The 114,527-nt window shown below is 71.0% G+C and carries 99 protein-coding genes and 1 pseudogene; 52 read left to right on the top strand and 48 right to left on the bottom strand.

Going from position 1 to position 114,527, the window contains the following annotated elements; translation table 11 throughout:
* Nucleotides 1-63: 63 nt before the first annotated feature.
* From OG718_RS25435 to OG718_RS25425, 3 genes are all read right to left on the bottom strand, one after another.
* Entirely contained in the window at nt 64-1,692 is a 1,629-nt protein-coding gene (locus OG718_RS25435; protein ID WP_306938664.1) for a transporter, read from the bottom strand.
* The gene (locus OG718_RS25430; protein WP_143639768.1) at nt 1,689-2,483 is read right to left on the bottom strand and encodes an ABC transporter ATP-binding protein; all 795 of its coding nucleotides are present in this window, start codon (nt 2,481-2,483) and stop codon (nt 1,689-1,691) included. Before OG718_RS25430 ends, OG718_RS25435 begins: the two co-directional genes overlap by 4 nt.
* Before the next feature lie 208 nt (nt 2,484-2,691).
* Nucleotides 2,692-3,351, bottom strand: coding sequence for a bifunctional DNA primase/polymerase (locus OG718_RS25425; protein WP_143639769.1), 660 nt, complete (start codon nt 3,349-3,351; stop codon nt 2,692-2,694).
* 380 nt (nt 3,352-3,731) lie between these two features.
* Here OG718_RS25425 and OG718_RS25420 point away from each other — a divergent pair, with 380 nt between their 5' ends.
* Nucleotides 3,732-5,117 (top strand): transcriptional regulator, encoded by a 1,386-nt coding sequence (locus OG718_RS25420; RefSeq protein ID WP_143639771.1) that lies wholly within the window; start codon nt 3,732-3,734, stop codon nt 5,115-5,117.
* Nucleotides 5,118-5,331: 214 nt separating this feature from the next.
* A complete protein-coding gene (locus tag OG718_RS25415) occupies nt 5,332-7,530 on the top strand; it encodes a hypothetical protein (RefSeq protein WP_143639772.1) in 2,199 nt (732 codons plus the stop codon).
* Between the two features lie 58 nt (nt 7,531-7,588).
* Here OG718_RS25415 and OG718_RS25410 read toward each other — a convergent pair whose 3' ends face one another.
* Nucleotides 7,589-8,884: an ABC transporter substrate-binding protein gene (locus OG718_RS25410; RefSeq protein WP_143639774.1), complete on the bottom strand. Its 1,296-nt coding sequence runs from the start codon at nt 8,882-8,884 to the stop codon at nt 7,589-7,591.
* 117 nt (nt 8,885-9,001) lie between these two features.
* Between OG718_RS25410 and OG718_RS25405 the strand changes: the two genes are divergently transcribed.
* Together OG718_RS25405 and purU are read left to right on the top strand one after the other, a co-directional pair.
* The gene (locus OG718_RS25405) at nt 9,002-9,502 is read left to right on the top strand and encodes an SCO4402 family protein (RefSeq protein ID WP_143639775.1); all 501 of its coding nucleotides are present in this window, start codon (nt 9,002-9,004) and stop codon (nt 9,500-9,502) included.
* A gap of 147 nt (nt 9,503-9,649) precedes the next feature.
* Nucleotides 9,650-10,516, top strand: a complete 867-nt coding sequence (gene purU / locus OG718_RS25400; protein ID WP_143639777.1) for a formyltetrahydrofolate deformylase — start codon at nt 9,650-9,652, stop codon at nt 10,514-10,516.
* A 212-nt stretch (nt 10,517-10,728) separates the two neighbouring features.
* Here purU and OG718_RS25395 read toward each other — a convergent pair whose 3' ends face one another.
* Both OG718_RS25395 and OG718_RS25390 read right to left on the bottom strand, forming a co-directional pair.
* Entirely contained in the window at nt 10,729-12,078 is a 1,350-nt protein-coding gene (locus OG718_RS25395; protein WP_143639778.1) for a zf-HC2 domain-containing protein, read from the bottom strand.
* Nucleotides 12,075-12,638, bottom strand: a complete 564-nt coding sequence (locus OG718_RS25390) for a sigma-70 family RNA polymerase sigma factor (RefSeq protein WP_143639780.1) — start codon at nt 12,636-12,638, stop codon at nt 12,075-12,077. Before OG718_RS25390 ends, OG718_RS25395 begins: the two co-directional genes overlap by 4 nt.
* Before the next feature lie 412 nt (nt 12,639-13,050).
* On the opposite strand from OG718_RS25390, the gene OG718_RS25385 reads away from it, so the two are divergent.
* Nucleotides 13,051-13,425 carry an STAS domain-containing protein gene (locus OG718_RS25385; protein ID WP_143639781.1) on the top strand — a complete coding sequence of 125 codons (375 nt, stop codon included), beginning with the start codon at nt 13,051-13,053 and terminating at the stop codon, nt 13,423-13,425.
* Nucleotides 13,426-13,601: 176 nt separating this feature from the next.
* Complete coding sequence (locus tag OG718_RS25380) at nt 13,602-14,114, top strand: EF-hand domain-containing protein (protein WP_328845249.1); 513 nt, start codon at nt 13,602-13,604, stop codon at nt 14,112-14,114.
* On the opposite strand, the gene OG718_RS25375 is transcribed toward OG718_RS25380, so the two are convergent.
* Nucleotides 14,093-15,604 (bottom strand): class I adenylate-forming enzyme family protein, encoded by a 1,512-nt coding sequence (locus OG718_RS25375; RefSeq protein ID WP_306938658.1) that lies wholly within the window; start codon nt 15,602-15,604, stop codon nt 14,093-14,095. The two genes, OG718_RS25380 and OG718_RS25375, sit on opposite strands and share 22 nt — an antisense overlap.
* Nucleotides 15,605-15,757: 153 nt before the next feature.
* On the opposite strand from OG718_RS25375, the gene OG718_RS25370 reads away from it, so the two are divergent.
* The 4 genes from OG718_RS25370 to OG718_RS25355 all read left to right on the top strand — a co-directional run bounded on the left by OG718_RS25370 (nt 15,758) and on the right by OG718_RS25355 (nt 19,984).
* Entirely contained in the window at nt 15,758-16,951 is a 1,194-nt protein-coding gene (locus OG718_RS25370; RefSeq protein WP_143639786.1) for an amidohydrolase family protein, read from the top strand.
* Nucleotides 16,951-18,105 carry an acyl-CoA dehydrogenase gene (locus tag OG718_RS25365; RefSeq protein WP_143639788.1) on the top strand — a complete coding sequence of 385 codons (1,155 nt, stop codon included), beginning with the start codon at nt 16,951-16,953 and terminating at the stop codon, nt 18,103-18,105. The genes OG718_RS25370 and OG718_RS25365 overlap by 1 nt, the downstream gene beginning before the upstream one ends.
* Nucleotides 18,106-18,109: 4 nt before the next feature.
* A complete protein-coding gene (locus OG718_RS25360; protein WP_328845248.1) occupies nt 18,110-18,994 on the top strand; it encodes an acyl-CoA dehydrogenase family protein in 885 nt (294 codons plus the stop codon).
* 495 nt (nt 18,995-19,489) lie between these two features.
* Nucleotides 19,490-19,984, top strand: coding sequence for an ATP-binding protein (locus tag OG718_RS25355; RefSeq protein WP_186001273.1), 495 nt, complete (start codon nt 19,490-19,492; stop codon nt 19,982-19,984).
* Nucleotides 19,985-20,515: 531 nt separating this feature from the next.
* Here OG718_RS25355 and OG718_RS25350 read toward each other — a convergent pair.
* The gene (locus tag OG718_RS25350; RefSeq protein ID WP_328845247.1) at nt 20,516-21,442 is read right to left on the bottom strand and encodes a cyclase family protein; all 927 of its coding nucleotides are present in this window, start codon (nt 21,440-21,442) and stop codon (nt 20,516-20,518) included.
* Between the two features lie 96 nt (nt 21,443-21,538).
* Here OG718_RS25350 and OG718_RS25345 point away from each other — a divergent pair, with 96 nt between their 5' ends.
* From OG718_RS25345 to OG718_RS25335, 3 genes are all read left to right on the top strand, one after another.
* Nucleotides 21,539-22,444, top strand: a complete 906-nt coding sequence (locus tag OG718_RS25345) for an SDR family NAD(P)-dependent oxidoreductase (RefSeq protein ID WP_328845246.1) — start codon at nt 21,539-21,541, stop codon at nt 22,442-22,444.
* Between the two features lie 84 nt (nt 22,445-22,528).
* Complete coding sequence (locus OG718_RS25340; protein WP_143639799.1) at nt 22,529-23,677, top strand: acyl-CoA dehydrogenase family protein; 1,149 nt, start codon at nt 22,529-22,531, stop codon at nt 23,675-23,677.
* A gap of 33 nt (nt 23,678-23,710) precedes the next feature.
* Nucleotides 23,711-24,760 (top strand): Zn-dependent alcohol dehydrogenase, encoded by a 1,050-nt coding sequence (locus OG718_RS25335; RefSeq protein WP_143639801.1) that lies wholly within the window; start codon nt 23,711-23,713, stop codon nt 24,758-24,760.
* A gap of 175 nt (nt 24,761-24,935) precedes the next feature.
* Here the strand turns inward: OG718_RS25335 and OG718_RS25330 are convergent, their stop codons facing one another.
* Nucleotides 24,936-25,916: a GlxA family transcriptional regulator gene (locus tag OG718_RS25330; protein ID WP_143639803.1), complete on the bottom strand. Its 981-nt coding sequence runs from the start codon at nt 25,914-25,916 to the stop codon at nt 24,936-24,938.
* 182 nt (nt 25,917-26,098) lie between these two features.
* Here OG718_RS25330 and OG718_RS25325 point away from each other — a divergent pair, with 182 nt between their 5' ends.
* On the top strand, nt 26,099-27,343 hold the full coding sequence (locus tag OG718_RS25325; protein ID WP_260695370.1) for an MFS transporter: 1,245 nt from the start codon (nt 26,099-26,101) through the stop codon (nt 27,341-27,343).
* Nucleotides 27,344-27,368: 25 nt separating this feature from the next.
* On the opposite strand, the gene OG718_RS25320 is transcribed toward OG718_RS25325, so the two are convergent.
* From OG718_RS25320 to OG718_RS25305, 4 genes are all read right to left on the bottom strand, one after another.
* Nucleotides 27,369-27,995, bottom strand: coding sequence for a flavin reductase family protein (locus OG718_RS25320; protein WP_143639805.1), 627 nt, complete (start codon nt 27,993-27,995; stop codon nt 27,369-27,371).
* A gap of 76 nt (nt 27,996-28,071) precedes the next feature.
* Nucleotides 28,072-28,851 (bottom strand): enoyl-CoA hydratase/isomerase family protein, encoded by a 780-nt coding sequence (locus OG718_RS25315; RefSeq protein ID WP_143639807.1) that lies wholly within the window; start codon nt 28,849-28,851, stop codon nt 28,072-28,074.
* 696 nt (nt 28,852-29,547) lie between these two features.
* On the bottom strand, nt 29,548-31,773 hold the full coding sequence (locus OG718_RS25310) for an acetate--CoA ligase family protein (RefSeq protein WP_306938650.1): 2,226 nt from the start codon (nt 31,771-31,773) through the stop codon (nt 29,548-29,550).
* A gap of 391 nt (nt 31,774-32,164) precedes the next feature.
* Nucleotides 32,165-33,370, bottom strand: coding sequence for a flavin-containing monooxygenase (locus OG718_RS25305; protein WP_143639811.1), 1,206 nt, complete (start codon nt 33,368-33,370; stop codon nt 32,165-32,167).
* 209 nt (nt 33,371-33,579) lie between these two features.
* On the opposite strand from OG718_RS25305, the gene OG718_RS25300 reads away from it, so the two are divergent.
* The 3 genes from OG718_RS25300 to OG718_RS25290 are packed head-to-tail and all read left to right on the top strand — an operon-like array spanning nt 33,580 to nt 35,152.
* Nucleotides 33,580-34,029 (top strand): DoxX family protein, encoded by a 450-nt coding sequence (locus tag OG718_RS25300; RefSeq protein ID WP_143639813.1) that lies wholly within the window; start codon nt 33,580-33,582, stop codon nt 34,027-34,029.
* Nucleotides 34,030-34,075: 46 nt separating this feature from the next.
* Nucleotides 34,076-34,522: a Zn-ribbon domain-containing OB-fold protein gene (locus OG718_RS25295; protein WP_328845245.1), complete on the top strand. Its 447-nt coding sequence runs from the start codon at nt 34,076-34,078 to the stop codon at nt 34,520-34,522.
* 27 nt (nt 34,523-34,549) lie between these two features.
* Nucleotides 34,550-35,152, top strand: a complete 603-nt coding sequence (locus OG718_RS25290; protein ID WP_143639817.1) for a GNAT family N-acetyltransferase — start codon at nt 34,550-34,552, stop codon at nt 35,150-35,152.
* Between the two features lie 209 nt (nt 35,153-35,361).
* On the opposite strand, the gene OG718_RS25285 is transcribed toward OG718_RS25290, so the two are convergent.
* Both OG718_RS25285 and OG718_RS25280 read right to left on the bottom strand, forming a co-directional pair.
* Nucleotides 35,362-36,045, bottom strand: a complete 684-nt coding sequence (locus OG718_RS25285) for a pyridoxine/pyridoxamine 5'-phosphate oxidase (protein WP_143639819.1) — start codon at nt 36,043-36,045, stop codon at nt 35,362-35,364.
* A 27-nt stretch (nt 36,046-36,072) separates the two neighbouring features.
* Nucleotides 36,073-36,498, bottom strand: coding sequence for a pyridoxamine 5'-phosphate oxidase family protein (locus OG718_RS25280; protein WP_328845244.1), 426 nt, complete (start codon nt 36,496-36,498; stop codon nt 36,073-36,075).
* Between the two features lie 234 nt (nt 36,499-36,732).
* On the opposite strand from OG718_RS25280, the gene OG718_RS25275 reads away from it, so the two are divergent.
* The gene (locus OG718_RS25275; RefSeq protein WP_260695360.1) at nt 36,733-37,317 is read left to right on the top strand and encodes a GtrA family protein; all 585 of its coding nucleotides are present in this window, start codon (nt 36,733-36,735) and stop codon (nt 37,315-37,317) included.
* 121 nt (nt 37,318-37,438) lie between these two features.
* Complete coding sequence (locus OG718_RS25270; RefSeq protein WP_328845243.1) at nt 37,439-38,050, top strand: dihydrofolate reductase family protein; 612 nt, start codon at nt 37,439-37,441, stop codon at nt 38,048-38,050.
* 170 nt (nt 38,051-38,220) lie between these two features.
* Here the strand turns inward: OG718_RS25270 and OG718_RS25265 are convergent, their stop codons facing one another.
* Nucleotides 38,221-39,393 (bottom strand): thiolase C-terminal domain-containing protein, encoded by a 1,173-nt coding sequence (locus tag OG718_RS25265; RefSeq protein WP_143639825.1) that lies wholly within the window; start codon nt 39,391-39,393, stop codon nt 38,221-38,223.
* Between the two features lie 123 nt (nt 39,394-39,516).
* On the opposite strand from OG718_RS25265, the gene OG718_RS25260 reads away from it, so the two are divergent.
* Nucleotides 39,517-40,731, top strand: coding sequence for an acyl-CoA dehydrogenase family protein (locus OG718_RS25260; RefSeq protein WP_328845242.1), 1,215 nt, complete (start codon nt 39,517-39,519; stop codon nt 40,729-40,731).
* Complete coding sequence (locus OG718_RS25255) at nt 40,731-41,264, top strand: nitroreductase family deazaflavin-dependent oxidoreductase (RefSeq protein ID WP_143639828.1); 534 nt, start codon at nt 40,731-40,733, stop codon at nt 41,262-41,264. Before OG718_RS25260 ends, OG718_RS25255 begins: the two co-directional genes overlap by 1 nt.
* A 64-nt stretch (nt 41,265-41,328) precedes the next feature.
* On the opposite strand, the gene OG718_RS25250 is transcribed toward OG718_RS25255, so the two are convergent.
* A complete protein-coding gene (locus OG718_RS25250) occupies nt 41,329-41,976 on the bottom strand; it encodes a TetR family transcriptional regulator (protein ID WP_079052949.1) in 648 nt (215 codons plus the stop codon).
* Nucleotides 41,977-42,111: 135 nt separating this feature from the next.
* Here OG718_RS25250 and OG718_RS25245 point away from each other — a divergent pair, with 135 nt between their 5' ends.
* On the top strand, nt 42,112-42,870 hold the full coding sequence (locus tag OG718_RS25245; protein ID WP_306938644.1) for a VOC family protein: 759 nt from the start codon (nt 42,112-42,114) through the stop codon (nt 42,868-42,870).
* A 290-nt stretch (nt 42,871-43,160) separates the two neighbouring features.
* Nucleotides 43,161-45,518, top strand: a complete 2,358-nt coding sequence (locus OG718_RS25240; protein ID WP_306938643.1) for a serine/threonine-protein kinase — start codon at nt 43,161-43,163, stop codon at nt 45,516-45,518.
* A 423-nt stretch (nt 45,519-45,941) separates the two neighbouring features.
* Here OG718_RS25240 and OG718_RS25235 read toward each other — a convergent pair whose 3' ends face one another.
* From OG718_RS25235 to OG718_RS25220, 4 genes are all read right to left on the bottom strand, one after another.
* Nucleotides 45,942-46,442 (bottom strand): hypothetical protein, encoded by a 501-nt coding sequence (locus OG718_RS25235; RefSeq protein ID WP_328845241.1) that lies wholly within the window; start codon nt 46,440-46,442, stop codon nt 45,942-45,944.
* A 116-nt stretch (nt 46,443-46,558) separates the two neighbouring features.
* Entirely contained in the window at nt 46,559-47,329 is a 771-nt protein-coding gene (locus OG718_RS25230; protein WP_143639833.1) for an enoyl-CoA hydratase/isomerase family protein, read from the bottom strand.
* Nucleotides 47,326-47,760 (bottom strand): Zn-ribbon domain-containing OB-fold protein, encoded by a 435-nt coding sequence (locus OG718_RS25225; protein ID WP_143639834.1) that lies wholly within the window; start codon nt 47,758-47,760, stop codon nt 47,326-47,328. The genes OG718_RS25230 and OG718_RS25225 overlap by 4 nt, the downstream gene beginning before the upstream one ends.
* A 55-nt stretch (nt 47,761-47,815) precedes the next feature.
* Nucleotides 47,816-48,970 (bottom strand): lipid-transfer protein, encoded by a 1,155-nt coding sequence (locus OG718_RS25220; protein WP_143639836.1) that lies wholly within the window; start codon nt 48,968-48,970, stop codon nt 47,816-47,818.
* 102 nt (nt 48,971-49,072) lie between these two features.
* On the opposite strand from OG718_RS25220, the gene OG718_RS25215 reads away from it, so the two are divergent.
* A complete protein-coding gene (locus OG718_RS25215) occupies nt 49,073-50,674 on the top strand; it encodes a FadD3 family acyl-CoA ligase (RefSeq protein WP_186001268.1) in 1,602 nt (533 codons plus the stop codon).
* A 110-nt stretch (nt 50,675-50,784) separates the two neighbouring features.
* Here OG718_RS25215 and OG718_RS25210 read toward each other — a convergent pair whose 3' ends face one another.
* From OG718_RS25210 to OG718_RS25200, 3 genes are read right to left on the bottom strand one after another with little or no spacing between them, the layout of a single operon-like run.
* Nucleotides 50,785-53,370 (bottom strand): FtsX-like permease family protein, encoded by a 2,586-nt coding sequence (locus tag OG718_RS25210; RefSeq protein ID WP_328845240.1) that lies wholly within the window; start codon nt 53,368-53,370, stop codon nt 50,785-50,787.
* A 4-nt stretch (nt 53,371-53,374) separates the two neighbouring features.
* Nucleotides 53,375-54,139, bottom strand: a complete 765-nt coding sequence (locus tag OG718_RS25205) for an ABC transporter ATP-binding protein (RefSeq protein WP_143639840.1) — start codon at nt 54,137-54,139, stop codon at nt 53,375-53,377.
* A complete protein-coding gene (locus OG718_RS25200) occupies nt 54,136-54,378 on the bottom strand; it encodes a hypothetical protein (protein WP_143639842.1) in 243 nt (80 codons plus the stop codon). Before OG718_RS25200 ends, OG718_RS25205 begins: the two co-directional genes overlap by 4 nt.
* Nucleotides 54,379-54,581: 203 nt before the next feature.
* Between OG718_RS25200 and OG718_RS25195 the strand changes: the two genes are divergently transcribed.
* From OG718_RS25195 to OG718_RS25185, 3 genes are all read left to right on the top strand, one after another.
* Nucleotides 54,582-55,862: a sensor histidine kinase gene (locus tag OG718_RS25195; protein WP_328845239.1), complete on the top strand. Its 1,281-nt coding sequence runs from the start codon at nt 54,582-54,584 to the stop codon at nt 55,860-55,862.
* Nucleotides 55,850-56,509 carry a response regulator transcription factor gene (locus OG718_RS25190; RefSeq protein ID WP_143639846.1) on the top strand — a complete coding sequence of 220 codons (660 nt, stop codon included), beginning with the start codon at nt 55,850-55,852 and terminating at the stop codon, nt 56,507-56,509. The genes OG718_RS25195 and OG718_RS25190 overlap by 13 nt, the downstream gene beginning before the upstream one ends.
* Before the next feature lie 201 nt (nt 56,510-56,710).
* Entirely contained in the window at nt 56,711-57,895 is a 1,185-nt protein-coding gene (locus tag OG718_RS25185) for a serine hydrolase domain-containing protein (RefSeq protein ID WP_143639848.1), read from the top strand.
* 134 nt (nt 57,896-58,029) lie between these two features.
* Here OG718_RS25185 and OG718_RS25180 read toward each other — a convergent pair whose 3' ends face one another.
* From OG718_RS25180 to OG718_RS25170, 3 genes are all read right to left on the bottom strand, one after another.
* Nucleotides 58,030-58,155, bottom strand: a complete 126-nt coding sequence (locus OG718_RS25180) for a hypothetical protein (protein WP_328845238.1) — start codon at nt 58,153-58,155, stop codon at nt 58,030-58,032.
* A 185-nt stretch (nt 58,156-58,340) separates the two neighbouring features.
* Nucleotides 58,341-58,625: a hypothetical protein gene (locus OG718_RS25175; RefSeq protein WP_328845237.1), complete on the bottom strand. Its 285-nt coding sequence runs from the start codon at nt 58,623-58,625 to the stop codon at nt 58,341-58,343.
* A 212-nt stretch (nt 58,626-58,837) separates the two neighbouring features.
* The gene (locus OG718_RS25170) at nt 58,838-61,804 is read right to left on the bottom strand and encodes an AfsR/SARP family transcriptional regulator (protein ID WP_328845236.1); all 2,967 of its coding nucleotides are present in this window, start codon (nt 61,802-61,804) and stop codon (nt 58,838-58,840) included.
* 223 nt (nt 61,805-62,027) lie between these two features.
* Here OG718_RS25170 and OG718_RS25165 point away from each other — a divergent pair, with 223 nt between their 5' ends.
* The 3 genes from OG718_RS25165 (at nt 62,028) to OG718_RS25155 (ending at nt 65,159) form a co-directional block, all read left to right on the top strand.
* Nucleotides 62,028-63,260 carry an amidohydrolase family protein gene (locus OG718_RS25165; RefSeq protein ID WP_143639856.1) on the top strand — a complete coding sequence of 411 codons (1,233 nt, stop codon included), beginning with the start codon at nt 62,028-62,030 and terminating at the stop codon, nt 63,258-63,260.
* A gap of 80 nt (nt 63,261-63,340) precedes the next feature.
* Nucleotides 63,341-64,243, top strand: coding sequence for an LLM class F420-dependent oxidoreductase (locus tag OG718_RS25160; RefSeq protein WP_328847829.1), 903 nt, complete (start codon nt 63,341-63,343; stop codon nt 64,241-64,243).
* 127 nt (nt 64,244-64,370) lie between these two features.
* Complete coding sequence (locus OG718_RS25155; protein ID WP_143639858.1) at nt 64,371-65,159, top strand: response regulator transcription factor; 789 nt, start codon at nt 64,371-64,373, stop codon at nt 65,157-65,159.
* Between the two features lie 163 nt (nt 65,160-65,322).
* Here the strand turns inward: OG718_RS25155 and OG718_RS25150 are convergent, their stop codons facing one another.
* Nucleotides 65,323-66,114 (bottom strand): hypothetical protein, encoded by a 792-nt coding sequence (locus tag OG718_RS25150; RefSeq protein WP_143639860.1) that lies wholly within the window; start codon nt 66,112-66,114, stop codon nt 65,323-65,325.
* Nucleotides 66,115-66,168: 54 nt separating this feature from the next.
* A complete protein-coding gene (locus OG718_RS25145; RefSeq protein ID WP_143639861.1) occupies nt 66,169-66,903 on the bottom strand; it encodes a hypothetical protein in 735 nt (244 codons plus the stop codon).
* Between the two features lie 255 nt (nt 66,904-67,158).
* On the opposite strand from OG718_RS25145, the gene OG718_RS25140 reads away from it, so the two are divergent.
* From OG718_RS25140 to OG718_RS25105, 8 genes are all read left to right on the top strand, one after another.
* The gene (locus OG718_RS25140) at nt 67,159-67,935 is read left to right on the top strand and encodes an SDR family NAD(P)-dependent oxidoreductase (RefSeq protein ID WP_328845235.1); all 777 of its coding nucleotides are present in this window, start codon (nt 67,159-67,161) and stop codon (nt 67,933-67,935) included.
* A gap of 110 nt (nt 67,936-68,045) precedes the next feature.
* Entirely contained in the window at nt 68,046-69,164 is a 1,119-nt protein-coding gene (locus tag OG718_RS25135; protein WP_328845234.1) for an LLM class flavin-dependent oxidoreductase, read from the top strand.
* Nucleotides 69,165-69,273: 109 nt separating this feature from the next.
* Nucleotides 69,274-71,007: an N-acyl-D-amino-acid deacylase family protein gene (locus tag OG718_RS25130; protein WP_143639867.1), complete on the top strand. Its 1,734-nt coding sequence runs from the start codon at nt 69,274-69,276 to the stop codon at nt 71,005-71,007.
* Nucleotides 71,008-71,035: 28 nt separating this feature from the next.
* Nucleotides 71,036-72,487 carry an aldehyde dehydrogenase family protein gene (locus tag OG718_RS25125; protein ID WP_328845233.1) on the top strand — a complete coding sequence of 484 codons (1,452 nt, stop codon included), beginning with the start codon at nt 71,036-71,038 and terminating at the stop codon, nt 72,485-72,487.
* 321 nt (nt 72,488-72,808) lie between these two features.
* Nucleotides 72,809-73,561, top strand: a complete 753-nt coding sequence (locus OG718_RS25120; protein ID WP_143639871.1) for an SDR family oxidoreductase — start codon at nt 72,809-72,811, stop codon at nt 73,559-73,561.
* A 59-nt stretch (nt 73,562-73,620) separates the two neighbouring features.
* On the top strand, nt 73,621-74,520 hold the full coding sequence (locus OG718_RS25115) for an SDR family NAD(P)-dependent oxidoreductase (protein ID WP_328845232.1): 900 nt from the start codon (nt 73,621-73,623) through the stop codon (nt 74,518-74,520).
* A gap of 68 nt (nt 74,521-74,588) precedes the next feature.
* A complete protein-coding gene (locus OG718_RS25110) occupies nt 74,589-75,353 on the top strand; it encodes a TetR/AcrR family transcriptional regulator (protein WP_328845231.1) in 765 nt (254 codons plus the stop codon).
* 208 nt (nt 75,354-75,561) lie between these two features.
* The gene (locus OG718_RS25105; RefSeq protein ID WP_328845230.1) at nt 75,562-77,223 is read left to right on the top strand and encodes a serine/threonine-protein kinase; all 1,662 of its coding nucleotides are present in this window, start codon (nt 75,562-75,564) and stop codon (nt 77,221-77,223) included.
* 20 nt (nt 77,224-77,243) lie between these two features.
* Here the strand turns inward: OG718_RS25105 and OG718_RS25100 are convergent, their stop codons facing one another.
* Nucleotides 77,244-77,639 (bottom strand): nitroreductase/quinone reductase family protein, encoded by a 396-nt coding sequence (locus OG718_RS25100; RefSeq protein WP_186001269.1) that lies wholly within the window; start codon nt 77,637-77,639, stop codon nt 77,244-77,246.
* Between the two features lie 128 nt (nt 77,640-77,767).
* Nucleotides 77,768-78,799: a medium chain dehydrogenase/reductase family protein gene (locus tag OG718_RS25095; RefSeq protein WP_328845229.1), complete on the bottom strand. Its 1,032-nt coding sequence runs from the start codon at nt 78,797-78,799 to the stop codon at nt 77,768-77,770.
* Nucleotides 78,800-78,973: 174 nt separating this feature from the next.
* Between OG718_RS25095 and OG718_RS25090 the strand changes: the two genes are divergently transcribed.
* From OG718_RS25090 to OG718_RS25075, 4 genes and pseudogenes are all read left to right on the top strand, one after another.
* Complete coding sequence (locus tag OG718_RS25090) at nt 78,974-79,621, top strand: TetR/AcrR family transcriptional regulator (RefSeq protein WP_328845228.1); 648 nt, start codon at nt 78,974-78,976, stop codon at nt 79,619-79,621.
* Between the two features lie 125 nt (nt 79,622-79,746).
* Entirely contained in the window at nt 79,747-81,255 is a 1,509-nt protein-coding gene (locus OG718_RS25085; RefSeq protein ID WP_328847828.1) for an alpha/beta hydrolase, read from the top strand.
* A 150-nt stretch (nt 81,256-81,405) separates the two neighbouring features.
* Nucleotides 81,406-83,280, top strand: coding sequence for a protein kinase domain-containing protein (locus tag OG718_RS25080; protein WP_143639884.1), 1,875 nt, complete (start codon nt 81,406-81,408; stop codon nt 83,278-83,280).
* 25 nt (nt 83,281-83,305) lie between these two features.
* Nucleotides 83,306-83,637, top strand: a pseudogene (locus OG718_RS25075) (serine/threonine protein kinase); the annotation flags it as partial.
* 308 nt (nt 83,638-83,945) lie between these two features.
* Here the strand turns inward: OG718_RS25075 and OG718_RS25070 are convergent.
* Nucleotides 83,946-85,481 (bottom strand): CehA/McbA family metallohydrolase, encoded by a 1,536-nt coding sequence (locus tag OG718_RS25070; RefSeq protein ID WP_328845227.1) that lies wholly within the window; start codon nt 85,479-85,481, stop codon nt 83,946-83,948.
* A gap of 222 nt (nt 85,482-85,703) precedes the next feature.
* Between OG718_RS25070 and OG718_RS25065 the strand changes: the two genes are divergently transcribed.
* The 3 genes from OG718_RS25065 (at nt 85,704) to OG718_RS25055 (ending at nt 89,994) form a co-directional block, all read left to right on the top strand.
* Complete coding sequence (locus OG718_RS25065) at nt 85,704-86,549, top strand: LLM class F420-dependent oxidoreductase (RefSeq protein WP_328845226.1); 846 nt, start codon at nt 85,704-85,706, stop codon at nt 86,547-86,549.
* A gap of 154 nt (nt 86,550-86,703) precedes the next feature.
* The gene (locus tag OG718_RS25060; protein ID WP_328845225.1) at nt 86,704-89,289 is read left to right on the top strand and encodes a bifunctional FO biosynthesis protein CofGH; all 2,586 of its coding nucleotides are present in this window, start codon (nt 86,704-86,706) and stop codon (nt 89,287-89,289) included.
* A gap of 132 nt (nt 89,290-89,421) precedes the next feature.
* Nucleotides 89,422-89,994 (top strand): hypothetical protein, encoded by a 573-nt coding sequence (locus OG718_RS25055; RefSeq protein WP_143639894.1) that lies wholly within the window; start codon nt 89,422-89,424, stop codon nt 89,992-89,994.
* 78 nt (nt 89,995-90,072) lie between these two features.
* On the opposite strand, the gene OG718_RS25050 is transcribed toward OG718_RS25055, so the two are convergent.
* The 9 genes from OG718_RS25050 to OG718_RS25010 all read right to left on the bottom strand — a co-directional run bounded on the left by OG718_RS25050 (nt 90,073) and on the right by OG718_RS25010 (nt 97,383).
* The gene (locus OG718_RS25050) at nt 90,073-90,588 is read right to left on the bottom strand and encodes a hypothetical protein (protein WP_260695361.1); all 516 of its coding nucleotides are present in this window, start codon (nt 90,586-90,588) and stop codon (nt 90,073-90,075) included.
* Nucleotides 90,572-91,063: an RNA polymerase sigma factor gene (locus OG718_RS25045; protein ID WP_143639896.1), complete on the bottom strand. Its 492-nt coding sequence runs from the start codon at nt 91,061-91,063 to the stop codon at nt 90,572-90,574. Before OG718_RS25045 ends, OG718_RS25050 begins: the two co-directional genes overlap by 17 nt.
* Nucleotides 91,064-91,164: 101 nt before the next feature.
* A complete protein-coding gene (locus tag OG718_RS25040; RefSeq protein ID WP_143639898.1) occupies nt 91,165-91,794 on the bottom strand; it encodes a class F sortase in 630 nt (209 codons plus the stop codon).
* Nucleotides 91,791-92,180: a sortase-dependent protein gene (locus OG718_RS25035; protein ID WP_328845224.1), complete on the bottom strand. Its 390-nt coding sequence runs from the start codon at nt 92,178-92,180 to the stop codon at nt 91,791-91,793. Before OG718_RS25035 ends, OG718_RS25040 begins: the two co-directional genes overlap by 4 nt.
* 109 nt (nt 92,181-92,289) lie before the next feature.
* Nucleotides 92,290-93,282, bottom strand: coding sequence for an RNA polymerase sigma factor SigJ (gene sigJ / locus OG718_RS25030; RefSeq protein ID WP_328845223.1), 993 nt, complete (start codon nt 93,280-93,282; stop codon nt 92,290-92,292).
* Nucleotides 93,283-93,289: 7 nt separating this feature from the next.
* The gene (locus OG718_RS25025) at nt 93,290-94,081 is read right to left on the bottom strand and encodes an SDR family oxidoreductase (RefSeq protein ID WP_328845222.1); all 792 of its coding nucleotides are present in this window, start codon (nt 94,079-94,081) and stop codon (nt 93,290-93,292) included.
* A gap of 73 nt (nt 94,082-94,154) precedes the next feature.
* Complete coding sequence (locus OG718_RS25020; protein WP_143639906.1) at nt 94,155-94,577, bottom strand: hypothetical protein; 423 nt, start codon at nt 94,575-94,577, stop codon at nt 94,155-94,157.
* A 105-nt stretch (nt 94,578-94,682) separates the two neighbouring features.
* Nucleotides 94,683-95,345: a response regulator transcription factor gene (locus tag OG718_RS25015; protein WP_143639908.1), complete on the bottom strand. Its 663-nt coding sequence runs from the start codon at nt 95,343-95,345 to the stop codon at nt 94,683-94,685.
* A 163-nt stretch (nt 95,346-95,508) separates the two neighbouring features.
* Nucleotides 95,509-97,383 (bottom strand): sensor histidine kinase, encoded by a 1,875-nt coding sequence (locus tag OG718_RS25010; protein WP_328845221.1) that lies wholly within the window; start codon nt 97,381-97,383, stop codon nt 95,509-95,511.
* 245 nt (nt 97,384-97,628) lie between these two features.
* Between OG718_RS25010 and OG718_RS25005 the strand changes: the two genes are divergently transcribed.
* Nucleotides 97,629-98,228 (top strand): hypothetical protein, encoded by a 600-nt coding sequence (locus OG718_RS25005; protein WP_398938184.1) that lies wholly within the window; start codon nt 97,629-97,631, stop codon nt 98,226-98,228.
* On the opposite strand, the gene OG718_RS25000 is transcribed toward OG718_RS25005, so the two are convergent.
* Together OG718_RS25000 and OG718_RS24995 are read right to left on the bottom strand one after the other, a co-directional pair.
* On the bottom strand, nt 98,220-98,408 hold the full coding sequence (locus tag OG718_RS25000) for a DUF397 domain-containing protein (RefSeq protein ID WP_328845220.1): 189 nt from the start codon (nt 98,406-98,408) through the stop codon (nt 98,220-98,222). The two genes, OG718_RS25005 and OG718_RS25000, sit on opposite strands and share 9 nt — an antisense overlap.
* Nucleotides 98,405-99,214 carry a helix-turn-helix domain-containing protein gene (locus OG718_RS24995; RefSeq protein ID WP_328845219.1) on the bottom strand — a complete coding sequence of 270 codons (810 nt, stop codon included), beginning with the start codon at nt 99,212-99,214 and terminating at the stop codon, nt 98,405-98,407. The genes OG718_RS25000 and OG718_RS24995 overlap by 4 nt, the downstream gene beginning before the upstream one ends.
* A gap of 102 nt (nt 99,215-99,316) precedes the next feature.
* Here OG718_RS24995 and OG718_RS24990 point away from each other — a divergent pair, with 102 nt between their 5' ends.
* The 3 genes from OG718_RS24990 (at nt 99,317) to OG718_RS24980 (ending at nt 101,297) form a co-directional block, all read left to right on the top strand.
* Nucleotides 99,317-99,784, top strand: a complete 468-nt coding sequence (locus OG718_RS24990; RefSeq protein WP_443055142.1) for an ATP-binding protein — start codon at nt 99,317-99,319, stop codon at nt 99,782-99,784.
* A 289-nt stretch (nt 99,785-100,073) separates the two neighbouring features.
* Entirely contained in the window at nt 100,074-100,913 is an 840-nt protein-coding gene (locus OG718_RS24985) for a helix-turn-helix domain-containing protein (RefSeq protein WP_143639914.1), read from the top strand.
* A gap of 15 nt (nt 100,914-100,928) precedes the next feature.
* Nucleotides 100,929-101,297, top strand: a complete 369-nt coding sequence (locus OG718_RS24980) for a hypothetical protein (protein WP_260695363.1) — start codon at nt 100,929-100,931, stop codon at nt 101,295-101,297.
* Between the two features lie 31 nt (nt 101,298-101,328).
* Here the strand turns inward: OG718_RS24980 and OG718_RS24975 are convergent, their stop codons facing one another.
* Nucleotides 101,329-104,703, bottom strand: coding sequence for a S8 family serine peptidase (locus tag OG718_RS24975; protein ID WP_328847827.1), 3,375 nt, complete (start codon nt 104,701-104,703; stop codon nt 101,329-101,331).
* A gap of 363 nt (nt 104,704-105,066) precedes the next feature.
* On the opposite strand from OG718_RS24975, the gene OG718_RS24970 reads away from it, so the two are divergent.
* Nucleotides 105,067-108,405, top strand: a complete 3,339-nt coding sequence (locus OG718_RS24970; RefSeq protein WP_328845217.1) for a tetratricopeptide repeat protein — start codon at nt 105,067-105,069, stop codon at nt 108,403-108,405.
* Nucleotides 108,406-108,517: 112 nt separating this feature from the next.
* Here OG718_RS24970 and OG718_RS24965 read toward each other — a convergent pair whose 3' ends face one another.
* Nucleotides 108,518-109,033, bottom strand: coding sequence for a DUF2165 domain-containing protein (locus OG718_RS24965; protein ID WP_328845216.1), 516 nt, complete (start codon nt 109,031-109,033; stop codon nt 108,518-108,520).
* A 70-nt stretch (nt 109,034-109,103) separates the two neighbouring features.
* Nucleotides 109,104-109,955 (bottom strand): hypothetical protein, encoded by an 852-nt coding sequence (locus tag OG718_RS24960; protein ID WP_328845215.1) that lies wholly within the window; start codon nt 109,953-109,955, stop codon nt 109,104-109,106.
* Nucleotides 109,956-110,068: 113 nt separating this feature from the next.
* On the opposite strand from OG718_RS24960, the gene OG718_RS24955 reads away from it, so the two are divergent.
* Both OG718_RS24955 and OG718_RS24950 read left to right on the top strand, forming a co-directional pair.
* A complete protein-coding gene (locus OG718_RS24955; protein ID WP_328845214.1) occupies nt 110,069-110,854 on the top strand; it encodes an SDR family oxidoreductase in 786 nt (261 codons plus the stop codon).
* A gap of 143 nt (nt 110,855-110,997) precedes the next feature.
* Entirely contained in the window at nt 110,998-112,569 is a 1,572-nt protein-coding gene (locus tag OG718_RS24950) for a sodium:solute symporter family protein (protein WP_143638721.1), read from the top strand.
* 167 nt (nt 112,570-112,736) lie between these two features.
* Here OG718_RS24950 and OG718_RS24945 read toward each other — a convergent pair whose 3' ends face one another.
* On the bottom strand, nt 112,737-113,891 hold the full coding sequence (locus OG718_RS24945; RefSeq protein WP_143638723.1) for an ADP-ribosylglycohydrolase family protein: 1,155 nt from the start codon (nt 113,889-113,891) through the stop codon (nt 112,737-112,739).
* 327 nt (nt 113,892-114,218) lie between these two features.
* Entirely contained in the window at nt 114,219-114,419 is a 201-nt protein-coding gene (locus tag OG718_RS24940; protein WP_055615876.1) for a DUF397 domain-containing protein, read from the bottom strand.
* Nucleotides 114,420-114,527: the final 108 nt, after the last annotated feature.

Genomic DNA, 114,527 nt, shown 5'->3' with positions numbered 1-114,527 from the left:
GGGGCTGATCGCGCAGTTTCCCGCGCCCTCAGAAAAACGGGGCGCGGGCCCCGCCCCGGGCGGTCAGCCCTTGCTCACCGCCGCGAGGATCTCCGGCAGTTGCCGTGCCGTTCGCGGTGCGGCGAGGTGTAGGCCCGCCAGGGCGATCGCCGCTCCGTAGGCGGTTCCGATCGGGAACAGCAGCCACGTCCAGTTCTCGCCGCCGGACGAGACGTTCAGCCAGATGGTGAGGGTGATGACGGGGGCGCACAGCAGTGCCGCCGCGATCATGCCGCCGAAGATCGAGAATCCGGCGAGGCTCGCCTGGCCGGGAGCGACGTTCTTGTAGCTCTCCTGCGGGATCGAGTACGGGAAGCGGGCGGAGGACCAGGCTCCGGTCGCCAGCATCGCGCCGAGCAGCGCGAACGACAGGCCGAACACCTCGGGCAGCGAGCGCCAGTCGCCGAGCAGCGCCGTCGTCAGGACGCACACGAGGGCCGCGTACGGAAGGGTGATCACCAGGAGCGCCAACGCCCGTGCCCGCAGCTCGACATACGCGTCCCGGGTCGACGAGATCGTCATCGCGACCATCCAGAACGCGGACGTGTCCTGGCCGAACTGGTTGTACATCTGGATGCCGAGCATGCCCGCCGCGAAGCACGCGAAGTAGATCGAGCCGGTGCCCTGCAGCGCGTTGAACACCGGCACGATCAGACCGATCGCGAGCGAGGTCACCCACGCGGCCTTGGTCTTCGGATCCCGCCAGACGTACCGCAGGCTGCGCTCCATGACCGTGCCCGTGCGCCCGGCGGGCAGCAGCCGGCCGAGTCCGGAGGAGCGGCCCGCCTTGTCCCGGGAGGGCTCGGCGGCCTGCAGCGTCGAGCCGTCCGGCGAGGTCATCAGCCGGTTCAGACTCCGCTGCCAGAAGGCCAGCAGCACCGCCAGGGCCACCCCGCTCAGGGCGAGCTGGGCGAGACCGACGGCGTACGAGCCCTCGCTGACGGAGTCCACCGCGCCGAGCGCCGACGCGGGCGGCACCCAGCGGACCACGTCTGCCGCCGGGTCCAGCGTGGACATGCCCGACGAATTGAGCTTCTGCGCGCCGAAGTTGACGACCTGCGCGCCCACCGCGATCACCAGACCGCTCAGGACGGCCAGGTCGCGGCCCTTGCGGCTGGTCAGCAGCCGGGTGTTGGCGGTCGCGACGGTCCGCGCGAGGGCCACGCACACCAGGAGCGCGAGGACGACCGCGACGACCCCGGTGACGTACGCCGCCGCCCCGTGCGCCATCGCGACGACCGAACCGACGAGCAGGCACAGCGTGAACAGCGGGCCTATGCCGACCAGCGAGGCCACCAGCAACGCGCGTACGAGCGGCTGAGGGCGCAGCGGCAGCATCACCAGGCGGGTCGGGTCGAGGGTCTCGTCGCCGCCGGAGAAGAAGAGCGGCATCACGGCCCAGCCGAGCGCCAGTACGGCGGTGAGCAGCACCGTCACGGTCATCGCGTGGGTGCTGCCGCGCAGCGCGATCAGCCCGATGAGCTGGAGCGCGGCGAACAGCAGCACGATGACGAGCGACGCCACGTACACGGCCCGCCGCCCCGACGACTGCCGCAGCCCGTTGCGCAGCAGCGACAGCTTGAGGCGTACGACGACGGGGGTGAGGGAGGCGGTCGAGGTGGTGGAGGCCTTCGTGGCGGTTGTGGTGCTCATCGGGCGCCGCCGCCCAGCCAGTCGAGGTCGGAGCCGGTGTCGCGGGCGTTCGCGCCGACGAGTTCGAGGAAGGCCTGCTGGAGGGAGGGTGCCTCGCCGCGCACCTCGGTGAGCGGGCCGTGGGCGCGGATGCGGCCCGCGGCCATCACGGCGACCCAGTCGCACAGCGACTCGACGAGCTCCATGACATGGGAGGAGAAGACGACGGTCGCGCCGGAGGCGGTGTAGCGCTCCAGGACCCCGCGGATCGTCTGCGCGGAGACCGGGTCGACGCCCTCGAACGGTTCGTCCAGGAACAGTACTTCCGGGTTGTGCAGCAGAGCGGCCGCGAGCCCGATCTTCTTGCGCATGCCGGTCGAGTAGTCGACGACGAGTTTGTGCTGGGCGCCGGCCAGGTCGAGCACGTCGAGCAGCTGGGTGGCCCGCTTGTCGACCTCGACACCGGGCAGTCCGCGCAGTCGCCCGGTGTACGCGAGGAGTTCCCGCCCCGAGAGCCGCTCGAACAGCCGCAGCCCCTCGGGCAGGACGCCGATCCGGGCCTTGACCTCGGTGGGGTCGCGCCACACATCGTGTCCGACGACCTCCACGGAACCCTGATCGGGCCGCAGCAGCCCGGTCACCATCGACAGAGTCGTGGTCTTCCCCGCCCCGTTGGGCCCGACCAGCCCGATGAACTGCCCCGCGGGCAACTCCAGATCGATCCCCGCGACGGCGACCTGCTCCCCGAACCGCTTCCAGAGCCCCCGCACCCGCACGGCCACCGCGTCACTCACCCGCACTCCCTCCGTCATGCAGGGCACGATACGGGGGCCAGGGCCCCTTCAGGGGCGCGGGGAACTGCGCAGTCTTTTAAGGGGCGCGGGGAACTGTGCGCTCAGCCCAAGCGGCTTCGCAGACGGCACACAACCTCAAGCCCCACCCACCCAGGGGCGCGGGGAACTGCGCGACCAGCCCCCACCCACCCGCAGACGGCAGACCACACCAGCCAAGAACGGCGCCCTACCGACGAGCGTCCCGCCCGCAGGCGTAGGCCAAGGGCGAGATCAACTCCTCCGCATCCGGCAGCCACCGATTCGCCGGAGTCGGCCGACAGGCCCACTGCACGGCCCCCCGAGCCCCGAACCGCGTGGGCGGCGCAGCCACATACGTACCTTCGCCCAGCACATTCAGATCAAGAGAAACAAGCGGCCACCCGAGCTTCCGCACAAGATCGGGCACCTTCACGGCGGCACCCGGCAACACGAAGAACTGCATCCGCCGATCCGGCGTACACGTCACGGGGCCGAGCGTCAGCTCCATCCGCCTCATCCGGGCGAGCGCGAGAAACCCCGAGGTCTCGGGGACGTCGATCGCGTCGAACGTCCGCCCCGTGGGCAACAGGATCGACGCCGACGGCTGCTTCGCCCACAGCCGACGCGCGACGGTTGCACTGCCCGTGGCCTGCGTCGCCCAGTCCTCACGCGCCGGATGCGCGCCGGGCACGGCGCACGAGGGCTCACCGCACGAGCAGCGCTGCACCCCGTCGGCAGCTTCCAGCCAAGTGCCTGGGAACACGTCCCAATGGCGCTCCTCGGCATAGCGCACGGCGATGTCCTGCAGCGATTCGCCTCGCTGCTTCGGGATCTGGGCGGTCTCGGTGCCTGCGATCGTCTCTTCCACGCTGAACTCAACTCCCGCACCCACCAGGGGTTACGCCCACCCGTCTCCCGCCACCGCCCTTCTTGGGAAAACCCTTCGGGCTTGCACCTCTTTTCCCCCGCGCGCGGGGGAGGAGCACCGATTCCACACGTGGGGCGCATGGATGCATCTGTGGGGGCGCGCATGGGAGGCGGCAGCGGGGGGTGGGTAGCCACCGGAGGGGCGGGCAGCAGCCTTTACCCCGGCAATCCTCACATGTCTCGCATCTTCGGTATGTCCGCGGGGCATTGATCTTCGAGGCCGGATCTTTTCGCTCCCCGGCAGGGGTGCGGGAGGTCCCGGTCACTGAGGACCGTCAACTCGGTGCGTGGGCAGGCACCGCAGCCACAGGGGGTACGCCAATGGCCGCAAGGCCTCTCGTCGCGCGGCAGCCGAACGAACGACTGCAGGCGCTCATCCAGGAAGCGGGCTGTTCCAACGCAGGGCTGGCCCGCCGGGTCAACATGTGCGGCGCGGAGCACGGTCTCGATCTGCGCTACGACAAGACGTCCGTGGCGCGCTGGCTGCGAGGACAGCAGCCGCGCGGCCGGGCGCCCGCGATCATCGCCGAGGCGCTCGGCCGCAAACTGGGCCGGACGGTCACGATCGACGAGATCGGCATGGCGAACGGCAAGAACCTCGCCTCCGGTGTGGGGCTGCAGTTCTCACCGACCGTCCTCGGGGCGATCGAGCAGGTCTGCGAGCTGTGGCGCAGCGACGTGGGGCGGCGGGACTTCCTGTCCGGCTCGTCCGTCGCGGCCTCCGCGCTCGTCGAGCCGAGCCGGGACTGGCTGATCTCCTCACCGGACGCGCAGGTGTCGCGTGCGGCCGGGCCGCGGGTCGGGCAGTCCGACGTGGCGGCGGTGAGCGCGATGACCCAGGCGCTGGTCGACCTCGACCACCAGTACGGCAGCGGGCACGTACGCCCGGTCGTCGTGCACTACCTGAACAGTGTCGTCTCCGGGCTGCTGGCGGGCTCGTACCGGGAAGCGGTCGGGCGTGAACTCTTCGCGGCGGTCGCGCGGTTGACGGAGCTGGCCGGCTACATGGCGGTCGACACCGGACAGCCGGGGCTCGCGCAGCGGTACTACATCCAGGCGCTGCGGCTCGCACAGGCGGCGGGCGACCGCGGGTACGGCGGGTACGTGCTCGCCGCTTCCATGAGCCACCTGGCGGCGCAGCTCGGGAATCCGCGGGAGATCGCGCAGTTGGCGCGGGCGGCGCAGGAGGGGGCGCGCGGGCGGGTCACACCGCGCGCGGAGTCGATGTTCCACGCCGCGGAGGCTCGGGGGCATGCGTTGATGGGCGACGCGCGCTCGGCACAGGCGGCGTCCGGGCGCGCCGTGGCGGCGCTGGACCAGGCCGATCCGGACTCCGGCGACGACCCGCGGTGGATCGCGCACTTCGACGAGGCGTATCTGGCCGACGAGTTGGCGCATTGTCACCGTGACCTCGGGCAGTCGGAGGCGGCCGCGCGATGCGCGCAGGAGTCCCTCGCCGGGCACCCCGAGACGCGTGCGAGGCGCCGCGCCATCGGGTACGTACTGCTGGCCACCGCACAGGTCCAGCAGCGCGAGGTCGAGCAGGCCTGCCACACGGGTCTGCGCGCGGTCGAACTGCTCGGCACGCTGCGGTCCAACCGCGGGGCGGAGTATCTGGACGACTTCCAACAGCGCCTGGAGCCCTACCGGGACGAGCCGGTGGTACGGGAGTTCGGGGCGCGCATGGACCTGCAGGCGGCGGCCTGATCCGCCGGACGGGACTGTGCTCTACGCGGGAGTGAACGCGGGGTGAACGGAGGGCTGTGAGGCGAAAGGAGGCATAAACAGCGTCTTGGGGGGCGGATTCGTTACTGCCGCCCCCGGAGACAGCCGTCACGACCTGTGCTGCGTGGCACCGGGTTGTGGGGACCCGGTAGCGTGAACCGACGATTCCGAAGGTCCCCCATTCGTAGGAGTCCCGGTGACGCACAACGGACAGGGCGACGAGCCCTCGGCGCAGCCCGCGCGCGAAGGCATCGTGCTGCCGTCCGACGGCGGCGAGCCCCTCCTGCCGGGCCAGACGGGCGACCGCGCCATCCCGGCGGGCGGTCAGGCCTGGGACCAGCCGTGGGGTCCGGGACCCGCCCCGGGGACCTCTCAGGAGCCCGGGCAGGGTTGGACGCCGACCGGTGAATGGGGTAATGCGGGCCAGGGTCAGGACCAGGGTGCGCAGGCGCCCGGCTGGGGCGCGCAGCACGCGGGTCAGGGCGGGGCCGCTCCGGCTTCGGGAGCCCCGGCCCAGGACGCGCCCCCGCAGATTTCGAGTTGGACCGCCCAGGCCCCGGACGCGGGAGCACAGCCGTCGGGCTGGGGCGCGACCGCTTCGGGACCGGAAGGCCAGGGAGGCCCGGGAGCCCAGGCTCCGGGCTGGGACGGGTCGGCTCCGGGCTCCGGTCCGCAGGGCGGTTACGCCGGCCAGCAGTCGCAGTACGCAGAACCGACGGCCCAGTACGGGACACAGGGCACGGCCGGCGGCCCGTGGGGCGGCCAGCAGGCGCCGAACGGCGGCGGCCAGATTCCGCCGCAGACCGCCGGAGCGGGCTCCATGCCGCAGCAGGGGGCAAACGCCGGGACACCTCTCCCGCACGAGGGAGCGCCGACCAACGGGTACGGCGCCCCGCAGGCTCCGGGCCCGTACGCACCCGGGAACGCACAGGCACACGCACAAGGCCCCGCCGGGTCACAGGCGCCGGGTGCTTACGGCTACCCGCAGGCCCACGGCGGCCAGGCGGCGCCCCAGCCTCCCGCGGGCCACGCGGCACCGCAGCCGCAGGGCGGCCCCGCCGGGTCGCAGACACCGGGTGGCTACGGCTACCCGCAGGCTCCCGGTGGCCAGATGCCCGCGCCGTACGCCCCCGGCGGCCAGACTGCCGCGCCGCTGCCGCCCGTTGGTGCCGGTGCGGGCGCCGGTGCGCTGCCGCCCGTCGCCGCCATGGACGAGGGCGCGACCCAGTACCTGCCGCCGGTCCCCGCCGCGCCGTCCGTCGACGAGGGCGCCACACAGCTCCTTCCCCCGGTGGGCCCCGGAGCGCTGCCGCCCGAGATGCCCGCCGCGGGGGCGGCCCCCACGGCGATGTCCTCCGAATCCACGCGGTACCTCGGCCGGGTCCGGCCGGACGGGCCGGGACCGGCGTCCGGAGGCAACGGCGCCGGACCCCTGCCTCCCGCCGTCGACCCCGACGCCCAGCCCACGCAGTTCATCGCGCCCGTACCGGCCCAGCCCGGCGCGGCGCAGTACGGGATACGCCCGGGCGTGCCCGAGGACCGGCAGCAGCAGCCGCCGGCCGAGTTCGACAACCTCTTCCGGGCCGACGCCGGAGGCTCCACGCAGCAGTTGCCCCGAGTCGACCAGCCGCGAGCGAGACAGGGCGCCCCGGCCGGCTTCGGCTCCCCGAACCGTCCCGCCGCCCCGGGTGCCCCCGGCGGCCCGGGCGCGCCCGAGGGTCGCGGCGCACGCCGAGGCGCGGCGGACGGTGACAACGGCCGCGGCGGCCGCCCCCGTTCCCGTGTGCCCGTGATCGCCGCGGTCGGCGTGGGCATCGCCGTACTCGGCATCGGCGCGGGTGCCCTGCTCAGTGGCGGCGGGGGCGACAAGGGCGACGACAACAAGACGGTGGCGGCCACCGCGCCCGCCACGGACGAGTCGGCCTCCGCGTCCGCCGACCCGGCCAAGGAGCAGGCTGTGGCCCTGGACAAGCTCCTGGCGGACAGCGGCGACAGCCGCGACTCGGTGGTCAAGGCCGTCGGCAACGTACGCAAGTGCGCCGACCTCGGCCAGGCGGCCACCGACCTGCGCAACGCGGCCAAGCAGCGCGACGGCCTGGTCACCAGCCTCGCGGACCTCTCGGTCGACAAGCTGCCGAACCACGCGCAGCTGACCGCCGCGCTCAACAGCGCCTGGAAGGCCTCTTCCGCGGCGGACACCCACTATGCGGCCTGGGCCGACCAGACCGCGGGCAAGAAGGGCTGCCGCAAGGGCCAGGCCCGCAACACGGGTCAGACCGCGGCGGGCAACCGGGAGAGCGGCACCGCGACCACACAGAAGGCCAAGGCCGCGAAGCTGTGGAACTCCATCGCCCAGACCTACGGACTGACGGAGCGCCAGCCCGGCCAGCTGTGACCGGCGCGGCCGACCACCGCCCTGGCGGGTGCCGGCGCCCGGTGGGTGCCGGCCGGTGTCAGGACGCTTCCGTGTCCTCCAGCACCTTGGACACGTTCACGAACCCCTTGCGGGCCGAGACCAGTTGGCCCTTGCGCACCACCTGGAACGACACGTCCGAGTTGACCAGCCGGGGGAAGCCGCTCGCCGCGGTGAGATCGTCGAAGCTCCAGCTGAGCGTCGGTGTCAGCCCGCCCGTGTTGATCTTCAGGCCGTCGTCGAGCGTCCGCCTGAGCGTCCGAGAGGACACCTCGCCGTCGCCCAGCGACTCGACGGCCTTCTTCAGCACCGTGTAGGCGACCCAGGTCGTCTGCACCCCGGGGTCGGACTCGTCGATCCGGTTGTCGCCGAAGGCCTCCTCGCGGATGACCGCGCGCATCGGCTTCCACCGCTTGTCGCGCGACGCCGGGTACCAGCCGGTGACGTACGAGCCCTCGTACGCGCTGCCCGTCGCGTCGATCACCGACTGGTCGACGCTGCCCAGCACGGACGCCGTCCGCACCGTCGGGTACGCCTCGCGGGCACGCCGGAACGAGTCCATGAAGGTGTCCGTGCGGTCCCCGAGCGCGGGCACCACACATCCCTCCTCCGTCGGATCCGCCGTGACCCGCCGCAGGGCCTGGTCGGCGTGGTTCGAGTACTCCGTGGCGTCCTCGGCGGCCCGCTGGTCGACGGCGGCCGAATGCCCCTCGGCGCTCAGGCCGGAGTCGAGCAGGACGGGCAGCTCGTCGCCGGCGATCGTGTCGGGGCGTACGAGGGTGACGGGGCCGCAGTTCTTGGCGAGCTGCTGTCCGAGGCCGGCCAGGAGGGCGGGCTGGCCGCCGTTGACCGGGTAGGAGAGCGGGCTGGTGAACTCGTCGTCGGTGACGCCGTACCCGCCGAGATACGGGATGCCGGCGGCTTCCAGCGGGGAGAAGAAGGAGCGGGCGTGCTGGCTGTACGAGCCGACGACCGCGACGACGTTCTCGTCGACCGCGCGGCGGGCGCAGTTGGCGGCGGACACCGTGTCGTTGTGGTCGTTGCAGGTGAGGACGTTGAGCTTGCGGCCGTTGATGCCGCCCTTGGAGTTGATCCAGCGCGCGTACGCCAGCGCCATGGCGGGCATGCCCGGCTTGTTGGTCGCCTTGGTCTCCTCGGGTGCCCACGTCATGACCGTGATCGGGTCGTCCCCGGAACCCCCCGTGGTACCGGGGACGACACCGCATCCGACGGCTATCGACGCACACGCCGCCAACGCGCCCGCGGACAGCGCTCTGGCCTTGGCGGGACGATGGTGGGCGGGGAGGAAGGTGCGGGTGCGTCGCCTGCCGGTCATGGACACGCACGATTCCGTCACATCGCTACGGCCGGTGTGACCCACGGTCAACGCTCGGTGACCAGAAGGTGAACACCGGGGTGCGGGGTGGGGCGAATCGGCGAGAACGTACGATCGGTGACCGTGCAAGGTTCGGAGAACTCTTCCCGTCGCGGGCGTCGCTCATCCACCATGGGCGGCATGCCACTGAACGACATGCCGTGGTGGCGCTGGCGCAGCAATGTGCGCTCCGCGCTGCACATGCTTTCCGACACCGAGTTCCAGCGAGGGGTCTGGCTCGCGGGGGTCGACGGGTACGGGGATGTTACCGACGCCGTCTATCGCCTCGTCGAGGACACCTGGCTGGACAACTGGTCCGCCGAGAAATACGTGGGGACGATCTTCCGGGACTCGCAGGAGGCGGCGCTCGTCGATTCCGCCGTGCTTCGGGTGCTGCGGATCATGCATCAGGTGGGGCCTGATGCCGCTGTCTCCGTCTATCTCGAACATCAAGGGTGGCCGGAGGCCGTGCGGGCCGCCCGGGATGCGCACGTTCGGATGGCGGCGAGCGACGGGGAGGATCCCGATGTGCCGCCTCGGACGCTTGAGATTCTGCGGATCATGACTCGGTCGGCTTGAGGTCCGGCCTGGCTGAGGTCTGGTTGTACGTGCGGCACCGTGGGGGCTTGTCGCGCCGTTCCCCGCGCCCCTGGCGGGGCTCGGCCCTCAGTCCGATGGGCGGGACGTGTCGTTGGGTGCGGCTCGACTTATGGGACCCTGGCGGGCATGAACGAGCAGTCCGTGTCCGAGCAGTACGTCCTTACGCTCTCCTGTCCTGACAAGCAGGGCATCGTGCACGCCGTGTCGAGTTATCTCTTCATGACCGGGTGCAACATCGAGGACAGTCAGCAGTTCGGTGACCATGACACGGGGCTGTTCTTCATGCGGGTCCACTTCTCGGCGGAGTCGCCGGTGACGGTGGAAAAGCTGCGGGCCAGCTTCGCGGCGATCGGTGACTCCTTCCAGATGGAGTGGCAGATCCACCGGGCCGAGGACAGGATGCGGGTCGTGCTGATGGTCAGCAAGTTCGGGCACTGCCTGAACGATCTGCTGTTCCGGGCGCGGATCGGGGCGCTTCCCGTCGAGATTGCGGCTGTGGTCTCCAATCACACGGAGTTTGCTGAACTTGTGGCTTCGTATGATGTGCCTTTTCATCATATTCCGGTCACCAAGGACAACAAGGCGCAGGCCGAGGCGCAGTTGCTGGAGCTGGTGCGGGAGCAGGGCGTCGAGCTGGTCGTGCTCGCGCGGTACATGCAGGTGCTCTCCGATGATCTCTGCAAGCAGTTGAGCGGGCGGATCATCAACATCCATCACTCGTTCCTGCCGAGCTTCAAGGGCGCGAAGCCGTACCACCAGGCGCACGTTCGCGGTGTGAAGCTGATCGGTGCCACCGCGCACTATGTGACTGCCGATCTTGATGAGGGGCCGATCATCGAGCAGGAGGTCGAGCGGGTGGGGCACCAGGTCACGCCGGAGCAGCTTGTCGCTGTGGGGCGTGATGTGGAGTGTCAGGCGCTCGCCCGGGCCGTGAAGTGGCATGCGGAGCGGCGGATTCTGTTGAACGGGCGGCGGACCGTCGTCTTCGACTGAAGCCGGCCGTCGTTTTCGGCTGAGGTGCGTCGCGGCTGTCTCGTCGTGAGGGAGCGGGCCGTGCCGGTACGTCGAGTCCGCCGCGGCGGGGTGTACGGCTGTTGGCTTTCGAGGAGGACCGTTCCCGGAGGAGCCGTATGCGGCGGACTTTCGACGTACCGGCACGGCCCGCTCCCGTGCGTGGGGCGGGCGCGGGCCGGGGGGCTTGCGCGCTACATGCGGCTCAGTGACGCTGCTGCGAAGAGGACGTCTCTGATCGCCTCGCGGTCTCCTAGCTGGCCCGCCGCTGCTTCCTCGGGTGGCACGTGGCCTGCGGCCAGTTGGCAGAACTCGACGCCGTCCAGGGCTATGTGTGCCACCTCGTGGTCGGGGGAGGGCAGGGCGGCGGGGGAGTCCAGGGGGATGAGCCATTCGCCGCCGCCCACGCCCTCGATCTCCAGGCGGAGGCTGCGGCCTGGGGTGCCGGCCGGGACCAGGTGGCGGGTCTGGCCGGGGGCGGCGAGGCCGGCCTGGCGGCGGGCGGCCAGGGCCGTGGGGAGCATACGGGCGCCCAGGTCGATCATGGCGTGCAGGTGGCGGGGCGACGGCGGTTCGTAGGGGTAGTCGACCGCCTCGGCGATGTCTCCCGCGTGGACCCAGGTCTCGAAGGCGCGGTCCAGCATCGAGTCCCGCAGGGGGAGTTCGAAGGCGCCGTATGAGACCGGGAGGCGGCCGGAGCCGCCGCCCGCGAAGGCGACCGTGCGGACGAGGTTGTGGGCCTGCTCGCGCCAGGGGGCTCGTACGGAACGGGTGGGCGGGAAGTGCGAGGTGGTCCAGAAGGCTTCTGTGCGGGCCGCGGGGGTGGGGGTCTCTGCGGGGGCTTCCAGGGGGTCGTCCAGGCCCAGGGTCAGGGCTACCAGGCCGTCCACGGTCAGGAGGTGGGCGATCACGCCCGCGACGGTGGTGCGGCGGCTGGTCTGTTCGTCGCCCTCGAACCAGCGCAGGCGTACGGGAGCGTGCCACTCCGCGTCGCCGATGTCCTGCAGGAGTGCGTCCAGGCGGGCCGTCTCCGCGTCGTACGGAGTTGCCCATTCGGGGACCGGGATGCGGGGCGGGCGGCGGTCCAGGCAACTCTCCAGGACGCGGGTGCGGAGGGTGGGGTCCAGGTCGAGGCTCTCCGGCGGGTGCAGGAGGCCCACCGCGTCGCGCAGGCGCAGGGCCTCGTCCGCGCACGCGCCGCAGGTGCCCAGGTGGTCCTCGACGGCCGCCGCTTCCTCGGGCGAGCAGGCGGCCAGGGCCCAGGCTCCGAGCAGGGCCTTCAGCACCCGGTGTTCGAGGAAGAGGGGGGCCGGGGCCGGCTCGGGGAGCGGGAGGCCCGTGTCCTCGACGGACGAGCGTGGCATGGGTATGCGCGGGGGTTCGTCGGGGGCGCGGGAGGTGCTGGGCTCGGGGGGTTCCGGGCCCGACGGTCCGCCCGGGCCGTTCTCCGGGGGCGGGGTGTCCTTGTGGGGGCCCGCCCGGCCGTTGTGGTCCTCCGGGTCCGGCTGCTCGCCGTAACTGTCGTGCGCCTCGATGCCCCTCATCGGGCACCCCCGGACCGGCCCGTGTCGTGGGCCGTGGACAGGAGCTGGAGGCCCAGGCGCAGCCGGCGGCGGGCCTCGTCCTCGGTGACGCCGAGGTCGGCGGCGGTCTGGCGGTAGTCGCGGCGCTGGAAGTAGGCGAGTTCCAGGGCCGCGCGCAGCGGGGCGGGCATCGACGTGACGATGTAGTCGGCGCGGGCGGCCACCGAGGCGCGGCGGACCTTGCGCTCCAGCTCCTCGGTGCTGCCCGAGCCGTCGTGGGCGAGCGCCGCGGTCTCCGTCGCGCGCAGACGCTGCACGGCGAGGCGGTGGGTCAGCGTGGCGACCCAGGAACGCAGGGGGCCCTGTTTGGGGTCGTACGCCTCGGGGTTCTCCCAGACATGGGCGAAGACCTCGCGTGTGACGCCGTCGGCGGCCCGGTCGTCTCCGAGCACGCGATGGGCGAGGCCGTGCACGAGCGAAGCGAATCGGTCGTAGAACTCACCGAGCGCGGCCGCCTCCCCGCGTGCGAGCCGCTGCTGCATCTTGCGGTCCCAGCGGGGCGGCGCGTCCTTCTTGGTCATGCGGGCCCCTCACCCCCGGTCGTGCGGTGCGCCTGTCCCTGTGTCCACCGGATTCTCCTCTCCGGCTTCCTCCCGAATGTAGTCGGCACCCCTGACAACGCACGCCCCTTTGTGGCAATGCGCGCCCCTCGCGGAGCTGCGGATGGTAGTGCCCCGATCACGCTGTGCGTGCGGCTCCTCACGGTGTGCGTGTGTCTGCCGTGGCTTGGCCCGATCAGGATCGACCGTACTAGACCGTTCTCGACCGAAACAGCCCAACTGGGGCACGCTTCGATTCTGCATCCGGTGTTTCATGGAGTGAGGGTGGGGCAGCCGCGCACCAGGGAAATGACAGGACCACTTCCGGTTCCGTTTCCGGGTCCGACGTCGTCGGACCGTCAGGGTCCAACAACGTCGAGCGAGGGGCAGGCGCGTGACGCTCAGGGTGACCGACGGCGAGCAGCGCGGCTGGGTCGTGCTCCGGGTGTCGGGCGAGATGGATCTGGTGACGTCACCGGTGCTGCGGCAGCGCGTGCACGACGCCGTGGCCGACGGGCGGCACAGCGTTGTCCTCGATCTCTCCGGAGTCCTGTTCTGCGACTCCAGTGGTGTGGGGGTGCTGATCGCGACCCGGCGGCTCCTCCGCTCCTGTCAGGGGCGCCTCCGCTTGATCCTTCCCGCGCAGGGCGCCGTGGACGGATCCCACGTCAACAGGGTGCTGGGTGCCCTCGGTGTGCGCCGGCTCTTCGACGTGTATCCCGATGTCGACGCCGCCGTCGACGACGAACCGGATTCCCTGTCGGCGTGATTCGCGTCACGTGCGGGTCGTGTGGAGGGGAAGATCGTCCCGTAACTCCGCGACACGGTTGTCGCGGTATTTCCCCGGTCTTGGCACAAGCGTCGTTTTCCCGCTCCCCGAGGGCCCCGGTCGTCGTACGCTCCCTGCCAGACGTACCCACGTGATGTAAGGCGGCCCGAAAAGACATGGTCAGCACCGAGTACGAGCGAAAGATCGCCGCCCGGTTCGCCACCTTCGATCAGGACGGCAACGGCTATATCGACCGCGAGGACTTCAACGCGGCGACCAAGGCGCTGCTCGCCGAGTTCGGCACGACGGCCCGGTCCGACAAGGGCCAGGCCCTCTACATCGGCGCGGAGGCCTTCTGGCAGGGCATGGCCGGAATAGCGGACCGGGACGGCGACCAGCGGATCACCCGCGAGGAGTTCGTGGGCGGCGCGGTGAAGCGGCTGCGGGACAACCCCGACCGCTTCGCCGAGATCGCCCGCCCCTTCCTGGACGCGGCGCTCGCCATCGCGGACGGCGACGGGGACACGGCGGCGACCGTCGACGAGATCGCGCGGGCCCTCAAGGCCCTCGGCGCGCCCGAGACCGTCGCCACCGCCGCGGCCGGTGCGCTCGACACGGAAGCCGACGGCCGGGTCACCGAGCCGGAGATCGTGAGCGCCTTCGCCCGCTACTTCACGGTGCCCGAATAGCGTTCCCTGAGCTTGTACTTGAGCACCTTCCGCAGGGTCTCGTTGCGCGGAAGGGCGTCCACCACCTCCAGCTGCTCCGGCAGCTTGTGCACGGACAGCCCTTCCGCGCGTAGGTAGTCGGCTGCGGCGGAGAGGGTCAACCGAGGGGCGTCAGGCGGCTGTTCGATCACCGCGCAGACCCGCTCGCCGCGTTCGGGGTCCGGCAGGCCTATCACCGCTACGTCGCCGACCGCCGGGTGGCGGTGCAGCAGGTCCTCTATCTCCTTCGCCGAGATGTTCTCTCCCTTGCGGATGATGACGTCCTTCAGACGGCCCGTCAGGACGAGATGGCCGGAGGGTGTGAGGCGGCCGAGGTCTCCCGTGATCAGGAAACCGTCCTCGTCGAAGGCCTGCGCCGTCTGGGCCGGGTCCAGATAGCCCTGGCAGACGGCCTCTCCGCGCAGGCGTACCTCTCCGTCCACGATCCGGATCTCCATGCCCTCCGGGGGCCTTCCCTCGGTCGTCGCGAGGTTGTCCACCGAGTCGTCGGGCGAGCCCATCGTGATCATCGGGACCTCGGTCATGCCGTATCCGTGGGTCAGCTGGACGCCCATCTCCCGTACGACGGCGTGGTGGATCTCGGGCGGCTTCGGTGCGCCGCCGCCCGCGAGGAGGCGCAGGGTGGGGATGAGTCTGCTGTCCGGCTGCTTGCGCTGTTCGGCCAGGAACATCGAGTAGAACGCCGTCGAGCCGCCCGCCACCGTCACCCCGTGCTTGCGATAGCCCTCCAGGGCGTCCGGCAGCGCGAACTTCTCGAAGAGGACCGCCGGGAACCCGTACAGCAGCAGCATGACCAGGTAGTCGGGGCCGCCTATGTGCGCGAAGGGGAACGCGATCGAGCCGATGTCGTCGGCCGACAGATGCAGCGCGTGGGCCAGGCAGGAGCCGCCGGCGATCAGCGAACGGTCCGTGTGCAGTACGCCCTTGGGGTCGGACGTCGTCCCCGAGGTCCAGTAGATCCAGCGCACGTCCGTGCCGGTGGTTGGGGGCGGGGGGAGGGCGGATGGGTTCCCTTCGGGTAGGGAGTCGTACGCCTCGAAGATGCCGGGTGCTTCTATGCGTTCGGCCATCGCCGTGTGGTCGAAGCCGCGCCACTCGCCCGGTACGGCGAAATGAGCGGCCCCCGACTCCCGTACGGCGAAGGCGACTTCGCGGTCCCGGTAGAAGGGGATCACCGGGGACTGGACCGCCCCGAGCCGGGCCAGGGCCATCGCGAGCAGGACCGTCTCGATGCGGGTCGGCAACTGCCAGGCGACCACCGTGCCGGGGCGTACGCCCAGGTCGTGGAGGCCGGCCGCGGTCCGCTCCGCGCCCGCGCGCAGCTCCTCGAAGGTGAGCGTGCGGTCGTCCTGGAGGAGGACGGGGCGGTCGGGGGTGAGCGCGGCGCGGCGCTCGACGAGTTCCCAGAAGGTGCGGGAGGCGCCCAGTGCGTGTGCGGTGTCCGTCGTCATGGCCCGTACTCCTCACAGCTGACGGGTAGTCAGATTGGCTGGAGAGCGTAGGGCTCGGTGCCTTGTCGGTCCAGGGGTGCGGGGCTAGCCTTCTAGGGGACCTGTAGCTGACGGTCCGTCAGATACCCGCAGTTGGCCCGGCGGAGGGGACCCATGACCGAACTGCCCCGCATCATCAGCGTCGACGACCATGTGATCGAGCCCGCGAACCTCTTCGAGACCTGGCTGCCGAAGAAGTACCAGGACCGCGGCCCCAAGCCGCTGACGGCCGGGATCGGTGAACTCGCCTATGTGGCGGGCAAGTACCAGATCACGATGGACCCGGACGGGCCGCCGACCGACTGGTGGATCTACGAGGACCTGAAGTTCCCGTACAAGCGCAACATCGCCGCCGTCGGCTTCGACCGGGATGAAATGACGCTTGAAGGAATCACGCGCGCGGAGATGCGGCCCGGCTGCTGGGACCCCGTCGAGCGGCTCAAGGACATGGACGCGAACCACGTAGAGGGTTCGCTCTGCTTCCCGACCTTCCCGCGGTTCTGCGGGCAGACCTTCGCCGAGGCGCACGACAAGGAGGTCGCGCTGGCCTGCGTGCGCGCGTACAACGACTTCATGGTCGAGGAGTGGTGCGGAGGCAGCGGGGGGCGGCTGATCCCGCTGTGCATCATTCCGCTCTGGGACATCGACCTCGCGGTCGCCGAGATCCGGCACAACGCCGCCCGGGGCGTGCGGGCCGTGACCTTCTCCGAGATCCCGACCCATCTGGGGCTGCCGTCCATCCACTCCGGCTACTGGGACCCGTTCTTCGCGGTCTGCCAGGAGACCGGCACGGTCGTCAACATGCACATCGGCAGCAGCAGCCAGATGCCCGCCGCCTCCCCGGACGCCCCGCCCGCCGTCCAGGCCTCGCTCAGTTTCAACAACGCCATGGCCTCGATGATGGACTTCCTGTTCAGCGGCGTGCTCGTGAAGTTCCCGCAGCTCAAACTGGCCTACTCCGAAGGGCAGATGGGCTGGATCCCGTACGCCCTGGAGCGCGCCGACGACGTGTGGGAGGAGCACCGGGCCTGGGGCGGGGTCAGGGACCTGATCCCCGAGCCGCCGTCCACCTACTACTACCGGCAGATCTTCTGCTGCTTCTTCCGCGACAAGCACGGCGTCGCGTCGCTGGACGTGGTGGGCCGGGACAACGCGACCTTCGAGACCGACTACCCGCACGTCGACTCGACCTTCCCGCACACCAAGGAGGTCGCCCTCGACCACATGAAGGGCCTCGACGACGAGACCGTCTACAAGCTGATGCGCGGCAACGCCATCCGCATGCTCGGCCTGGACCTCGACAAGTAATGGACCTCTCCTACACGCCCGAGGAGGAGGAGTTCCGGGCGCGGCTGCGGGAGTGGCTCGCGAAGGCCCTTCCCGGGCTGCCCCCGAAGCCCTCGCCCGACGACTGGCCCGGCAGGCGCGCGTACGACCTCGGATGGCAGCGCATGCTGTACGACGCCGGGTACGCGGGGCTCCACTGGCCCGCAGACGCGGGGGGCCGCGGGGCCACGCCCACGCAGCACCTGATCTTCCTGGAGGAGACGGAGAAGGCGGGCGCGCCCTACGTGGGGGCCAATTTCGTCGGGCTGCTGCACGCCGGGCCCACCATCGCGGCCGAGGGGAGCGCCGAACAGCGGGCGCGCTGGCTGCCCCCCGTGCTGCGCGGCGAGGAGGTGTGGTGCCAGGGGTTCAGCGAGCCGGACGCCGGCTCGGACCTCGCGGCACTGCGCACGCGCGCGCGGCGGGACGGCGACGACTACGTGGTGAGCGGTTCCAAGATCTGGACCTCCCACGCGGAAGTCGCCGACTGGTGCGAGCTGTTGGTGCGGACGGATGCGAAGGCGCCCAAGCACCGGGGGATTTCGTGGCTCGCGATGCCGATGGACGCGCCAGGGATCACGGTACGTCCACTGCGTACGCTCGCCGGTTCGACCGAGTTCGCGGAAGTGTTCCTCGACGACGTGCGGGTGCCCGTCGCCAACCGGGTCGGTGAGGAGAACGACGGCTGGCGCGTGACCATGGTGACGCTGTCGTTCGAGCGCGGTACGGCCTTCGTGGGCGAGGTGGTGGCCTGCCGCCGCGTCCTCGGCGAACTCGCGCGCGAGGCACGGAAGAACGGCCGCTGGGACGACGCGGTCCTGCGCCGCCGGCTTGGTCGGCTGAATGCCGAGTTCCGTGCGCTCTGGCGGCTCACTCAGTGGAACGTGAGCGAGTCGGAGCGGTCGGGCGGAGTGCCGGGCGTCGGGGGTTCGGTTTTCAAACTGAGGTACTCGCGCGCGCGGCAGGATTTGTACGACGCGGCCGCTGATGTCCTCGGGGCCGAGGCGCTCGACCTGGACAGCCGGTGGACATTGGACCGGCTGTCCTCCCTCTCGTACACCATCGCGGCCGGGACCTCGCAGATCCAGCGGAACATCGTGGCCGAACGGATCCTGGGCCTCCCGAAGGGGCGATGACCGTATGGATTTCCAACTCACTGATGATCAACGGGCGTTGCGGGCGGGCGTGCGTGAACTGCTGGCCCGGCGCTTCGGGCGGGAGCAGCTGCGGGCCGCCGTGGACGCGCCCGGGCTCGACCGTGCGCTCTGGCGGGAGTTGGGCGAGGCGGGCTTCTTCGCGCTGCGGCTGCCCGAGACGGAGGGCGGGGTCGGACTGGGACTCCCGGAGGCGGTGCTTGCCTTCGAGGAGGCCGGCCGGGTCCTGCTGACCGGACCGCTCGTGGCCACGCACCTCGCGGCCGGCGAGGTCCCCGGAGCGGCCACCGGCGAGAGCGTCGTCGCGGCCGTGGACGGCACGCTCGTCGAGTGGCTGGACGCGGCCGACGTCGTACGCGGAGACGTGACGGGGGCCGTCGCGATGCGCTCGGCGGACCCGCTCACTCCGCTGCACCGGGTACCCAGGGCCGCGCCGCCCGACCCGGTGGCCGCGCTGCTGACAGCCGCCGAGCAGTTGGGCTCCGCCTCCCGCACCTGCGAACTGGCCGTGCAACACGCCCGGACCCGTGAGCAGTTCGGGCAGCCGATCGGGGCCTTCCAGGCGGTGAAACACCTGTGCTCCGAGATGCTGGTGCGGGTGGAGGTGGCGCGTGGTGCGGTGTACGCGGCCGCCGTCACGGCCGATCCGCTCGATATCGCGGCCGCCGGGCTGCTGGCCGACGAGGCCGCCGAGTGCGGCGCCCGCGACTGCCTCCAGGTGCACGGCGGCATGGGCTTCACGTGGGAGTCGGACGTGCACCTTCACCTCAAACGTGCCTGGTTGCGGGCCCGTCGCGGGCAGAGCGCGGCCGAGGCCGAGGAAGCGCTCGCGGAGGATCTGGTGGCCGTCGCACCAGGGCCCCGGACGTGAACTGTGCACGATCATTGCCGTCGATCGTGGCATGACGGAACGGACTCGAACGGACGGATGTCACTGAACGTGGCATACCGGAATTACCGAGCGTTGATATCGGGTTGTGTCCTATGCGTGACTCGTCACGGCCTGGAGTCGGAGCTGTGCTCCGGTACCTTGTGTGGGATGCGAGTGGTTCTGAGGCCGGGCCATCACGGTGTTGCCCCTGAGGCAGCTCCGGATCCGGCGATGCGCACCGCTCGCGAGGCAGGAAGCAGGACCGTTCCTGCCTGTTCGACTCCCCGTGACGAGCGTCGCACAGTATGCCGCACGCGTACTCCTTCGCGCTGGAATATGCCCGAAGCGCTTGTTGGGGTGACTGTACGTCAACCATGCTGTCTCCTAAGGGAATCACGTTCCGTGAACCCTTTTCTGACCACGATCGTGGCCCTTGCGAGGCGCGAGGCGATGTGTCCGCCGGTTCGGATGGTGTGAGCGGTGCAGGTGCTTCAAGTGCAGCTGGAGATCCGGCCCGACCCCGCAGAGGTGGGGCGGGCCCGGAGGTGGGCCCGTTCGCGGCTCGCGGGGTCCGGGATAGAGGCCGATGAGCCGCTTGCCGAGACGCTGATCCTGCTCGTCTCCGAGCTGGTCACCAACGCGGTGGTGCACACCGGCCGTCCGGCCGTGCTGCGACTGTCGCTGCCGAGTCTCGCGACCGGGCCCACCGCCGGGGAGCGGGCCGTGGCGGAGGCCGTGGCCACCGTCCGCCTGGAGGTGCTCGACGCCAGCGCCCGCGCTCCGCGTCCGCGGTGCGCGGACGGCGACGACACCAACGGCCGTGGCCTGGCGCTCGTCGACGGCCTCGCCGACCGCTGGGGCTGGAGCAGCGAGGGCGCCGGCAAGCGCATCTGGTGCGAGGTGGACCGCTGTTCGGCGACGGCGGCGACCGCGGTGACGTGCGACGCGACTCCGGCTGCTTACGAGGATCTGGCGTTCGAGGTGGTCTGAGCGGGCCGCCGCCCCTTCGGGGGCGAGCGGGGCCGTGCCCCTTCAGGGGCGCGGGACGGTGACATCGGCGGCTCCGCCGCGGGGCGCGACCAGCCCCCAGTGACCCGCACATGGCATCCGGACCTCCAGACGGAGCACAGAAGCACGGGGCCCGCGCCTCACTTGCCCCGTGCTGCCCGATGCGCCGTACCGTGCTTCCGCCCGCGACAGCACAAAGAGGGGCGTAAGCCGTGAATCCCCGAACAGGTGTTGACGATTCGTGTCCGTTTGATCACGCTTGTGGTCAGCGATTCGCCGTGAGGGGACGGTGAGGGTTCCGGTGACGGGAGCCCTTGGCGAGCGTGGGTCGCGATCGGCGTCGGCTCCTCCAGGGTCGGGAGCAGGGCGGGTACGCCGGAGCCGGATGGCGGCGCGCGGTGTCGTGCTCGGGGTGAGGTGGGGTCCCTCCCGCCCGGGCGCGGCGGAGTGTGGGGGGAAGCGCGCCGCCAGCCGACCCTCGGCCGGCGGAGTCGGCAGAGTCGACAGGGTGCCTCAGAGGATCGCCACGGGCGCCACGGGGGTTCCCGTGGCGCCGACGAACGGTTCGGGCATCGCCGACAGCAGGAACGCATGGCGGCCAAGTTCTCCACAGGCTGTGGACAACTCTTCGAGATTCCAGTTCTGGCCTTGAAGCATGCCCATTTCGACCAGATCGAGGGCGTGTACGGGAAGCCACAAGTCCTCTATTTCGGGCGGAAATATCTCAAAGGTGAGAGTGTCGTTCGCGACGGCGGCCACATCGCGTGCGTGGAACCACTCCGGGGTACGGACGGACAGACCGGGCGACGGGAACGCGTACGCGTGTTTGTCGCCCGCCAGATAGAGCTGGACCTGGCCGGTGCGTACGAGGACGATGTCGCCCGCGCGGACCTTCGTCCCGGCCAGTTCCTCGGCCGCTTCGAGGTCCTCCGGGGTCACCGCGTGGCCGCCGTCGAGGCGGTCCTTGCCGAGCGCGCGGGCCACGTCCAGGAGGATGCCACGCGAGACGATGTGACGGGGCTTGTCGATGCCGCTGAACTCGGCGCCGCCGTGGGCCGTGACGGTGGTCGCGGGACGGCCGTTGTAGATCTTCCCCGAGTGCGAGACATGGGTGAGCGCGTCCCAGTGGGTGGCCGCCTGGAGGCCCATGGTCACGGCGTCGTCGCTGCACGCGACCGTGCCGGGCCCGAACAGCTCCTGGTTGATCTGCACCATCGCGTGCAGCGGGTTGACCCGGCCCGGGATCATCCCGGTCTGTACGCCGTCCTCCCTGAGCGGGAGTGCGAGCGGGACGCGACGGCCCGTACGAACCGTCGCGGCGGCCTCGCGCACGACCTCGTCGGTGATCAGGTTCAGCGTGCCTGTCTCGTCGTCGGCGCCCCAACGCCCCCAGTTGTTCACGCGCTTGGCGATCTCGTGGAACTCGGCCGGCATCGACATGAGTGCTCCCCGGGGCTTGTCTCCAGGTATCTGACGGGTCGTAGAATCTGAGTCGAATCTAACGGACCGTCAGAAACTGCGGGAAGGGGCCGGGGCGTGGGGAACTTCTTGGCAGGCAAGGTCGTCGCCGTGACAGGGGCAGGCCGGGGCATCGGACGCGCGGTCGCGCTGGCGGCCGCGGCCGACGGCGCACGGGTCGTCGTCAACGACTACGGGGTGTCCATCGAGGGCGCGGAACCGACCAGCGAGATCGCCGAAGCCGTGGTCAAGGAGATCGAGGCGGCAGGCGGGGACGCCATCGCCGTCGCCGACGACATCTCGACGATGGCGGGCGGACAGCGGGTCGTCGACACGGCACTGGAGACGTACGGGCGCATCGACGGAGTCGTGTGCGTGGCCGGGATCCTCCGCGAGCGGATGCTCTTCAACATGTCCGAGGAGGAGTGGGATCCGGTCCTCGCCACCCATCTGAAGGGCACGTTCACCGTCTTCAGGGCCGCGTCCGCCATCATGCGGCGGCAGGGTTCCGGGACGCTCATCGGCTTCACCAGCGGCAACCACCAGGGGTCCGTCTCCCAGGCCAACTACAGCGCCGCGAAGGGCGGGATCATCTCGCTCGTGCGGAGCGCCGCGCTGGGGCTCCACAAGTACGGGGTCACCGCGAACGCGGTCGCGCCCGTCGCGCGTACGCGTATGTCCGCCAACGTGCCGATGGAGCTGAAGGAGATCGGCGAGCCCGAGGACGTGGCCGCGCTCGTGGTGTACCTGCTGTCCGAGCGGGCGCGGGAGGCGCGTATCACCGGGCAGGTCTACACGATCGCCGGGCCGAAGATCGCGGTGTGGGCGCAGCCGAGGGAACTCCGTTCGGGGTACGCGGAGGGGTCCTGGACGCCGGAGCGGATCGCGGACTTCTTGCCGGGGACCGTGGGGACGGATCCCATGCCATTGCTCGAGCAGGTGGAGGAGATGGCTCGGGCGGCGCGTTCGAAGAAGGCGCCGTAGGGGCTGGGCTGGTCGGTGGGTGCGGGTTGGCTGTGGCTGGTCGCGCAGTTCCCCGCGCCCCTGTCGGGGCGGTGGGAGGACACCTTGGATTTCGGGTTCACGCAGGAGGACGCGGCATTTCGGAGCGAGGCGCGTGCCTGGCTGGCCGAGCACGTTCCGGGAGCCGGTGAACGCGGAGCCTGGGAACGGACACTCGGTGAAGCCGGATGGATCGGGCTCGGGTGGGCCGAGGGAGGGTACGGGAATCGGCCGGCCGGGCTCAGTCAGCAGGTTGCCTGGGCCGAGGAGTATGCCCGGTCCCGGGCCCCCGCGCGGACCGGGCACATCGGCGAGAACCTTCTTGCCCCCACCCTCATCGCCCACGGCAGTGACGAGCAGAAGTCCCGGTTCCTGCCCGCGATCGCGTCCGGTGACGAGCTCTGGTGTCAGGGGTACAGCGAGCCGGGGGCCGGGTCGGACCTCGCGGGGATTCGTACGGAGGCCGTGCGGGACGGCGACGCGGGCGTGTACCGGGTCACCGGGCAGAAGATCTGGACCTCGCTCGCCCATGAGGCGGACTGGTGCTTTGTGCTGGCGCGTACGGAGTCGGGGTCGCGGCGGCATCACGGGCTGAGTTTTCTGCTCGTACCGATGGATCAGCCGGGTCGGATCGAGGTTCGGCCGATTCGTCAGATGACGGGGACGAGCGAGTTCAACGAGGTCTTCTTCGACGGTGCGCACGCACGCGTGGAGCACGTCGTCGGGGGCGAGGGGAACGGGTGGCAGGTCGCGATGAGCCTGCTCGGCTTCGAGCGGGGTGTCTCCACGCTCGCCCAGCAGATCGGCTTCGCCCAGGAGTTGGGGCGGGTCGTGGAGGCGGCCGTCTCGACGGGCGCGGTCGACGATCCCGTCGTACGGGACTGTCTCGTGCGCCAGTGGGCCGAGTTGCGTGTCATGCGGTGGAACGCGCTGCGGACGCTGGGGAGTTCGGCGGACCAGGGTGCTCCCAGTGTGTCCAAGCTGCTGTGGGGGCGGTGGCATCAGCGGCTCGGGGAACTGGCGATGCGGGTGCGGGGCGCGGGGGCGGCGGTGGGGCCCGCGGACTGGTCGGCCTCGGCGCCCTACGAACTCGACGCGCTGCAGCACCTGTTCCTGTTCAGCCGGGCCGACACGATCTACGGCGGTTCGGACGAGGTTCAGCGCACGATCATCGCCGAGCGCGTGCTCGGCCTTCCCAGGGAACCGAAGGGTTGAGGTGGGCGCGATGCGGCGTGTGAGGGGTGCGACATGCGGGGTGTGATCTTCGACGGCAAGCAGACCCAGGTGGTCGACGACCTGGAGATACGGGAGCCGGGGCCGGGCGAGGTGCTGGTGGCGATCTCGGCGGCGGGGCTGTGCCACAGCGATCTCTCTGTGGTGGACGGGACCATACCTTTCCCCGTACCCGTGGTGCTCGGCCATGAGGGCGCGGGGGTCGTGGAGGCGGTGGGTGTGGGCGTCACCCACGTCCAGCCCGGAGACCATGTCTCCCTTTCCACACTCGCGAACTGCGGTACGTGCGCGGAGTGCGACCGGGGGCGGCCCACCATGTGCCGCAAGGCCATCGGGATGCCGCAGCGGCCGTTCACGCGGGCGGGGCAGTCGCTGTACCAGTTCGCTTCCAACTCCGCCTTCGCGGAACGGACGTTGGTGAAGGCCGTGCAGGCCGTGCGGATTCCCAAGGACATTCCGATGTCCTCCGCCGCCCTGATCGGGTGCGGGGTGCTGACGGGGGTCGGGGCCGTGCTCAACCGGGCGCGGGTGGACCGCGGGGACAGCGTGGTCGTCATCGGTACCGGTGGGATCGGGCTCAATGTGATCCAGGGGGCGCGGATCGCCGGGGCGCTGACGGTGGTCGCGGTCGATTCCAACCCGGCGAAGGAGGGGGTGGCCCGGCGGTTCGGGGCGACGCACTTTCTGTCTTCGACGGAGGGGGTGCGGGAGGTTCTTCCCACCGGGGCCGATCATGCCTTCGAGTGTGTGGGGCGGGTGGAGCTGGTCCGGCAGGCCGTCGATCTGCTCGACCGGCATGGGCAGGCGGTTCTGCTCGGCGTTCCGGCGGCTACGGCCGAGGCGTCCTTCCTTGTCTCGTCGATGTACTTGGACAAGTCGATTCTTGGGTGTCGGTACGGGTCGTCCCGGCCGCAGCGGGATATCGCGTTGTACGCGGAGTTGTATCGCGAGGGGCGGTTGTTGCTGGACGAGTTGGTGACGGAGACGTATCCGGTGGAGGACTTCGAGAAGGCCGCGGCCGATGCGGGGGCCGGGCGGGTTGCCCGGGCTGTCCTCACCTTCTGAGCCGCGTCGGCGTGTCACCGGAGGGACTTCGCCCCCGCCGCCCCTACCCAATCCCGTCACTTACTCAGGGGCTCCGCCCCCGAACCCTCGCTCCTCAGACGCCGGAGGGGCTAAAAGATTGCGCAGTTCCCCGCGCCCCTAAAAGGGGCGCGACCAGCCAACGCGAACCGGTTGGTCAGCGGAAGGTTCGGCGGTAGGTCGTGGGGGTTACGCCGAGGGTGGATTGGAGGTGTTGGCGCATTGACTGGGGGGTGCCGAAGCCTGAGGCGTGGGCGATCTGGTCGATCGAGAGGTCGGTGGATTCCAGCAGGTGGCGGGCGCGTTCGACGCGTTGCTGGGTGAGCCACTGGCCGGCGCTGATGCCGGCCTCCTCGCGGAAACGGCGGGTGAAGGTGCGCACCGACATGGACTCCTGCTCGGCCATGTCCCGCAACTGGATCGGCTCGTGCAGACGCGCCAGCGCCCAGGCACGGGCGGCGGTCGTGGACGCCAACTGGGGCTCGGGAACGGGCCGTTGGATGTACTGCGCCTGCCCGCCGTCCCGGTGCGGCGGCACGACCGTACGCCGGGCCACGTCGTTGGCGACCGCCGTACCGTGATCGCGGCGCACGATGTGGATGCACAGGTCGATCCCGGCCGCGACCCCGGCGGACGTCAGCACGTCGCCGTCGTCGATGAACAGCACGTCCGCGTCCACCCGCACCTTCGGGAAGATGCGCTGGAAGTGCTCGGCGGACGCCCAGTGCGTGGTCGCCGGGCGGCCGTCGAGATATCCGGCGGCGGCGAGCACGTACCCGCCCGTGCAGATGGAGACGAGCCGGGTGCCCGGCCGGATCAGAGCGAGGGCCGCGGCCAGCTCGTCCGTGAGCACGCCCTCGGAGTGCACCGGGCCGAGCTCGTACGAGGCGGGAATGACGACGGTGTCGGCGGTGGCCAGGGCCTCCGGGCCGTTCTCCACGAGGATGGAGAAGTCCGCCTCCGCCTCGACCCGGCCGGGCGGCCTGATCGAGCAGGTCACCACCTCGTACAGCTTGCGGCCCTCCGCGTCCTTGGCGCGGCCGAAGATCCGCTGCGGGATGCCCAGCTCGAAGGGGAGGAGGCCGTCCAGGGCGAGGACGACCACGCGATGGCGACGGACGGGAGTGCGCGTACCCATGGCCCGATTCTAGCGAATGCTGTCCTTCTGGCCACTCGTTCGGAGAGTCCGCAGGCCGGAAGCTCTATGACGTGACACAGACAACCGATGCCGCAGGCGTGGACGCGGTCGCGGACGGATCCGCGGCCGTAGAGGGGCCCGGGGCCGTCGAGCAGGCCGGGGGCGGCAAGCGCCGTCGGCGGATACACCGGGCCTGGTTCGTCGCCGCCGTGACGTTCGTGACGATCATCGGGGCCGCGGCCTTCCGATCGCTGCCGGGGCTGCTGATCGACCCGCTGCACCAGGAGTTCCACTGGTCGCGCGGCACGATCGGGCTCGCGGTCTCCGTCAACCTCGCGCTGTACGGGCTCACGGCCCCGTTCGCCGCCGCGCTGATGGACCGGTTCGGCATCCGCCGGGTCGTCGCGGTGGCCCTGATCGTGATCGCTGTCGGTTCCGGTGCGACGGTGTGGATGACGACCGCGTGGCAGCTGCTGCTGTGCTGGGGCCTGCTGGTCGGGCTCGGATCGGGCTCGATGGCACTGGCCTTCGCCGCCACCGTCACCAACCGCTGGTTCACCGAGCGGCGCGGCCTGGTCACGGGCATCCTCACCGCGGCCTCCGCCTCCGGCCAGCTGATCTTCCTGCCCGTCCTCTCCTGGATCGTCGAGGAGCACGACTGGCGCCCGGCCGCTGTGACCGTCGCCCTGGCGGCCCTCGCGGTCGTCCCCTTCGTCTGGCTGCTGCTGCGCGACCACCCGGCGGACGTGGGCCTGAAGCCCTACGGGGCAACGGAGTTCGTCGAGAAACCGCCACCCGTGCCCGGCGCGGCACGACGGACGGTGAAGGTCCTCTTCTCGGCCGCGCGCACGGGCCCGTTCTGGCTGCTCGCCGGCACGTTCGCGATCTGCGGGGCGTCGACCAACGGCCTGATCCAGACGCACTTCGTGCCCGCCTCCCACGACCACGGCATGCCGATCACGGCCGCCGCGTCGCTCCTCGCGGTCATCGGTGTCTTCGACGTCATCGGCACGATCGCCTCCGGCTGGTTCACGGACCGCTTCGACCCGCGCCGCCTGCTGGCGGTCTACTACGCCCTGCGCGGCATCTCGCTCCTCTTCCTCCCCCTTCTGCTGGCCCCCTCGGTCCACCCGCCGATGATCTTCTTCATCATCTTCTACGGCCTCGACTGGGTCGCCACGGTCCCGCCCACCATCGCCCTGTGCCGCGAGCACTACGGCGACGACAGCGCCATCGTCTTCGGCTGGGTCCTCGCCTCCCACCAGGTCGGCGCCGCCCTCGTCGCCTTCCTCGGCGGCGTCGCCCGCGACACCTTCGGCTCGTACGACGTCATGTGGTACGCCTCGGGCGCGCTGTGCGCCGCGGCGGCGCTGATGGCACTGGTGATCCGGCGACGGCCGGTGGCGGCGCGGACGGCACTCGCCTGAACGAGTACGGGGCCGGTGCGCGGCCTCAGTCGGTGAGCCGGCCGAACCGCCCGCGATGGAACAGCAAGGGCATGCCGTCACCGTCCGCCGTGCCCAGGGCGTCCACCCTGCCGACCACGATCAGGTGGTCGCCGCCCGTGTGGACGGCGTGGATCGTGCAGTCGATCCAGGCGGGGGCGCCGGCGAGGCGCGGTGACCCCGACACCGGGGCCGGGTCGTGGGCGACCCCCGCGAACTTGTCGGCGCCGCTCACCGCGAAGCCTCGGCACAGGTCGCCCTGGTGGGCGCCCAGGATGTTGACGCAGAAGACGCCCGCGCGGGCGATGCGGGGCCAGGTCGTCGACGTACGCCCGACCATGAACGCGATCAGCGGCGGGTCGAGGGACAGGGCGGAGAAGGACTGGCAGGCGAAGCCGGCCGGGCCCGCGGGCTCGTCCTCGCCGCCGCCCGCCGGTGCGGTCACGACGGTCACGCCCGTGGCGAAGTTGCCCAGTACGCGGCGGAATTCGGCCGGGTCGATCGGTGCGCGCTCGTCGTCGCCGACCGCTCGCAGGTCCGGGCGTGGGAGCGGTTCGACCCGGCCCGTGGTGTTCGGGGCTCCGGCCGACCTGAGGTAGCGGACGGCCGCGGCGGCCATCCCTGCGTGTCCCATCACATCGCCCATTGAAGCTGACGGAGTGTCAGATTGGAAGGGGTGCGCACCCCTGCTCGCCGACGGCATCGCGGGCTCAGCGGCCGTGGAACTCCGGTCCCCTGCGCTCCACGAACGACGTCACTCCCTCCTGTGCGTCCGCCGTCGTCATGTTGATCTCCTGCGCGGTGGCCTCGGCGGTGAGGGCGGTCGACCGGTCGGTGTCCAGGGACGCGTTCACCAGTTGCTTGGTGAGGGCGATCGAGCGGGTGGGGCCGGTGGCGAGGCGTTCGGCCCAGGTGCGGGCCGTCTTCTCCAGTTCCTCGTCCGGCACGACGCGGTTGACGAGTCCGAGGCGTTCCGCGTCCGCGGCGGTCAGGGCGTCGCCGAAGAACATCAGCTCCTTCGCGCGCTGCGGGCCTATCAGGCGGGGGAGGAGGTAGGCGCCGGCGCCGTCCGGGACCAGGCCGCGCCGTACGAACACCTCTATGAACCGTGCCGATTCGGCGGCTATGACCAGGTCGCAGGCGTAGGCGAGGTGGGCGCCTATGCCGGCCGCGGTGCCGTTCACCGCGGCGATCACCGGTTTCTCGCAGTCGAGGACCGCCGTGATCAGGCGTTGGGCGCCTCGGCGGATGACTCGGGCCACGTCTCCGGCTACGCGGTCGCCTGCCGGCGGGCCGCCGCGGAGGTCTGCGCCCGCGCAGAATCCGCGGCCTGTTGCCGTGACGACCACCGCCCGTACGGACGGGTCCGCGGAGGCTTCCTCGAACAGGTCGATCAGGTGGTCGCGTTGGTCGGGGGTGAGGGCGTTCATGGCTTCGGGGCGGTTGAGGGTGATCCATGAGACGTGGTCGGTGGTGGTGTGGAGTATCAAGGGGTGGTCCGATCCGGTCGTGGGTGAGTGCGGGCCGGTGGGGGCTGGTCGCGCAGTTCCCCGCGCCCCTGGGGGTGGGGGCGGTTGTCTGTCGACTTGCGGTCGTCGTGGGCTGGTCACGCCGTTCCTCGCGCCCCTGAAAGACGCGCCTGCCGTGTGTTGTCGGGTCGGGGCCGCGACGGGGCATCCGATCGCAGCTGTGTCGTCCTCTGCCTTCTGGGTGCCCATGGGAGGTCGTGCTGCGATCGGAAACCCCGACACGGCCCCTTGCGCCGAAGGGCGGCTGCCGCCCGGTGGGGCCGCGCCCCTGAAAGACCCGCGCCCCTGATGAGCGTGCCTGAGGGCGGTGCGTGAGCGCGGGTTGTCGTGGGTTGAGCGCGCTGTTCCCCGCGCCCCTGACAGGGGCCGACGGTTACTCCCCTTTGACAGGTGGTCCCACCGGGCGGCAGTCGCCCCCCGGCGTGAGGTGTCGTGTCGGGGTTTCCGATCGCAGTACGACCTCCCGAGGGTGAGTTGATGGCCCGGGACGACACAGCTGCGATCGGATGCCCCGGCGCGGCGCCGACTCGGCGGCGGACGCCGGGCGCGTCTTTCAGGGGCGCGGGGAACTGCGCGACCAGCCCCCACGCACCCGCACCCGACACACCACCCCACCCGACACCACCGCACCGCACCCGACACCACCGCACGTAGCCCTCAGCGGCACACCGCCAACGCGTCCAACGCCACCGCCCCCTGCCCCCGAGGCAGCACCATCAGCGGATTGATGTCCAGCTCGGAAAGCTCCCCGTCCAGTTCGAGGGCCATGCGCTGGACGCGGAGGACGACCTCGACGAGCGCGTCGAGGTCGGCCGGAGGGCGCCCGCGAACGCCGTCCAGCAGCGCCCGCCCGCGGAGTTCGGACAGCATCGACCGCGCCTGGTCCTCGCCGAACGGCGGCACCCGTACCGCCGTGTCCCGCAGGACCTCGACGAGCACCCCGCCCAGCCCGACCGTCACCGTCGGCCCGAACAGCGCGTCCTGCGTGACACCCACGACCATCTCGACACCGGGCTCGACCATCTGGCAGACCAGCACCCCGTCGAGCGGCACGTCCTCGTACCGCGCGATGTCGGTCAGGTCGCGATACGCGTCGCGGACCTGACTCGCGGAGGTCAACCCGATCTTCACCAGGCCGAGTTCGGTCTTGTGGGCGAGCTGCGCGCCGGAGGCCTTCATGACGACGGGGTAGCCGACGAGCCCGGCCGCCCGGACGGACGCGGCGGCACTGGTCACCAACTGCTCACGCGGTACGCGAATCCCGTACGCGCGCAGCAACTGCTTCGCCGCGTGCTCGCTCAGCTGCTGCCCCGGCCGCATCAGCGCCTGCGCCTTGCGGAACGAGGGGGACGACGTGCGCGGCGCCTCGTCGAAGGGCGAGCGGTAGAGCGAGGAGAACCGCGCGTGCTCCAAGTGGGCCCGTACCGCCGTGATGCAGTTCGCGAACGTGCGGAAGGTGGCCACGCGGGACGACCCGAGCAGCGTCTGACGGTACGCGGCCTCCGTGCCGACCGGCGAACCCCACACCACGCACACCAGCTTGTCCGTCTGTTCCGCCGCGTCCACCAGGTCCTGCGCCAGCTTGTCGCTCATCGGAGGGAAGGGACCCGTGATGGGACAGATCAGCACCCCCACCGACGGGTCCGCGAGGATCGCGTCGATGATCTTCCGGCCGCGCCAGTCGCCCACCGGATGCCCGCCGTTGTCGACGGGGTTGGACACGTCCAGGTACTCGGGGATCCACTCGTGCAGCTCGGCCTGCTTGCCGGCCGACAGCGTGGGCAGGGAGAGCCCCGCCTCCGTCGCCAGGTCGGAGAAGTGCGCGCCCGTGCCGCCCGAGATCGAGTAGACGACCACGCCGTCGGCGGACGGGGGGCGGGCGCGCGCCAACAGGGCGGCGGTGTCCTGGAGTTCGTCGAGGCCGTCGACGCGGATCACGCCGTACTGTCGCATCGCCGCGTCCACCACCGCGTCGGCGCCGGTCAGTTTGCCGGTGTGCGAGGCGGCCGTACGGGCTCCGGTCTCGGTGCGGCCGACCTTGACCGCGACGACGGGGACCCCGCGCCGGGCGGCCCGGTCGGCGGCGAGCAGGAAGGACCGTCCGTCCTTCAGCCCTTCGACGTAGCAGGCGATGGCGCCGACCTCCGGCTGCTCGGCGAAGTAGGAGATGAAGTCGGCGCTCTCCAGGTCGGCCTCGTTGCCGGTGGGCGCCCAGTGGGAGAGGCGGATGCCCAGTTCCTGGAGGGTGAAGACCGGGCGGCCCTGGTGGCCGGACTGGGTGATCAGGGCGATCGCCGGCCCGTCCAGGTCGTCGCGGAACTTCTCGAAGGCGTTGAGGTTGGTGTTCGGGCCGAGCAGTCGCAGCCCGGAGCGTTCCACGGCGGCGGCCAGCCTGGCCTGCGCGGCGGCGCCCTCCGCGCCGGTCTCGGCGAACCCGGAGGCGAACGCGACCGCGAACTTCACCTTGGTCTCGGCGAGTTCCTCGATCACGGGCAGTGGATCGGAGACCAGCAGCACGGCCAGGTCGACTTCTTCGGGCAGGTCCGTGACGGAGGGGACGCACGGTATGCCGAAGACCGACTGGCGGGTCGGGTGCACCGGGTGCAGGCGGGCGCCGACCCGCTCGGACCAGGCGAGCAGTTGTCGGGTGATGCCGGTGTTCGGGCGCCCCTCGGCGTCCGAGGCGCCGACGACGGCCACGCACTCGGGGCGGAAGAAGCGGTCCAGATCGGGTACGCCGGCGTACAGCGGCCGGCCGCTGACGTCGAGGTCGTCGGTGGCGGCGGGCCTGCCGTGCACGGCAGGGGCCGGTTGCTCGCCGCAGGCGATGACGCGGGCCCGGCGGGAGTCGGTGGTGAGGGTGCCGTGGGTTGATCCAAGCATCGGTCCGCCCGCTCCTGTGTGGCTGCCAATAACTGACGCTGTGTCAGATTACTGAACTGACGGCGCGTCAGGAACGGGTCTGCACGCAAAGAAGTTGTGGCGAGCACAGGGTTTGTACCCGGTGGGGGGTGTGGGGGAACTCTGTTGGGAGGGCGGTTCTTTGGGTGCGGGCCGGTGGGGGCTGGTCGCGCCGTTCCCCGCGCCCCTAAAAGATTGCGCAGTTCCCCGCGCCCCCAAAAGGGCTGCGCCGTTCCCCGCGCCCTCAAGGATTGCGCCTCCCCGCGCGCCTAAGGTTGCGCCTCCACGCGCGCCCTAGGGCTGCGCCTCCCCGCGCGGCGAAGGCTGCGCCTCACCGTGAGCCCGCGAGGCCGTGTCCCCTCCGAGGCGCTGGTCAGGCTGTGATGCGGGACGGGTTTCTGTGGTCCCTGTCGCGGGTGATTGTTCTGGCGATCTTTTCCGCGTCCATGGAGAGTTCGCGGAACATGCCGCTGATGGGGTTGGTGAAGCCGGTGAAGTAGAGGCCGGGGGCGTTCTTCGGAGTGTGCGGGCCGTGGACGATCGGGCGGCCGCGTCCGTCCAGGACGTCGAGGTGGCCGACCATGCCCTCCAGGGAACGCCGGTAACCGGTCGCTGCGATCACGGCGTCCGGGCCGATGCGGTCGCCGTTCGCGAGGACGACCTTGCCGTCCTCGAAGGCGTCGACCGCGGGCACGACCTCGACGCGCCCCTTGCGGACGGCGTCGATCAGGCCGACGTCCTGTACGGGGATGGCCCCCTCGTTCACGCGCGAGTACAGCCCGGTGTCCGGTCGCGGCAGGCCCTGCGCCGACAGGTCGGGCACGCTGACCTTGGCCAGCGGTCCGGCCATCCGGTCCACCAGGCCGACCGGCAGCCGCCGGCAGAGGATCCCGGTGAACTGGGCCGCCCAGCCGGCCGTCGACCGGCGCACGATGTGCGGTGCGGTGCGCACCGAGAGCCGTACGCGCGAGGCGCCGCCCTCGACGAGGTCGACGGCGATCTCGGCGCCGGTGTTGCCGACCCCGACGACGAGGACGTCACGTCCGGTGTAGGGGGCGGGGTTGCGGTACTCGCCCGCGTGCAGGAGTTCGCCCTTGAACGCGTCACGCCCGGGCCAGTCCGGCACGTGCGGTGTGTGGTTGTAGCCGGTGGCGACGACGACCGCGCTGCCGGTCAGCTCGCGCCCGCCGGTGGCGTGCAGCAGCCAGCCGCTGCCGTCGGCGGAGGGCTCCACGCGGGAGACCTCGACGCCCGTGACGATCTCCAGCTCGTGGTACTCGGCGTACTTCTCCAGATACCGCACCACGTTGTCGCGCGACACCCACCGCCCGAACGAGCGCGGCATCGGCAGCCCCGGGAGCCCGGACAGTCGCCGTGTGGTGTGCAGACGGAGCCGGTCGTAGTGCCGTCGCCAGGACGCCCCGACGCGATCGGACTTTTCGAGCACGACGGCGCGTACGCCCTGCGCGCGCAGCGCGTGTGCCGCCGCGAGGCCGCCCGGGCCGCCGCCGATGACGTACACGGGGCGGTCTGCGAGGGGCTGTGCCGCGGAGTTCGCGGGCGCTGTGGAGTCGGCCATGTGCCAGAGCGTATTCATGTGCTCACTTGATGGGTCTCGGTCAAGCCCGGAATTGGTTGCGGATTGATCACGGCTGTAGGAGGAGTGCGTGGGGCTCGTGGCGTAGGGCGTCTGGTTGTGGGGGCTTGGTGAGACGCGGCTCTTGCGCGTACGCCGTCCGTACGCTGAACTGACGTACCGTCAGATCCCGTTCGGCGGCAGGGGAGTTCATGGACACGATCTGGCTCACCGGGGCGGAATGGGTCGCCGTGCTCCGTATCGGCCTCGGGCTGTGGTGGCTGGAGAGCTGGCGGCACAAGGACAAAAAGGGCTGGTTCGAGCGCGGGACCGGGATCGCGTGGGCGTCGGACGTCGCGGCGAAGCACCGGTGGAACGCGGTGCGCAGCGGTTTCGACGTGGTGGTCGCGCCGCGTCCGCGCACGATGGCGTACGTCGTCGTGTACGCGGAGCTCGCCCTCGGGCTCGGTCTGGTCGTGGGCTTCCTGACCCCGATCGCCCTGGTCGGCGGGCTGCTCCTCAACCTCCTCTACCTCGTGCTGATGATCCACGACTGGGCCGAGCAGGGGCAGAACGCGATGATGGCGCTGATCTCCCTGGTGGCCCTCTTCGGGATGTCCTGGCAGACGTGGTCGCTGGACAGCGTGGTGGGCTTCTTCTGATGGCCGGGGTTCTGGGGGCCGGGATTCTTCTGGTGGGGGTGCTGTCGTGAGCGGGGCGCGGTTCGATCTGCCGGAGGCCGACGCCTTCACGCGGCCGTACTGGGACGCGGCCGCCGAGGGGCGGTTGCTGCTGCGCCGGTGCGGGGCGTGCGGGCGCGCCCACCACTACCCCCGCGAGTTCTGCCCGCGCTGCTGGAGCGAGGACGTCACCTGGGAACGGGCGAGCGGCCGCGCCACGCTCTACACCTGGTCCGTCGTCCACCGCAACGACCTGCCGCCCTTCGGCTCCCGCACGCCGTACGTCGCCGCCGTCGTCGATCTCGCGGAGGGGCCGCGGATGATGACCGAGGTGGTGGGATGCGCGGAGGAGGCGCTGCGGGTGGGGATGGCGCTGGAGGTGACCTTCCGGGCCGGGGGCGCCGAGGGCACCGAGCAGGTGGAGGGGGTGGAGGGCGCGGTCTCGGTTCCGGTGTTCCGGCCCGCTTCCGCCTAGCTCGGGCACCCGTTGTTGAATGGACGGATGACCGACTTGTACGAGTCCCACGGTGCCCGTCCCTTTCCTGAACTCCACGGTCACGGTCTGCGGCTGCGGCCGTGGGACGCGGAGGCCGGCTCGGATGTCGAGGCATGGCTGCGGGGGTGTTCCGACCCCGAGTTCAAGCGGTGGAACACCCCGCTCAGGGCGATCGAGGACCTGGACAGCGCGCGGGAGTCGCTGCGGGCTCGGGCCAAGGCGGCCGCGGAAGGTGTCGGGGCCTCCTTCCGTGTCATCGACGCGGAGAGCGACGTGACGCTCGGGCACATCGGGGTCAACGACATCGACCACGTCATACGCGTCGCGCGGGTCGGCTACTGGGTGCTGCCGGAGGCACGGGGGCGGCAGATCGCGTCGCGTTCGCTGGCGCTGGCCGGGCGGTGGGCGTTCGAAGGGCTCGGGCTGCATCGGCTGGAGTTGGGGCATGCGGTTGGGCACGATGCGTCGTGCCGGGTTGCTGAGCGGTGTGGGTTTCTGTACGAGGGGACGTTGCGGGGGGCGATGTTCGAGGCGGGGCGGCAGGATGCGTTTCGGGATGTGCATCTGCATGCGCGGCTCGCCACGGATGGGGAGGCTGTTGGTTTGTGACGCCCCGGGCGGGCGGGGCGAGGGCTTGGGTGGGTTTGCGGCTGCGGGCCCGGTGGGGGCCGATCGCGCAGTTCCCCACGCCCCTTAAAAGCAGGGGCTACCGCCCCCCAAAGCTGAAAGACAGGGGCGCAGCCCCGTCTTTCAGGGGCGCGGGGAACTGCGCGATCGGCCCCCACCGGGCCGGCAGGGTAGGACGCACCTCAGCGGGCCTACGGCCACAGCAGTTCCCTGCGCCAAGTGGACTCGGTGCGGCGGTACGTGAGGCGTACGTGGCGGCGGTGGGGGTCGCCCTGGAAGAACTCGACCTCGTCGGGGGTGAGGACGTACACCGTCCATGAGGGGGCGGGGGCGTCCGGTTCGCGCTGGGCCCGCTGCCAGGCGGCGTCCGAGGCGCGCTCCAACTCCTCGTAGGAGTCGAGGACTTCGCTCTGGCGGCCCACCAGGGCGGAGGCGAGGGCTCCGGTCGAGCGGGCGTGCAGATCGGCGTGGGCGACCTCGGGCGGGGCGACGGTCACCCGGCCGCGCACCCGGATCTGCCGGCCCTGCACGGGCCAGTAGAAGCCGAGTGCCGCGTACGGCCGGGCCGCCAGCTGCCGGCCCTTCCGGCTGCCCGCGTGCGACGCGAAGTGCCAGCCCTCCTCGTCGGCGCCGTGCAGCATCACGATCCGCACATCGGGCCTGCCCTCCTCGTCCGCCGTGGCCAGGGACATCGTGTGCGGCTCGGTCTGCCCGGCCGCCACCGCCTCCGCGAACCACTGCTCGAACAGCGGCAACGGATTCGTCGGGGCGGTGTCGGGGGCGAAGCCGGGCAGCTCGGTGTCCCAGACCCGCTGGGCCCTCAGCAGCCGTACGAACTCGGAGGGGGGCGGGGAGGAGGAAGACTCGGTGCTCATGGGGCGATTGTCGCGCCTGCCTCCGGCTCAGACCGTACCGAGGTCGGACGAGAGCCAGCGTTCGGGGCGCATCCGGACGACCACCTGGCTGCCGTGCTCCTTCCAGGAGAAGTCGACGTACCCGTCGACCTTGTCGGCCGGGAGGTAGCGGGCGGAGATCTCGTGGAGCTGCTCGCGGGTGGCGGGGGTCGTGTCGAGGACCGGGCCCTCGACGGACACGTACCGGATGGTGGGTTCGAGCCGGTCGACCATGAGGGAGAACCGGCCTGCCGCACTGAGCAGTTGGTTCTTGCGGGAGTCCGCCTGGATCAGGATCCATACGGTGCCGTCGGGCTCGTACTGGTACCAGATCGGCACCGTGAGCGGGGCGCGGCCCGCCCCGGCGTCGACTGCGAACGCGGCGATGTGCGGCTCTTTCAGGAACGTCTCTCGCTCTTCACGGTTCAGGGCCATGCGGGTCCTCCGGAGTGCGGGCGGTGGTGATTCCCTTTGGTCTTTCAGCGTGTTCTGTCCAGTTACGTATTCCAGTTCCGCGGGCCGGATACGGGCGTACCCCCCTTCCATGGTGGAGCCAGCACCACCATGGGTTCGGGTGTGAGCTGTCTCGTTGGGACGGGCGCGCGACGGCATTGTTGAACCCAGTTGATCGCAGGGGTTCACGGCCCCGCCGCCCGGAAGGAAATCCCCATGAAGCCGCAGCTCGCGCAGCAGGCGAAGACGGTGGGCGACGCTGCTCCGGGGCCGTTCGCCTCCTTCGTCCGGTTCGTGGTGTGCGGCGGCGGGATCGGGGTCCTCTCCAGCGGCGCGGTGGCGCTGCTGGCCGGTGCGATGCCCTGGGTGGTGGCGAACGCGGTCATCACCGTCGCCTCGACCGTCCTCTGCACCGAGTTGCACGCGCTCTTCACCTTCGGGACCGGTAAGCGGGCCGGCTGGCGTCAGCACTGGCAGTCCGCCGGGTCGGCCACGGCGGCCTACGCGGTGACCTCCCTCGCGATGCTGATCCTGCACCTCGTGCAGTCGTCGCCCGGGATGCTCACCGAGCAGGTCGTCTACCTGAGCGCCTCCGGGCTCGCCGGGACAGGCCGCTTCCTGGTGCTGCGGCTGTTCGTCTTCGCCGGCGGCAGGGACGGGGGCCAGGACCAGGACCGGAAGCAGGACCGGGACCGCGCCTTCGTCCGCAAGGCCGCCGCTGCCCGGCGCCGGGTGGTCTCCGTGCCGACACGCCTGCCGAACCGTGTCCTCACTCCCGCGGCGCTCGCGGTCGGATCATGAGCCTCGGATCGCGAGTCGAGGGTTTCGCCGATTAGTTTCTCCCGTCCTCGCCGTCTAACCCGACGACACGGAGACGACGCAGAGTTGACCGACCAGCTCTGCCGACACCTGGAGGAACCTCATGAGGAAGATCACCGCCGGACTGTTCATCTCGCTCGACGGCGTCGTCGAGGCGCCCGACCAGTGGCACTTCCCGTACTTCAACGACGAGATGGGCGCGGCCGTCGGTGCGACCTTCGGTACGGCCGACACCATGCTGTTCGGCCGCACGACCTACGACAGCTTCGCCGGGGCGTGGCCCGAGCGGGAGGCCGCCGGGGGTGAGGACGCCGGGTTCGCGAAGCAGCTCGGTGATGTGCGGAAGATCGTCGCGTCCCGGCAGAAGCTCGCGTTCACCTGGCGGAACTCCGAGCAGTTGGAGGGCGACCTCGTGGAGACCGTCACCGCGCTGAAGAACGAGGAGGGCGGGGACATCGCCCTCAGCGGTTCCGTCTCGGTCGTACGGCAGCTGCTGACCGCGGGGCTGTTGGACGAGCTGCATCTGCTGGTGCATCCGATCGCCGTGCGCAAGGGGATGCGGTTGTTCGACGAGGGCGACTCCTCGATTCCGCTGAAGCTGATCTCTTCGGAGACCTTCCGGACGGGTGTTGTGAACCTGGTCTACGGGCCGGATGCCGCGGCCGGTGCCGGCACGTATGACGAGGCCAAGGGCCATCTCCCTCAGAGTGAGTAGGTCGGGTGCGGGTGGGTGGGGGCCGGTCGCGCAGTTCCCCGCGCCCCTGGGTGGGTGGGGGTCGGGGGCGTTCGTTGGCTGCGGGCCCGGTGGGGGTTGCCCGCGCAGTTCCCCGCGCCCCTGAAAGGCAGGGGCTACCGCCCCTGAAGACGAAAGACAGGGCCGCAGGACTAGGACGGTGATCGTCCGAGTACCACCGTCGCCGACGAGCAGAACCAGCCGCCCGTTCCCGACGCGACCGCCAGTTCCGGGAGGTGGCCGTCGGGGCGGTGGACCTGGCGGGTGCCCGCCTCGCCGCGGAGTTGGCGGACGGCTTCCACGAGGAGGAACAGGCCTCGCATGCCGGGGTGTTGGGCTGACAGGCCACCCCCGTCCGTGTTGACGGGAAGGTCGCCGCCGGCCACCTTCAGGCGGCCCTTCTCCACGAACTCGCCCCCCTCGCCCTTCGCGCAGAAGCCGAGGTCCTCCAGCGTCACGAGGGTCATGTAGGTGAAGGCGTCGTAGATCTCGGCGAAGTCGATGTCCTGCGGGCCCACCCCCGCCCGCCGGAAGGCGGTTCGGCCGCTCACCGCCGCCGGTGACACCGTGAAGTCGGGCCATTCCGACATCGTCGTGTGGGAGACGTGCTCGCCGGTGCCGAGGACCCAGACGGGAGCCGTACGGCAGTCCTGGACGTACTCCTCGGCCGCCAGCAGGACCGCCGCGCCGCCGTCGGAGCGTATGCAGCAGTGCAGCTTGGTGAAGGGGTCCGCGATCATCGGGCCCGACAGGACGTCGTCGACCGTGATCGGGTCCCGGAACATCGCGTCCGGATTCAGCGCGGCGTTGGCCCGCGCCTGCACCGCCACCGACGCCAACTGCTCCAGCGTCGTGCCGTATTCGTGCATGTGGCGGCGCGCGGCCATCGCGTACTTGGCGATCAGCGTGTGGCCGTACGGGACTTCGAACTGCAGGGGGCCGCGCGCGCCGAACGACAGGTTGCCCGTGCGGCGGCCCGCCTTGATGTCCGCGCGGGCCGTGGACCCGTACACCAGCAGGACCGCGTTGGCGTGCCCGGCGGCGATCGCGTCCGCCGCGTGGGCCGCCATGACCTCCCAGGTGGAGCCGCCGACGGAGGTGGAGTCGACCCAGGTGGGCCGCAGGCCCAGGTACTCGGCGACCTCGACCGGTGCCAGCGTGCCGAGGCCCGCCGAGGCGAAGCCGTCGATCACCGTGCGGTCCAGGCCCGAGTCGGCCAGGGCCCGGCGGGCGGCCTGGGCATGGAGCGCGTACGGCGTCGCCTCGTCCACCCGGCCGCAGTCGGAGAGGGACACACCGACGACCGCCACCTTCCGCTGAGTCATGAATCTGACGGTACATCAGATCCGGTGGGCTTCGGCAGGGTGCGCAGGGCGTCACACCTCTGTGCATCTGGCCGTCACCGCTCTAACATGACGCGCCGTCAGATGCGAAGGAGTGTGCTGCCCATGGACGCCACCTTCACCGCGGAGCAGGACGAGATCCGCCGCACCCTCCGCGAGCTCCTCCTCAAACGCTGTGGCCCGGAGGAGGTCAGGACCGCCGTGCAGACCGAGGGCGGGTACGACTCCTCGCTCTGGGAAACCCTGGCGCAGCAACTCGGGCTGCCCGGGCTCGCGTTTCCCGAGGCGTACGGAGGAGTCGGCTGCTCCGTCACCGAACTCGCGCTCGCGAGTGAGGAGTTGGGGCGGAGTCTTGCCCCTTCGCCGCTTCTCGCCACGGCCGTGCTGAGTGCGCCCCTGCTGGTGGCCCTCGGGAGCGAGGAGCAACGGGCCGCGCTGCTGCCCCGTATCGCCTCCGGTGAACTCACCGCCGCGCTCGCGGTGTCGGGCGCGAGCCTGACCACCGCCCTCGGGCTGACCGGCGACAACCGCGGTGACTGGGCGGGCGGCGGCCGCGCGGGAGGCGTACAGGCGCGGCAGACCGACGGCGGATGGCGGCTGTACGGGCAGGCCGACCAGGTGCTCGACGGGCACAGCGCGGACCTGCTGGTCGTCGCTGCGCACGCCGGAGGCTTCGCCCGCTCGCGGACCCTTCTCTTTCTCGTGCGGGACCCTCTCGGCGGGGAGGGTTCCGGAAGTGCGGGGGCGACCCGTGTCCGGCTCACCTCCCTCGACGAGACGCGGTCGCAGGCACGGATCCAACTGCGGGATGTGGAAGCCGAGTTGCTCGGTGGGGAGAGCGAGTCCGCCGATGTGGCCGGGGTGCTCGCCGCGGTCGGTGACTCGGCCGCCGCCGTCCTCGCCGCGGAGGCCGTCGGTGCCGCCGACCGTGTACTGGAGCGGACCGTCGAATACGTCAAGCAGCGCGAGCAGTTCGGGCGCGCGATCGGGTCCTTCCAGGCCGTGAAGCACCGGCTCGCCGACCTGTACGTACAGGTGCAGGCGGCACGCTCGGCGGCGTACTACGCGGCCTGGGCGACGGCAGTGGGGGAGGAGCGGGTGGGCGGGCTCGCGCTGGCCCAGGCGCTGGAGGCGCTCCGGATCACGTCCTCCGAGGCCGTGCAGCTGCACGGCGGCATCGGGTTCACCTGGGAGCACGAGGCGCATCTGTACTTCAAGCGGGCGGCCGGCGACGAAATGCTCTTCGGGCCGGTGCACCGGCTGCGGGAGCACGCGGCCGAGGCGGCCCGGCTGTTCGGCGGCGGAGAGGTGGCGGTCTGATGGGCGCCGGAGTCCGGATCGTGCAGAAGGTGTCCTCGACACCCGCGTTCGCGAAGATCGCGCCTCATCTCATCCCCGCGATGGACCGTGCCGTACACCGGCTCACCCGTGGAAAGGTCCTGCTCAGCGCCCAGATGCTGCCGGGCGTCATCCTCACCGCGCGCGGCGCGAAGAGCGGACTGCCCAGGCGCACGCCGCTGGCCTGCATGCCGGAAGGAGGGAAAGGGAAGGAGGGCGCGAGCTGGATTCTGATCGGGTCCAACTTCGGGCGTACGGACCATCCCGCCTGGACCGCCAACCTCCTCGCCCATCCCGAGGCGGAGGTCAGCTGGAAGGGCAGGGACATCCCGGTCACCGCGCAGCTGCTGCGGGGCGAGGAGCGGGACACGGTCTGGAAGGCGCTGCTGGAGTTCTGGCCGCCGTACGCGACGTACCAGGCGCGCGTCGATCGGGAGATCCGGCTGTTCCGGATCGTCCGGCGGGAAGGGGCCGAGAGTTCCGGGAGCGCGACAGGCGGCAGCCCACCTGAGTGAACTGCCGCCTGCGTGACAGGACTTGTGCCTGGAAGACCCGGCGTCCGGCGCGGGGTGCGGCGGACTACTTGGTCGGCTTCTTGCCGGTCACACCCAGATGCACCAACAGGGCGAGGTTCGGCTTCAGTTCGGCCTGCTTCACGCCCCAGGACTGGAAGCCCTTCTGGTGCGAGGCCACCGCCGCGAGCATCGCGACGAGGGAACCCGCCATCGCGGCCGGGCTGACGTCCTTGTCGACCTTGCCCTTCGCCTGAAGCTCCTTGACCGTGTCCGTGAGGGAGTTGTTCACGGAGTTCAGGATCTTCATACGGATCTTGTAGAAACGTTTGTCGCCCTCGGCGGCGCCCAGGTCGACCACGCGGAGGATGGCGTCGTTTTTGCGCCAGAACTCCAGGAAGCCGTCCACGAGTTCCTGCGCGGTCTGCCAGCCGGCCTTGCCGACCCAGGAGCGCCCTTCGAGGAGTTCGGTCAACCCGGCGCCCTCCGCCGCCATTTGCTCTGCAATCTCCAGGACGGCGCCCTCGACGTCCGGGAAGTACTGATAGAAGGTCGCCGGTGAAGTGCCCGCCTTCCGCGCGACGTCGATGACTTTGACGTCGCGGTAGGGCGAGGAGCTGAGCATCTCGCTGAGGCAGTCGAGCAGCTTCTGCCGCGTCGCCTGCCCGCGCCGACCGGCCACACGGCCGTCGACGGTACGCACTTGTCCTGTCATGCCGTCAGCTTACCGAGGGGTGATCGGAGCGCGATTCGGCCGACTGCAAATGGGGTGCACGGGCTCTCGGAGAGGGTGTGGAGGAGGGGTGCCGCCCGCCCTGCGGGATGCGTGAAAGGCCGTTAGCTTGGCCGCATGGCTGGATCTGAAGGCTCTGCCGCTTTCGCCGAGGGCGTCCCCTGCTGGACCGACGCCCAGCTGCCGGACGTCGAGGCGGGCAAGCGCTTCTACGGCGAGCTCTTCGGGTGGACCTTCGAGCCCTTCGACAAGACGGAGGAGCCGACGGGCCCCAGCCCGTACGCGGGCTCCGTACGGGCGCACCTCGACGGCGAGCCCGTGGCCGCCCTCGTACCGAAGCGGGACGGCCGGATGCCCACCGTGTGGACGGTGTACTTCGCCACCCCGGACGCCGATGACCTGGCCGACCGGATCCGGGAGGCGGGCGGCCAGGTGATCACGGCGCCGGTGCCGGTGGGCCCGTACGGCACGATGGCGCTCGCCGCCGACCCCGAGAGCGCGGTCTTCGGGCTCTGGGAGGGCGGCACGCTCCCCGGCTTCGGCAGACGGCACGGGCCGGGATCCTTCGGCTGGGTCGAGCTGTACGCGCGCGACACGGCCGTCGCCGACTCCTTCTACGCCGGTCTCTTCCACGACGCCCTCTTCGGCCCCGGCACCACCCGCGACTTCGGCCGGGTCCTCGTCACCGAGGCCTTTCCGGCCGAGATGCCGCCCCACTTCCTCGTCCACTTCGGGGTGGACGACTGCGAGGCCCTGCTCGGGACGGTGGTGCGGCTCGGCGGACGGGTCCAGGCGCCGCCCTTCGACACCTCGTACGGGCGCGTGGCCGTCGTCACGGACAACCAGGGGGCGTCCTTTGCCCTGCTGCAAACTTGAAATTCGCGGTGCTTCAGTACTGAAGGGCGTACGAACGGCGTGCGCAAAGCTGCGAAAGGCGTCGAAAAACACCGGGCGGCGTTGAAAAGCAAGGCAAGCACGGGCCTTTTGTCCCAGGATGCGCTAAGACATCCCGATTCGGCCCCGGGTTCGCAACCGGAGCCGCGGCCAGGAAGAATCGGGGGTGCGTGCCGCCGGAGCGGTTCGGTGGTGAGACGCTGCGCAGTGGCTGAAGCTAAGGCTGGAGCGGTGGCTGGAAGCGCAGCCGCGTACGGGGAGGTGGCAGGCAAGTGGTGGATCAGCTGACACAGCACGATCCGCGGCGGATCGGGCCGTTCGAGGTGCTGGGACGGCTGGGAGCCGGCGGCATGGGGCTGGTCTATCTCGCGCGCTCGGCCTCGGGCCGGCGGGTGGCGATCAAGACGGTCAGGACGGAGCTCGCCGAGGACCAGCTGTTCCGGGTCCGCTTCTCGCGCGAGGTGGAGGCGGCCCGTGCCGTCTCCGGCTTCTACACGGCCGCCGTGGTCGACGCCGACGCGCGCGCCGCCGTGCCCTGGCTGGCCACCGCCTACGTGCCCGCGCCCTCCCTCGAAGAGATAGTGACCGAGTGCGGGCCGCTGCCGGCCCAGGCGGTCCGCTGGCTCGCGGCGGGCGTCGCCGAGGCCCTGCAGTCCATCCACGGGGCCGGCCTGGTCCACCGCGACCTGAAGCCGTCGAACGTCCTCGTCGTGGAGGACGGACCGCGCGTCATCGACTTCGGCATCGCCTCCGGAGTGTCGAACACACGTCTGACGATGACCAACGTCGCCGTCGGCACCCCCGCCTACATGTCGCCCGAGCAGGCGAAGGACTCCCGCAGCGTGACCGGCGCGAGCGACGTCTTCTCGCTCGGCTCGATGCTCGTCTTCGCCGCCACCGGCCACGCGCCCTTCCACGGCGCGAACCCCGTCGAGACCGTCTTCATGCTCCTGCGGGAGGGCCCGGACCTCGAAGGCCTCCCCGACGAACTGCGCCCGCTCATCGAGTCCTGTATGCAGATGGAGGCGACCGGCCGCCCCAACCCGGCCGACCTCCAGGCCCAGCTCGCACCCCACCTCTTCGGCTCCGGCTCCGACGACAGCGGTACGGCGTCCGCGTGGCTGCCCGAGCGGGCCGTGGGCCTCATCGAGCAGCGCCGCGGGGGCCGCCCGGCGGCCAAGCCCTCCTCCGGCCGCAGCGGCGGACGTGGCGCCCCCGTGGTGCCGCCCCCGCCGCCCCACGACCCGCCGCCCGTCCCGGTCGGTGCCGGCCCGGGCCGGCACGGCGGCGCGCCCGACACCGGGCCCGTACGTCTCGCGGGCGCCCAGGTGCCCATCGGCCCGGGCCCGCGTGTCGCCGACGCCCGCGCCGCCGCCGTGAAGGCACCTCCTCCCGAAGCCGGCCTCGCCGCCTCCTGGTCCCGCCCGCGCCCCGGCGTGAACGGCGCCGATCCCGTCGGCCCCGTCCCGGTACCCGCGCCCGCCCCCGGCCCCGACTCCGCCACCTCCTGGCGGCCGTGGCGCTTCCGTATGTCGAACGACGTGTGGGGCACCCCCGCCGTCGCAGGCGACCTCGTCTACGTCACGTCCTTCGAGGTGCACGCCCTGGACGTGGCCACCGGCCGACGCCGCTTCAAGACCCGGGACGTCGCCTGGTCGATGGCGGTCGCGGGAGGCCGCGTCCACGCCTCCGACGGCCCCACCCTCTTCGCCCTGGACGCCCGCGAGGGCACCGACCTGTGGCGGCTGCCGACCGACGCCTGGGTGTACTCCCTCAAGGCCGACCGCGGCACGGTCGTCACCGGCACCCGCGGCGGCGGCGTACAGGCCTGGGAGGCCGCCAACGGGCAGAAGCTCTGGGAGATCACCGGCGCCCAGACCGACTTCGAGTCGCCCGAGGCCGGACCCGCCATCCACGACGGCACGGTCTACGTCTGGAAGGACGCCCGCCTGCGCGCACTGGAGGCCCGCACCGGCGAGGAGCGCTGGTCGTACCCCATCGGGGACGCGGCGTCCTGCGGCGGCGTCCCCGTCCGCATCACCCACGCCGACGACGGATACGTGTACGTGTCCGCCGGCACGAGGGTGCTCGCCATCGACGTCGCCGGGGGGCATGTCCGCTGGCACTTCGAGGCGCCTGCGGTCTTCCTCAGCCCGCCGACGTTCGCGCCCGGGCCCGCCGTCACGGGCGGCGGGGTCTACCTCGCCGACTACCTCGGCACGGTGTACGCCCTCGACGCCACGGACGGCCGCGACCGGTGGCGCATCGCCACGGAGGCCCGGTCCTCGCTCGATCCCGTGCTCGTCTCCGCGGGGCACGTCCACGTGGGGTCCGGCAAGGGGCTCTACACCCTGGACGCCGTCACCGGTACGCCGAAGTGGCGCTTCCAGGCGGGGGGTGACGTCGTGGGCGCGCCCGCCGTCGCCGACGGGCGGATCCACTTCGGGTCCACCGACCATCTGCTCTACACACTCAAGGCCGACGACGGCCGTCTGCGCTGGAAGCTGGCCACTGGTGGGGAGATCACCGGGGCGCCCGTCGTGAAGGACGGGGTGGTGTACGCGTGCAGCAAGGATCGGTGCGTGTACGCGCTCGACGCGGAGAAGGGGACGGGGACGGCCCGTTCCTGACCTGCGGGGCAGCCTGGGGTTCGCGTGTGTGTGCGGGCCCGGTGGGGGCTTGTCGCGCCGTTCCTCGCGCCCCTGGGGGTGGGGGCTTGCGGTCGTTTGTCGGCTGCGGGCTGTCTTGGGCTGGTCGCGCCGTTCCCCGCGCCCCTGAAAGATGCGCCTGCCGTTGGGGGGGGGCGGGTCGGGGCCGCGACGGGGCATCCGATCGCAGCTGTGTCATCCCCTGTTCATTGGGCGCCCTCGGGAGGTCGTGCTGCGATCGGAAACCCCGACACGGCCCCTTGCGCCGGAGGGCGGCTGCCGCCGGGTGGGGCCGCGCCCCGTCAGGGGCGCGGGGAACTGCGCAATCTTTTGGCTTTTAGGGGCGCGGGGAACTGCGCGACAAGCCCCCGCCGGGCCGCAGATCCTCACAACCGGCGGACGCGCTCAGTGGTAGTCCGCAGTTGGGCCGTCAAGTGTCGGTACGGCCGGATCGGGTGGAGGTGCGTACACGGGCTCCGCCCGAACCCCCCGCCCCCGCAGCACCACGGAAGCCAGCAGCAACAGCAGGCCACCGCCGAAGGCGAGCCCAGTTCCGGCGCCCAGGCCCTCGCCCGCGTCGCCCGAGATGACGAGGCTGCCCGCGGCCTGGCCCACGCGGACCAGCCACAGCACGGTGAAGCCGAGGACGATCACGCCGGCCAGGGCCACCAGCAGTCGCGACCGGAGCAGCAGCCCGGCCAGCGTGACCAGCGCGGCGCCCGCGAAGGGCAGGAAGAGCGAGGCGAAGAGCTCGGCGGGGACGTTCGTGACGCCGCCTGCGGAGAAGAGGTCCCCCAGGCGGTAGTGCCGACCGTGACGGCCGTCGTACCAGGCACGGAAAGGGCTCCATACGGCGGCCGTCGCTCCGGCGAGAGCAAGGGCGGATCCGAGCAGGTTGCGGACCATACGCGGACCTCCGTTCCCGGACTCTCGATGCAGACGCTACGCCGGGCGGCCGACCCCCGCCACGCGACAGCCACGCTCAGTGACATTCCGAGGTGGATGGCGGCTCGGCGTGCTGGTCAGCGGGTCCGGTACTCCGTCCGGCGACCGGCGAACAGTCCCGCCTGCGCCTCGCTCGGGAGATTGCCCATCGACACGAGATGCGGGGCGTGCGCCAACGCGGCGGCCCGCGTCGCCTCCTTCGCCGCCCATACGGCCCGTACGGTCCCCTGCACGGCCTCGGTCGGACAGGAGGCGATGACGTCCGCGCACCGCACGGCGGCGGCCAGTGCCTCACCGGGCGCCGTGACCTCGCTGACCAGCCCCACCTCGTACGCCCGCCGCGCGGACACCCGCTCGGCCGTGCCCATCAGCGCCATCCGGGCGACCTCCCCGAACGGCATCCGCTGCGCCAGGAGGATGGACTCGTACGCGCTGACCATGCCGTACGTGGTGTGCGGGTCGAAGAACGTGGCCGTCTCGTCGGCGATCACGAAGTCCGCCTCGCCGATGAGATAGAAGGCCCCGCCGCAGGCCATCCCGTTCACGGCGGCGATGACCGGCTTCCACAGGTCGCACGCCTTCGGCCCGATCGCGACGAGCGGATCGTCCACCATGTAGGGGGAGTTGGGCTGCGGCACGTCGGCGTCACGGTCGAGCCCCGTACAGAAGGCCCGTCCGCCCGCGCCCGTGAGCACGATCGCCCGTACGGTGTCGTCGAACCTGAACTCCCGCCAGGTGGTGGACAGTTCGGCTGCTGTGTCCAGATCGATGGCGTTGAGCTTCTCGGGGCGGTCGAGGGTGACGACCGCTACGCCGGTGTCCTTGTCGGTGGAGATGTGCAGGGTCATGGCCGCTCCAGTACCCAGCGGGGCAGCCCGGTGCCGCTCTCGCCGTCCGTGAAGACCACCTGCACCTTCGCGCCGATCCTGATCCGCTCCTGCGCGACGGAGTTGAGTGGTGCCTCCGGCCCGCTGACGAGGTTCCCCACGAGCCGGATGCGGGGGGCGTCCGCCAGTTCGACGACGATCACGTTGTACGGGGCCTGCGCCGCGTAGTCGGGCAGGAGGGGCGGATGGGGGACCACGTACGACCAGACGCGGCCCTTGCCGCTCATCCTGCGCCACTCGCTGTCGAAGGAGTGGCAGTGCGGGCAGCAGGGCCGGGGCGGGAAGCGGAGTTCGCCGCAGTCGGGCTCGGCGCAGGCCTGGACGCGCAGCTCGCCCCGGGCGGCGTACTCCCAGAAGGGGGCGCCGTCGTCGTCCACGACAGGTGTCAGCATGTCGGCCCTTCGGATACTTGGTTCGGCGGATGGTCGGGGGGCCTGACGGGCGTGGTCAGGTCCTCAGGAGCAGGGCGGATGTCGGTACGCCCTCGCCTGCCGTGACCAGGCAGGTGGTCGCGTTCGGGACCTGTGCGGTACTCGTGCCCCGGAGCTGCTTCACGCCCTCGTTGATGAGGTTGAAGCCGTGGACGTACGCCTCCGAGAGGCCGCCGCCGCTCGTGTTCATCGGCAGCCGTCCGCCGATCTCCAGGGCGCCGCCCTCCGTGAACGCTCCGCCCTCGCCCCGGCCGCAGAAGCCGTAGCCCTCCAGGGAGAGAGGGATGAGAGGGGTGAACGCGTCGTAGATCTGGGCGACGTCCACGTCCTCCGGGGTGAAGTCCGCGTGTTTCCAGAGATGGCGGGCGGCTGTCCAGGCGGGGCCCGTCAGCGGGTCGTCGTTCCAGTAGTTGACCATGCCGTGGTGCTGGGCGGGCAGGCCCTGGGCGGCGGAGTGTACGTACACAGGCCGGCGGCGGCAGTCGCGGGCCCGTTCGGCGGAGACGACCACGCAGGCCAACGCGCCGTCCGTCTCCAGGCAGTTGTCGAAGAGGCAGAGGGGTTCGCTGATCCACCGCGAGGTCATATACATGTCCCGGGTCAGCGGGCGCTCGTACATCATCGCCGCAGGGTTCTGGTTGGCCCGGTTGCGGCAGGCGAGGGCGACGTTGAAGAGGTGGTCGCGGGTGGCCCCGTACTCGTGCAGGTAGCGGCGGGTGAGCATGGCTATCTCGTCGGCCGGGCGGAGGAGGCCGAAAGGACGCGTCCACTGGGCGGGGGTGGGGAGTTGGACAGCCGTGTTCTTCCACGGGCGTGGGCCACTGCCGCGTTTGCGTGAGCGCCAGGCGACCCCGACCGTCGCCTGGCCGGTGGCCACGGCGGCGGCCAGATGCGCGACGGTGGCGCACGAACCGCCGCCCCCGTACCCGACCTTGCTGAAGAAGGTGAGGTCGCCGAAGCCGACGGCCTTCGCCACCTCCACCTCGTCGGTCTCCTCCATGGTGTAGGAGGCGAGCGCGTCGACCTCGGCCGGGGAGATCCCGGCGTCGTCGAGGGCGGCGAGGATCGCCCGGCAGGCCAAGGCCTTCTCGCTCTCGGGGAGTTGCTTTGCGAAGGGGGTCTGCCCGATTCCTACGACGGCCGTGGCGTCCTTGAGTCCTGCCCCTGTCATGGGCGCACCTCCACCGTGGTCCACGAATGCTGACAGGGCGTCAGGCTACAGCTAATCTGACGGGTAGTCAGCTAGTGGGTGTCGACCGTGAGGAGGCTCGCTGTGCGCGGTGACATGGAGTGGGGCACCATACCCGGGCTGGTGCGGGGGGCGGCCGAGCGGTACGCCGACGTGGAGGCGGTCGTCGAGGGCCGCACACGCGTCTCGTACGCGGAGCTGGGCGCCCGGGTGGAACGCGCGGCGGCGGCCTGCGTCGCGAACGGCGTCAACCCCGGTGACCGCGTGGCCATCTGGGCGCCCAACACCCTGGACTGGATCGTCTCCTCACTGGGCGCGGTGTCGGCCGGCGCGGTCCTCGTCCCGCTGAACACCCGCTTCAAGGGCACGGAGGCGGCGTACATCCTCTCCCGGAGCCGGGCGAAGCTGCTGTTCGTGACGGGGACGTTCCTGGGGACGTCCTATGTCGCGTCGCTGCGGCGGGCGGCCGGCGAGGGCTCCGGTTCCGCGGGTCCGCTCGCCGGGCTCCCGCATCTGGAGCAGGTGGTGGTGCTCTCGGACGACGCCCCCGCCGACTTCCGCACCTGGAAGGACTTCCTGGCGAGCGGGGACGGCGTCGACGCGGCGGAGGTGCGGGCGAGGGCCTCGGCGGTGGAGTCCTTCTCCCCTTCGGACATCGTCTACACCTCGGGCACGACGGGCCGCCCCAAGGGCGCGGTGATCACCCACGCGCAGACACTGCGGGCGTACGAGGTGTGGAGCGATCTCGCGGGCCTCCGCGAGGGCGACCGCTATCTGATCGTGAACCCCTTCTTCCACACCTTCGGCTACAAGGCCGGTGTGATCGCCTGTCTGATGCGGGGCGCGACGATGATCCCGCAGCCGGTGTTCAACGTGGACACGGTCCTCGCGAACGTGGCCTCGGAACGGATCTCCGTCCTGCCCGGCCCGCCCACCCTCCACCAGTCGCTCCTGGACCACCCGAACCGTGACGCGTACGACCTCTCGCCCCTGCGGCTGGTGGTGACCGGCGCTGCGGTGGTGCCGTTGCGCCTGGTGGAGCGGTTGCGGGAGGAACTCGGGGTGGGGACCGTTCTCACCGCTTACGGCCTTTCCGAGGCGAGCGGGATCGTCTCGATGTGCCGACGCGGGGACGAGCCGGGTGTGATCGCGTCGACGTCGGGCCGCGCGATCCCGGGCACGGAGGTGCGGGTGGTCGACGCGGCGGGCGCCTCCGTCGCTCCAGGTGCCCAGGGCGAGGTCCTGGTCCGCGGCTTCAACGTCATGGGCGGCTACTACGAGGACGCCCGGGCCACCTCCGAGGTCCTCACCCCCGACGGCTGGCTCCGCACGGGCGACGTCGGCGTCCTGGACCTCGCGGGCAACCTCCGGATCACCGACCGCATCAAGGACATGTTCATCGTCGGCGGCTTCAACGCGTACCCGGCCGAGATAGAGCAACTGCTCGGCCTGCACCCGGACGTGGCCGACGTGGCGGTGATCGGCGTACCGGACGCGCGGCTGGGCGAGGTCGGCAGGGCGTACGTCGTGCGGCGGCCGGGGGCCGTGGCGACCGCGGACGACCTCATCGCCTGGGCCCGACGCGAGATGGCGAACTACAAGGTGCCCAGGACCGTGGAGTTCGTGGGCGAACTGCCGAGGAACGCCGGCGGGAAGGTCGTCAAGGGCGAGCTGCGGGCGCGCTGAGGGAGGCTGAGGGCTGGTCCGGCCCGGGGGAGTACGGGCAGACGCGCGGCCGGATCGTTCCGGCCGCGCGTCTGCCCGTACTCCCGCTTCCGTTCTCGTCGCGCCCCGCGCTATTCGCGGGCGGACAGTGCATGGGCGGGTGCCGTGCGCAGGGCCTGCCTGGTGGGGAGTTCGACCGTGACGAAGGCGGTGCAGATCACGGTCAGCGCGACGGCGGGGAGCAGCCACACCGGGCCCGCGGGCCACGGCCGGTCCAGGAAGCCGATGCTCAGCAGCGCGAGGGGGATCGCGGACAGCAGCAGGCCGGTGGTGAGGGCGGCGGCTCCGATCACCGCTGCCTCGCGGCGCATCATCGCGAGGATCTGGCGTGGCGTGGTGCCGTTGAGGCGGAGCGTGGCGATCTCGCCCTGTCGCTGGGCGGTGGTGGCGACGAGCTTGTTGGCGATGCTGAGGAGGAGATAGCCGAGGAGTACGACGATGAGGGCCAGGTTGATCCAGACCGTCGGCGGCGCGTCGCTCAGGCTGTCGCCCGATCCGGTGTCGGTGGGCTCCAGGGCGAGGCCGGGGCGGGCCGCGGCGAGGGCGGTGAGGGCGCGCTGGGCCGCTTCGGTGCCGTCGGTGCGGACGAGGACGCTCTGGTCGAGGCCCGCGGTGGTGTGGCCCTCGGCCAGGTCGTGGGAGAGGGCGAGCGGGCCGAAGCCGAGGCCGCGGTCGTAGACGGCGACGACCTTGGGGCTGACCCGGGTGCCGTCTCCGAGGACGAGGGTGATGCGGCTGCCGAGTCCCGAGCCGGGGGAGCGGGCCACCTCGGTGCTGACGGCGACCGTGTCGCCGGTGAGCCCGGCCAGGCTGCCCTCCCGTACGCCGAGGTCGAGGACGTCCGACGCGGCCGGGGTCAGGATCTTCGCGGAGGCGGCTTCGACGACCGGGTCACCGAACTGCTTGTACTGGCGGATGACGGTGGTGTCGCCGACCGGGGCCGCCGCCTCGACGCCGGAGGTCCTGGTGACGGCGGCGAGGGTGCCGGAGGGCAGGCCGCCGAGGCCCGGCGCGGTCAGCCGCTGCTGGGCGAGGGTGCCGGTGCGGGTGTCCTGCGCGGTGGCGCTCATGACGGTCGTCTGGGCCAGGGTGTAGGTCAGGACGAACACGACCGCCATGGCCAGGGCACTGACGACCCCGGAGAGGCGAAGGGCGTATCCGCGGATGTTGGAGACCGCGAGCCAGGTCGGCGCCGAGACGCCCGGCCGCAGCCGTCGGCCCGCCGCGTCGCCGATGCCCCGGACCAGGGCGGGGCCCGCCAGGGCCAGGCCGATCGCTCCGATGATCCCGGCCATGGAGGTGGCCGTCGCGCCGAGGACCGTACGGCTCAGCAGCGGTACGACCGACAGCGTGGTGGCGGCGACGATCAGCAGCACTCCGCAGCGGGCCCGCGTCTTCGACGGGGTGCGGGGTTCGCTGCGGGACTCGGCGACCGCCTCGGTGGCCGGCATGCGCGAGGTGCGCCACGCGGCGCTGCGGGCAGACACCTGGACGGCGAGGCCGAGGAGCAGCACGGTGGCGAGTGCGGGCAGCGGACTGAACGTGAGCGGCAGGGTCTCCGGGATCACTTCGCGGTCGACGAGCATCCGCCGGAACTGGCCGGCCAGCAGATAGCCGAGGCCGACTCCGGGCACGACCGCCACGGCCGCGATGATGGAGGCCTGTCCGGCCGCAAGGCGCCTGATCTGCTTGGGAGTTGCGCCGACGGCCCGCATCAGGGCCAGGTCGCGGCGCTGGCCGCCGATCGACACGGCGAGCGCGCTCGCCATCACGAACCCGATGACCAGCATGATGATCCCGGCGAGCGAACTGGCCAGCAGGATCAGCAGGGAACGGGCGGCGCCCGCGCCGGGGGAGGCGATGTCGCCGCGCTCGGAGCCGGTGGAGACGATCAGGGGGGCGGCGGTCTCGGTGTCCTTGCCGGCGGCCGTCTTCTTGCCGGTGTCCTGGATCTTCTCGCGGGCCGCGGCGGCCACCGAGGCCTCGGTGCCGGGCTCGGTGCGCAGGGCGACCAGGTCCACGGTCCCGGCGCGCTCTCCGTCGGCGCGGCCGGACAGTCGTACGGCCGTCGGGTCGGCGAAGAGGATGCCGGCGTCCGGTGCGTCGACCAGCGCCGTGACGCGGTAGGCGGCGGCGTCGCGGCCGGCGGCGACGACCTTGACGCGGTCGCCCACCCGGACTCCCGCGGTGGCGGCCGTCGCGCTGTCGAGGGCGACCTCGCCGGTGCCGGACGGAGCGGATCCGTCGACCTTCGCGTCCACGATCAGCTTCGTCGAGGACCAGCCGTGCCCGGCCGTCCGCGGGTCCTCGGTCGGTACGACCCGGCCGTCGGCGTCGACGAGGGCGGCGGGGAAGCCGATGTCGCCGACCGCCGCGGTGACGCCGGGCAGTTGGGCCAGCTCGTCGACCAGCTCGGCCGGGACCGTGCCGCGCTCCGTGAACGCGATCGGCAGGTCGGGGCCCGAACTGAAGCTCTGTTCGGTGGAGACCACGACCTGCGCGCCTGCCAGGCGCCCGGCCGGCAGCTGGGAGCGGAACCCGGACTCGGCCATCACTCCGGTGCCGGTGATGAGGGCCGCTCCGCCGAGGACCGCGCACGCCACCGCCAGCAGGGCGGTGATCCGGTGTCCGGCCATCCGGACCGCGAGATGCAGCATGGTTCTAGACCTCTCCGAGCTTGACGAGACGGTCGGCCAGTTCGGGGGCGGTGGGCCGGTACAGGCGCTCGACCACCCGGCCGTCGGCCATCACCACCGCGTGGTGCGCCTGGGCTGCGGCGGCCGGGTCGTGGGTGACCATCACCACCGTCTGGCGCAGTTCGTCGACGAGTTCGCGCAGCAGGCCGAGCACCTCGTGGGCGCTGCGCAGATCCAGTGCGCCGGTCGGTTCGTCGGCGAACACGACGGCCGGCTTGGCCACCAAAGCCCGTACGATCGCGGCCCGTTGCTGCTGGCCGCCGGAGAGCTCGGCGGGCCGGTGGGACAGCCGGTCGGCGAGACCGACCCGCTCGACCAGCGTCCGCAGCCACTCCCGGTCGGGGGCCCGCCCCGCCAGGCGCAGCGGCAGCGTGATGTTGTCGGCGACGCTGAGGGCGGGGACCAGGTTGTAGGACTGGAACACGAACCCGATGTGCTCGCGGCGCAGTTCGGTGCGGCGGGTCTCGTTCAGCCCGGCGATCTCCTGGCCGCCGATGCGGATGCTGCCCGAGGTGGGGGAGTCGAGCCCGGCGGCGCAGTGCATCAGCGTGCTCTTGCCGGACCCCGAGGGCCCCATCACGGCGAGGAACGTGCCGTGCTCCACGGCCAGCGACACGTCGTCGAGGGCGTGCACGCCTCCCGCGTACGTCTTGCTGACGTTCGCCAGCGCGATGGCGGGAGCGGTCCGGGTCTCCGTCGGGTGGCCGGCTCCCGCGGGGACGCCGCTCATCGCCGGCCCCGCAGGTGGCGGGTGACGAGCGCGGTCACGCACAGCGCGGTGACGACACCGCAGGCCAGGTGGACCTGGGTGGAGGCGGCGCCGTAGGAGGCCACCATGTTGCCGACGGTGCTGATGACCAGCACCAGCCACAGCGTCGTACGCACGACGTCGTTGCGGCTGACCGCGGTCCTCGTCGGGTCCGTGCTCTCGGTGCCGCTGGTGAGGCGGTAGGGGTCCGTGGTGGCCATCGCTGTCCCTCTTCGGATTCTTCGAACTCTCCGGACCCTCGGCGGGTCTCGCTGACATCACCGAAACTACGGATCAGGACCCTGGGCGGCCGAGCCCGCCAGCAGCCCGAGTGGGGGTACAGCAGGCTGTACCTCTACGCTCCTCATCGAGAGTGAACCGGCCGCCCGCACAGGGCTGTTGGCGAGGTAGAGAGGAGGAGCGGATGTCGATCCCGACTCGGCACGACGAGCCGGTCGACGCGAGCCGGCCCGGGATCAGGGCGAGCGCGATCCGGGCCGCCGAGGCCGCCGTCGCCGCGCTCGGACAGCTCATGGGCGGGCTCGGGACCGCGATGCTGGCGCTGGCCGTGCTGATCTGGCTGGCCGTGGCCGCCGTGACGTCCGTCGTGGGCGTCGGACTGCTCATGGCACCCGCCGTGCTGCGCGCCCTGCACTCCCTCGCCGACCGTGAACGCCACCGGCTCGCCCGGTGGGGCCCCGAGATCATCGGGCCCGACCCGGCACCGACCCGGCTGCGGCTCGCCCTCGTCGACCCGACCACCCGGCGGGAACTGCGCTGGCTGGCCCGGCACGGCACGCTCGGGCTGCTGCTCGGCGTGATCGGGCTGCTGCTGCCGCTGATGGCCGTACGCGACGCGATGTTCCCGCTGTACTGGCGCTTCATGCCGGAGAACGCGACCAGTACGTCCGTGGGCCTCGGCCATGCCCAGGGCTGGCCCGACGCCCTGGCCGTGACTCTGCTGGCGCTCGGCTGGATCGCGATCATCCTGGGCCTCACCCCCGCCATGGCACGGCTCCAGGCTCGGCCGGGACGCGCCCTCCTCGTGGCCGGACCCGACACCGACCTGTCCCTGCGCGTCGCGGAACTCACCGCCACCAGGGCGGCCGCCCTGGACGCCCACGCCACCGAACTGCGCCGCATCGAGCGGTCGTTGCACGACGGCACCCAGAACCGGCTCGTGACTGTCACCGTGCTGCTGGGCGCCGCCCGCCGCATGGTGGCCCGCGACCCGGCGGGCGCCGACGAACTCCTCGAACGTGCCCAGAGCGCCGCCGAGCAGGCTCTCGCCGAACTGCGCTCGGTCGCCCGGGGCATCCTGCCGCCCGTACTGGCCGACCGCGGTCTCGCAGGCGCGCTCACCGGACTCGCCGCGAGCTGCCCGGTGCCCTGCCGGATCGACGTCGAGGCGCCCGAGCGGTGCGCCGCGTCCGTGGAGGCCAGCGCGTACTTCGTGGTCGCCGAGACGCTGACCAACATCGCCAAGCACAGCGGGGCGAAGAGCGCCACCGTCACGGTCCGCAGCCGTGGCGGCCGGCTGCGACTGGACATCACCGACGACGGCCGCGGCGGCGCCGACGAGGCGGGCGGCTCCGGACTCACCGGCATCCGCCGCCGGATCGCGGCCCACGACGGCACCCTCGACCTGGCCAGCCCGCCCGGCGGCCCGACGACTCTCAAGGTGGACATGCCATGCGGATTGTGATCGCCGAGGACGACCCGTTGCTGCGGGAGGGACTCGCGCTGCTGTTGCGGGCGGAGGGCCTGGACGTGGTGGCCACCGCCGGCACCGCCGACGGCATCCTCGACGCCATCGACACCCACAAGCCCGACGTCGCCATCCTCGACGTACGGATGCCGCCGACGCACACCGACGAGGGGATCGTCGCGGCCGTCGAGGCCCGGCGGCGCAGGCCCGATCTCGCGGTCCTCGTGCTGTCGGCGTACGTCGAGCAGTCCTTCGCCACGGAGCTGCTCGTCGGCGGGGTCACCGGGCTCGGCTACATGCTGAAGGAACGGGTGGGCCGGGTCGAGGAGTTCCTCGACGCGCTCAACCGGGTGGCGGCCGGGGGCACGGCCATCGACCCGGAGGTCGTCGCGCAGCTCTTCACCCGCAGCCGCCAGGACACCCGCTTGGAGAGGCTCAGCCCGCGCGAGCGCGACGTGCTCGGGCTGATGGCGGAGGGGCTGGGAAACGGCGCCATCGCCGAGCGGCTCGTCGTCACGGACGGCGCCGTCCACAAGCACATCCGCAGCATCTTCGCCAAGCTCGACCTGTCGCCCGCCGACCAGGTGGACCGGCGGGTCGCCGCGGTCCTGCGCTACCTCGACGACGCACGCCGCCGCACCTGACGTACTGTCACCAGACCTTGATCTTGGTGGTGCTGGCCGAGGTCAGGGCCGGTTCGGTACAGCAGGCGCTACCGGCACAGGGGGGTGAGCACCCTCACCGAAGGGCCAGGCTGCCGGATCGTGACGCGGTGCCGGAATTCCTAGGTTGGTGATCACACCGCAACGGCGGTACGACGACCGACCCGCAAGGAGCCCGCCCCCATGAAGACGAAGCTCACCTCCCGCATTGTGGCCACGACGCTGGTGACCGCTCTTGCCGGTATCGGCCTGACCCTGCCCGCAGCGGGCGCGACGGGGCAGGCGGCGAAGCCGACGCCCGACAAGACGCACAGCAAGGGTCTTCAGGCGGGCGTGGACGCGATCCTGAAGACCGGGAGCGTGGGTGTCGTGGCCCAGTCGACGGGTCCGAGGGGCTCCCGGTACGCCACCGCGGGGGTGGCCGACAAGGCCACCGGCGCGGCCGCCCGCTCCGGCGACCGGTTCCGGATGGCCAGCGCCAGCAAGACGTTCGTCGCCACCGTGGTGCTTCAACTCGTCGGCGAGGGACGCCTGTCGCTCGACGACACCGTGGAGCACCTGCTGCCGGGAGTCGTGTCGGGCAACGGCAACGACGGCAGCAGGATCACCGTACGGCAGCTGCTCCAGCACACCAGCGGACTGTTCAACTACACCGCGGATTTCCCCTCGTTGACCAGCGTGGAGGCCTACCAGGCGGGCCGCTACACCACCTGGACCCCGGAGCAGCTGGTCGGCATAGCGATGCGGCACGCTCCGGACTTCGAGCCCGGCGCCAAGTGGTCGTACTCCAACACCAACTACATCCTCGCCGGGATGATCATCGAGAAGGTCACCGGGCACAGCTGGGAGCAGCAGGTCACCAAGCGCATCATCCGCCCGCTGGGCCTGCGCGACACCTCCGCCCCGACCACGGACACCCGGATCCCCGGCCGCCACCTGCACGGCTACTCCGACTTCGGGAAGACCGGGCCGACGATCGACACCACCGCGTTCAACCCGTCAGCGGGGGGTGCGGCCGGCGCCATGATCGGTACGACGGCCGACCTGACCCGCTTCTACCAGGCGCTCCTGGGCGGCAAGTTGCTGCGATCGGCGCAGCTGGCCGAGATGAAGACGACCGTACGGGCCGCGGAGATGGACCCGGTGTGGCCCGGCGCGCGCTACGGCCTGGGCCTGATGGAGATCCCGCTGACCTGCGGCGGCGTCTACTACAGCCACGGCGGCGACCTCCCCGGCTACACCACCCGCGATGGCGTCAGCCCGGACGGCCGCCGGGCCGTGGTCCTGAACGCGACCGGCGACGGCGCGACCGACCTGTCCACCGAGCGGGCCCAGAACGACCTGATCGACGGCGAACTCTGCGCCTGAGACCGGGTTGCCCCGGCCGCGACGGCCCTCCCTCCGGGGCCGTCGCGGCCGGTCCCTGCCGGGAGGAGGGGACAACCAGCTGACATGCCGATGGGGCCGAGCCGGGTGGCTCGGCCCCATCGGGGGAGTCTGCGTCAGGGCATGGGGTTTTCCAGCGGGGCCACCGGCATGGGGTTGTCGGCGAGGGCCGGGCTGGCGGCCGCTGCGGCGATGCCGAGCACCAGGGCGAACGTGGCGAGGATCTTCTTGGTACGGGTCATCTCGGCTCCTTGTTGGGGAGGGGACTTCCGAACAGCAAGTGACGCTAGCGGTGGGGGTGGCGATTGTTCGACGGCATCGAACGGTTCGGGCCACCGATTGGCCCGAACCGGTGCCCGGACAGACCTCGGCCGCGGTGGCTCCCCCTCCGCGCCACCGCGGCCGATCCCCGTCGGGATGAAGGTCTCTACTTGCCGCCGTCGAGGTCCAGCGCCGGCGGGGAGGGCATGCCGTTGTCCATCGTCCGGATGTCGGCCGGCTCACTGGGCATGCCGTTGTCGAGCGTGGTGACCTCGGGGTCCTTGACCGGCGGCGCGGGCATCCCGTTGTCCTGCGTGGTGGCGTCCGAGCCCTTCGCCGGCGGCGTCGGCATCCCGTTGTCGAGCGGAGTCACGACCGGGTCCTTGGCGGGCGGCGACGGCATGCCGTTGTCCTGCGTGGTGAGGTCCGTTTCCTTCTTCGTCTCGCTCATGGGCCTGAATCCTCCGTTGTGGTGACGAGTAAGGAACGCCCGTCCAGAAACTCCCCCGAGGGTCGCTGGACGGGCGTTCGGAGCCGCACATTAGCCGTTGGGCTCCTGGTCAGACCGTCTGCCCCCCGACGCGACGGTGTGACATGTACGAGAGTGCCGGGCGGAGATAAACGAATGCTGAACGTCCGAACTGCCCGGTCACCGCATGCCGTTCACGCCGCGGTGGCGGGCGTGAGCAGCGCGCGTACCTCCTCGGCCTGCGCGGCACCGCCGTGCTGTTCGTAGAGGTTGAGCGCCTCGCGCCAGCAGACCCTGGCGCGGTCCACCTGCCCCAGCATGGTGAGGGCCCGGCCCAGCAGCGTCAGCACTGTGCCCTGCATCCGGTCGCCGCCGATGCAGCCGAGCGCGAGGGCCTGCTCGGCGTGCTGGGCCGCCTGCGCGGGGCGGCGGGCGGCCAGGTGCACCTCGGCGATCCGGAAGTTGGTCGTCCCCTCCCAGAGCCGCTGCCGGTGGCTGCCGAAGACGGACAGGGCGTCGGAGAGCTGGCTGAGGGCCTCGGTGTGACGGCCGGCCCTCGTCAGTGCGATGCCCAGGGTGAAGTGACCGTTGGCGAGACGCAGGGTCTGGCCGATCTCCAGGTACGCCGAGAGGGCGCGCTGCGCTATCTCCACCGCCATGGCGATGTTGCCCATGCCCAGGTGCGCTCGCGACAGGTTGCACAGGCTGAGCGCTTCGAGGGGCCGGTTGCCGATCGTGGCGTATCCCTCGATCGCCTGCTCGAAGAACGGCTTGCCGTCCGCGTACTGCTCCTGGTGCATGAGGGTGAGCCCGCGGTCGTTGGCCGCCCAGCTCATGGCCATGGCGTCACGCGCGGAGGCGGCGAGTTCCATGGCGAGCTGAGCCTGTTCGGCGGCCTGCTGGATGCGGCCGGAGACCAGCAGGACATTGGTGAACGTCGTCCGCGCTCTGCCCTCCGCGTGCGCGTCCCCCGCGGTCCGCGTGGCCTCGCACATCGCCCTGGCAGTCGTCTCGTACTGGTGGGAGTTTGCCCCGGACTCGGTGAGGTCCTTGGCGGCCCACAGCAGGTCCACCGCCCGCCGCAACCGGTCTGTACCCGCCGACTGCCGTACGCAGGCGAGCAGTGGCGAGGCCTCGTTGTAGAGCCAGTCGAGGGCGGTGCTGCCCTCCGTGAACCGCAGCCCCGGGTACTCCGTCACTTCCAGGTGATCCACCAGTCGGTCCCCGGGCCGCTCGATCGCGTAGACCCCGGCGGCCGTGGCCAGGTAGAAGTCGAGCATCCGCGACATCGCCGCCGCCCGCTCGCCCGGTGGCTGCTCGTCCCGCTCCGCGCACGCACGCGCGTAGAGCCGGACCAGGTCGTGGTAGCGGTAGCGGCCGGGCGCGGCCGACTCCAGGAGTGAGGTGTCGACGAGGGATTCCAGCAGGTCCTCGGTCTCCTCGACCGGAAGGTCCAGCGCCGCGGCGGCCGCGGCCAGCGAGATGTCCGGACCGTCCGCCAGCCCGAGCAGCCGGAACGCGCGGGCCTGGGCCGGCTCCAGCTGCCCGTACCCGAGCTCGAAGGTCGCCTTCACGGCCAGGTCGCCCGCCTGGAGTTCGTCCAGACGCCGCCGTTCGTCGGCCAGCTTCGCCGCGAGGACCGAGACCGTCCACGTGCGCCGGGCCGCCAGACGGGAGGCGGCGATCCTGATCGCAAGGGGCAGGAATCCGCACGCCGCCACCACGTCAAGGGCAGACTCGCGCTCCGAGGCCACCCGTTCCTCGCCCACGATCTTGGTGAAGAGCTGGAGTGCCTCCTCCGGCGACATCACGTCCAGGTCGACGAGATGGGCGCCGGCCAGGTCGACCATCCGCACCCGCGACGTCACCAGCGCCGCACACCCCTCCATGCCGGGCAGCAGAGGGCGTACCTGGGCCGCGTCCCGGGCGTTGTCCAGCAGCACCAGGATCCGGCGGCCGTCCAGGGTCGAGCGGTACAGGGCCGCCCGCTCCTCCAGGGAGTCCGGTATCGCCGCGTCGGCCGTGCCCAGGGCGCGCAGGAAGGCGCCGAGGACCGTCTCGGGTGCGACCGCCCGTGAGCCCGCTCCCTGCAGGTCCACGTACAGCTGTCCGTCCGGGAAGGCGCTCCGGGCCCGGTGCGCGACATGGACGGCCAGCGTCGTCTTGCCCACGCCGCCGATGCCGGCCAGCGCCGACACCGCCATCACCTGGCCCTCGGACGCCGATGCCGCAGCCAGGACCTCGCTCAGCTCGGTCACGAAGGACGACCGGCCGGTGAAGTCCGAGACGCTGGCCGGGAGTTGGGCCGGGCGCACCGGCGCGGACGCGGTCTCGGGGGTCAGCGGGGCCGAGGGTTCCGCGAGCCCCGGGTCCGCCTGCAGGATGCGCTGCTGGAGTTCCTGCAGACCGGGCCGTGGGTCCACGCCCAGTTCGTCCGCCAGCAGCCGCCGGGTGTCCGCGTAGGCGGCCAGGGCCTCCGCCTGCCGGCCCGAGCGGTACAGCGCAAGCATCAGCAGCTCGCGCAGCCGTTCCCGGAGGGGATGGGCCGCGGTGAGCGCCGTCAGTTCGGAGATCGCCTCCGCGTGGCAGCCCTGCTCCAGGTCCATGTCCAGCCGGGACTCGACGAGTTGGAGCCGCCACTCCTCCAGACGTGCGCGCTGGGTCTCCGCGTACGGACCCGGAACGCTCGCCAGGACCTCCCCGTCCCACAGGCTCAGCGCCTTGTTCAGCAGGGCGCGCGCATGGCACAGGTCGCCCGTCGCCTTCGCCTTCTCCGCGTCGGCCGCCAGCTCCTGGGCCAGCGCGAGGTCCAGCGAGGCACCCACGCCGGACGCGTCGGTGAGCCGGACGGCATACCCGCCCGACTCACTGACCAGAACGCCGGGGGAAAGGATCTTCCGCAACCGCGACGCATACGTCCGAACCGCCGCCAACGCCTGCGAAGGCGGCTCCTCCCCCCACAGCGCGTCGATCAGCTCGCCCGCCGTCGCCGTGCGGCCCTCGCGGAGCAGCAGGGCCGCCAGCAGGGCACGTTGTTGAGGGGACCCGGTGGGCAAGGAATCCGCCCCACGCCAGGCGCGCACCGGGCCGAGCACGCTGAAGCGGAGCGCCGCCGAATCATCGGGACGCCACTGCTCCGGTACTCGCGGTACACCGTCCATCGCTGCCCCCTGCCGAAACGTCATGACAACCAGGCCAGTTTGCCTTGTTCATGGCGGATGCGTCAGCCGTGGGAGACACCGATCACAGGCCGCCGTGCCGAGTGGCGCAAGCCCTCACAGGGCCCACACCCCCTCCCCGCAACCCCGTGACGAGGTTCCCGCATTCCAGAGAGCCGCCGCCCGATAGCTGACGGGCCGTCAGATCGGCGCTACCGTAAAACCCATGGAGACCTTCCCGAAGATCATCTCGGTGGACGACCACACGGTGGAACCCCCCAACGTCTGGCGGGACCGGCTCCCGTCGCAGTACCGGGACAGGGGGCCGCGCATCGTTCGCGCCCCGCTCAAGGAAATGACCTTCCTGGGCGGCAAGTTCGCCCCGGTCATGGGCAACCCCGGGGACGACGGCCCGATCGGCGACTGGTGGGTCTACGAGGACCTGCACCGCCCTCTCACCCGTCTCGACACCGCCGTCGGATACGACAGGGACGAGATCAAACTCGAAGTCATCACCTACGAGCAGATGCGCCCGGGGTCGTACGACGTCCCGCAGCGTCTGGCCGACATGGACGTCAACCACGTCCAGTCCGCCCTCTGTTTCCCCACCTTCCCCCGCTTCTGCGGTCAGACCTTCACCGAGGCCAAGGACCGGGAACTGGGGCTCCTCTCGGTGCGCGCCTACAACGACTGGATGGTCGACGAGTGGTGCGGCCCCGATGCCGCGGGCCGCCTGATACCGCTCACCCTCATACCCCTGTGGGACGCGGAACTCGCCGCGCAGGAGGTGCGGCGCAACGCCGCCCGCGGGGTACGGGCCGTCGCCTTCTCCGAGATACCTCCGCACCTCGGACTGCCCTCCGTTCATACGGACGAGTGGGATCCGTTCCTCGCCGCCTGCGACGAGACCGGCACGGTCATCGCCATGCACATCGGGTCGAGCAGCCGGATGCCCTCCACCTCCGCCGACGCCCCGCCGGCCGTCGGCTCCACCATCACCTTCGCCAACTGCTGCTTCTCGATGGTCGACTGGCTGATGAGCGGAAAGTTCGAGCGCTTCCCCAACCTCAAGGTCATGTACGCGGAGGGCCAGATCGGCTGGATCCCGTACATCCTCGAACGCGCCGATGTGGTCTGGGAGGAGAACCGTGGGTGGGGCGGCGTCGCCGACAAGGTCCACCGCCCGCCGTCCGAACTCTTCACCGAGCACGTCTACGGCTGCTTCTTCGACGACGCCTTCGGGCTGAAGAACCTCGACGCCATCGGCGTGGGGAACGTGCTGTACGAGACCGACTACCCCCACTCCGACTCCACCTGGCCGAAGTCGAGGGAGGTCGGCGAGGCGCAGATGGGCCACCTGGACGCGGACGTCGTCGACCGGATCGTACGGCGCAACGCGATCGAGCTCCTGGGCCTGACCGAGGACGGGCTGTGGGCCGGGCCGGGCGGTGCCCGTTGAGCGCCCCTCTCGGCAACACGTCCTCCGACAGCGCGGCCTCCGGCACCGCACCCCTCGGCGATACGCCCTTCAGTTACGGGATCCAGCTCCCCGTCCAGTCCCAGAGCACCCTCTACGCGGAGGCGTGGGAGGCGGACGCGGGTCCCGCCGACCTCGTCGAGATCGCCCGCACGGCCGACCGCTCCGGCTTCGACTACATCGCGAGCTGCGACCACGTGGCCATACCGCGCCGCCTCGCCTCCGCGATGAGCACGGTCTGGTACGACCCGGTGGCCACCCTCGCCTTCCTGGCCGGAGTCACCGAGCGCGTAAGGCTGTTGAGCCATGTCGCGGTCGTCGGGCTGCGGCACCCGCTGATCACGGCCAAGCAGTACGCGACCCTCGACCACCTGAGCGGGGGGCGCCTGATCCTCGGGGTCGGCGCCGGACACGTACAGGAGGAGTTCGAGGTCCTTGGGGTGGACTTCGAGCGGCGAGGGGCGGTGCTCGACGAGTGCGTCGACGCGCTGCGGGCCGCGCTCGGGCCCGATGAATTCCCCACCCATCATGGGAAGTTGTACGACTTCGAAGGGCTCGGGCAGCGACCCCGGCCCGCGCAGGAACGGGTACCCGTCTGGGTCGGCGGGTCCTCGCCCGCCGCCGTCCGGCGGGCCGCGGTCAGGGGTGACGGATGGCTGCCGCAGGGGGATCCGCGGGAGCGGCTGCCCGAGCAGATCGCCCGTGTCCGACGGCTGAGGGAGGAGGCGGGGATCGTCGGGCCCCTCGTCGTCGGCGCGATCACCGAGCCGCTGTACGTGGGGGAGCCGGGGTGGAGCGTGGGGCGCCGCACTCTCAGTGGAGCTCCCGAGGCGCTCGCCGAGTCGCTGCGCGCGTACCGGGCGATGGGCGTGCACCAGATCCAGGTGCGCTTCCGCAGCCGGAGCCGCACCGAACTCACCGACCAGATGGCCGCGTTCGGCGCCGAGGTCGCCCCGCTGTTGTAGGCCGCTGTTGTGGCCGCTCATGGGGAACCTGTCTGACAGCCAGACAGTTCTTTATTGAAACTTCGAACATCTTCCGCCTGTGCCGCGTATGTAAGGACGTCATGGCTTCGGCGGAAGGACACGCGAAGTGCGATCCCCCCGGCACGTCCGAACTTCCAAGCACAGCGCACAGCACGGTTCACAGCACGGCGCACAGCATGGCTCCCAGCACGTCGGCACCACCGTTCCCGCGGATCCCTCCCGCAAGCTGTCCGTCGCTCTGGCCTGCGCCGACGGCGACTGGCCGCACGAGGACTGGCCGGCCCCGGACGATCCGTACGTGGGCCGGGTGCTGCGCTTGTCCCCGCCGTACCGCGCGCTCCGGGAACCTTCGTCGGAGGGCGCGGTGGACGTCGTCGTTCTCCGGTGCGAGGACCCGTCGACCGCCTTCGCCGGGCTGTTGAAGGGCATGGGTGCGATGAGCGCCCCGGTGATCGTCCTCAGCCCGCGACGGGACACGGAGACGGTGGTCGAGGTGTTCCGGGGCGGCGCGGGTTATCTGGTCGAGGGCGACTACTGCACCCACATGCTGTCCTCGGCGGTGATGGCCGCCACGGTCGGCCACACCTACCTCTCGCCGACCGCGTGCGCCGCCCTGCGCGACGCGGCCCGGCGGATACCGGGCGGCGGGGAGGCGACGGAGCGGATGCGCGCCCTGCTCTCGCCCCGGGAGCGGGAGATCATGGAACTGCTCTCGACCGGCCTGGGCGCACAGGAGATCGGCCTGCGATTAGGGCTGAGCGAGAAGACCGTCCGCAACAACCTCAGCAACATCTACGCCAAGCTGGACGCCCGCGGCGGCACTGACGCGGTGCTGCGGTGGCTCGGGGCCCCGTACAGCGACACCCAGGGCACCCTGGGATCGGCCGCACGCTGAGGCGGCGGGCGGCACGGCAGATGTCCGTGGCGCCGCGGCACGGAGAAGCCCCCGCGTGAATCGCGGGGGCCGTTCGTGCCTTGTTACCGGTGCCGTTGCCGTACTTCACCGCGGTCGCTCCCGATTACGGCGGGCGCTTCCGCTGTACGGCTGTCGCTGCCGCCTACGGCGCCGGGATCTCGGACAGCGGGATCTCGACGTCCGAGACGTTCGTGCCGCCCTCTTCGAATCCGGGTTCCGTGCGGATGCTGTTCGACGAGTTCTGGATTCCGCTCGCCTCGGGAGTTCCGCACTTCACGTTGCGCAGCCAGAGGCGGCCGTCGGGGGTGCCGTTCTTCAGGAGCTGCGGATAGAAGACGTGCACGCTCGTGCCGCCCTCGCTGGGGGAGAAGAACACCTTCTGGCCGTTCTGCTCCTCCTTGTACGTGGCCCTGAGGAATCCGCTCACGTCGGTGCGCTTCTCGGACCACATGAAGAAGCCGAGGTGGTCGGCCTTCACGGTGTCGGTCCTCGAGAAGTCGAATCCGGTTCCGGTGTCGTCACGCTTGATGCTGAATTCCGTCGTGTTGAACTTGGCGCCTATCTCGAAGAACGAGTTGCCCAGCTTCGAGTCCGCGGCGGCCGTGAACCCGTCCTCAAGGGTGATGGACCTCGTCACCGATGCGGACACGCTGAAGTCCTTCGTGGCGGCGGTCGTGGATCCGCAGTTGTCCGTCACGGTCGAGACGCGCTTGTTCGCGCCCAGGCTGTTCCTCTTGACCTGGACGTCGACGAATTCACAGTTGTCCAGTTTCGCGGAGTCCTCCGCGCAGTCCTTGGACACCTCGGAGGGGGTGGCGGCACCCGCCTGGTTCATCAGCGGAACGGCCACCGCCGCGGCCACCACCGGGGCCAGCATGAGGGCGATGCGCTTCTTCTTGCTCCGGTGATGTCCCTTGCGGCCGGTGCGTGTCATGGTGCGTCTCCTTGGGGGGAAGTGTGGGGGAGGGTGCGTCGGTCGAGGGGGCCGTCAGCAGTCCGTCAGGACCGGCTTGGCCACCCCGTCCGCGATTCCGGGGGCGCCGGCGGCTCCGGCCAGGACGACCGGTCCCTCGATGACCTCGGGCGCCGCGAAGTTCCGCTCGGGGCTGGGATTGACGGCGAAGCTGCCCGGATCGGCGTCGATCCGTACGCGCCATTCACCCGTCATGCGCTGCATCTTCGGCGTGAACTCCATGTGCAGGACCTTGCCGACCGGGACTTCCCGCGTCTCCGTGTCGCCGGCCGTCACCGACTTGATGGTCAGGTCGGTCGTTCCCTTGTGCTTGAGCCAGGACCCGCTCAGAAAGCCGAAGAGGCCTCCGCCGGCGCCCTGTTGTGTCGCGGTGTACTTGCCCTCGCCCTGGCCGACGGTCGCTTTCCAGGTGATGCTGACCTTCGCCGGGTCGGTGGCGTTCGGCTCGCAGTTCGGGAAGTCGATCGAAGCCTTCTCCTTGGGTCCGTCGAAGGTCTCGAACTTGGTCTCGGCGAACTCGCAGTTGTCGGCCTGGAAACCGTCACCCAAGCCGCCCCCGAAGTCCCTCGTCGACCGCTTCACACCGTCGATCACCGCGGACCTCTCGCACATCCCCATGATCTGTTCCGGGGTCTTCTCCTCGGCCGCGTTCGCCGAGGGCAGCAGGGTGACGACCGCCACGCCGGTGGCGAGTGCGGACCCAATGGCGACGAGCCGGATCTTCTTGTTCTTCAAGGCCCTCTTGGCCATGACTTGCTCCGTCCTTGGGGGCTTCTTTGCCTTGCCGAGAAAGGATTATTGGTCCGCGTCAGCGGGCCCGACAGAGTCAAATGTCCCTACCGGTCGGTTACTTGACGTGTGCATTGCGACACACCCCGAAACCTTCGGCGGGCCTCTCGACCCCTTGCCTGACGATGCGTCAGATACGACCATGGGCATGCCCGTCATCTGTGTGACGGTGCGTCAGAAACGGTCCACACGTCCGCGTCTCCGAAGGAGAAACCCATGGGCAAGCTCGACGGGCGGGTCGTACTCGTCACCGGCGCCGCACGAGGCCAGGGCGAGCAGGAGGCGCGGCTCTTCGCGGCCGAGGGCGCCAGGGTCGTCGTCGCGGACGTGCTCGACGACCAGGGGGAGAAGCTGGCGAAGGAGCTGAGCGCGCTCTACGTCCACCTGGACGTGAGTCGTGAGGCCGACTGGACGTCCGCGGTGGCCGCCGCGAAGGAGGCGTACGGGAAGGTCGACGGGCTGGTGAACAACGCGGGCATCCTGCGCTTCAACTCCCTCGTCGACACGCCCCTCGACGAGTTCATGCAGGTCGTGCAGGTGAACCAGGTCGGTGTCTTCCTCGGCATCAAGACCCTGGCGCCCGAGATCGAGGCGGCCGGCGGTGGGACCATCGTCAACACCGCCTCGTACACCGGGGTCACCGGCATGGCGTACGTCGGCGCGTACAGCGCGACCAAGCACGCGATCGTCGGCCTCACGCGCGTGGCCGCGCTGGAACTGGCGCCCAAGGGCATCCGCGTCAACGCCGTCTGCCCTGGCGCCATCGACACCGCGATGAGCAACCCGGCCCTGCTCGACCCGGCGGCGGACGCCGAGGCGTCCTCGGCCGGTGTCGAACGGCTCTACCGCAAGCTCGTGCCGATGGGCCGGATCGGGAAGCCCGAGGAGGTGGCCCGGCTCGCCCTCTTCCTCTCCTCGGAGGACTCCTCGTACATCACCGGCCAGCCGTTCGTGATCGACGGGGGCTGGCTGGCGGGTGTGAGTGTCATGTGACGGCCCATCAGGTATTGACGCCTCGCGGGCGCGGTGCAACAGTCGGCGGCAGGTGAATCTGACGGTGCGTCAGGTTCGGCAGGGTGACGGACAGGGGACGGTGAACCTCCTTGGAATTCGGGCTCTTTGTACAGGGATACGTGGGCAAGCGGGCCGAGACCGATCCGCTCGCGGAGCACAAGGCGCTGATGGAGGAGACCGAGTACGTCATCCAGGCGGACAAGTCCGGCTTCAAGTACGCGTGGGCGTCCGAGCACCACTTCCTGGAGGAGTACTCCCACCTCTCGGCGAACGACGTCTTTCTCGGCTATCTCGCGCACGCGACGGAGCGGATCCACCTCGGGTCGGGCATCTTCAACCCGCTCGCCCAGGTCAACCACCCCGTGAAAGTCGCCGAGAAGGTCGCCATGCTCGACCATCTCACCGAGAACCGCTTCGAGTTCGGCAGCGGACGCGGGGCCGGCTCGCACGAGATCCTCGGCTTCCTCCCCGGCATCACCGACATGAACTACACCAAGGAGATCTGGGAAGAGACCATCGCCGAGTTCCCGAAGATGTGGCTCCAGGACGAGTACGTCGGATTCAAGGGCAAGCACTGGCAGCTCCCTCCGCGCAAGGTCCTGCCCAAGCCGTACGGGAAGTCGCACCCCGCGATGTGGTACGCCGCCGGGTCGCCGCCCTCGTACTCCATGGCCGCCCGCAAGGGGCTCGGGGTGCTCGGCTTCAGCGTGCAGAAGGTCTCCGACATGGAGTGGGTCCTTGAGCAGTACAAGACCGCCGTCGTGGAGGCGGAGCCGATCGGGGACTTCGTCAACGACAACGTGATGGTGACGACGACCGCGATCTGCGCGCCCACGCACGACGAGGCGATCCGGATCGCCGTGAGCGGCGGCCTGCACTATCTGCCGTCGCTGGTGTTCCGGTACCACGACACGTTCCCGCGGCCCGAGGGGTTCCCCGTGTGGCCGGAGACGCTGCCCGAGTACAACGAGGAGTTCATCGAACTGCTCATCTCCGAGGAGCTGTTGATCTGCGGCGACCCGGACGAGGTGCTCACGCAGTGCAAGCGGTGGGAGCAGGCCGGGGCCGACCAGCTCAGTTTCGGGTTGCCGGTCGGTGTGCCCAAGAAGGAGACGCTCCAGACGATCAAGCTGATCGGGGAGCACGTGATTCCGAAGATCGACACGGATCCCGTCCATCGGACGACGCGGTTCCGCGGGGCGGTCTGAGGTTCGTCGGCGGGTGCGGGTTGCACGTGGCTGGTCGCGCAGTTCCCCGCGCCCCTGAGTAGGTCGTGGCTCGGTATGCCAGAAGGCTCAGGGAGAGAAGGGTTTCGTCGTGCTTGACCATCTGATCAAAGGCGTGACCGTCGTCGATGGGTCGGGTGGGCCCGCCTTTATCGCCGATGTGGGGATACGGGACGGGCGGATCGCCGTGATCGGCGGCCAGGTCACCGAGGAGGCGCGTACGAGTGAGGACGCGAGTGGGCTCGTACTCGCGCCCGGGTTCGTCGATCCCCACACCCACTACGACGCGCAGCTCTTCTGGGACCCGTATGCCACGCCCTCCCTCAACCACGGGGTGACGACGGTCGCCGGGGGCAACTGCGGGTTCACGCTCGCGCCCTTGAACCCGTCGCGGCCCGAGGACGCCGACTACACGCGGCGGATGATGTCCAAGGTCGAGGGGATGTCGCTGGTCGCGCTGGAGGAGGGTGCGCCGTGGAGCTGGCATTCCTTCGGGGAGTATCTCGATGCTCTGGAGGGGCGGATCGCGGTCAACGCGGGCTTCATGGTGGGGCACTGTGCGCTCAGGCGGTATGTGATGGGGCCGGAGGCCGTCGGCGGGCAGCCCTCGCCCGAGCAGCTGGAGCAGATGCTGGCGCTCTTCCACGAGGCGATGGAGTCCGGTGCCTGGGGGCTCTCCACCACGCAGTCGTCCACCCACTCCGACGGTGACGGCGAGCCCGTCGCCTCGCGGCACGCCAGGCCGGCCGAACTGCTCGCCCTCTCCCAGGCGGTGGGCGATCACGAGGGCACGCAGATCGAGGCCATCGTGGCGGGCTGTCTCGACCAGTTCAGCGACGACGAGATCGATCTGTTCGTGGAGATGAGCGCGGCGGCGGGCCGACCGCTGAACTGGAACGTGCTGACGATCGACGCGTCCGTCCCCGAGCGCGTCCCGCGTCAGCTGGCGGCAAGTGAGCGGGCCCGTAAGGCCGGTGGGCGGATCGTGGCGCTGACGATGCCGATCCTCACGCCGATGAACATGTCGCTGGGGACCTTCTGCGCGCTGAACCTGATACCCGGGTGGGGCGAGGTGCTCGGCCTTCCCGTGCCCGAGCGGATCGAGAAACTCCGGGACCCCGTGATCCGTCGCGAAATGCTGCGGCGGGCCGACTCCAAGGAGGCCGGTGTCTTCCGGCGCCTCGCCGACTTCGGGCGGTACGTCATCGGGGACACCTACAGCGCGGAGAACGAGGGGCTCACCGGACGGGTCGTACGGGACATCGCGGCCGAGCGTGGCCAGGAACCCTTCGAGTGCATCGTCGAGATCTGCGCCAACGACGGTATGCGTACGGTCCTTTGGCCCATGCCGACCGACAACGACCCCGACTCGTGGGCGCTGCGCCAGGAGACGTGGCGGCACGAGGACGTGATGCTCGGCGGCTCGGACGCGGGCGCCCATCTGGACCGGATGTGCGGGGCGCCGTACACGACCCGTTTCATCGGGGACTGTCTGCGGGGCCGGAAGCTGACGACCCTGGAGCAGGCGGTGAAGATGCTCACGGACGACCCGGCGAAGCTCTTCGGGCTGCGTGAGCGCGGACGGATAGCGGAGGGCTTCCATGCGGACCTCGTGCTCTTCGACCCGGACCGGATCGACGCCGGCAAGGCCACCCTGGTGCACGACCTGCCGGGAGACAGCCCGCGCCTCGACTCGAAGGCGATCGGCATAACGGCCGTATGGGTCAACGGAGTCGAGGCGATACGGGGCGACGTGGTGACCGGTGCCGTACCGGGCAAGGTGCTGCGGTCGGGCCGGGACACGCGAACGGTGAGCACGAAGTGACGCGACGGCGCCGGGCGTTGGGGGACAGGTGACGGACGGGCAGCGGCTGTTCATCGGCGGCTCGTGGGTGGAGCCGGACGGCGGCCACTACGAGGTGATCGACCCGGCGACCGAGGGTGTCGTCGGACTGGCTCCGGAGGCCTCGCGGGATCAGGTGCACGCTGCGGCCGCGGCGGCTCGCGAGGCCTTCCGGGCATGGTCGCGCACGGCACCCGAGGAGCGGGCCGCGGTCCTGCACCGGGCGGCCGAGGAGATCCGGCGCAACATCGTCCCGTACGCCGAGCTGGCCCAGGCCGAGACCGGGGCCACGACCGGCACCGCCCGCGCGATGCAGGTGGGTGTCGGGGCGGCCCGTTTCCAGCGGTACGCGCGCGTGGAGCCCGTCGAGGAGCCGCTGGCCCCGCAGATCAACGAGGCGGGCCCGTTCGGCAAGGCGGCCGTGATGGGCGCCCTCGCCGTACGCCAGCCGGTGGGCGTGGTCACCTGCATCACCTCGTACAACAACCCCTGGGCGAACCCGGCCGGCAAGATCGCCCCGGCACTCGCGATGGGCAACACGGTCGTCGTGAAGCCCGCCCCGCAGGATCCGCTCTCCGTGTACCGGATGGCTCAGGCGCTGGAGGCGGCGGGTGTGCCGCCGGGGGTCGTGAACGTCGTCGGCGGTTCGCGCGCGGAGGTCGGTGAGGCGGCCGTCGACTCGGACGACGTCGACATGGTGAGCTTCACCGGCTCGACCGCCGTCGGACGGCGTATCGCCGAGGTCTGCGGGCGCGGTATGAAGCGCCAGCTGATGGAACTGGGCGGGAAGGGCGCGGCGGTCGTCTTCGAGGACGCGGACCTGGAGTCCGCGGTCCGGGGAATCGGGACCACCTTCTCGTTCTACAGCGGACAGATCTGCACGGCCCCGACGAGGGTGCTCGCGCAGCGGACGGTGTACGACCGGCTGGTGTCCCAACTGGCTTCCTACATCGGCTATTTGAAGGTGGGGGACCCGCGGGCCGAGGGCACGGTCGTCGGTCCGGTGATCTCCGCGGCCCACCGGGACCGGATCGAGTCGTACGTCGAACTGGGCCGCAAGGAGGGGGCGCGGGTGGTCGCGGGCGGTGAACGGCCGCCGTCCGACCGGGGTTTCTACGTCGCCCCGACGCTCCTCGCCGACTGCACGCCCGACATGCGGGTCGTCCGCGAGGAGATCTTCGGCCCGGTCGTCGTGGTCCTCCCCTTCGACGACGAGGAGGAGGCCGTCGAGCTCGCCAACGACAGCGACTACGGCCTCATCGACTACGTCTGGTCCGGCGACGTCGCCCGCGCCTTCCGCGTGGCCCGGCAGCTGCGGGCCGGCGGCGTCGGCGTCAACACGGTCGGGCGCAACATGGAGGCTCCGTTCGGCGGCTTCAAACAGAGCGGGGTGGGCCGCGACGTCGGCTCGTACGCCCTGCACGCGTACTCGGAACTCCAGTCACTGGTGTGGCCGGGCTGACCCGATCTCGCCCCCGCCGCCCCTACCCATTCCCGTCACCACTCGGGGGCTCCGCCCCCGAACCCCCGCTCCTCAAACGCCGGAGAGGCTGACTACCAGCCCGTCCGGCGTTTGAGGACGAGGCCGTTCAGGCCGATAGGGGGGTCTGGGGGCGGAGCCCCCAGGGACGGGACGGGTAGGGGCGGCGGGGGCGAGATCTCGTCCGGACCACGACACCGTAGCGACGTTACGGTCGAGGGTAGCGTCGCTACGGAATCGGTGTTAGCGTTGTTTCTGTCGGGGAGTGAAACCCGCTCCCCCCGCCACGACAGGAGCACCGTCATGAGCGACCAGCCCACAACCACCCCCACCCGCGTCGCGATCGTCACCGGCGGATCCCGCGGTATCGGCCGCGAGACCGCGGAGCGCCTCGCCACCGACGGCTTCGCGGTCGTCGTGAACTTCGCGGGGAACCAGGCCGAGGCGGACAAGACCGTCGCAGCGATCACCGAGGCGGGCGGCCAGGCGCTCGCCTTCCGGGCCGACGTGGCGGACGAGACCGAGGTGGCGGCACTCTTCGACGCCGCGGAGTCGACGTACGGCGGAGTCGACGTGGTCGTCCACGCGGCCGGCGTCATGACACTGGCCCCGCTCGCCGACTTCGACCTCGACGCCCTCGACCGGATGCACCGCACGAACATCCGCGGCACGTTCGTCGTCGACCAGCAGGCCGTGCGCCGGCTGCGCGAGGGCGGCGCGGTCGTCAACTTCTCCAGCTCCGTGCTGGCCCTCGCCATCCCCGGCTACAGCGCGTACGCCGCGAGCAAGGGCGCCGTCGAGGCCATGACGCTGATCCTGGCCCGCGAGGTGCGCGGCCGGGACATCACGGTGAACGCGGTGGCCCCCGGCCCGACCGCCACCGCCCTGTTCCTGGACGGCAAGGACGAGGAGACCATCGCGCGGATGGCCGCCCAGCCGCCGCTGGAGCGCCTCGGCACCCCGGAGGACATCGCCGGAGTCGTGTCCTTCCTCGCCGGCCCGGCCGGCCGCTGGGTCAACGGCCAGGTGCTCCGCGCCAACGGCGGTATCGCGTAAGCCCCTCCTTCTTCTCTCTCCTTTCCCCCTTTCTTCCCTCTCTCCTCAGGAGTTCCGTCATGGGCAAGACGATCGTCATCACGGGCGCGGGTTCGGGATTCGGCGCGCTCGCCGCACGCGCACTGGCCGACGCGGGTCATACGGTCTACGCGGCGATGCGCGACACGGCAGGGCGCAACGCGAGCCGGGTCGCGGAGGCCGAGGCGTACGCGGCCGAGCATCAAGTCGACCTGCGGACGGTCGAGTTGGACGTCCTCTCCCAGGAGTCCGCGGACGCCGCCGTCGCCACGGTCCTGTCCGGGGCCGGCGCGCTGGACGTGGTCGTCCACAACGCGGGCCACATGGTGACCGGCCCGACCGAGGCCTTCACGCCCGAGGAACTGGCCGCGGTGTACGACACGAACGTGCTGGGCACCCAGCGGGTCAACCGCGCCGCGCTGCCCCACCTGCGGGCCCAGGAGCACGGCCTGGTGCTCTGGATCGGCTCGACCTCGACCCGGGGCGGCACCCCGCCCTACCTCGCGCCGTACTTCGCCGCGAAGGCCGCGATGGACGCGCTCGCGGTGTCGTACGCGGCCGAGCTGGCCCGCTTCGGCATAGAGACGACCATCGTCGTGCCGGGCGCCTTCACCTCGGGCACGAACCACTTCGCGACCGGCGGCCACCCCGCCGAGCAGGCGGTCCTGCCCGCGTACGAGGAGCGGTACGCGGGCCTGATGGACCAGGTCGCCCAGCGTCTCGCCGCCCTCGCGCCCGCCGACGCCCCCGCTTCCCTGGTGGCCGACGCGATCGTCGAGGTCGTCGGCACCCCGTCCGGCGAGCGGCCCTTCCGGGTCCACGTCGACCCGGCGAACGACGGGTCGGAGGAGGTCAGCCGGGTCGCGGACCGCATCCGCGCCGAGTTCCTGACCCGCATAGGCCTGGACGACCTCCTCGCCCCGCACAGGGCGGCCGCGTGAGAGGGGGCCGCACGGCCCCGGGGGACCAGGTGTCCTCCGGCGGTGCCCCTTCGGTTAGCGTCGCTCCCGTGAGTACGAAAGCGCGGATTCTCGAAGTGGCGGCGGCCCTCGTCGCCGAGTCGCCGGACGGGGACGTCTCGACCCGGGCGGTGTGCGAGGCGGCAGGGGTGGGCGCTCCCGCCCTCTACCGCCACTTCGGGGACAAGGAGGGCCTCCTGTCGGCGGTCGTCGACCACGGCTGGGACAGGTACCTCGCGACCAAGCGCGACCGAGCCCCCGGCACGGACCCCGTCCAGGACCTGAGGGACGGCTGGGACACCCACGTCGAGTTCGCCCTGCACAACCCGAACCTGTACCGCCTGATGAACTCCCCGGCGATGCGTACGCCCCCGGCGGCGGCCCTGGAGTCCCACCGCATCCTCACGGCGGACCTCCAACGGGCCGCGGAACACGGCAAGTTGCGCCTCGCCCCCGAGCTGGCCGCCCAGATCATCATGTCCGCCAACGTCGGCGTGGCCCTGATGCTGGTCTCCCGCCCGGCGACGTTCACCGACGTGTCGGTGTCCCGCCGGGTACGGGACGCGGTGCACACCATGGTCTTCACACCGGACGTGATGGCCTCGCCAGGGACAGGGACAGGGACAGGGACGCCGGGAACACCGGCGGCGGAGGCGTCGGGAACGGCAGAGGCCGCGGACGAGTCCCGCCTCCCCGCCACAGCGGCCCGTCTGAACGCCCTCCTGCGCCAGGCCCCGGCCCCGGTCCTCAGCCCCGCCGAGGACGCCCTCCTCACGGAGTGGCTGAACCGCCTCTCGAACGCGCCCCGGAGTTAGGCAGCTCTCCTCTCCCTTCTTCTTCTCCTCTCCCTGCCGGACCCGACGACCTTCGCCGGAACTCCGGGTCGACCTTCGAACTCGGTCACAAATTCGGCGCCGCCGTGTTTGAATTTCCAGTCCGCACGATCTTGGCGGGCAGGGGACGACCTTTGGGCTGCCACCGCTGGTCGGCGCATCGGTTTCAGGGAATCAGGGGACGGGGCCGATGAACCACGCGACTGAGGTGTTCCAGCCGTTGCAGGCGGACGATCCGCCCACGGTGGCCGGCTACCGCCTGGCCGCCCGGCTCGGCGCGGGAGGCATGGGCCGGGTCTACCTGTCGCACACCCAGGGCGGCCGACCGGTGGCGATCAAGGTGATCCGGCCGGAGCTGGCCGACGACCCGATCTTCCGGCGGGGGTTCCGCAGGGAGATAAAGGCGGCCCAGCGGGTCCGGGGCGCGTACACCGCGGAGCTGATCGACGGCGACGCGGACGGTGTACCGCCCTGGCTGGCCACGCTGTACGTGCCCGGCCCCTCGCTGGCGGACGCTGTCGCCCGGCGCGGACCCCTGCCGGTGCCCGCGGTGCTGTGGCTGATGGCGGGAGTGGCCGAGGCCCTGCAGGCCATCCATGCCGCGGGAATCGTGCACCGGGATCTGAAGCCGTCGAACGTGCTGCTGGCCGCCGACGGACCGCGGGTGATCGACTTCGGCATCTCGCTGGCCTCCGGCATCACCTCGCACACGGCCACGGGAGCCACCGTCGGCACGCCCCAGTTCATGGCTCCCGAGCAGGCGTCCGGGGGCGAGGTCACGGCGGCGACCGACGTGTTCGCACTCGGCCAGACAGCGGCGTTCGCGGCACTGGGCGAGCCGCTGTACGGGGAGGGCAACTCGGTCGGCGTGCTGTACCGGATCGTGCACTCGGAACCCGACCTGTCCGTGTTGCCCGCGCAGCTCCGTCCGCTGATGGCCCGGTGCCTCGCGGCCGATCCGGGGGAGCGGGCCACTCCGGCGGAGATCGTCGAGTGGTGCCGGCAGCGGCTGGGTGGGGATGCCGACGCCGGCGCGGGGTCGGCCGTCTGGCGGCAGGTCATGGGACCGGAGGTGACGGTTCCGTCCCCGGTTCCCCACCCGACCCCGGTGTACGCGATGCCGTTGCTCCAGCAGCCGCAACTGCAGTGGCGTCCGCAGCCGACGGTGCCGGACGAGCGGCGGGCCGGTCGGCGGCGTACCAGGATGCTTGCGGTCGTTGTGATGGTGAGTTCGTTGCTGTCGGTGGGCGTGGCATGGACGAACCTGAACATGTCGGACCGGCTCCGCGACCGGAACGCGTCCGAGTCCTCGACGTCCGGTCAGGAGTCCTCGGCACGGTCGTCGGCTTCCTCATCGACGTCCGGGGCGTCCTCGGGGTCGGGAGGCGGAGGCCGGCCATCAGGAGGCTCACGCCCCTCCTCGGCCGCGTCCAAGCCGCCGAAACCGATCGCGTACCCCTTGATGATGCTGAACGCGACGAAACCCCTGGACATGAAGGATCCCTACCGCTTCCTCAAGGACGCCGAAGACGTCAAGGACGACAGGAGTGCGAAGGAGCGCAAGGCGGACATCCGCTTCGTCTGCGGGCAGACCTGCGCGCTGGAGAGCGACACGAGTCTGGTCGACTGGGTGCCTTCCGAGAAGCCGGGCGCCACCCTGGAATCCTGTCGCGCAACCCTCGCCGACGCCGACCACAGGCTCCCGCTCGCCATTGTGGCGGCCGGCAGTGAGATCTGCTTCGAGCATCCCTCCGGAGACATCGCTCTGTTCGTGGTCGACGTGAAGTCGACCGCGCTGCCGGACAGTGGTTTCGTGTCCGGCGAGATGACGGTCTGGCGAGGGGCGGCCTAGGCGATTCCGTCCGGCCGCGCTCAGTCCGTCAGATCCACCCGCACGGTCAGCAGGTTCGTCCCGACCGCCCGGACCGCGGTGCTGTTCAGGCGAGGCAGGGACTTCAGGCGGGTGCGGGCGTCGTCCTTGTGCAGCAGGTGGGCGGTGCCGTGGTGCCACCGGCCCTTGTCGCGGACCCGGACGCTCGGGTTCGCCTGGATGTTCCTTACGTACTGGGACTTCTCGCCGTACTCGGACACGATCCAGAACTCCTGGCCGACCCGCCGCCCGCCGACCGGCGTCCGTCGCGGCAGCCCCGACTTGCGTCCCGTGGTCTCCAACAGCGTCTGGAACGGCAGCAGTCTGGACACCGGGTTCGCGACCCACCGCTGGATCTTCGTGATGACGCGGAACTTGGTCTCGTGGTAGCGCGACATGTCGTTGTCCGATCCTCGCCCTGGACGATGACGTAGCTGACGAAGCTGTCGGCCGAAGCCGTCGGTCGGTCGTGAGGATAGAGCCAGGCCGGCCGGCTCGGGCCGCCGGGGTGGCGGCAGCGCACGCTCTACGGGTTCAGGACGATCTTTCCGGCGACGGTGCCCGACTCGGCCAGGCGCAGGGCGTCGGCGATGCGGGAGAGTGGCAGCCGCGCGGCGATCTGGGGTGTGATCTCACCGCGCTGGAGGGCCTCCAGGACCTGGGTGAGGTCGGCGCGCAGCCGGGCCCGGAAACGGTTCCCGGTCAGGGCGCGCCCGGCCCAGAGGTTGAAGAAGTACGCGCGGCGGCCGTTGGGCAGCGCGTTCCACAGCCAGATCCGGCCGAGCAGTTTGAGTACGGGCAACTGCTTGGAGCCATCGTCGTCCCGGGTGGAGGCGGTGCCGTAGGAGACGAGCGTGCCGCCGGGCGCGAGCAGGCGCCAGGAGTCGACGAGGCCCCGGCCGCCGACGTGGTCGAAGACGGCGTCCACTCCACCGGGGGCGAGTTCACGGACCCGGGCGGGGATGTCCTCGGTGCGGTAGTCGACGGGGATGACGCCCAGGGCCCGCAGTGCGTCGTGGTGGCGCGCGGACGCCGTGCCGATGACCTTGACGCCCGCGGCCCGGGCGAACTGGACCAGGACCGAGCCGACGCCGCCGTTGGCGCCGAGCACCAGGACGGTCTGCCCGGCGCGGACGCGTGCCTTGCGGTGCAGCATCTGCCAGGCGGTGATGCCGTTGACCACCAGCGTCTCCGCCTCCGCCGCGCCGACCCCGTCGGGCACCGGCACCACGTCCGCCGCGTCGACGAGTACGTGGCTGGCCCAGCCGCCGACCTTGACCAGCGCGGCCACCCGGGTGCCGGCCAGGCCCGGCTCGACACCCTCACCGGTCGCCGCCACGGTCCCGACCAGGTCGTAGCCGGGCACGAAGGGGAACGGCGGCTGGTCGTAGTACCTGCCGCGGCGCATCTGCTGCTCGGCGAAGGAGACGCCGGTCGCCTCCATCCGGATCACGACCTGGCCGGGGCCCGCGGCGGGGACGGCTCCGTGCCGGATCTCCAGCCCCTCCGGCTCGACCTTGCCCGGCAGGACGACCTCGACGAGTGCTTCGGCGTTCATGGCTTCCTCCACTGCGCTCTGTGTTCGGGTTCCACGTGAGCTACTGGCTCTCGCTTCTGTTAGAAGTTATAACTCCGCGAGAAAGGTGACGTCAAGAGGTTCAGTGATAGCCTCTAACTAAATCTTGAGCATGTATCCATCGGGTGCCCCCACGGGTACGGAAGGCGGCAGGTCATGGCGGAGACCGGTACGACGACCCCGCGGGAGCGCTACCGCACCCAGGTGCGTACGGAGATCAAGGAACGCGCGTGGGAGCAGATCGCCACGGCGGGCGCGACCGCGCTCTCCCTCAACGCGATCGCCAAGCAGATGGGCATGAGCGGCCCCGCGCTCTACCGGTACTTCGCCGGCCGCGACGAGCTGATCACCGAGCTGATCAGGGACGCGTACGGCAGCCTCGCCGACAACCTCAAGGCGACCGCCGAATCCGGCGCCGGCCTCACCGCGCTCGCGCACGCCCTGCGCGAGTGGGCCCTCGCGGACCCCCACCGCTACTTCCTCATCTACGGCACGCCCGTACCCGGCTACCACGCGCCGGACGACGTCACCGGAATCGCGCAGGACATCATGGTGACCCTGCTCGACGCCTGCGCCGCACTGCCCTCGGACGGTCCCGCGACGCCGTTCGACACCCACCTCGAAAGCCACCGCCAGTGGGCGGCCGGCCACCCCGCCCCGCCCGCGGCCCTCCACCGGGGCCTGGCCTTCTGGACCCGGCTGCACGGCGTTCTGTCGCTGGAACTCGCCGGTCACTTCACCGGGATGCGCTTCGACCCCGCGCTGCTGTACGAGGCCGAACTGGACGACCTGCTCAGGCACTGACCACGCCGTGCCGGGCCGGCGCAGGCTCCTCTCCCGCGATGCCGCCGGTTCGGGAAACCGCCGTGCGCAGAGGCCGGGTGGCCGGATGGGCGGGTCGGCGCGGATTCGCGAGGCTCTTTCCCATGATGAAGAAGAGCAAGCGAAACATCGCCCTGACCGCCGTCTCCGGCGTGGTGCTCGGGCTCACCCTGCCGCTCACCGCGACCGCTTCGACCGCCCCGACTGCCGTACGGGCCAAGCCCCTCGACTGGGCGAAGTGCGAGGGGAGCGGGTTCGGCCCGCGGCAGGAGTGCGCGACCGTCGACGTGCCCATGGACCACGCCCACCCCGAGGGCGAGAAGATCGGCATCGCGGTCTCCCGCATCCGGAGCGAGAAGCCGGCCGTACGCCGCGGGGTCCTGCTGCTGATACCCGGAGGTCCCGGTGGCAGCAGCCTCGAAGAACAGTCGGCGAAGGCGCGGACGCTGCCACGGGAGGTGCGGGAGAAGTACGACCTGGTCGTGTTCGATCCCCGGGGCAACGGGCGTTCCACGCCGGTGAGTTGTGGGTTCGAGGGGCGGGACCTGGCCGCGTCCGTGTTCCGGCCGTGGCCCGTCGGCCCGGACGGGTCCGTCGCCGGGAACATGACCGCCGCCCGGCGGATGGCCGCTGCCTGCGAGCGCAACGGCGGGGAGCTGATGCGGCACATCGACACCGTCGCCAACGCGCATGACGTCGACCGCATCCGGGCGGCGCTCGGCGAGCGGAAGCTGTCCGCCTGGGGTGTCTCATACGGCTCGTATCTCGGCGCCGTCTACAGCCAGTTGTTCCCGCACCGCACCGACCGGTTCGTGCTGGACAGCAATCTGGACGCCAACGCGGACTCCCATGACGGCCTCGTCTCCCGTGGCTTGTGGGCCGGGTTCGAGAAGGGCGTCGAGGACGTCTTCCCCGAGTTCGCCAAGTGGGCCTCGGCGCCCGGGAATCCGTACCGGCTGGCCGGCACGGCGGCCGAGGTGCGGCCGATGTTCCTGCGGCTCGCCGCACGCCTCGACCGCGAGCCCATCCCCTGGCCCGGCGCCAATCCGGCCGAGCTGAACGGCAACGTGCTGCGGCAGAGCCTGATCGACGCGTTCTACGACCCCGAAGGGTTCCCGGCGGCCGCCCAGTTGATCCTCGCCGCCCGGAAGGGCACCGTCCCGCCCGCGCCCGAGCCGCCCCCGGAGGCGCTGCTGCAGAACGGCCTCGCCGTCGCCTCCGCGACCTTCTGCAACGAGGGGAAGTGGCCCGCGTCGGCCGCCCGCTACCAGAAGGAGGTCGACGAGAGCCGCGCCAAGTACCCGCTGACCGCCGGAATGCCGAGGAACGCGACCCTCTGCGCCGCCTGGCCGTATCCGCAGAAGCAGGACTCGGTACGGATCACCGACCGCGGACCCTCCACCATCCTCATGGTCCAGAACGAGCGCGACCCCGCCGCCCCCCTCGCCGGCGCCCGCGAACTCCGCGCGGCCCTCGGCAAGCGCGCCGTCATGGTGACCGTGGACTCCACCGGACACGACGCCTACCTCGGCAACGGCAACGCCTGCGGGGACGCGACCGTCACCCGCTACCTGGCCACGGGGGAACGGCCCGCCAGGGACACGTACTGCCGATAGGCGCAGGACCGGCAGCAGGCACAGGACTGCCGACAGGGCACACGACTGCCAATAGGCACAGGGCAGTTGATAGACACAGGTCTCCCACACGTCACTCGCTCCCCTCCCCTATCCTCAGGCGAACGCGCCGCCGGGGGAGAAGGAGCATGCATGGACGGGTTGGACCCGGCTGATCCGGGCTGGATCGGTGGATATCGACTGCTCGGCAGGCTCGGTGAGGGCGGCATGGGGCGGGTGTACCTGGCCCGTTCCGAGCGCGGCCGTACGGTCGCGGTCAAGGTCGTCAAGGAGGAGCTGGCCCGCACGCCGGACTTCAGACGGCGGTTCGCGCAGGAGGTGAAGGCGGCCCAGCGGGTCGGCGGCGAGTGGACGGCACCCGTGCTCGACGCCGACACCGAGGCGCCGACGCCCTGGGTCGCCACCGGCTACGTCGCCGGACCCTCGCTCGCCGAGGTGGTGGACAAGCAGTACGGGCCGCTGCCCCCGAACTCCGTGCGCGCGCTGGCGATCGGGCTCATCCGCGCGCTCCAGGCCATCCACGGCGCCGGGCTCGTGCACCGCGACCTCAAGCCCTCCAACGTGCTGGTGACGATCGACGGGCCCCGCGTCATCGACTTCGGCATCGCGCGCGCCCTCGACACGGCCGTGCAGTCCGCCGACGGACTCACCAGGACCGGGGCCCTCGTGGGGTCCCCGGGCTTCATGGCGCCCGAGCAGGTGCGCGGGGAGCGCGTGACGTTCGCGAGCGACGTCTTCTGCCTCGGTGCCCTGCTGGCGTACACCGTGACGGGGCGGCTGCCCTTCGGTACCGCCGAGGGCGGGATCCACTCGCTGCTCTTCCGCATCGCGGAGGAGGAGGCGGATCTCGAGGGGATACCCGAGTCGTGGCAGGGACTGATCGCGGCCTGTCTCGCGAAGGACCCCGCCCAACGTCCCTCACTGGAAACGCTGTTGGCGTCGGTCGAGGAGATGCCGGGCGCACCGGGCGGCAGAGAGGGCAGGGGCGGCGCGTGGCTGCCCGGCGAGGTGCTGGCGGAACTGGGCAGACACGCCGTACGCCTTCTGGACAGCGAGGACCCTCAGAGCCCCGTGCCGACGCCGGGTCCCGTGCCCGGTTCGAGCCCTCCTGTGCAGATACCGGGCCCCGCACCGGCATCGAGCCCCATACCGGGCTTCGGTCCTCCCCTCGCGTACTCCCCGACGGCGCCCTCGTGGCAGAGCCCGCCCCCCGGCAGCCTCCACCCGCAGAGCCCGCTCCCCGGCGGCTTCCACCCCCACAGCCCGCCCCCGGGTCATCTCCAGGCCCCGCACTTCTCCGCTCCCGCCCACGGCTCCCGTCCGATCACCCCTCGCTCGACCCGTGGGCTCTCGATCGCCCTGGCCATCCTGCTCGCCCTCTTCGTCGTGCCGCTGCTGCTGCGGACCGCCGTCCTCGCGGTGGCCTACTCCCGGCTCTCCGCGGCGGCCAGTACGTCCGCCACCGACCTCATCGAGGACTACAAGTACCTGAGCGTCGCGTCGCTGGGGACCGAGGTGCTCACCGTGTTCGTGGGCATCGCGGTGGTGATCGTGTGGGCGTTCTGGTTCCAGCGCAGCCGGTTCAACGCCGAGGCCTTCGAGCCGGGCCGCGTCCGCCACGCGTCCGGTATGGCGGCCGGTTCGTGGTTCATCCCGGTCGTCAACCTCTACATGCCCAAGCAGATCGGCAACGACATCTGGACGGCGACGACCGGCAGGCCGGCCGGCGCCGGACGGTGGCGCCTGCACATGTGGTGGTGGTTCTGGCTCGCCTACTTCCTGGCGTACGCGAACGACTCGTGGGCCAGCTGGTACGACAGGGACCTGGCCGTCGCGGCCACGGACACCATCGTCACCTCACAGGCGGCCAACTTCATCGGCATCGTGACCGCCGTACTGGCCATCCTCTTCGTGCGACGGCTCACGAACCTCCAGCAGGCCCGCATCGAAGGGGTGCCCGGCCCGCGGGAGGCCGCGACCGCGAGAATGTCGGCGGCCGAGGCGTGACGCGACGTGGGAAGGGCGACCGTTGATGCCGCCGCACACCGGCGAACCGGGGCCCGTCGGATCCATAGGCGGCTACGAGCTCGTCGACCGGTTGGGCAGCGGCGGCATGGGGTCGTGTACCTGGCGCGCTCGGTCTCGGGGCGGCAGGTCGCGGTCAAGGTCGTGCACGCGCAGTACGCGCTGGACGAGGAGTTCCGGGCCCGGTTCCGGCAGGAGGTCGCGGCGGCCCGCCGGGTGAGCGGGGCGTTCACCGCACCGGTGGTGGACGCCGACCCGGACGCCGAACTGCCCTGGATGGCGACCCTGTACGTGCCGGACCGAACGCTGTCCGAGAAGCTGGACAAGGAAGAGCCGTTGGGCTGGTGAAGGACGCGATAGTAGCCGTGGCAGGCGACACGGCCTTCTCCGTAAGCCCCGACCGCGCCCCATAGAGACGCGGCGGCGACACATGCGGCTCCACCGGGCCCCTTCAGGGGCGCGAGGAACTGCGCGACAGGCCACCGCGCACCCGCACCCGAAGCACCGAACCTCGGACGCCCCTTCAGGGGCGCGGGGAACTGCGCGACCAGCCCCCACCCACCCGCAGCCGACGACCGCCCCTCCGACGCCCCGCACCTACAGCCGAGCGCAGCTCACCCCGCCCCCGACCTACAGCCGAGCGCAGCTCACCCGCGGCCGAGGAACACCGGATTCGTGAACGCGGCCAAGGCGCCGGGCAACGGCCCGGCGGCAGCCTCATGCCGCACCTCCGCCCGCACATACGCCGCGTACTGCGCGGTCGTACGCCACTCCACCGTCCCGGCCCCGGACACGGGCAGGACCGCACTCGTGTACAGCACCCCCTGGTCCGTGACGAAGCGGACCGTGCAGCGCGGCACGCCCGAGGCCTCCAGGGTGACGGTGACGGGGTCGTCGCGGTCGACCTTCAACCGGCCCCCGATTCCCGCGTGTTCGCCCTTCGGACCGGTCGCGGAGAACGACAGCGACACCTTCTGCGACTCCGCGACGTACGAGCGGCCCGCCCGGATGCCCTCCTGGATCGCCTCGCGGGTCAGATCGTCGGCGAGGACGACGGTCTGCGGGGTGCCGATCGGATCGGGGTCGCGGTGGGCATCGCTGTTGCCCATGGCCGGAATCCAGTCCCGGCCGCCCCGCCCCTCACGCACGGAGGCGACCAGCATGCTGTCCCAGTCGGCCAGCGACACCTCGTCGTCGGGACCGAACGGGCCGTTCCACACCTCGACCGCGTCCGCCTCGCCGAAGCCGAACTTCCAGTTGCAGCCGACGCAGGTGGCGTGCGGATGGGCGGGCACGACCAGACCGCCGGCCTCGCGGATCCGGCGCGCGTACTTGCCGAAGCGGTTGTCGCGCGCCCGGTAGCGCCAGTCGACGAACGTCCCCGGGTCGGTGCCGAGCGCGACGACGTGACCGTTGCGCGTCGTCACCTCCTCGCCCAGCAGGATCAGCAGGTCGTCACCGGCCTCCGGGGCCCAATGGGCGTGCGCGGAGTGCGTGTTGTGCTCGGACGTGTTGATGAAGTCGAGGCCCGCCGCCCGCGCGAGGGCCGCGATCTCGGCCGGGGTGCGGCGGCCGTCGGAGTACCAGGAGTGCAGATGGCAGTCGCCCCGGTACCAGGCCCGCCCGCGGCCCTTGGCCCGCGACGGCGGGTACACCGGCTTCACGACCGTGCCGGGCTCGCCGTACGTCAGCGTGATGGTGACCTCGTACGGGAGTCCCTGCGGGGCCACCGTGTACGGGCCAAGGGCGATGTGCCACGTTCCCGCCCGGACCGGGCCCGGGATATAGCCCGGCGTGGCGTCGTCGGCGCGGATGAAGAACTCCGTGCGCGCCCCGCCCGACCAGCCGCGGAAGCCCTTGCCGCCCAGCTCGGTGCCGCGCTGGTCGAAGATGCCGATGTCGAGCGCGTTGCCCGCGGTGCCCGCCGGTACGGCAGGCTTCTCGTAGGTGTACGCGACCTTGATCTCCCGTACGCCGTCCGGGACTTCGACCGGCAGGTACACGAAGTCCGGCGAACCGGTGGGCAGGGTGCCGCGGACCGTCCGGGTCTCGGACGCGTGGGCCGCGTCGGCGGCCTCGCTCGGAAAGCTCACGCTTCCCAACGTAAGCGCGGCGGCGGCTCCCGTCACGAACAGCGCGCGTCTGCCGATGCCGTGGTCACCGCTGTGGTCGTCCTCGCACATGTCTGCTGCTCCCGGGTCTCGTGAGTGACTGAGTGGCATGTAGCGGTCAGGTGCTGCGGGGGTAGTACGACAACCCTGGTATTCAGCCGTGAACTGTGGTGCAAGGGAAGGGGATCGGCAGTTTTCGGGTATGGAGCACTCATAAGAAGCAATCGTGAGAAGCAGGCGGAATGCCGACTGGTCGGTATGGACAGTTGGGGCTCGTGCCGGTAGAGAGGTGCCATGCGCATCTCCGTGACGATCTTCCTCACCGACGAGACGATCACCCCCACGCTGCTCGCTCGTGAGCTGGAGGAGCGCGGCTTCGCCGGGCTCTATCTGCCCGAGCACACGCACATACCCGTGGAGCGCGTCACCCCGTACCCGGCGGGCGGTGAGCTGCCGCCCGAGTACGGCAGGACCCTCGACCCCTTCGTCGCCCTCGGCCAGGCGGCGGCGGTCGCCGAGTCGCTCGCGCTGGGCACCGGGATCACCCTCGTCGCCCAGCACGACCCGGTCGCCCTCGCCAAGCAGATCGCCACCCTCGACCACCTCTCCGGCGGCCGCTTCACCCTCGGTCTCGGTTTCGGCTGGAACGTCGAGGAGGCCGCCGACCACGGCGTCGACTGGCGTACGCGACGGGAGCTGGTCCGGGACCGGATGGCGCTGATGCGGGCGCTGTGGTCCGCCGAACCCGCGGGCTACGAGGGCGAGTTCGGCTCCGTACGGCCCAGCCACGCCCACCCCAAGCCCGTACAGAAGCCGCGCGGACCCGTCGTCGGGCCGCGCACGCTCGTCGGGGGAGCGGCCGGACCCAAGCTCTTCTCCCACATCAGCGAGTACACGGACGGCTGGATGCCGATCGGCGGCCGCGGTCTGACGGAGTCCGTCCCCGTGTTGCGGGCCGCCTGGGCCGAGGCCGGCCGCGACCCCGACACCCTCCAGGTCGTGCCGTACGCCGTGCTGCCCACGCCCGGCAAGCTCACGCACTACGCGGACCTCGGCATCGAGGAGGTCGTCCTCCAGCTGCCGCCCGCCGGCGAGACGGACGTACTGCGCGTACTGGACGAATACGCCAAGTACCTGTGAGCGGACTCGGGGAAGGTGCCCCTTCAGGGGCGCGGGGCTGCATCGATCTGCGGCTTCGCCGTGGGGCGCGACCAGCCCCCACGGACCGGCAGACGAAGCAGCGCACCCCAGCGGAGCGCCTGGTGCCTGATCAATGCGATCGTATGCTCGAAGGATGACGACTTCCGCGACCTCCGGAACCGGGCCCACCGCGAACGCCATGCGTCGCGCCCTCAAACGCGCCCGCGACGGCGTCGCCCTCGACGTCACCGAGGCGGCCGTGCTGCTCCAGGCACGCGGCGCCGACCTGGACGACCTGACCGCGTCCGCCGCCCGGGTGCGTGACGCGGGCCTGGACGCGGCGGGCCGCCCCGGCGTCATCACGTACTCGAAGAGCGTCTTCATCCCGCTCACCCGGCTCTGCCGGGACAAGTGCCACTACTGCACCTTCGTCACGGTCCCCGGCAAGCTCCGCCGGGCCGGGCACGGGATGTTCATGTCCCCGGACGAGGTCCTCGACATCGCCCGCAAGGGCGCCGAACTGGGCTGCAAGGAAGCCCTGATCACCCTCGGCGACAAGCCCGAGGACCGCTGGCCCGAGGCCCGCGAATGGCTCGACGCGCACGGCTACGACGACACGATCGCGTACGTACGGGCCATCTCGATCCGCATCCTGGAGGAGACGGGCCTGCTCCCGCACCTCAACCCGGGTGTCATGTCGTGGACCGACTTCCAGCGGCTCAAGCCCGTCGCGCCGAGCATGGGCATGATGCTGGAGACGACGGCGACACGGCTGTGGAGCGAGCCCGGCGGCCCGCACTACGGGTCGCCCGACAAGGAGCCCGCGGTCCGCCTGCGCGTCCTGGAGGACGCGGGCCGGTCCTCGGTCCCCTTCACCAGCGGTGTGCTGATCGGCATCGGCGAGACGTACGAGGAGCGTGCGGACTCCCTCTTCGCGCTGCGGCGGGTGTCGCGGTCCTACCACGGCATCCAGGAGCTGATCATCCAGAACTTCCGCGCCAAGCCGGACACGGCGATGCGCGGGATGCCGGACGCCGAGCTCGACGAACTGGTCGCGACGGTCGCCGTGGCCCGGCACATCATGGGCCCCTCCGCCTGCCTCCAGGCACCGCCGAACCTCGTGGACTCCGAGTACGGGCGGCTGATCGGCGCCGGTATCGACGACTGGGGCGGGGTCTCGCCGCTCACCATCGACCACGTCAACCCCGAGCGCCCCTGGCCGCAGATCGACCTGCTGCGCGAGCAGTCGGCGGAGGCGGGCTTCGAACTGCGCGAACGGCTGTGTGTGTACCCGGAGTTCGTACAGCGCGGCGAGCCGTGGCTGGACCCGCGGCTGCTCCCGCACGTACGGGCGCTCGCGGACCCGGAGACCGGCCTCGCCGTAGCCGACGCGGTCGTGGAGGGTCACCCGTGGCAGGAGCCCGAGGAGGCGTTCACGTCGTCGGGCCGTACGGATCTGCACACCACGATCGACACCGAGGGGCGCACGTCCGACCGGCGCGAGGACTACGACCACGTCTATGGCGACTGGGACGCCCTGCGGGAGGCCGCGGCGCCCGGGATGGTGCCCTCGCGGATCGACACGGACGTCCGGGCGGCGCTGGCGACGGCCGCCGACGACCCGACCCGACTCACCGACGACGAGGCGCTGGCGCTGCTGCACGCGGACGGACCGGCGCTGGACGCGCTCTGCCGTATCGCCGACGACGTCCGCAAGTCGGCGGTCGGCGACGACGTCACGTACATCGTCACGCGGAACATCAACTTCACCAACGTCTGCTACACCGGCTGCCGTTTCTGCGCCTTCGCCCAGCGGCGCACGGACGCCGACGCCTACACGCTCTCCCTGGACCAGGTCGCCGACCGTGCCGAGCAGGCGTGGGACCTCGGGGCCGTCGAGGTCTGCATGCAGGGCGGCATCCACCCGGACCTGCCGGGGACGGCCTACTTCGACATCGCCCGCGCGGTGAAGGAGCGGGTGCCCGGCATGCACGTCCACGCCTTCTCACCGATGGAGGTCGTGAACGGCGCGACCCGTACGGGTATGTCGATCCGCGAGTGGCTGACGGCGGCCAAGGAGGCCGGCCTCGACTCGATCCCCGGCACGGCCGCCGAGATCCTCGACGACGAGGTCCGCTGGGTCCTCACCAAGGGCAAGCTGCCCACGGCGACCTGGATCGAGGTGATCACCACCGCGCACGAACTGGGCATCCGGTCCTCGTCCACGATGATGTACGGACATGTGGACCAGCCCCGCCACTGGCTCGGCCACTTCCGGACGCTCTCCCGGATCCAGCAACAGACCGGCGGCTTCACGGAGTTCGTGACGCTCCCCTTCATTCACACGAACGCGCCGGTGTACCTGGCGGGGATCGCCCGCCCGGGCCCGACGACCCGGGACAACCGCGCGGTGATGGCGATGGCGCGGCTCCTCCTCCACCCCCACATCCCCAACATCCAGACCAGCTGGGTGAAGCTGGGGACGGAGGGCGCGGCGGAGATGCTCCGCTCCGGCGCCAACGACCTCGGCGGGACGCTGATGGAGGAGACGATCTCGCGGATGGCGGGCTCGTCGTACGGCTCGTACAAGTCCGTCAAGGAGCTGATCGCGGTGGCGGAGGCGGCGGGACGGCCGTCCCGGCCGCGCACCACGCTGTACGGCGAGGTGCCGGAGGAGCGGCAGCGGGCCGCGGCGGCCTCGGACGGGCACCTGCCGGAGCTGCTGCCCGTGCTGGAGTGACGGACGCCGGCGCGCGGGTTCCCGGGTGTGCGGGAGCGGGGCCCGGGGCGGGTGGGCGCGGATCGGCCGAGGGGCCCGTCGGAGTAGGATGATCCGACCCTCCGACGGGGTGAATCAGAGCTGAGGAGATGCGTGCGCGTGCCTGCCCGACGGCTTCCCTCGTGGGTCTGGGTCTCCGGTCTGACCGCGGCTGCTCTGGTGGCGGTGACGTTCCTGGCCGTCAAGGCCGACAAGGGCCCGCAGCCCACCGCCTCGGCCTCGCCGAAGCCCTCCGCCTCGGCTACCGCCAAGCCCTCCACCGGACCCGACGAGTCCAAGCCGGTCGCGGTGCCGGACGGCTCCGGCACCGGACGGCGCATCGTCTACTCCCTCGACCAGCGCCGCGTATGGCTCGTCGACGCGAGCGACGCGTCCCGGCGCAGCTTCAAGGTGTGGCCGGGGACGGTGAACCCGGAACCCGGCTCGTACACGGTCGGCACCCGGCGCGAGGCCAGTACGGGCAGCGACGGCGTGGAGATCGAGAACATCGTCTTCTTCGCCGTCAGCTCCGGCACCAACATCGCCTTCTCGAACGCCGTGGACGGCTCTTCCCCGCCGCCGGCCGCGTCCGGCGTACCGACCGGCGGAGTCCGGATGCGTGCCGCCGACGGCGACGCGGTCTGGAAGTTCGGCACGGCCGGGACGAAGGTCGCGGTCGTCGACTAGGACCGTGTCGACCCGGAGCGGGGCGATCAGGGCCGGGTCGATCGGACCGGGTCGATCAGGACTGTCCCGGCGCCTCGCCTACGGCAGTGCGCTGCTCTCGGGCGTGGCACCGACCTGGTCCGGAGCCTCCGACGGTTTGTCCGACGGCTCGAAGGACGGCGGGGCCTGTGTCGCCGACGGTTCGCGGCTGGGAGCCGTCGGCTCGGTCGCGGTTGTCGGGGCGAGGGAGCCGCCCGGGTCGCTGGGGACGGCGCTCGGTTCCGGGGTATCGGCACCGGGGCCGGCGGGCTCGGACGGCGGCGACGGGGTGGGCGCGGTCGAGGGGCTGCTCGCGGGCGGCGGGGCCATCGGCACCGTCGGGGAAACGGGTGTATCGGGTGAAGCCAGGCGGAACGGCAGCGCGATCAGGGCGGCGGCGACGCAGGACAGGCCGACCCCGGCCGCGGCGCGGAGCACCCGGCGGCGGGAGGCGTCGCGGCGGATCGCCTCGTATCCCCCCGGCGGCGGGGCGAGATAGCCCGAGGCGGGCCGCAGGATGACGGCGAGGGGGTCGTCGGGCTCCAGGTCCGGACCGTCCTCAGAGGGTGTGATCAACGCTTCTCCTCAGGTGGGCGCGGAGCATTTCTCGGGCGGCATGGAGGTCGGACTTGACGGTTCCTTCCTTGCGCCCGGTCAGCGCGGACACCTCCCGGATCGGCATGTCGGCGTAGTAGTGCAGCAGGATCGGTACGCGCAGTCGTTCCGGCAGAGCCTGCACGAGCAGGCGCACCGACGGGTCGGCCTGTTCGTTCTGCGGCCGGACGGCGACCTCGTCGCCGGCGCGGCGTACGGCTCTGCGCTCGCGCTCCATTTTGCGCCAGTGGTCCCGGACGAGGTTGGCGGCGGTGACGTAGAGGAACCCCCGGGGCTCCGCCACGTTCGTCCAGCGGGCCCAGAGCCGGGTGAAGGCCTCCGAGGCGATCTCGTGGGCCGTCTCGTCGTCGTCGACCAGGCGGCGGCACCAGCCGGCCAGGCGCGGGTAGAGGGCGGCGAACAGCTCGGACGCTGCCTTCTCGCGGGACCGTTTCAACGCTCTCCATGGTCGGGATGGACCCGTAGGAAGGATCCCGGGCCGTCGGCGTACCGTCCGTCGACGTACGGTGCCTCGGCCCAGGATCCTGGAGCTACGGGTTACGGGTTGTCGGAGCTCAGCGCGGCGAAGACGATCACGCTGTCGCGGTACCCGTCACCGGTGCGGGGGCCCCCGCACGTGATGAGACGCAGTTCGGGACTGCCCACGTTCCCGTAGACCTCCTTCGTCGGGAACTCCGCCTGCGCGACGGTCCGTACGTCGGTGACCGCGAACTCCGCCGCCCTGCCGTTCTCCAGGCGCGCCACGATCCGGTCGCCTCGGCGCAGCCGCGAGAGGTGATGGAAGACCCCGTCACCGTAGGAGCCGACCGTGACATGGCCGAGGATCACCGACGGGCCGACCTGGCCGGGCGTCGGTGAGTGCTCGTACCAGCCCGCCTTGTCGTCCGCCGCGATCGGGGGCACCTCCACGGTGCCGTCCGAGGCCAGCCCCAGCCGCATGACCGGGGTGTCGACCTGGATGGACGGGACCTGCAACCTGACCGGGACCGAACGTCCCAGGGCCTTCGCCGCCTTCGCGGGAGGTTGCGAGTTCCCGGTCTTTCCGGCTCCGGACCGGTCGTCCGTGGACCGGTCGGCCTGCTGGCCGTCGCAGCTCACGAGCAACGAGGCCAACGCCGCGGTGACGAACGCGCGCCGGGAGGGCGCGTGCCTGGAGGGCAGGGTCATTCCCCGGTCGCCCGCCGACGACGTACGACGAAGAACGCCGCCCCGCCCACGGCGAACGCGGCGGCGGCGCCCCCGGCGATCATCCCGCCGTCGGATCCGGACTTCGTCGACGTCGGCACCGAACCGGTGTCGGGCGCTCCGCTCGGTACGACGGAGACCTCGTCGCTCGGCGCCCTGGTCGGCTCGGCGCTCGGCGCCACCGTCGGCTCGGTGGCCTGGCTCGGTGCGGTGCTCGGCGCGGGCGTCGGTGCCGCCTCGGAGGGCGCCTGGCTCGGGGCGGGGGTGGACGCCTCGGTCGGGGTCGTCCCGTCGGCGAACGCGGGCACCGTGCTCGCCAGTACGGCGGTGCAGGCAAGTGCTATGGCGCTGAGGACAGTTCGGCGCATGAATCGCTCTCTTTCGTCGGCCCGCCCGCCCGGTGTCGCGGCGGACTGGGGTACGGATCGAGCGGAGAGACGAGACAGCGGTGAATCAGGTTGTAAAGAGATGGCAAAGTCATCGGGCGGTCGGTGTATCGGTCCACGCGTGGAGCTTGTCCGGGTTGACCACGAGCCACAGGTCGGTGATCAGGCCGTCGCGGATGTCGGCGGAGAGGACGGCGATGGTCGTGCCGGCGATACCGACCGTGACGCCGGGGGTGCCGTTGATGTCCTCCTCGACGAGTTCCACGTCCGGGTCCCTGCGCAGGAGGCCGAGGAGGAAGCGGGCCACCTTGTCCGCGCCGGTGACCGGGCGCAGCGCCGAGCGCACCTTGCCGCCTCCGTCGCTGCGCGACTCGACGGCGGGGTCCAGCAGGGCGACCAGCGTGTCGAGGTCACCGGTCTCGCACGCCTCGCGGAACGCGGAGACGACCTGCCGGTGTTCCGTCGTCGTACCGCCGACGGGCCGCCGCTCGGCGAGGCGGCGGCGGGCCGAGGAGGCGAGTTGGCGGCAGGCGGCGGGGGAGCGGCCCACCGTCTCGGCGATCTCGGTGAACGGCGTGCCGAAGACGTCGTGCAGGACGAAGGCGACGCGTTCCGCGGGCGTGACCGAGTCCAGGACCACGAGCATCCCCATGCTGACCGACTCGTCCAGCGTGATCCGGTCGGCGGGATCGTCCCCGCCCGTGCCGCTCGTTCGCCCCGCTCCGGCCGCGCTGGTCCAGGTGGTGCTTCCCCTGACCGGTTCGGGCAGCCACTCCCCGGTGTAGCGCTCCCGGCGGACCCGTGCGGAGGCGAGCTGGTCGAGGCAGATCCGTGAGGCGACCCGGGTCAGCCACGCCAGCGGGGTGACGATCGCCTGCTGCTGCGACTCGGACAGGGCGTACCAGCGGGCGTACGTCTCCTGTACGACGTCCTCGGCGTCCTGCACCGAACCGAGCATCCGGTAGCCGAGGTTGAGCAGCCGACGCCGCTCGGCCATGAGGGAACCGAGACCGCTCTGCTCGGAGCCGGGGCTCTGGGCGGAGCCGGGGCCGGTGTCCTGGTCGGAGTCGGGCGGGATGGGCATGGGCCGTTCAGCCGCCCTCTCCGGGGCGCCCGTCGTGTCCGTCGTGCGCGATGTGCCGGACGTTCTGGGTGAGCCACTCGTCGAAGGTCTGGGTGCCGCGGGACCCCGGTCCGGTCGGCAGGTTGCCGCCGCCCTTCATGGCCCGTCCGACGGCGCCGGGGAGTGTGACAGGCACCAGCAGCCGCCGTCGGCCCTCGGCGCGCAGCAACCTGCGCACCATGTCGACGAGTTCCTCGACCCGCGGCCCGGCGAGCTCCGGCGCCATGCCCTGGGGCGGACCGAGAACGAGCCGCACGAGATGCTGGGCGACCTCGCGGGCCGCCACCGGCTGCGTACGCATCCGGGGCATCATCGCGAGCGGGCCCGGCATCCGGTCGAGGACCTGTTGCGGGAACTCGTGGAACTGCGTGGCCCGCATGATCGTCCACGGCGTCGAGCCGTTCTTGGTGACGACCTCCTCCTGGCGCAGCTTCCCCCGGTAGTAGCCGAGGCCGACCCGTTCGAGGCCGACGATCGAGAGGAGCACGTGGTGTTGTACGCCGGCCCGGGCGCCGGCGCCCAGGAGGTTCCGGCCGGTGCTCTCGAAGAACCTGATCGCCTTCTTGGCGCTGGTGGTCTCCAGGTTGCAGACGTCGACGACGGCTTCCACGCCCGTCATGGCGGCGTCGAGTCCGGCGCCCGAGACGAGGTCCACACCGCGTGACCTGGCCAGTACCACCGGTTCGTGCCCGGCGGCGGCCAGTTCCTCGACCACATACCGCCCGACCAGCCCGGTCCCGCCCGCTACCGCGATCCGCATGACGGACCTCCCTCTTCCACCGTGTTCACGTCGGCCCTGCTCCTGTTCCTGTCCATCTTGATCCCGTACGTCATCATGTGTCCCTCTGCTGCCGGGGGAGCACCGGCACGAGGAGAAGGGCCGACGACAGCACCAGCACCGACAGCAGGACGACGTTGAGTACCTGGTCGCGCGTCCCGTACATACCGAGATGCTGCATGTGGTAGCCGAGGTGCAGCACGTTGAAGACCAGCCACACCGCACCCGTGGTCTGCACGAGCCGGGTGTTCCGTACGGAACCCAGGGTGATGGCCGTCAGGATCGCCAGCGCCAGGAACATGGCCCCGGCGTCCTTGGCGAGATGCTCGTTGTACGGGCCCAGCTGAGGCAGCCAGCTCAGCCCGAAGCCGGGAAAGCTCGCGTGCCACTCCCTCGGCGAGAAATAGGCCCAGGCGCCTGTGTACAGCGCGGTCACGGCCAGAAAGCCGAGGTTGGCGTACCGGATTTTCGTGTTCATGCCCCTATGACGAGACGGCACACGAAAACGTGAGCCGCACGGCGGGACGGGTCGGCACTGCGGGATCGGTCGGCACCACAGGACCGGCCTGCACCACAGGACCGGTCAGACGTCGCCCGGGTGCAGGCCGGCGTCGCGGGCGAGCAGCGCCGCCTGGACCCGGTTGTCGCAGTCGAGCTTGGTCAGGATGCGGCTGACGTACGTCTTCACGGTGGCCTCGCTCATGTGCAGCCGCCTGCCCGCGTCCGCGTTGGACAGGCCCTCCCCGAGCAGGGCGAGCACGTCGCGCTCCCGCGCCGTCAGCCCGCCGAGGCGGTTCCTGGCCTCCTCCGCGCGGGCGGTGGCCCCGGGGGAGGAGAGGGCGTCCACCACGTGCCGGGTGGCCGCCGGTGAGAGATAGGCGTTCCCGGCCGCGGCCGCCCGCACCGCGTGGATCAGCTCGTCGGGCGCGGAGTCCTTGAGCAGGAAGCCCGCGCCGCCGTGGCCGAGCGCACGCAGCACGTTGTCGCGCTCGCCGAACGTGGTGAGGATCAGCACGCGTACGTTCGGTGCGGCGCGGCCCAGTTCGGCCAGGGCCGTCAGCCCGTCCATCACGGGCATCTGGATGTCCAGCAGGGCCACGTCGACGGACGTGCTCCGGGCGTTCTCCACCGCCTCGCGGCCGTCACCCGCCTCGGCGACCACGTCGATGTCGTCGGCCGAGGTGAGGATCATTCTGATGCCGGCCCGGATGAGCGGCTCGTCGTCGGCGACGAGGACCCGGATCACACGGCCTCCTGCGCGGTGTCGGTCGGGAGCGGATGGCATGGCCTCGCCATCATGCCCTGATCCGGCCGGGTGCGTCGCGGAGACGGTGTGAGGAGCAACGGGCCGGGCCGTTTCGTGGCCGTGCGGTCACGTCCCGGTACGGGTCACTCCGCGGTCCTGCGGATCAGCTCTCATCCTTGAAGGTCTGCTTCTCGACCAGTTTTCCGTCGCGGAAACAGAACCTGAAGAGGGTCGTGGTGTCGTCGGGGTCGTCGGACGCGAAGTGGCGGCAGGTCGCGCCCTTGGGTATCTGTGGGCCCTGGTCCTCCCAGGCCGCGGTCATGATCGAGTCCTCGTCGGGCAGTTCGTCCTGCACGTCGGCCTCGGGATCGCCGACCTTCGCCGACTCGTAGACCCTCGGCGGGATCATGGCCTTGTCCACCTCGTCCATGAACGCACTCACCCCCCAGATTCCCAGGGCGACAATGCCCACGACGATGACGACGGCGGTGACGGCGCAGCCGATGGCCACGTTCTTCTTCCTGCTCATGGTGGCGGCGAACTCCCCTTGCGGATCGGACCGGTTGATGACCGCTCCACTGTTGTCCGCGGTGCCGGCGCCCGACTGCCCCACAAAGTCGTTGTGCGGGCCGACGGAGGTCGCGTTGTGGGGGTGGCGGGGCTGGGGTTCGCCGCCCTCGGTGCCGGTGCCGGTGGCGGCGCTGGTGCCCGCGCCCGCGCTGTAGGGCAGCATGCCCGCGATGCGGAAGCCGCCGTCCGCGGTGGGACCGGTGTGCACCATGCCACCGATGAGCCGGGCCCGCTCCTGAAGCCCTCTGAGCCCCTGGCCGCCGCTGATCACTGCCGGGGCGTCCGGTGCCCCGGCAGGCGCGGGCCCGTTGGCGACCTCGACCACCAGGCTGTCCGGTTCGTAGCGCAGGGCGAGGGTGATCGGGGCGCCCGGGGCGTGCTTGTGGGCATTGGTCAGGCCCTCCTGGGCTATGCGGTACGCCGTGTGGCCGGCGGCGGGCGCGAGCGCCCGGAAGGCGCCGGACCGGAGCAGTTCCACGGCCGCGCCCGCGGCCCGGGACGACTCGACAAGCCCGTCGATGGAGGCGACCGCGCGGGAGCCGGGACGCCGGTCGTCCGTGTCGTCGGGCTCGGTGCGGTCGACGTGCTCGGTGCGGTCGACGTGCTCGGTGGGTTCGGTGCGCTCTGTGTGTCCGGGCTCGGTGGTGCGCGCGTCGGGCCAGTTCCGGTTGTCGTCCCGTTCCTCGTGGAGGATGCCGACGGCCTCGCGCAGCTCGCCCATCGCGGTCACGGAGGCGTCCCGCAGGATCCGTACCCCTTCCCGCTGGCGGCCGGTCAGGTCCGGATCGACCTGCAGGGCGCCCGCGTGCACGGCGATCAGGGCGAGTTGGTGGCCGAGGCTGTCGTGCATGTCCCGGGCTATGCGGCCCCGCTCCAGCAGGCGCGCCTGCCGTGCCACCATCTCCTGCTCGCGCACGAGTTGGACGTTGTTCCGCTGCAGAGCGTCCAGCAGGGAGTGGCGCTGCGCGCGGTAGCGGGAGGCCAGCCCCGGCACGATCGACAGCGTGAGGAACAGTCCTGCGCTCAGCCCTCCCATGAAAGCCAGCGGCAGGTCGGAACCCGCGCTGAACACGCTGCGGAACGACACCGCGGCATGCAGTACGAACGCTGCGGCGAACGCGGCGACCACCCGCCAGGGCTTCATGATGCGGCTGCCCGCCGACCAGCTCGCGTAGATCAGCAGCGGCGCCGCGCCCACCAGCGCCCCGGCCGCGGCCGCCGAGACGAGCAGCACCGTCGCCGGCAGCGAGCGCCGGATCAGCGACAGCACGGCGACGCCCGCGACGACGACGAAGGTGCGTACCCCGAACCCGGCCCCCACGGCGTCGAACAGCCCCGCGAGCCCGGCGAGCACAACGGTGAGTACGGCCTCCCCGGCGATCCGCCCGCGACTCCAGGGCGACGCGGCGGCGAGCCGGCGTCGGAGCGGCAATGCGGTGCGGGCGGTCTTCGCTTCGTCCAGTTCCACGGCCCGACGATAGGCAGTGCCCGGGACCGCCCGCATCATCCCTGCGTCGCGCCGCCGAACGACGAAAGTGGACAACCACGGCCGGAGCGGGCGCCGTTGAGTGCCACCGGTGACGTATCCGCCGTATCCCCCGTCTCCGAAGGTCGCTGCGGGCCGCGACTTCCGAGGACTGATCCGGGCAGGCCGTCGCGGCGACGATGGTTCGGCGGAACACAGAGCAGGCGACGAAAAACGGGAGACGTCACGTGGACGACACGCAGCTGCAGACGCACGAGCGGTTCAACGTCCGGCAGAAGATGACCTTCATGGCCAACCGGTACGTGGTGACCCTGGCCCGTCCGGACGGCTCCGAGGGCGAGGTCGTCGCCTACGCCGAGCAGAAACGGACCGCGATCAAGGAAGAAATGACCGTCTACTCCGACGAGTCCAAGAAGAGTGTCCTGTTCACCTTCAAGGCCCGCCAGCTCCTCGACGTCAGCGCCATCTACGACGTATGCGACGAGACGGGCAACCCGATCGGCACGTTCCGCAAGGCGTTCGCCGCCTCGCTGCTGCGCTCGACGTGGAACCTGGACCAACCGGGCACGACGCAACTGACAGGCCGAGAGCGCAACAGGGTGGTGGCCGTTCTGCGCCGAGTCTGGGAGTTCCTGCCGCTCGTCGATTTCATACCGTTCGCATGGCCGTACCACTTCGACTTCACCGAGGGCGACAAGCAATCGATGGCAGTCGACAAGAAGTTCGGCCTCCGCGACCGCTACGTACTCGACATAGCGAACCCGGACCTCGACCGCCGTCTGGCCATCGCCCAGGCGGTGGCCCTGGACGCGCTGCAGTCACGCTGACCGGGCGGCGTGGCCGACGAACTCAGTCCACGCCGCGTCCGCGAACGTGAGCTGCGAGCCGTGCTTGTCCTTGGAGTCGCGGACGTGGATGGTGGCGTCGGGGATGGCTATCGCGACCTCGACGCAGTCCGGCCCCTCGTTGCTGCTGTAGCTGCTCTTGAACCAATCAAGGGCGGTCATGTCTCTCCCAGTGCCTTCTCGATGAGGATCAGTGACTCCCGGGGAGTGAGAGCCTGGGATCGGATGATTCCATAGCGCATCTCAAGGGGCTGAACCTCTCTGGGATCGCTGATCAGGCGGTTGGAGGTCTGGCCCTCCTCATGAGCCACCGTGTTGCCGTCCTGGAGCTTCAACAGACGGATCGGCCCGCCCATACCTGCGTGGTCGTCACGATCCGTGGGCATCACCTGAATCTCGACGTGCCTCAACCGGCCGACCTCCAACAGGCGTTCGAGTTGCTGGCGTAGCACCATTTTGCCCCCGATGGGCCGTCGTAGAGTCACCTCTTCCTGGACGAAAGTGAGCGTCGGCCGGGGGATGCGCTCGAAGACGCCCTGGCGTGCCATACGCGCGCTGACGTGCCGGTCGATTTCGTCCTCCGTGTATGAGGGGCGCCGCATCGTGTAGAGGGACCGTGCGTACCCTTCGGTCTGCAACAGCCCGTGCACGTAGTGGTTGGCGTACGCGCCCAGCTCGACCGACTCGTCCTCCAGTTTCGCCAGATCCCGCACCTTCTTCGGGTATCTGGCCTCGGTCACGTCCTTCTTCATCGCCGAGAGCTTGCCGCCCGCGTCGAGTACGTCGTCCGCTTTGTCCAAGAACTCCGGCTGGGGCACCCGCCGCCCCCGCTCCACCGACGAGACCATCTCCTCGCCGTACCCGATCGAGGCGCCGAACTCCGACTGCCGCATACCGGCGGCTTCCCGCCAAGCCTTGATCTGACGCCCGACAGCTTTGAGTACGGCCGCCGCTTCCTCGTCCTCCACAGGGTCTACCTCTCCCACGTACGGACCGGACAACCGCGGATCGCATCCGTACCGCACCCGGACAGTCACGCTGCGTACCGGCTTCGCCGCTGTTCAGGGTAGATGTACGCGGCCACGCTGAGTGACGTGAACAACGGAATCCATGCCCCCGCCCAACCGGTCGCTGCCACCCGGCACTTCACGATCCTGCTCTCCTCGACCCGCCGCGGAGCCCGCCTCGCCCGCCTGCTCACGGAGCGCCAACTCGCGGAATGGGGCGCCGAGTCCGAGCCCGCGCTGCACGTGGTGGCCGAACTGGCCGCGAACGCGGTGTTCCACGGCCGCGTCCCCGGCCGGGACTTCAGGCTGACGCTCCGGCTCGACGAGGTCGGCGTGCTGCGCATGGAGGTCACCGACGCCCGGGGCGACCGGCGCCCGCGTATCGGCGACCCGGCCGGTGACGGTGAGGAGTCGGGGCGCGGCCTGTTGCTCGTGGCGGCGTACGCGGACGGGTGGGGCGTGACGGACGGCCCGGGGCCGGGCTGCAAGACGGTCTGGGCGGAGGTGAAGCCGGAGCACGGACCGGAGTGACGCCGGATCGTGGACCGACGTGACCCGGTAGGGCCGGACGCCAAAGAGAAAGAACCGGGGAGAGAACCCAACCCACCCGACCGAGCCCGTCATCCACCGCACCGCCAGCAGTCCCGCGTCGCTGACTGCTGATCACTCGGTCGGGTGATCAGAGCCAATTCGGCTGGCGGAAAGGCGGATTGGTCGGGCAGCGTCAGCGCGGACACACAACCGCAAACATGAAACGGCCCCCGCCGGGACTGGCATCCCGAACGAGGGCCTCACCACCTAGGAAGACAAGACCTTCCCGATGACTGATCAGCACTTTAGCGCGCACGCGCGCACCCGGACCGGCCGTTCCCACCAAGGAGTGGGTCACGTCGACGAGCACCACGACGAGCGGTTCACCGTGGTCGGAAACCACCTCGCCCAGCACTCCGAGCTGTCCCTGACGGCCATCGGTCTGGCGGTCCACATCCACTCGCTCCGCAGCGGCACGCTCGTCGGCATCAAGGCGCTGGCGGCGAAGTTCCCCGAGGGAGAGACGAGGATCGCCTCGGCCCTGCGGGAGCTGGAGACCCACGGCTACCTGGCCCGCATCAAGGAACGCCTTCCCTCGGGCCGCATCGTGACGCGCACGATCTCGTACAACAAGCCGCGGACGCATACGGCCCCTCAACTGCCGAAGCCGCACGGCGATCCGGCACAGACTCCGCCCCCGCCCCTGACCCCGGCAGTGCCGACACCACCCCGCCCACCGCAGCCCCACGACCTCCCGGCTCACCGCACCGCCCGCGACGTCCTCGCAGGCCTCCGCACCCACGACCCCCGACTCCACCTGAGCGAGCAGGACGTACGCCGCCTCGCCCCCGCGGTAGCCACCTGGCTGGAACGAGGCGTCACCCCGGACGACATAAGGCGAACCCTCTCGGCAGGGATGCCCCAGGACGGCGTACGCCACCCGGCGGGCTTCCTGACCCACCGCCTCACGGCACTCCTTCCCCCACCCCTCCCAGCCGCCCGCCCAGAACCACCCCGCCCGGCCCCTCTCCAGAACTGCGACGACTGCGACCGCGCATTCCGAGCCGCGACACCGGGCCGCTGCCGGGGCTGCAGCACGACCCACCAGGCCCTAGCGGCAGCGGCGTAGGGAATGGCGTAGGAAATGAACGACGGCTACGGACCCCTGATCCCCATGCCCGAACTCACCCCTGACGCGCTGCGGGCCGCCGTCGCCCGTATCGCGCCCAGCCGGCTTCCGGCGCTCACCCAACACCTCTTCGAGGCCGCGACGAACGCCCAGCAGACCCAGAGCCTCGCCCCGCTGCACGCCTTCGCGCACTCGTGGGCCGTCTTCATCGCGATCGAACAGCACCCGCACCGCGCCGCCCGCCTCCACGAACTGGAACGGATCGTGGACGCGGGGACCAGGAGCCGGCCGAGGCCATGGCCGAGATCCGCGCGATCCGGGCGGCGGCCGAGGCCGAGGCGGCGCCGGAACGGCACCTGGCTGAGCGGTCCGCCGGAGTGGTGAACTTCGGCGGACCGTTCGGGGTGGGCGCGGCCTACTTGCCGAAGTACGCGTCGTACACCGTCACCGACGACTTGTTGCCCTGCTTGTCGGTGATGTTGGCCCGGAAGGAGATGGATTTCGTCTTCGCCGGGTTCTTCACCGTGATGCTGCCGTTCCTGACGGGCGTCTTCTTCCAGGTCGTGCCGCCGTCGTAGGAGACGTACACCGCAAGCGACTTGAGGTTGTCGCCCGTTGCCGCGCCCTGGATCGTCACCGGTACGACCGACTGCCTGTCGGCGGGAGCCCGGCTCGTCAGGTCCGTCTTCGCTGTGAAGCGGGCCGTGGAGATGGGCAGTTGGGAGCGGGTTGTGGTCTTCGAGGAGCGGAACGTCCAGCTTGTGTCGATGCGGGTGGACGTCGTGGCGAGGGCGGGGTCTCGGCGGACCGACGTCGTCAGGCGGTAGTCGGCCGCGTCGGACGGGACCGTGAAGCCCTCGCCATTGCCGTCCAGGGCGTCGGAGTTCTCCGTGAGCTTGGCGCCGTTGCGGTAGAGGGTTGTGTGGACCGAGTCGTATCTCGTCCAGCCTCCATGGCCGGCTCCGTCCGCGTGCAGGGGAAGTTCGCCGGTGATCGTGTCGCCGTCCCTGGAGATGCCCTCGGTTGCGCCGAGGCGCGGGCCCAGGACGCCCGCGTTGAAGCGCGTCTCGTATGTCGCGCCGCCCTTGAAGGCTCGGGGCTCGTCGAAGGCGTAGTACGACTCGGTGGGTGAGGTGCCCTCCTCGTCCGGGGTGCCGTACTGCTGGAAGGAGAGGTCCCACTTGGCGTTGTCCGGCGTGGAGAGGTGGACCGTGCGGGTGCGCGGGAGGTCCCGTGGGTCGGTGATCGGGGAGATGCCGCCGAGTTCCGGGAAGTAGCCGGCCACGCTGAGCTCGCCCCGCTTGCCCGGTGCCGACGCTCCCATGCCGACCTTCACCGTGGCGAGGTCGGCGGGGCGGAGGTGCTTGCGGTAACCGGTCGCGAGCTTGCGGGTGTTGCCGCCGAGCATCACGTCGTACTCGGTGTCCGCGCCCTTGGTCCAGACTCCGATCCACTGCTGGTTCAGCGTGCCGGTGGTGACCTCCGGGCCCAGATGCGCCGTACGGAGGCTGTCGAACGTGTCGACGTCCACGCCCGTCTCGATGTTGTGGTCCTCACCCGCGTACCAGTATCGAGGTGCCACGAATGTCGGCTTCGCCGAGTTGTCCGGCACGGTGATGTCGACCGGCTTCGAGGTGCGCGCGTCGGCCGTCACCGTCATCTCGCCTGTGACGTCCAGCCGCGGCTGGACCAGCCAGTCCGTGCCAGCGCGGGAGTCCTCGGGGTCCTCGGAGATCGTGGTGTCGAAGAGGTAAGTGCCCTTCGGCAGGCGGACCTTGACGGTGCCGGACGCGTCGTGCGGTTCGTGGTAACTGCCCCGCGCGTCACCGGTGATGCCGGCGAGGAACGACCAGTAGTCGGGCGTGGGCTGCCCGTCCCGGCCCACGAACTTCAGCGTCACGTCGTACGCCTCGGCCTCCCGCTTCACCACGGCTGCCGTGCGTACGGACTGGTCGTCGCGCGTTGCCACGACGTACGCCGAATACGTGCCGTCCAGCGTCCCGCCCAGCCTCGTGTCCGTCGTCAGGTCCACGGAGGCCCTGCCGCCCGCCGGGACGGTCAGCGTTTTCGTCCCGAGCGTGAAGAAGCCGGCCGGGGCGGGCTCGCCCTTCGGGTCGGTCGCCGTCACCGCGAGGCCGAGCGTGATGTCCGCCGTACCGAGATTCCTGTACGCGATCTCCTTCGTGACCGGGGTGTCGTCGGTGTGCGGCCACTGCTGCTCGCCGAAGTTCACGGACACGGGCTCGGCGACCACTGTCTGCGCGAGGGCCCGGTCGACGGCGATTCGGCCCGAACCCTGTTGGTAGGGCTGGTAGTTGGCGCCGGTCGTCGAGGCGGTCAGCGCGCCCTTGAGTTCGGCGTACGTCCAGTCCGGGTGCCGCTGCTTCAGGATCGCGGCGGCGCCCGCCGCATGCGGGGCCGCCATCGACGTACCGGAGATCGTCAGGTAGCCCTCCGGATTCTGGCCGACCTCCTGCTCGATGACGCTGCCGGGCGCCGCCGCGGCCGTGATGTCGACGCCGGGCGCGGTGACATCCGGCTTGATGCCGCCGTCGCCGACGCGCGGGCCCCGGCTGGAGAACTCGGCGAGTTTGTCGTCGCCGTCCACCGCGCCCACGGTGAGCGCGGCCTCCGCGCTGCCGGGGGAGCCGATGGTCTGCTCACCGGACTCGCCGTCGTTGCCCGCCGACACGGCGAAGAGGATGCCCTTGTCGGCGGAGAGTGTGTTGATCGCCGTTTCCAGGGGGTCGAGGCCGGGGGTGTCGCCGCCGCCCAGGCTGAGGTTCACGACGTCGGCGCCCTGTTCGGCGGCCCACTCGATGCCGGCGAGGATGCCGGAGTCGTCGCCGGAACCCTCGTCGTCGAGCACCTTGCCGTTCAACAGCTCGGCGCCGGGCGCGACTCCTTTGAAGGCCCCGGCCGACTGGGCGCCCGTACCGGCGGCGATGGATGCGACATGCGTGCCGTGGCCGAAGCGGTCGGTCGCGTCGGGGGACGGGGTGAAGTTCCTGGCGGCCACCACCTGGTCCTTGAGGTCCGGGTGGGTCGCGTCGACGCCCGTGTCGAGGACCGCGATCCGGACGCCCTTGCCGTCGTACCCGGACTCCCAGGCCTTGTCCGCGCCGATCTGGGGGACGGACTTGTCGAGGCCGGCCTTGCGGACCCCGTCGAGCCACACGTGGGCGATGCCGGACGCGGCCCGCGTATTGCCGCCCTGCGCCTCGGTGACCGCCGCCCACAGGCCCGCCGGGTCCCGGGTGCTGACGGCCTCTGCGTTCAGCGACTTCAGTGTGCGGCGGACCTCGGTGTCGTCCGCCGCGCGTACGTCCGCCTTCGCGGCCCTCGCCGTGCCCTGGTAGCCGACGATCACCTTCAGGCCCCGCCCGTGGGAGGCCCGGACCGCCTTCCGGCTCAGCTCTGTGATGTCGAAGAGCCGCCGGTCGAGCCTGCCCGAGGCGATCAGCCGCTGCGCGTCGGCCGGCACGACCAGCGAGTGGCCGGACTCGGACTCCGTGAGCGTACGGATCGCGATGTGCCCACGGCCTGCCGCGCGTTCGACACCGAGGACACGGCCCTTCGCGTCGACGGCGACACGGTCACCGGTGATGAGCGTGACGCGATGCGCGACCGGTCCCTTCGCCGCCACGCTCGACCCGGCCTCTGTGGTCTGCCCGGCCTTGCCGGTCTCCCCGGCCGCCGTGGACCCGCCCGCCGACGCCGGGCCGGTCATGCCCGCCGTCAGCGCCACCGCGGCCGCCGCGGCGACCGTGGTGGCGTACGCCCTCTTCATCTGTCTGTTCACGTCTCCCCCTGGAGATGACAGCAGTACCCCGCGAACTCGGCCCGTGGGGACGGAAGTTGGTACCTCTTCAGGGACGTGAGCGGTCAGGCGGACAGTTGAGTTCCTGCGGAGAAGTCCATCGCGCGTACCGCTCGGGCCCGGCCGGCGGTACCCGAGGCGGACCGGCTCGCGGCCCCCTCCATCGGACGACGGATGACCGGAGGGCGGACGGCAGAAGGGCGACCCCGCCTGCAACTCCTAGGTCATCTCCGGCAGCCTGAGCCAGACTGGGACCCGGACTGGAAGCGGGACCAGGAGCGGGACCGGAAGCGGGACCGGAAGCGGGACCAGAAGCGGCAAGGAGGCGGACGGGTGGCGCAGGCAGGACCGTCGAGGCAGGAGCTGATCCAGCAGGGCAACCGTGCCGGATTCGTCGGCCGGGACACCGAACGGGCCGCGTTCCTGCGGAACTTCGACCTCCGGCCCGGCGACCCCGGACAACGCTTCCGCTTCCACGTGCACGGCACCGCGGGCGTCGGAAAGACCTTCCTGGTACAGGAGTTGCAGCACCTGGCACGCGAACGCGGTGCGCTCACCGCGTACGTCGACGAGCACGCCGGAAGCGTCCCGGAGGCGCTGTCGGAGATCTGTGAGCAATTCGCGTACCAGGGACGGCGGTTGAAGGACCTGGAGCGACGGCTGAGCGCGTACCAGGAGCGGCGGCACGAGGCGGAGGCGGCCGCCCTCGCCGCACTCGCCGGCGGTCCCGCACCGGAGCCGGAGACGGCGTCGGCCGGCAGCAGGGCCGCGGTCGGGCTGGGCCTCGCCGCCGTGGAGGCCACCCTGCCGGGCGGGAGTCTCCTCACGAGCGCCCTCCAGGCGGACCGGCTCGCGCTGGGCGCCGACCGCCTACGGACCGGCCTCGGCGCCCGTTTCCGCAACCCCGACGACATCGAACTCGTGACGTCGCCCGAGAGGGTGCTCACGCCGATCCTGCTCCGCGAACTGCGCGCTGCCGCCGCCGCTTCCTCCTCCGCCTCCGAGTGGATCGTCCTGTTCTTCGACACGTACGAGCGGACAGGCCTGTATCTGGACCCGTGGCTGCACGAGATGATCACCCGCGGCACGGTGGACGGCGGGCTGCCCGCCACCGTCGTCGTGGTCACCGCCGGACAGCGGCCGCTGGACCCCGCCCGCTGGCGCGGCCTGGACCCGGTCGCGGACGTGCCGCTCGCGCCGTTCACCGAGACCGAGTCGCGCAGGCTGCTCGCCGGGAAGGGCGTCGTGGCCGAGCCGGTCGTCGAGGAGGTGCTGCGCCTCACGGGTGGTCTGCCCGTCCTCGTGTCGACGCTCGCGAACAAGCGCCCCGGCGACCCGGACGCCGTGAGCGACCCGAGCGCCGGCGCCGTGGAACTGTTCCTGAAGTCGGAACCGGACGTCCGCCGCAGGGTCGCCAGGATCTGCGCCCTGCCCCGGTGGCTCGACGCCGACGTCTTCCGGGTCCTGGTCGTCGATCGCCCGGACGACGAACTGGACGCGCTGTACGAGTGGTTGACCGGGCTGCCGTTCGTCGGCGAACGCGGGCAGCGGGTGCAGTACCACGACGTCGTACGGGCACCGTTGATGCGCAGGGAGCGACGCAGGTCCCCGCGCGACTGGGCCGGGCGGCACCGGCGGCTGGCGGAGGCGTTCGCCCGGTGGGGCGACGACGTCGGGGCCGGCCGGGAGCCCGAGGACCTGTGGGAGGACGAGGAGTGGCGCGGGCTGCGCCTGGAGGAGACGTACCACCTGCTCTGCGCCCGGCCGCCCGCGGCGCTCGGCGAGGCACTGCGGTCGCTGGTGAAGACCTGCCGTGAGGACGCGGTCGCCGGCCGTCGCTGGGCGCGGATGCTGGCGGAGGCGGGCGACGCGACGGACAACGCGGCCCTCCGGGACATGGGCCGGGAACTGAGCGAGGCACTCGCGGACGACGAGACCGGGGTGGCGGGAGCGATGACCCTGCTCCTGGCCCGGCCGGGGCTGGACACCGGCGGCCGGGCGGCGGCGCACACACTGCGGGGCAGGGAACTGCGCCACGGCGGGGAGTACGGGCGGGCACTGGAGGAGTACGCCCGGGCGCTCGAACTCGATCCGGAGCTGGCCTGGGCCCACTACGGCCGCGGCTTCACCCACCGGCTGATGGACGACCTCCCGGCCGCGCTGGCGGCCTTCGACCGGGCGGACGAACTGGCCCCCGACACCGGGTGGATCATCTCCGAGCGCGCCGAGACCTATCGGCTCGCGGCCCGTTTCGAGGAGGCCGTCGTCGATTTCGACCGGGCCGTCGCCCTCGACCCGACCAATGACGAGACCCTGACCGGGCGTGCCGTCTGCCGACATGCTCTCGGGCGGTACGACGAGGCGCTCGCCGACTTCGACCGTGCGCTGAGCATCGACGGGGAGTACGTGTGGGCGCTGGTGCGCAGGGCTCGGCTGCGCCGCGACAGGGGGGAGCCGGACGAGGCGTTCGCCGACTTCGACCGCGCGGTCGCGCTCGCGCCCGACGAGGCCTGGGTCGCGTCGGAGCGGGGTGACGCCTACCGGCGCGCCCGCCGCTACGAGGAAGCCGTCGCCGAGCTCGGCCGGGCCGTCTCCCTCGAACCGGACTACGCCTCGGCCCTGGCCGGCCGCGGTCAGTCCCTTCATGAACTGGGCAGGTACGAGGAGGCGTTGGCCGGCCTGGACCGTGCGGTCGAGCTGGAGCCCGACTACTCCTGGGCGCTGGTGATGCGGGCCCACACGAAGCACGAACTGGGCGACCGGGCAGGCAAGTTCGAGGACCTGCGGCGAGCCGTGGACACGGATCCCCACGTCGACTGGACCAGTCACGAACTGGGCGAGGCGTACCGCGACGCGGGTCTGTACGAGGAGGCGGTCACCGTCTTCCGCCGCATACTGGAACGCAGCCCGGACGACCACGCCACACTGGCCGGTCTCGGCGCGACCTACCGCGCCATGAAGGACTACCGGGAGGCCCTCCGCCACCTGGACCGCGCCCTGGAGCTGAGCCCGGACTACGGGTGGGCCCACGCCTCACGCGCCCGGGTCGGCCTGGCGACCGGCCGGACCGAGAGGGCGCTGGCCGACCTGGACCGGTGCGTCGAGTTGCAGACGGAGGAGGACTGGGCACGCCGTGAGGCCATCGAGCTGCTGATGCTGTGCGACCGCTGGGACGAGGCGTCCGCGCGGCTGGCCGACATGGACCGTGCGCCGACGCCCGACGACGACCTGGACGACCTGCGCATCGAGGCACACCGGCACACGGGGCGGTGGACCGAGGCCCGACGACTGGCCGAGCGGATGCGGCAGGCGGAGCCGATCGCCGGCATCTTCCAACTGGCCGTGACCGTCAGCAGATCCGAGGGACTGCCGGCCGCGGAACCCCTCTGGCGAGAGCTGGCCCGGATGATCGAGGAGGACGGCGGCCTGGGCGAGCCGGAGCGCGCCCAGGGCCGCTGCTTCGTCGCCTGCGCCCTCGCGGACTGGCCCGCCGCCGACCGGGGCCTGGCCGAGTTCCTGGCCATGAACCCCGGCTGGGACACCCTCACCAACCTCGCCGCCATCCTCACCGACATACAGGAAAGCCCCGGCTCAGACCGAGACCACCTCACCGCCCGCCTGACGGAGATCACAACGGCCCGCGACGAGATCCGATCCAGCTACACCCCATGACGGACGACGAGCCCCGCCCCCCCCCAAGGGGCGCGGGGAACTGCGCGACCGGCCCCCACCGCCCCGCAGCCACCGAACAACCCCCGCCACCCACCCCCTCCGCGGAGCGGAACTAGACGTCGGCACCCGAGCCGGAGGCCCTCCCGGCCCGGTCCACCGGAAGATGGATCACCACCAGCACAACCCCGCTCAACAAAAAGACCCGCATCGCCGCATCGAGCCCGTTCCAGTCCTCCGACTGCCACATCGAGAACCACTCGCCACCGATGGCGATGAAACCGGCTCCGAAGAGCAGCATCAGCATCAACAGCCCGAGCGTGGAGGTCCGCCGCGCCCGGACGTGGTCGTCGCGGAACCACTGGAACGTGCCGAGGATCAGGACGAGCGCGGCGATCGTCTCCCACACGATGATCGCTATGTACGCGGCGTCCTGGAGCCCCTTGGACTCGATGGCCCGCCACATCAGGTCGTCGTCCTTGAAGGTGGTGTCCATGGACAGGACGTGCTGGACGAACTGCTGGTTGGTGCCGAAGTCCGTGATGTTCCCGAACGCCACGAGCGTGATGTAGAGCGCGACCGTGCCGGTGAGCAGGGTCGCGGTGATCGGAAGCGCGCGTGCTGCGGCCATTCTTCAAGTCCCCTTTCGCATAGGTGTGTTGGTCAACCGCGAGGGACCTGCGTGTATGCCGCGCGACGGGTCACCGCAAGCGGTCGACGTACCGGTCCGTCCCCGGCACCGTCGGAATGAAGGGCGCCACCAACTCAACGCGCCCCAGGCCTGTTTCGGCCACGGGAGCGTCCAGCCCCGTGAAGTACGGGTCCCAGCACTCCCGCGGATCCGCCTCCAGGAACCACAACAAAGTCAGCCGCGTATCGACGCCCTCGACCTGCTTCACGTACGTCATGCGGTCGCCGGGGAGCGGGGTCGGGCGGAAGACCGTGACCATGGCGGCGGGGGAGCCGGCGAGGCGTTTGGGCAGGTGGCGGGAGCGGAGCCACTCCAGCAACTCGGCACGCTGTGCCGGTGATTCGGCGTCGATGACCTCCACCACCAGGCCCGTGTACGGGTGGTCGAGCGCGTGGAAGTCGCGCGGTCCGGCGGCCCCGTCCCGGTAGACCGTCGCCTCGTGGTCCTGGAACGCGGTGAAGACGTGCGTGCGGTCCTGGTAGACCCGGCCGTCCCGATTCAGCCGTTTGTTGATGCCGACGGTCCACTTCATGTGGTCGTCGTAGCGGCCGTCGGTGACCCAGTACGTGGAGATGTAGCAGCCGGCGGTGACGGGCTGGGCGACCGCCGACTTCTCGGGGTAGCGCAGGAGTTGGAGGTCGCGGGTCGCGACCCAGCGCCGGCCCGTGTACATCCACGGCATGGCCATCGCGCCCGCGTAGTAGTGGTCGTCCTCGTACCAGCGGTTGTACGCGTACTCGTGGCCCGGATGCGGCTCGACCATCGTGATCAGGGCATGGCCGGGGTGGACGCCGTACGGGCCGACGGCGGCCAGTTCCGCGTACACCTCGCTACGGGTGTCGTTCGGCGTGTCATCGAGCATGGCGCTCCCCATCCCTTCTCCGGCCTTCCTTGCTCGTCCGGCCTTCCTTCCTCCTCCGGACGGACCTACTCTGACGGACCGTCAGATCAACCGCCAGAGCCGGGAGGCCTGCAATGTCACTGCTCCAGGGCAAGACCGTCGTCGTCTCGGGGGTCGGGGCCGGGCTCGGTCACCAGGTCGCGGCGGCCGTCGTGCGGGACGGCGGGAACGCCGTGCTCGGCGCCCGCACCGAGGCCAATCTCGCCAAGGCCGCCGCCGAACTCGACCCGGACGGCGCGCACACGGCGTACCGGGCCACCGACATCACCGACGAGGGGCAGTGCGAGGCGCTCGCCGCGCTGGCGAAGGAGCGGTTCGGGCAGATCGACGCCGTCGTCCATGTGGCCGCCTGGGACAGCTACTTCGGCGGTCTGGAGGACGCCGACTTCGCCACCTGGCAGTCCGTCCTCGACGTGAACCTGCTCGGCACCCTGCGGATGACCCGCGCCTGTCTGCCCGCGCTGAAGGAGCGCGGCGGGTCCGTGGTCGTCATCGGCACGCAGTCGTCCGTCGCCGCCCCGTCCCAGGTGCGGCAGGCGGCGTACGCGGCCTCGAAAGGCGCGCTGACCAGCGCGATGTACTCCATGGCCCGGGAGCTGGGCCCGCACCGGATCCGGGTGAACACCGTGCTGCCGGGCTGGATGTGGGGGCCGCCCGTGGAGGCGTACGTGAAGTTCACCGCGCACACCGAGAGCGTGCCGGAGGCCGAGGTGCTGGAGCGGCTCACCTCCCGGATGGCGCTGCCGGAGCTGGCCACGGACTCGGACGTCGCGGACGCGGCGGCGTTCCTGGCGTCGGACCGGGCCCGCGCGATCACCGGGCAGTCGTTGCTGGTCAACGCGGGGGAATTGATGCGGTAGCCCAATTCCGGCCTCGTTCATGAACATGAACCGAGGTCAGTGAGCAGAACTATTTTACCTCCTCTTGGCAGTACGGGCTGTTGTCGGAGTCATGCCATCGAACCCACGATGAGCGGGCGTCACACGACCCTGGGAGGGGGCATATGAACGGTCTCGACTGGGCCGTGCTCATCGGCTACTTCGGTGTGATGGTCGCGATCGGTGTCTGGTCCCACAAACGGGTCGACAACGTCAGCGACTTCTTCACGGCCGGCGGCAAGATGCCGTGGTGGCTGTCCGGCATCTCCCACCACATGTCCGGCTACAGCGCGGTGATGTTCACCGGCTACGCCGCCATCGCCTACACGTACGGCGTCACTTCCTATGTCACCTGGTCCTTCCCCATCGCCATCGGCATCGCGATCGGCGCGAAGCTGTTCGCGCCCCGGCTCAACCGGGTGCGCTCGCGGCTGCACGTGGCCTCGCCGCTGGAGTACCTGAAGAACCGCTACAACCTGCCCACCCAGCAGGCGCTCGCCTGGTCCGGCGTGCTGCTGAAGATCGTGGACGTGGGCGCCAAGTGGGCCGCCATCGCGACCCTGTTGTCCGTCTTCACCGGTGTCTCGCTCAACATGGGCATCCTGATCACCGGCGCCGTGACGGCCGTCTACTGCACGGTCGGCGGGCTCTGGGCGGACGCGCTCACCGAACTGGGCCAGTTCATCATCCAGTTCATCGCCGGTATCGCGATGCTCGTCGCCGTCATGGCCGAGCTCAACGGCTTCAGCACGCTGTGGAGCGTCTGGGACGAGCCCGCGCTCGACGGCCACACCAAGCCGCTGGCCGGCCCGTACATGATGGTCTTCCTGATCGCCTACCTCTTCATCAAGACCTTCGAGTACAACGGCGGCATGTGGAACCAGGCCCAGCGCTACATGGCCACGGACTCCGCGAAGTCCGCCACGCGGTCGGCCACCCTGTCCGCCGTGCTCTGGCTGCTCTGGCCGCTCGTGCTGTTCTTCCCCATGTGGGTCGCGCCGCTGATCATCAAGACGGACGTGCCGGCCGACTCGTACGCGCTGATGGCCGAACAGCTGCTGCCGCACGGGCTGTTGGGGCTGGTCATCGTCGGGTTCTTCTCCCACACGATGGCGATGTGCTCGTCCGACGCCAACGCGATCGCGGCCGTCGTCACGCGCGACATCATGCCCGCCGTCTCGCACAAGGTGCGCGAGTGGGACACCCGGATGGGGCTGCTGGCCGCACGCTGGGCCACGCTGCTCTTCCTCGGCCTCTCGATGGCCATCGCGACGCAGGTCAACTCCGGCTTCTTCGACGACATCATCACCGTCGTCATCAAGTGGGTCGCGGGGCTCATGGGCCCGATCGCGATCCCGCTGATGCTGGGCCTGCTGCCCTGGTTCCGCAAGAGCGGTCCCACGGCCGCGCTGATCAGCTGGGGGCTCGGCCTGTTCACCTTCTGGCTGGTCAACTACCCGATCAGCTGGAACGTCGACGGCGGCGTACCCCTGCAGTACCAGGTGTCGATCCCGCTCGCGGTCTCGCTCGTCCTCTACATCCTCATCGGATACGTGAAACCGGAGGACACCCCGGAACGCGACGCCCTCATCGCGAAGATCAACAACGACGACGACGGCCGGGGCTCGGCCGCCGCGGCGGTGCCGGCTCCCGCGGGGGCGGCGGAAGGAGTGATGGGCACACCGGTCAAGGACTGACCGGCCCGCCCGTACTGCCATCCGTCCATGCGACCCTGTCCGCCCGTACGACCGTGAGGGTGGCCGCTCCTCGACGAGCGGCCACCCTTCCGCGTCGACCGGACACCCGCCGCCGGGACGGGCACCGGAGCGGGCGTCGGGTGGCAGAGAAGCAGGATCCCCGGTGGTCAGCCCGCCGGGACCGGGGTGGCGCCCGCCAGGGCCGCGTAGCCGCGCGGGTAGCGGGCCAGCCAGCCCGGCGAGGAGCCCGCCGGGCCGTGCAGGGCCGGGCCCTGGGTCATCTCCATCGCGAAGTCGTCCGCGAGGACGAGCATGGTGGGGCGGCCCTCCAGCTCGGCCAGCCAGGCCGGCGGGAGGGCCGTCTCGCCGTGGAGCGAACCGAGCAGGGCGCCCGTGAGCGCGCCGGCGGCCGCCGAGGCGCCGCCGTGGTTCACCGAGAGGCAGAGACCGTGGCGGGTGTCCTCGCCCACCAGGGCGCAGTAGACGGCGACCGAGAGCAGCCCCGCAGCCGAACCGTCCCCGGCCAGGTCCTCGACACGGGCCGGAGTGGGCATGCCCTGCCGTACGGCCCCCAGCGCCTGCTGCAGCGCGTCGGAGACGGGCTGGTGCCCGGGGCGCGCGGCCAGCAGCTGCCGGGCCCGCTGGACGGCCGCGTCGAGGCTCTCACCGCGCGCCAGACCGTGCACGACGACGGCGTACGCCCCCGCCGACAGGTAGGCCGTCGGATGCCCGTGGGTCTGTGCCGCGCACTCCACCGCGAGCTGCATCACCAGCTGCGGCTCCCACCCGACGAGCAGCCCGAAGGGCGCGGAGCGGACCGCCGCCTCGGGACCCCGCTCCTCGGGGTTCTTGGGGGCGTCCAGCGTCCCCATCATCTCGTCGCCGAGCCCCACCAGACAGGCGCGCGCGGGCTCACGCCGGGCGTACAGCCACTCCTCGCGGGCCAGCCAGCCGTCTTCCTTGCGCCGCTCGTCGGGACCCCAGTCGCGCTGTGTGGCGGCCCACCGCAGATATGCCCGGTGCAGGTCCGTCGGTGGATGCCAGGCGCCCGTGTCCCGGCGCACCTGGGCCCGTATCAACCCGTCCATCGAGAACAGCGTCAGCTGGGTGAGATGGGAGACGGCCCCCCGTCTGCCGTGCCCGAAGGCCAGATCGGAGAGCCCCTGAGCCCCGTGCGCCTCGCGGATCCCCTCCATAGAGAGATCGGCGACGGGCGAGCCCAGCGTGTCCCCGACGGCCGCGCCGAGGAGTGTGCCACGCACCCGGCTGCGGAAGTCCTGCTGTTCGGCTCGGCCCCAGACGGCACCGGCTGTCGCACCCACCGAGGCCTCCTACAGATCCCGATCCGATCCCGTGCCGATTCCGTCGGTACGGCCGACAGTCCAGCACTGTAATCGAACGGGAACGGTCGGTTGAAGGTCGGAGCGGTTTGCGAACAGTTGGGGACCTGATCACATTTGGAGGTCTTGAAGGATGTGAAATCCGGAAAAAGGCCGAGCCCCCTCGGCCAGGACGGCGGGCCGGACGAGAGGGCTCTTTCGTGGTGCTTGTGAAGTTGTTGATGCAGTTGTTCGGAGCAGTTGTTGATCTCGTTGTCGGTGCTCTTGCCGCGTTGGTGCTCGTGCTGCGCGAGGCATCCGGTGCTGGGGTCAGACGGTGCCCCGGCTCACCTCTGCCACGAAGGCGTTCCACGAGCCGGCCGCGAAGGCCAGCGTCGGGCCCTCGTGGACCTTGGAGTCGCGGACGGCCAGCGCCGTCAGGACGGGGGACTTGACTTCGACGCACGCGCCGTTGCCTTGGGAGTACGAGGACTTCGTCCACGTATCCGTGGCGCCCTGCTTGATTGCCATGTTCGCTCCGGTAGCCAGTTGCTGAGTTGCTGTCACCGCACTGCGGGTTCGTTCCGGAACCCACGGTTCGGATTGCGCCAAGGTTGTTGCTCCTTGGCGTGATCGACG

Source organism: Streptomyces sp. NBC_00258 (assembly GCF_036182465.1).
Classification (GTDB): Bacteria; Actinomycetota; Actinomycetes; order Streptomycetales; family Streptomycetaceae; genus Streptomyces.
The sequence above is the reverse complement of the archived record's forward strand: the minus strand, read 5'-3'. Positions and strand labels throughout refer to the sequence as shown.

Bases quoted from the DNA above. Each gene is read 5' to 3' on its own strand.
- OG718_RS25410 (WP_143639774.1), bottom strand. From the start codon at position 8,884: ATGACCGGCAGGCGACGCACCCGCACCTTCCTCCCCGCCCACCATCGT.
- OG718_RS25225 (WP_143639834.1), bottom strand. From the start codon at position 47,760: ATGCTGACACCTGTCGTGGACGACGACGGCGCCCCCTTCTGGGAGTAC.
- OG718_RS25370 (WP_143639786.1), top strand. From the start codon at position 15,758: ATGACCGAACTGCCCCGCATCATCAGCGTCGACGACCATGTGATCGAG.
- OG718_RS24990 (WP_443055142.1), top strand. From the start codon at position 99,317: ATGTACGCGGCCACGCTGAGTGACGTGAACAACGGAATCCATGCCCCC.
- OG718_RS25095 (WP_328845229.1), bottom strand. From the start codon at position 78,799: ATGAACGCCGAAGCACTCGTCGAGGTCGTCCTGCCGGGCAAGGTCGAG.
- OG718_RS25185 (WP_143639848.1), top strand. From the start codon at position 56,711: ATGAAGACGAAGCTCACCTCCCGCATTGTGGCCACGACGCTGGTGACC.
- OG718_RS25270 (WP_328845243.1), top strand. From the start codon at position 37,439: ATGAGGAAGATCACCGCCGGACTGTTCATCTCGCTCGACGGCGTCGTC.
- OG718_RS25180 (WP_328845238.1), bottom strand. From the start codon at position 58,155: ATGACCCGTACCAAGAAGATCCTCGCCACGTTCGCCCTGGTGCTCGGC.
- OG718_RS24950 (WP_143638721.1), top strand. From the start codon at position 110,998: ATGAACGGTCTCGACTGGGCCGTGCTCATCGGCTACTTCGGTGTGATG.
- OG718_RS25150 (WP_143639860.1), bottom strand. From the start codon at position 66,114: ATGACACGCACCGGCCGCAAGGGACATCACCGGAGCAAGAAGAAGCGC.
- OG718_RS25120 (WP_143639871.1), top strand. From the start codon at position 72,809: ATGAGCGACCAGCCCACAACCACCCCCACCCGCGTCGCGATCGTCACC.
- OG718_RS24985 (WP_143639914.1), top strand. From the start codon at position 100,074: ATGACTGATCAGCACTTTAGCGCGCACGCGCGCACCCGGACCGGCCGT.
- OG718_RS25200 (WP_143639842.1), bottom strand. From the start codon at position 54,378: ATGGCCACCACGGACCCCTACCGCCTCACCAGCGGCACCGAGAGCACG.
- OG718_RS25195 (WP_328845239.1), top strand. From the start codon at position 54,582: ATGTCGATCCCGACTCGGCACGACGAGCCGGTCGACGCGAGCCGGCCC.
- OG718_RS25220 (WP_143639836.1), bottom strand. From the start codon at position 48,970: ATGACAGGGGCAGGACTCAAGGACGCCACGGCCGTCGTAGGAATCGGG.
- OG718_RS25335 (WP_143639801.1), top strand. From the start codon at position 23,711: ATGCGGGGTGTGATCTTCGACGGCAAGCAGACCCAGGTGGTCGACGAC.
- OG718_RS24980 (WP_260695363.1), top strand. From the start codon at position 100,929: ATGAACGACGGCTACGGACCCCTGATCCCCATGCCCGAACTCACCCCT.
- OG718_RS25420 (WP_143639771.1), top strand. From the start codon at position 3,732: ATGGCCGCAAGGCCTCTCGTCGCGCGGCAGCCGAACGAACGACTGCAG.
- OG718_RS25350 (WP_328845247.1), bottom strand. From the start codon at position 21,442: ATGTCGATGCCGGCCGAGTTCCACGAGATCGCCAAGCGCGTGAACAAC.
- OG718_RS25260 (WP_328845242.1), top strand. From the start codon at position 39,517: ATGGACGCCACCTTCACCGCGGAGCAGGACGAGATCCGCCGCACCCTC.
- OG718_RS25100 (WP_186001269.1), bottom strand. From the start codon at position 77,639: ATGTCGCGCTACCACGAGACCAAGTTCCGCGTCATCACGAAGATCCAG.
- OG718_RS25070 (WP_328845227.1), bottom strand. From the start codon at position 85,481: ATGTGCGAGGACGACCACAGCGGTGACCACGGCATCGGCAGACGCGCG.
- OG718_RS24965 (WP_328845216.1), bottom strand. From the start codon at position 109,033: ATGGCCGCAGCACGCGCGCTTCCGATCACCGCGACCCTGCTCACCGGC.
- OG718_RS25250 (WP_079052949.1), bottom strand. From the start codon at position 41,976: ATGACAGGACAAGTGCGTACCGTCGACGGCCGTGTGGCCGGTCGGCGC.
- OG718_RS25020 (WP_143639906.1), bottom strand. From the start codon at position 94,577: ATGAACACGAAAATCCGGTACGCCAACCTCGGCTTTCTGGCCGTGACC.
- OG718_RS25170 (WP_328845236.1), bottom strand. From the start codon at position 61,804: ATGGACGGTGTACCGCGAGTACCGGAGCAGTGGCGTCCCGATGATTCG.
- OG718_RS24975 (WP_328847827.1), bottom strand. From the start codon at position 104,703: ATGAAGAGGGCGTACGCCACCACGGTCGCCGCGGCGGCCGCGGTGGCG.
- OG718_RS25000 (WP_328845220.1), bottom strand. From the start codon at position 98,408: ATGACCGCCCTTGATTGGTTCAAGAGCAGCTACAGCAGCAACGAGGGG.
- OG718_RS25115 (WP_328845232.1), top strand. From the start codon at position 73,621: ATGGGCAAGACGATCGTCATCACGGGCGCGGGTTCGGGATTCGGCGCG.
- OG718_RS25245 (WP_306938644.1), top strand. From the start codon at position 42,112: ATGGCTGGATCTGAAGGCTCTGCCGCTTTCGCCGAGGGCGTCCCCTGC.
- OG718_RS25390 (WP_143639780.1), bottom strand. From the start codon at position 12,638: ATGACCAAGAAGGACGCGCCGCCCCGCTGGGACCGCAAGATGCAGCAG.
- OG718_RS25025 (WP_328845222.1), bottom strand. From the start codon at position 94,081: ATGCGGATCGCGGTAGCGGGCGGGACCGGGCTGGTCGGGCGGTATGTG.
- OG718_RS25140 (WP_328845235.1), top strand. From the start codon at position 67,159: ATGGGCAAGCTCGACGGGCGGGTCGTACTCGTCACCGGCGCCGCACGA.
- OG718_RS25380 (WP_328845249.1), top strand. From the start codon at position 13,602: ATGGTCAGCACCGAGTACGAGCGAAAGATCGCCGCCCGGTTCGCCACC.
- OG718_RS25435 (WP_306938664.1), bottom strand. From the start codon at position 1,692: ATGAGCACCACAACCGCCACGAAGGCCTCCACCACCTCGACCGCCTCC.
- OG718_RS25040 (WP_143639898.1), bottom strand. From the start codon at position 91,794: ATGACCCTGCCCTCCAGGCACGCGCCCTCCCGGCGCGCGTTCGTCACC.
- OG718_RS25310 (WP_306938650.1), bottom strand. From the start codon at position 31,773: ATGCTTGGATCAACCCACGGCACCCTCACCACCGACTCCCGCCGGGCC.
- OG718_RS25080 (WP_143639884.1), top strand. From the start codon at position 81,406: ATGGACGGGTTGGACCCGGCTGATCCGGGCTGGATCGGTGGATATCGA.
- OG718_RS25395 (WP_143639778.1), bottom strand. From the start codon at position 12,078: ATGAGGGGCATCGAGGCGCACGACAGTTACGGCGAGCAGCCGGACCCG.
- OG718_RS25280 (WP_328845244.1), bottom strand. From the start codon at position 36,498: ATGGCCCTGAACCGTGAAGAGCGAGAGACGTTCCTGAAAGAGCCGCAC.
- OG718_RS25275 (WP_260695360.1), top strand. From the start codon at position 36,733: ATGAAGCCGCAGCTCGCGCAGCAGGCGAAGACGGTGGGCGACGCTGCT.
- OG718_RS25300 (WP_143639813.1), top strand. From the start codon at position 33,580: ATGGACACGATCTGGCTCACCGGGGCGGAATGGGTCGCCGTGCTCCGT.
- OG718_RS25235 (WP_328845241.1), bottom strand. From the start codon at position 46,442: ATGGTCCGCAACCTGCTCGGATCCGCCCTTGCTCTCGCCGGAGCGACG.
- OG718_RS25230 (WP_143639833.1), bottom strand. From the start codon at position 47,329: ATGACCCTGCACATCTCCACCGACAAGGACACCGGCGTAGCGGTCGTC.
- OG718_RS24960 (WP_328845215.1), bottom strand. From the start codon at position 109,955: ATGCTCGATGACACGCCGAACGACACCCGTAGCGAGGTGTACGCGGAA.
- OG718_RS25175 (WP_328845237.1), bottom strand. From the start codon at position 58,625: ATGAGCGAGACGAAGAAGGAAACGGACCTCACCACGCAGGACAACGGC.
- OG718_RS25190 (WP_143639846.1), top strand. From the start codon at position 55,850: ATGCGGATTGTGATCGCCGAGGACGACCCGTTGCTGCGGGAGGGACTC.
- OG718_RS25145 (WP_143639861.1), bottom strand. From the start codon at position 66,903: ATGGCCAAGAGGGCCTTGAAGAACAAGAAGATCCGGCTCGTCGCCATT.
- sigJ (WP_328845223.1), bottom strand. From the start codon at position 93,282: ATGCCCATCCCGCCCGACTCCGACCAGGACACCGGCCCCGGCTCCGCC.
- OG718_RS24955 (WP_328845214.1), top strand. From the start codon at position 110,069: ATGTCACTGCTCCAGGGCAAGACCGTCGTCGTCTCGGGGGTCGGGGCC.
- OG718_RS25165 (WP_143639856.1), top strand. From the start codon at position 62,028: ATGGAGACCTTCCCGAAGATCATCTCGGTGGACGACCACACGGTGGAA.
- OG718_RS25065 (WP_328845226.1), top strand. From the start codon at position 85,704: ATGCGCATCTCCGTGACGATCTTCCTCACCGACGAGACGATCACCCCC.
- OG718_RS25210 (WP_328845240.1), bottom strand. From the start codon at position 53,370: ATGCTGCATCTCGCGGTCCGGATGGCCGGACACCGGATCACCGCCCTG.
- OG718_RS24940 (WP_055615876.1), bottom strand. From the start codon at position 114,419: ATGGCAATCAAGCAGGGCGCCACGGATACGTGGACGAAGTCCTCGTAC.
- OG718_RS25375 (WP_306938658.1), bottom strand. From the start codon at position 15,604: ATGACGACGGACACCGCACACGCACTGGGCGCCTCCCGCACCTTCTGG.
- OG718_RS25205 (WP_143639840.1), bottom strand. From the start codon at position 54,139: ATGAGCGGCGTCCCCGCGGGAGCCGGCCACCCGACGGAGACCCGGACC.
- OG718_RS25105 (WP_328845230.1), top strand. From the start codon at position 75,562: ATGAACCACGCGACTGAGGTGTTCCAGCCGTTGCAGGCGGACGATCCG.
- OG718_RS25255 (WP_143639828.1), top strand. From the start codon at position 40,731: ATGGGCGCCGGAGTCCGGATCGTGCAGAAGGTGTCCTCGACACCCGCG.
- OG718_RS25060 (WP_328845225.1), top strand. From the start codon at position 86,704: ATGACGACTTCCGCGACCTCCGGAACCGGGCCCACCGCGAACGCCATG.
- OG718_RS25360 (WP_328845248.1), top strand. From the start codon at position 18,110: ATGGATTTCCAACTCACTGATGATCAACGGGCGTTGCGGGCGGGCGTG.
- OG718_RS25085 (WP_328847828.1), top strand. From the start codon at position 79,747: ATGAAGAAGAGCAAGCGAAACATCGCCCTGACCGCCGTCTCCGGCGTG.
- OG718_RS25035 (WP_328845224.1), bottom strand. From the start codon at position 92,180: ATGCGCCGAACTGTCCTCAGCGCCATAGCACTTGCCTGCACCGCCGTA.
- purU (WP_143639777.1), top strand. From the start codon at position 9,650: ATGAACGAGCAGTCCGTGTCCGAGCAGTACGTCCTTACGCTCTCCTGT.
- OG718_RS25305 (WP_143639811.1), bottom strand. From the start codon at position 33,370: ATGGCCGACTCCACAGCGCCCGCGAACTCCGCGGCACAGCCCCTCGCA.
- OG718_RS25090 (WP_328845228.1), top strand. From the start codon at position 78,974: ATGGCGGAGACCGGTACGACGACCCCGCGGGAGCGCTACCGCACCCAG.
- OG718_RS25365 (WP_143639788.1), top strand. From the start codon at position 16,951: ATGGACCTCTCCTACACGCCCGAGGAGGAGGAGTTCCGGGCGCGGCTG.
- OG718_RS25265 (WP_143639825.1), bottom strand. From the start codon at position 39,393: ATGACTCAGCGGAAGGTGGCGGTCGTCGGTGTGTCCCTCTCCGACTGC.
- OG718_RS25290 (WP_143639817.1), top strand. From the start codon at position 34,550: ATGACCGACTTGTACGAGTCCCACGGTGCCCGTCCCTTTCCTGAACTC.
- OG718_RS25430 (WP_143639768.1), bottom strand. From the start codon at position 2,483: ATGACGGAGGGAGTGCGGGTGAGTGACGCGGTGGCCGTGCGGGTGCGG.
- OG718_RS25330 (WP_143639803.1), bottom strand. From the start codon at position 25,916: ATGGGTACGCGCACTCCCGTCCGTCGCCATCGCGTGGTCGTCCTCGCC.
- OG718_RS25320 (WP_143639805.1), bottom strand. From the start codon at position 27,995: ATGGGACACGCAGGGATGGCCGCCGCGGCCGTCCGCTACCTCAGGTCG.
- OG718_RS25285 (WP_143639819.1), bottom strand. From the start codon at position 36,045: ATGAGCACCGAGTCTTCCTCCTCCCCGCCCCCCTCCGAGTTCGTACGG.